This is a genomic window from Terrimonas rubra (assembly GCF_042686025.1).
In the GTDB taxonomy this organism is placed as follows: Bacteria; Bacteroidota; Bacteroidia; order Chitinophagales; family Chitinophagaceae; genus Terrimonas; species Terrimonas rubra.
This window is the reverse complement of the sequence record NZ_JBHUOZ010000003.1, coordinates 2,017,831-2,133,173: the sequence shown is the minus strand read 5'-3', so window position 1 is coordinate 2,133,173 and position 115,343 is coordinate 2,017,831. Positions and strand designations below refer to the sequence as shown.

91 protein-coding genes and 1 pseudogene (2 of these 92 only partly in view) are annotated in these 115,343 nt (G+C 43.2%); 42 read left to right on the top strand and 50 right to left on the bottom strand.

The features are described from left to right. On the top strand, positions 1-1,842 hold the 3' portion of the coding sequence (locus ACFS6H_RS18230) for a choice-of-anchor D domain-containing protein (protein WP_386102412.1). 2,772 nt of this gene lie to the left of the window's left edge; 1,842 of the gene's 4,614 nt are visible here — the last part of the coding sequence; the start codon falls outside the window, past its left edge; it ends in the stop codon at positions 1,840-1,842. A gap of 145 nt (positions 1,843-1,987) precedes the next feature. Next, on the top strand, positions 1,988-2,644 hold the full coding sequence (locus ACFS6H_RS18225; protein ID WP_386102409.1) for a protein-L-isoaspartate(D-aspartate) O-methyltransferase: 657 nt from the start codon (positions 1,988-1,990) through the stop codon (positions 2,642-2,644). Positions 2,645-2,710: 66 nt separating this feature from the next. On the opposite strand, the gene ACFS6H_RS18220 is transcribed toward ACFS6H_RS18225, so the two are convergent. Further along, positions 2,711-3,658 carry a hypothetical protein gene (locus tag ACFS6H_RS18220; RefSeq protein ID WP_386102406.1) on the bottom strand — a complete coding sequence of 316 codons (948 nt, stop codon included), beginning with the start codon at positions 3,656-3,658 and terminating at the stop codon, positions 2,711-2,713. Between the two features lie 192 nt (positions 3,659-3,850). Further along, positions 3,851-5,173, bottom strand: coding sequence for a 4Fe-4S dicluster domain-containing protein (locus ACFS6H_RS18215; protein WP_386102403.1), 1,323 nt, complete (start codon positions 5,171-5,173; stop codon positions 3,851-3,853). 73 nt (positions 5,174-5,246) lie between these two features. Here ACFS6H_RS18215 and ACFS6H_RS18210 point away from each other — a divergent pair, with 73 nt between their 5' ends. Next, positions 5,247-5,750 carry a phosphoribosyltransferase family protein gene (locus tag ACFS6H_RS18210; protein ID WP_386102400.1) on the top strand — a complete coding sequence of 168 codons (504 nt, stop codon included), beginning with the start codon at positions 5,247-5,249 and terminating at the stop codon, positions 5,748-5,750. Between the two features lie 64 nt (positions 5,751-5,814). Here ACFS6H_RS18210 and ACFS6H_RS18205 read toward each other — a convergent pair whose 3' ends face one another. Continuing rightward, entirely contained in the window at positions 5,815-6,273 is a 459-nt protein-coding gene (locus tag ACFS6H_RS18205; RefSeq protein WP_386102397.1) for an SRPBCC family protein, read from the bottom strand. Between the two features lie 193 nt (positions 6,274-6,466). Between ACFS6H_RS18205 and ACFS6H_RS18200 the strand changes: the two genes are divergently transcribed. After that, positions 6,467-8,206, top strand: coding sequence for a vWA domain-containing protein (locus tag ACFS6H_RS18200; protein ID WP_386102394.1), 1,740 nt, complete (start codon positions 6,467-6,469; stop codon positions 8,204-8,206). Positions 8,207-8,368: 162 nt separating this feature from the next. Here the strand turns inward: ACFS6H_RS18200 and ACFS6H_RS18195 are convergent, their stop codons facing one another. The 7 genes from ACFS6H_RS18195 to ACFS6H_RS18165 all read right to left on the bottom strand — a co-directional run bounded on the left by ACFS6H_RS18195 (position 8,369) and on the right by ACFS6H_RS18165 (position 14,615). Continuing rightward, positions 8,369-8,812 carry an SPOR domain-containing protein gene (locus tag ACFS6H_RS18195; protein WP_386102391.1) on the bottom strand — a complete coding sequence of 148 codons (444 nt, stop codon included), beginning with the start codon at positions 8,810-8,812 and terminating at the stop codon, positions 8,369-8,371. Positions 8,813-8,943: 131 nt separating this feature from the next. Continuing rightward, complete coding sequence (locus ACFS6H_RS18190; RefSeq protein WP_386102388.1) at positions 8,944-9,828, bottom strand: aldehyde dehydrogenase family protein; 885 nt, start codon at positions 9,826-9,828, stop codon at positions 8,944-8,946. Positions 9,829-9,854: 26 nt separating this feature from the next. Further along, positions 9,855-10,247: a four helix bundle protein gene (locus ACFS6H_RS18185; protein WP_386102385.1), complete on the bottom strand. Its 393-nt coding sequence runs from the start codon at positions 10,245-10,247 to the stop codon at positions 9,855-9,857. Between the two features lie 11 nt (positions 10,248-10,258). Continuing rightward, a complete protein-coding gene (locus ACFS6H_RS18180; RefSeq protein ID WP_386102382.1) occupies positions 10,259-11,749 on the bottom strand; it encodes an aldehyde dehydrogenase family protein in 1,491 nt (496 codons plus the stop codon). A gap of 55 nt (positions 11,750-11,804) precedes the next feature. Next, on the bottom strand, positions 11,805-12,176 hold the full coding sequence (locus ACFS6H_RS18175; RefSeq protein WP_386102379.1) for a four helix bundle protein: 372 nt from the start codon (positions 12,174-12,176) through the stop codon (positions 11,805-11,807). Between the two features lie 35 nt (positions 12,177-12,211). Next, complete coding sequence (deoC, locus tag ACFS6H_RS18170) at positions 12,212-13,132, bottom strand: deoxyribose-phosphate aldolase (protein ID WP_386102376.1); 921 nt, start codon at positions 13,130-13,132, stop codon at positions 12,212-12,214. 250 nt (positions 13,133-13,382) lie between these two features. Continuing rightward, positions 13,383-14,615: an isocitrate dehydrogenase (NADP(+)) gene (locus tag ACFS6H_RS18165; RefSeq protein ID WP_386102373.1), complete on the bottom strand. Its 1,233-nt coding sequence runs from the start codon at positions 14,613-14,615 to the stop codon at positions 13,383-13,385. A 108-nt stretch (positions 14,616-14,723) separates the two neighbouring features. Between ACFS6H_RS18165 and ACFS6H_RS18160 the strand changes: the two genes are divergently transcribed. The 5 genes from ACFS6H_RS18160 (at position 14,724) to ACFS6H_RS18140 (ending at position 18,797) form a co-directional block, all read left to right on the top strand. Beyond that, positions 14,724-15,365: a Crp/Fnr family transcriptional regulator gene (locus ACFS6H_RS18160; RefSeq protein ID WP_386102370.1), complete on the top strand. Its 642-nt coding sequence runs from the start codon at positions 14,724-14,726 to the stop codon at positions 15,363-15,365. Positions 15,366-15,469: 104 nt separating this feature from the next. Continuing rightward, complete coding sequence (locus ACFS6H_RS18155) at positions 15,470-16,741, top strand: NAD(P)/FAD-dependent oxidoreductase (RefSeq protein ID WP_386102367.1); 1,272 nt, start codon at positions 15,470-15,472, stop codon at positions 16,739-16,741. Positions 16,742-16,991: 250 nt separating this feature from the next. Next, positions 16,992-17,324: a PadR family transcriptional regulator gene (locus tag ACFS6H_RS18150; RefSeq protein WP_386102364.1), complete on the top strand. Its 333-nt coding sequence runs from the start codon at positions 16,992-16,994 to the stop codon at positions 17,322-17,324. Between the two features lies 1 nt (position 17,325). Then, complete coding sequence (locus ACFS6H_RS18145; protein ID WP_386102361.1) at positions 17,326-18,009, top strand: hypothetical protein; 684 nt, start codon at positions 17,326-17,328, stop codon at positions 18,007-18,009. A gap of 113 nt (positions 18,010-18,122) precedes the next feature. Continuing rightward, the gene (locus tag ACFS6H_RS18140; RefSeq protein ID WP_386102358.1) at positions 18,123-18,797 is read left to right on the top strand and encodes a hypothetical protein; all 675 of its coding nucleotides are present in this window, start codon (positions 18,123-18,125) and stop codon (positions 18,795-18,797) included. Positions 18,798-18,814: 17 nt separating this feature from the next. Here ACFS6H_RS18140 and ACFS6H_RS18135 read toward each other — a convergent pair whose 3' ends face one another. The 5 genes from ACFS6H_RS18135 to ACFS6H_RS18115 all read right to left on the bottom strand — a co-directional run bounded on the left by ACFS6H_RS18135 (position 18,815) and on the right by ACFS6H_RS18115 (position 24,202). Next, the gene (locus ACFS6H_RS18135; RefSeq protein ID WP_386102355.1) at positions 18,815-19,765 is read right to left on the bottom strand and encodes an alpha/beta hydrolase; all 951 of its coding nucleotides are present in this window, start codon (positions 19,763-19,765) and stop codon (positions 18,815-18,817) included. 41 nt (positions 19,766-19,806) lie between these two features. Next, positions 19,807-21,054 carry a PQQ-dependent sugar dehydrogenase gene (locus ACFS6H_RS18130; protein WP_386102352.1) on the bottom strand — a complete coding sequence of 416 codons (1,248 nt, stop codon included), beginning with the start codon at positions 21,052-21,054 and terminating at the stop codon, positions 19,807-19,809. A gap of 242 nt (positions 21,055-21,296) precedes the next feature. Then, positions 21,297-21,752 (bottom strand): inner membrane protein YiaA, encoded by a 456-nt coding sequence (gene yiaA / locus ACFS6H_RS18125; protein ID WP_386102349.1) that lies wholly within the window; start codon positions 21,750-21,752, stop codon positions 21,297-21,299. Positions 21,753-21,833: 81 nt separating this feature from the next. Beyond that, on the bottom strand, positions 21,834-22,397 hold the full coding sequence (locus tag ACFS6H_RS18120; protein ID WP_386102346.1) for a Crp/Fnr family transcriptional regulator: 564 nt from the start codon (positions 22,395-22,397) through the stop codon (positions 21,834-21,836). A 17-nt stretch (positions 22,398-22,414) separates the two neighbouring features. Further along, complete coding sequence (locus ACFS6H_RS18115) at positions 22,415-24,202, bottom strand: chloride channel protein (protein ID WP_386102343.1); 1,788 nt, start codon at positions 24,200-24,202, stop codon at positions 22,415-22,417. A gap of 168 nt (positions 24,203-24,370) precedes the next feature. Between ACFS6H_RS18115 and ACFS6H_RS18110 the strand changes: the two genes are divergently transcribed. Beyond that, positions 24,371-24,661 (top strand): hypothetical protein, encoded by a 291-nt coding sequence (locus ACFS6H_RS18110; RefSeq protein ID WP_386102340.1) that lies wholly within the window; start codon positions 24,371-24,373, stop codon positions 24,659-24,661. 174 nt (positions 24,662-24,835) lie between these two features. Beyond that, the gene (locus ACFS6H_RS18105; protein WP_386102337.1) at positions 24,836-28,390 is read left to right on the top strand and encodes a TraB/GumN family protein; all 3,555 of its coding nucleotides are present in this window, start codon (positions 24,836-24,838) and stop codon (positions 28,388-28,390) included. Positions 28,391-28,401: 11 nt separating this feature from the next. Here the strand turns inward: ACFS6H_RS18105 and ACFS6H_RS18100 are convergent, their stop codons facing one another. The 4 genes from ACFS6H_RS18100 to ACFS6H_RS18085 all read right to left on the bottom strand — a co-directional run bounded on the left by ACFS6H_RS18100 (position 28,402) and on the right by ACFS6H_RS18085 (position 35,575). Continuing rightward, entirely contained in the window at positions 28,402-29,790 is a 1,389-nt protein-coding gene (locus tag ACFS6H_RS18100; protein ID WP_386102334.1) for a TolC family protein, read from the bottom strand. Positions 29,791-29,798: 8 nt separating this feature from the next. Next, positions 29,799-32,939 (bottom strand): efflux RND transporter permease subunit, encoded by a 3,141-nt coding sequence (locus ACFS6H_RS18095; protein ID WP_386102331.1) that lies wholly within the window; start codon positions 32,937-32,939, stop codon positions 29,799-29,801. Between the two features lie 247 nt (positions 32,940-33,186). Further along, positions 33,187-34,269 carry an efflux RND transporter periplasmic adaptor subunit gene (locus tag ACFS6H_RS18090; RefSeq protein ID WP_386102328.1) on the bottom strand — a complete coding sequence of 361 codons (1,083 nt, stop codon included), beginning with the start codon at positions 34,267-34,269 and terminating at the stop codon, positions 33,187-33,189. Between the two features lie 184 nt (positions 34,270-34,453). After that, positions 34,454-35,575, bottom strand: coding sequence for a 5-(carboxyamino)imidazole ribonucleotide synthase (locus ACFS6H_RS18085; RefSeq protein WP_386102325.1), 1,122 nt, complete (start codon positions 35,573-35,575; stop codon positions 34,454-34,456). Positions 35,576-35,839: 264 nt separating this feature from the next. Between ACFS6H_RS18085 and ACFS6H_RS18080 the strand changes: the two genes are divergently transcribed. From ACFS6H_RS18080 to ACFS6H_RS18065, 4 genes are all read left to right on the top strand, one after another. Continuing rightward, positions 35,840-36,307 carry a hypothetical protein gene (locus ACFS6H_RS18080; protein WP_386102322.1) on the top strand — a complete coding sequence of 156 codons (468 nt, stop codon included), beginning with the start codon at positions 35,840-35,842 and terminating at the stop codon, positions 36,305-36,307. Between the two features lie 15 nt (positions 36,308-36,322). Further along, on the top strand, positions 36,323-36,784 hold the full coding sequence (locus tag ACFS6H_RS18075) for a hypothetical protein (RefSeq protein WP_386102319.1): 462 nt from the start codon (positions 36,323-36,325) through the stop codon (positions 36,782-36,784). A 91-nt stretch (positions 36,785-36,875) separates the two neighbouring features. Further along, a complete protein-coding gene (locus tag ACFS6H_RS18070; protein ID WP_386102316.1) occupies positions 36,876-37,523 on the top strand; it encodes a suppressor of fused domain protein in 648 nt (215 codons plus the stop codon). 11 nt (positions 37,524-37,534) lie between these two features. Continuing rightward, positions 37,535-37,939 (top strand): hypothetical protein, encoded by a 405-nt coding sequence (locus ACFS6H_RS18065; RefSeq protein ID WP_386102313.1) that lies wholly within the window; start codon positions 37,535-37,537, stop codon positions 37,937-37,939. A gap of 523 nt (positions 37,940-38,462) precedes the next feature. On the opposite strand, the gene ACFS6H_RS18060 is transcribed toward ACFS6H_RS18065, so the two are convergent. The 5 genes from ACFS6H_RS18060 to ACFS6H_RS18040 form a co-directional block, all read right to left on the bottom strand. Beyond that, a complete protein-coding gene (locus ACFS6H_RS18060; protein ID WP_386102310.1) occupies positions 38,463-38,981 on the bottom strand; it encodes a DUF6896 domain-containing protein in 519 nt (172 codons plus the stop codon). A gap of 650 nt (positions 38,982-39,631) precedes the next feature. Then, positions 39,632-40,795 carry a hypothetical protein gene (locus tag ACFS6H_RS18055; RefSeq protein ID WP_386102308.1) on the bottom strand — a complete coding sequence of 388 codons (1,164 nt, stop codon included), beginning with the start codon at positions 40,793-40,795 and terminating at the stop codon, positions 39,632-39,634. A 219-nt stretch (positions 40,796-41,014) separates the two neighbouring features. Further along, positions 41,015-41,743 (bottom strand): hypothetical protein, encoded by a 729-nt coding sequence (locus ACFS6H_RS18050; protein WP_386102305.1) that lies wholly within the window; start codon positions 41,741-41,743, stop codon positions 41,015-41,017. Between the two features lie 359 nt (positions 41,744-42,102). After that, a complete protein-coding gene (locus tag ACFS6H_RS18045) occupies positions 42,103-44,292 on the bottom strand; it encodes a glutamine synthetase III family protein (protein WP_386102302.1) in 2,190 nt (729 codons plus the stop codon). 171 nt (positions 44,293-44,463) lie between these two features. After that, complete coding sequence (locus ACFS6H_RS18040) at positions 44,464-45,729, bottom strand: hypothetical protein (protein WP_386102299.1); 1,266 nt, start codon at positions 45,727-45,729, stop codon at positions 44,464-44,466. Between the two features lie 46 nt (positions 45,730-45,775). Between ACFS6H_RS18040 and ACFS6H_RS18035 the strand changes: the two genes are divergently transcribed. From ACFS6H_RS18035 to yidC, 5 genes are all read left to right on the top strand, one after another. Beyond that, a complete protein-coding gene (locus tag ACFS6H_RS18035; protein ID WP_386102296.1) occupies positions 45,776-45,910 on the top strand; it encodes a hypothetical protein in 135 nt (44 codons plus the stop codon). A gap of 92 nt (positions 45,911-46,002) precedes the next feature. After that, on the top strand, positions 46,003-48,207 hold the full coding sequence (gene purL, locus ACFS6H_RS18030; RefSeq protein WP_386102293.1) for a phosphoribosylformylglycinamidine synthase subunit PurL: 2,205 nt from the start codon (positions 46,003-46,005) through the stop codon (positions 48,205-48,207). 228 nt (positions 48,208-48,435) lie between these two features. Further along, on the top strand, positions 48,436-49,236 hold the full coding sequence (proC, locus tag ACFS6H_RS18025; RefSeq protein WP_386102290.1) for a pyrroline-5-carboxylate reductase: 801 nt from the start codon (positions 48,436-48,438) through the stop codon (positions 49,234-49,236). 402 nt (positions 49,237-49,638) lie between these two features. Then, positions 49,639-51,291 carry a CTP synthase gene (locus ACFS6H_RS18020; RefSeq protein WP_386102287.1) on the top strand — a complete coding sequence of 551 codons (1,653 nt, stop codon included), beginning with the start codon at positions 49,639-49,641 and terminating at the stop codon, positions 51,289-51,291. A 183-nt stretch (positions 51,292-51,474) separates the two neighbouring features. Continuing rightward, a complete protein-coding gene (yidC, locus tag ACFS6H_RS18015) occupies positions 51,475-53,337 on the top strand; it encodes a membrane protein insertase YidC (RefSeq protein WP_386102284.1) in 1,863 nt (620 codons plus the stop codon). Between the two features lie 114 nt (positions 53,338-53,451). On the opposite strand, the gene ACFS6H_RS18010 is transcribed toward yidC, so the two are convergent. Then, positions 53,452-53,829, bottom strand: a complete 378-nt coding sequence (locus ACFS6H_RS18010; RefSeq protein ID WP_386102281.1) for a hypothetical protein — start codon at positions 53,827-53,829, stop codon at positions 53,452-53,454. Positions 53,830-54,076: 247 nt separating this feature from the next. On the opposite strand from ACFS6H_RS18010, the gene ACFS6H_RS18005 reads away from it, so the two are divergent. Further along, positions 54,077-56,344, top strand: coding sequence for a GH92 family glycosyl hydrolase (locus ACFS6H_RS18005; protein ID WP_386102278.1), 2,268 nt, complete (start codon positions 54,077-54,079; stop codon positions 56,342-56,344). Positions 56,345-57,107: 763 nt separating this feature from the next. Here the strand turns inward: ACFS6H_RS18005 and ACFS6H_RS18000 are convergent. From ACFS6H_RS18000 to ACFS6H_RS17975, 6 genes are all read right to left on the bottom strand, one after another. Beyond that, on the bottom strand, positions 57,108-58,439 hold the full coding sequence (locus tag ACFS6H_RS18000; RefSeq protein ID WP_386102275.1) for a sugar porter family MFS transporter: 1,332 nt from the start codon (positions 58,437-58,439) through the stop codon (positions 57,108-57,110). Between the two features lie 25 nt (positions 58,440-58,464). Next, positions 58,465-59,532: an aldose epimerase family protein gene (locus ACFS6H_RS17995; protein ID WP_386102272.1), complete on the bottom strand. Its 1,068-nt coding sequence runs from the start codon at positions 59,530-59,532 to the stop codon at positions 58,465-58,467. 10 nt (positions 59,533-59,542) lie between these two features. Continuing rightward, the gene (locus ACFS6H_RS17990; RefSeq protein WP_386102269.1) at positions 59,543-62,893 is read right to left on the bottom strand and encodes a DUF5107 domain-containing protein; all 3,351 of its coding nucleotides are present in this window, start codon (positions 62,891-62,893) and stop codon (positions 59,543-59,545) included. A 377-nt stretch (positions 62,894-63,270) separates the two neighbouring features. Then, complete coding sequence (locus tag ACFS6H_RS17985; protein WP_386102266.1) at positions 63,271-65,673, bottom strand: hypothetical protein; 2,403 nt, start codon at positions 65,671-65,673, stop codon at positions 63,271-63,273. A gap of 35 nt (positions 65,674-65,708) precedes the next feature. Further along, complete coding sequence (locus tag ACFS6H_RS17980; protein ID WP_386102263.1) at positions 65,709-67,220, bottom strand: RagB/SusD family nutrient uptake outer membrane protein; 1,512 nt, start codon at positions 67,218-67,220, stop codon at positions 65,709-65,711. 18 nt (positions 67,221-67,238) lie between these two features. Beyond that, positions 67,239-70,250: a SusC/RagA family TonB-linked outer membrane protein gene (locus ACFS6H_RS17975; RefSeq protein ID WP_386102260.1), complete on the bottom strand. Its 3,012-nt coding sequence runs from the start codon at positions 70,248-70,250 to the stop codon at positions 67,239-67,241. A gap of 153 nt (positions 70,251-70,403) precedes the next feature. Between ACFS6H_RS17975 and ACFS6H_RS17970 the strand changes: the two genes are divergently transcribed. Then, positions 70,404-71,312 carry an AraC family transcriptional regulator gene (locus ACFS6H_RS17970; RefSeq protein ID WP_386102257.1) on the top strand — a complete coding sequence of 303 codons (909 nt, stop codon included), beginning with the start codon at positions 70,404-70,406 and terminating at the stop codon, positions 71,310-71,312. Between the two features lie 46 nt (positions 71,313-71,358). Here ACFS6H_RS17970 and ACFS6H_RS17965 read toward each other — a convergent pair whose 3' ends face one another. Continuing rightward, positions 71,359-72,354 carry a phosphotransferase enzyme family protein gene (locus ACFS6H_RS17965; RefSeq protein WP_386102254.1) on the bottom strand — a complete coding sequence of 332 codons (996 nt, stop codon included), beginning with the start codon at positions 72,352-72,354 and terminating at the stop codon, positions 71,359-71,361. 371 nt (positions 72,355-72,725) lie between these two features. Between ACFS6H_RS17965 and ACFS6H_RS17960 the strand changes: the two genes are divergently transcribed. From ACFS6H_RS17960 to ACFS6H_RS17950, 3 genes are all read left to right on the top strand, one after another. Continuing rightward, entirely contained in the window at positions 72,726-75,857 is a 3,132-nt protein-coding gene (locus tag ACFS6H_RS17960) for an amidohydrolase family protein (protein WP_386102251.1), read from the top strand. Positions 75,858-75,878: 21 nt separating this feature from the next. Continuing rightward, positions 75,879-77,204 (top strand): amidohydrolase family protein, encoded by a 1,326-nt coding sequence (locus tag ACFS6H_RS17955; protein WP_386102248.1) that lies wholly within the window; start codon positions 75,879-75,881, stop codon positions 77,202-77,204. Between the two features lie 197 nt (positions 77,205-77,401). After that, the gene (locus ACFS6H_RS17950; protein ID WP_386102245.1) at positions 77,402-79,294 is read left to right on the top strand and encodes a CocE/NonD family hydrolase; all 1,893 of its coding nucleotides are present in this window, start codon (positions 77,402-77,404) and stop codon (positions 79,292-79,294) included. A 162-nt stretch (positions 79,295-79,456) separates the two neighbouring features. Here the strand turns inward: ACFS6H_RS17950 and ACFS6H_RS17945 are convergent, their stop codons facing one another. Beyond that, positions 79,457-82,093: a valine--tRNA ligase gene (locus ACFS6H_RS17945; RefSeq protein WP_386102242.1), complete on the bottom strand. Its 2,637-nt coding sequence runs from the start codon at positions 82,091-82,093 to the stop codon at positions 79,457-79,459. Between the two features lie 540 nt (positions 82,094-82,633). Between ACFS6H_RS17945 and ACFS6H_RS17940 the strand changes: the two genes are divergently transcribed. The 9 genes from ACFS6H_RS17940 to ACFS6H_RS17900 all read left to right on the top strand — a co-directional run bounded on the left by ACFS6H_RS17940 (position 82,634) and on the right by ACFS6H_RS17900 (position 88,261). Further along, the gene (locus ACFS6H_RS17940; protein ID WP_386102239.1) at positions 82,634-83,104 is read left to right on the top strand and encodes a hypothetical protein; all 471 of its coding nucleotides are present in this window, start codon (positions 82,634-82,636) and stop codon (positions 83,102-83,104) included. Between the two features lie 5 nt (positions 83,105-83,109). After that, a complete protein-coding gene (gene arr / locus ACFS6H_RS17935) occupies positions 83,110-83,553 on the top strand; it encodes an NAD(+)--rifampin ADP-ribosyltransferase (RefSeq protein WP_386102236.1) in 444 nt (147 codons plus the stop codon). A 42-nt stretch (positions 83,554-83,595) separates the two neighbouring features. Further along, positions 83,596-84,237, top strand: a complete 642-nt coding sequence (locus ACFS6H_RS17930) for a hypothetical protein (RefSeq protein WP_386102233.1) — start codon at positions 83,596-83,598, stop codon at positions 84,235-84,237. Positions 84,238-84,369: 132 nt separating this feature from the next. Beyond that, positions 84,370-85,479, top strand: coding sequence for an acyltransferase family protein (locus ACFS6H_RS17925; RefSeq protein WP_386102230.1), 1,110 nt, complete (start codon positions 84,370-84,372; stop codon positions 85,477-85,479). A gap of 127 nt (positions 85,480-85,606) precedes the next feature. Continuing rightward, positions 85,607-86,053: a VOC family protein gene (locus ACFS6H_RS17920; RefSeq protein WP_386102228.1), complete on the top strand. Its 447-nt coding sequence runs from the start codon at positions 85,607-85,609 to the stop codon at positions 86,051-86,053. 90 nt (positions 86,054-86,143) lie between these two features. After that, positions 86,144-86,701 (top strand): DUF4287 domain-containing protein, encoded by a 558-nt coding sequence (locus tag ACFS6H_RS17915; protein ID WP_386102225.1) that lies wholly within the window; start codon positions 86,144-86,146, stop codon positions 86,699-86,701. 37 nt (positions 86,702-86,738) lie between these two features. After that, complete coding sequence (locus ACFS6H_RS17910) at positions 86,739-87,155, top strand: DUF1801 domain-containing protein (protein ID WP_386102222.1); 417 nt, start codon at positions 86,739-86,741, stop codon at positions 87,153-87,155. Between the two features lies 1 nt (position 87,156). Continuing rightward, positions 87,157-87,720, top strand: coding sequence for a YdeI/OmpD-associated family protein (locus tag ACFS6H_RS17905; protein ID WP_386102219.1), 564 nt, complete (start codon positions 87,157-87,159; stop codon positions 87,718-87,720). Between the two features lie 7 nt (positions 87,721-87,727). Continuing rightward, the gene (locus tag ACFS6H_RS17900; protein WP_386102216.1) at positions 87,728-88,261 is read left to right on the top strand and encodes a GNAT family N-acetyltransferase; all 534 of its coding nucleotides are present in this window, start codon (positions 87,728-87,730) and stop codon (positions 88,259-88,261) included. A gap of 19 nt (positions 88,262-88,280) precedes the next feature. On the opposite strand, the gene ACFS6H_RS17895 is transcribed toward ACFS6H_RS17900, so the two are convergent. Continuing rightward, the gene (locus tag ACFS6H_RS17895; protein WP_386102213.1) at positions 88,281-88,700 is read right to left on the bottom strand and encodes a response regulator; all 420 of its coding nucleotides are present in this window, start codon (positions 88,698-88,700) and stop codon (positions 88,281-88,283) included. A gap of 312 nt (positions 88,701-89,012) precedes the next feature. Between ACFS6H_RS17895 and ACFS6H_RS17890 the strand changes: the two genes are divergently transcribed. Then, a complete protein-coding gene (locus tag ACFS6H_RS17890; protein WP_386102210.1) occupies positions 89,013-89,744 on the top strand; it encodes an esterase family protein in 732 nt (243 codons plus the stop codon). A 333-nt stretch (positions 89,745-90,077) separates the two neighbouring features. On the opposite strand, the gene ACFS6H_RS17885 is transcribed toward ACFS6H_RS17890, so the two are convergent. From ACFS6H_RS17885 to ACFS6H_RS20695, 6 genes and pseudogenes are all read right to left on the bottom strand, one after another. After that, positions 90,078-92,312, bottom strand: coding sequence for a patatin-like phospholipase family protein (locus ACFS6H_RS17885; RefSeq protein WP_386102207.1), 2,235 nt, complete (start codon positions 92,310-92,312; stop codon positions 90,078-90,080). A 179-nt stretch (positions 92,313-92,491) separates the two neighbouring features. Continuing rightward, positions 92,492-92,911, bottom strand: a complete 420-nt coding sequence (locus ACFS6H_RS17880) for an SH3 domain-containing protein (RefSeq protein ID WP_386102204.1) — start codon at positions 92,909-92,911, stop codon at positions 92,492-92,494. 20 nt (positions 92,912-92,931) lie between these two features. Next, positions 92,932-93,420 (bottom strand): BON domain-containing protein, encoded by a 489-nt coding sequence (locus tag ACFS6H_RS17875; RefSeq protein ID WP_386102201.1) that lies wholly within the window; start codon positions 93,418-93,420, stop codon positions 92,932-92,934. A gap of 517 nt (positions 93,421-93,937) precedes the next feature. Beyond that, a pseudogene (locus ACFS6H_RS17870) lies at positions 93,938-94,420 on the bottom strand (ABC transporter ATP-binding protein); the annotation flags it as partial. A 17-nt stretch (positions 94,421-94,437) separates the two neighbouring features. Continuing rightward, complete coding sequence (locus ACFS6H_RS17865; RefSeq protein WP_386102198.1) at positions 94,438-95,175, bottom strand: MlaE family ABC transporter permease; 738 nt, start codon at positions 95,173-95,175, stop codon at positions 94,438-94,440. A 136-nt stretch (positions 95,176-95,311) separates the two neighbouring features. Beyond that, positions 95,312-97,660, bottom strand: a complete 2,349-nt coding sequence (locus tag ACFS6H_RS20695) for an NADP-dependent malic enzyme (protein WP_449343078.1) — start codon at positions 97,658-97,660, stop codon at positions 95,312-95,314. Between the two features lie 389 nt (positions 97,661-98,049). Between ACFS6H_RS20695 and ACFS6H_RS17850 the strand changes: the two genes are divergently transcribed. Beyond that, the gene (locus ACFS6H_RS17850; RefSeq protein WP_386102195.1) at positions 98,050-98,670 is read left to right on the top strand and encodes a Crp/Fnr family transcriptional regulator; all 621 of its coding nucleotides are present in this window, start codon (positions 98,050-98,052) and stop codon (positions 98,668-98,670) included. 304 nt (positions 98,671-98,974) lie between these two features. On the opposite strand, the gene ACFS6H_RS17845 is transcribed toward ACFS6H_RS17850, so the two are convergent. The 8 genes from ACFS6H_RS17845 to ACFS6H_RS17810 form a co-directional block, all read right to left on the bottom strand. Beyond that, positions 98,975-102,076: an efflux RND transporter permease subunit gene (locus tag ACFS6H_RS17845; RefSeq protein ID WP_386102192.1), complete on the bottom strand. Its 3,102-nt coding sequence runs from the start codon at positions 102,074-102,076 to the stop codon at positions 98,975-98,977. A 136-nt stretch (positions 102,077-102,212) separates the two neighbouring features. Further along, a complete protein-coding gene (locus ACFS6H_RS17840; protein ID WP_386102189.1) occupies positions 102,213-103,295 on the bottom strand; it encodes an efflux RND transporter periplasmic adaptor subunit in 1,083 nt (360 codons plus the stop codon). A gap of 35 nt (positions 103,296-103,330) precedes the next feature. After that, positions 103,331-104,584 carry a TolC family protein gene (locus ACFS6H_RS17835; protein ID WP_386102186.1) on the bottom strand — a complete coding sequence of 418 codons (1,254 nt, stop codon included), beginning with the start codon at positions 104,582-104,584 and terminating at the stop codon, positions 103,331-103,333. A gap of 274 nt (positions 104,585-104,858) precedes the next feature. Beyond that, positions 104,859-105,269, bottom strand: a complete 411-nt coding sequence (locus tag ACFS6H_RS17830; protein ID WP_386102183.1) for a hypothetical protein — start codon at positions 105,267-105,269, stop codon at positions 104,859-104,861. A 46-nt stretch (positions 105,270-105,315) separates the two neighbouring features. After that, positions 105,316-106,332 (bottom strand): hypothetical protein, encoded by a 1,017-nt coding sequence (locus ACFS6H_RS17825; RefSeq protein WP_386102180.1) that lies wholly within the window; start codon positions 106,330-106,332, stop codon positions 105,316-105,318. A 152-nt stretch (positions 106,333-106,484) separates the two neighbouring features. Continuing rightward, the gene (locus tag ACFS6H_RS17820; protein ID WP_386102177.1) at positions 106,485-107,768 is read right to left on the bottom strand and encodes an HAD-IIIA family hydrolase; all 1,284 of its coding nucleotides are present in this window, start codon (positions 107,766-107,768) and stop codon (positions 106,485-106,487) included. 24 nt (positions 107,769-107,792) lie between these two features. Beyond that, positions 107,793-108,374, bottom strand: coding sequence for a D-sedoheptulose-7-phosphate isomerase (locus ACFS6H_RS17815; RefSeq protein ID WP_386102174.1), 582 nt, complete (start codon positions 108,372-108,374; stop codon positions 107,793-107,795). Positions 108,375-108,398: 24 nt separating this feature from the next. Then, entirely contained in the window at positions 108,399-109,421 is a 1,023-nt protein-coding gene (locus ACFS6H_RS17810) for a GHMP family kinase ATP-binding protein (protein ID WP_386102171.1), read from the bottom strand. A 255-nt stretch (positions 109,422-109,676) separates the two neighbouring features. Here ACFS6H_RS17810 and ACFS6H_RS17805 point away from each other — a divergent pair, with 255 nt between their 5' ends. Next, the gene (locus ACFS6H_RS17805) at positions 109,677-109,970 is read left to right on the top strand and encodes a hypothetical protein (RefSeq protein ID WP_386102168.1); all 294 of its coding nucleotides are present in this window, start codon (positions 109,677-109,679) and stop codon (positions 109,968-109,970) included. Here the strand turns inward: ACFS6H_RS17805 and ACFS6H_RS17800 are convergent. Together ACFS6H_RS17800 and ACFS6H_RS17795 are read right to left on the bottom strand one after the other, a co-directional pair. Further along, the gene (locus ACFS6H_RS17800; RefSeq protein WP_386102165.1) at positions 109,916-110,350 is read right to left on the bottom strand and encodes a YdeI/OmpD-associated family protein; all 435 of its coding nucleotides are present in this window, start codon (positions 110,348-110,350) and stop codon (positions 109,916-109,918) included. The genes ACFS6H_RS17805 and ACFS6H_RS17800 overlap by 55 nt on opposite strands. A gap of 98 nt (positions 110,351-110,448) precedes the next feature. After that, positions 110,449-111,573, bottom strand: coding sequence for a glycosyltransferase (locus tag ACFS6H_RS17795; RefSeq protein ID WP_386102162.1), 1,125 nt, complete (start codon positions 111,571-111,573; stop codon positions 110,449-110,451). 207 nt (positions 111,574-111,780) lie between these two features. On the opposite strand from ACFS6H_RS17795, the gene ACFS6H_RS17790 reads away from it, so the two are divergent. The 5 genes in view from ACFS6H_RS17790 to ACFS6H_RS17770 are tightly spaced (at most 45 nt apart) and all read left to right on the top strand, a layout consistent with a single transcriptional unit that may run on beyond the window. Continuing rightward, positions 111,781-112,365, top strand: coding sequence for a hypothetical protein (locus ACFS6H_RS17790; protein WP_386102159.1), 585 nt, complete (start codon positions 111,781-111,783; stop codon positions 112,363-112,365). A 45-nt stretch (positions 112,366-112,410) separates the two neighbouring features. After that, a complete protein-coding gene (locus tag ACFS6H_RS17785) occupies positions 112,411-112,755 on the top strand; it encodes a hypothetical protein (RefSeq protein ID WP_386102156.1) in 345 nt (114 codons plus the stop codon). Positions 112,756-112,770: 15 nt separating this feature from the next. Beyond that, positions 112,771-113,631, top strand: coding sequence for a hypothetical protein (locus ACFS6H_RS17780; RefSeq protein ID WP_386102153.1), 861 nt, complete (start codon positions 112,771-112,773; stop codon positions 113,629-113,631). An 8-nt stretch (positions 113,632-113,639) separates the two neighbouring features. Further along, on the top strand, positions 113,640-114,314 hold the full coding sequence (locus ACFS6H_RS17775; RefSeq protein WP_386102150.1) for a response regulator transcription factor: 675 nt from the start codon (positions 113,640-113,642) through the stop codon (positions 114,312-114,314). Between the two features lie 2 nt (positions 114,315-114,316). After that, positions 114,317-115,343: the 5' portion of a sensor histidine kinase gene (locus tag ACFS6H_RS17770; protein ID WP_386102147.1), read on the top strand. Its footprint extends 281 nt past the window's final position; the window shows 1,027 of its 1,308 coding nt (coding positions 1-1,027); the start codon lies at positions 114,317-114,319; its stop codon lies beyond the right edge, outside the window.

The following is a 115,343-nucleotide window of genomic DNA, read 5'->3' as shown; positions in this document are numbered from 1 at the left end:
GGCGCTGCCCGCTGGTCGGTAGATGATATTGCGATCACTGACCAGTCGAGCCTGTTAAGTGTAAGCCCCAGTGTACTGAGCTTTGGCGAAGTATCGGTAGGTAATCAGTCCGTTGGTCAGGCCGTAAACCTGCAAGCCGTAGGCGGCAGCAGCAATTATACCGTTACTGCACCTGCAGGTTACGAGGTATCTTTGGATAATTCAACTTTTACCCCTTCGGTAGTTATTACACAGGCGGTGGCTGCCAGCGGCACCAGCTTCTATGTACGTTTTGCACCGGGTACAAAATCACTGAAAATTGAAGGCAATGTAACGGTTACGGCTACAGGCTTAAACAAACCTGTAGTAAGTGTTACAGGTTCATCCTATCCAAAAGCAGAAACCCTGGATATTGCTACGTATAACCTGAGTTTCTTTGGTTCTAATTCCAATAACAATGCTACCCCGGCTGAGGTAACTACCCAGGTAAATAATATTACCACGGTATTAAATCGCCTGGACGTAGATGTGATCGGCTTCCAGGAAATGTCCAACGATGCTGCACTGACCACCTTAATGAGTAACCTGCCAGGTTACGCATCGGTAACTTCACCGCTTTGGTCTTATTCCTTTAACCCGCCGGACCCAACCTTTCCGCCACAGAAAATTGGTTTTATTTATAATACCAATACCATGACCCTGTCTACAACAGAACCTCCAAGGGTGATGTTTGAACAGATCTATAATGATGCGAGAAACGGCGTTCCCGGTCAACCGATCACCGGTTATCCTACCGGTACGGCTTCCAGTTTCTGGAGTTCGGGCAGGTTACCGTTCATTGCTACTTTCAACACCAATATCAATGGTGCTAACAAGAAAATAAGATTAGTGGTATTACATGCCAAATCGGGTAGTGCCATTGCCGATTATAACCGCAGGGTATATGATATCCGTGTGCTGAAAGATTCACTGGATGCACAGTATCCTAATGATGAGGTAATGATCCTGGGTGACTTTAACGACAGGCTGAATGGCTCTATCGCAGCCGGTCAACCTTCTTCGTACACACCGTTCCTGGCCGATGCCGCACAATATAGTCCGTTAACACTGGCACTTGACCAGGCCGGCAGGACCAGCTTCCCCAGCAGTGGTGGTATGATCGATCATATGATCGTATCCAATGAACTGTTGCCAAGGTATATTGCTACTTCTGCCGATATAGAGGATCCAAGATCTTATGTGGCTCCTTATAACGCAACCACCGCATCTGACCACTTACCGGTGTTTGCCCGTTTTGATGTATTAAAAGTACTGCCGGTAACCTTTACCCATGTACAGGCTATACAAAAACAAAAACTGGTGGCAGTAGAATGGATCACCGCTTCGGAAACCAATAACGCTTACTTTATTGTTGAGCGCAGTGCTAACGGCGCTGATAATTTTACAGGTATTGGTAAAGTAAACGGCAACGGTACCACTACCACCGCACACCAATATTGGTTCAATGATGAAGCACCTTTAACAGGTAATAATTATTACCGCATTAAACAGGTGGATATTGACGGTAAATTCAGCTACAGTAAAGTGGTAACAGTAAAATATGAACCGGCAGTGACCAACAAAATTGTTATCTCGCCTAACCCGGTTCGTCATGCCATTCGCCTGCAACTGGACAATAACGAAACCGTATATGACCTGAAAGTGTATAGCGTAGATGGTAAATTACAACTACAAAATACCGGTGCTGCAGTACAGTTGAACAGCCAGCTGAACGGCCAGCTCAATAAACTGACCAACGGTTTATACTTCATCCAGTTAAGAAGTAAGGAAAAAACATTCACTGCTTCTTTTGTAAAAGAATAACAGCCTTACAACAGCTAAAAAAGGCCGGACAATATGTCCGGCCTTTTCATTATAAGGATTTGATATATAATTTTTTAGGTGTTCATAAATAAGCCTGTTTTTTGTTTATTTCCCTGATTATCTGTCGTAACTTTGTACTCTTCTTATGAGACCTACAGTTGACGAATACAGACATAAAGGATTACGACGTAAATTAGTTGATGTGATCAGTGCCAAAGGTATTACCGATGAGCAGGTATTATCGGTAATTGGTAATGTTCCCCGCCATTTTTTTCTTGATTCCGCTTTTGATGATGTGGCTTACGAAGACAGGGCTTTCCCGATAGGTGAGGGACAGACCATTTCGCAGCCTTTTACAGTAGCTTATCAAACCCAGCTTTTACAATTGCAACCCAATATGAAGGTATTGGAAATCGGTACTGGCAGTGCCTACCAGGCCGTGGTACTGGCAGAGATGGGCGTAAAAGTATTTACCATTGAAAGACAGAAAAAACTGTTTGAGTCTAACAAAGTCTTTGCCTTCTTAAAAAAATATATCAATATCAAATTCTTTTACGGAGATGGCTTTCTGGGATTACCCACCTATGGCCCTTTTGACCGGGTGATCATTACAGCAGCGGCACCCATTGTTCCGCCTAAGCTGATCGAACAATTAAAACACGGCGGTATGATGGTAATACCTTTGGGCGTAGGCGATGTGCAGCAGATGCGGCGTATTACCAAAAATGCGGATGGCAGTTTGTCGGAAGAACGTTTCTCCGACTTTTCCTTTGTACCGATGCTGGAGGGTAAACGCCAGTAAATTCTCCATAACCTGTTATAAAAAAACGGTTGAAATTATCAACCGTTTTTTATTTATACCATTATTTTACTCTGTCTTTGGTTTGGGTTTTTTCCTGATCCGTATGGTACCGCTTTTCGTCAGGTCGCTGGTAAGCCTTACCTGGTGACGTTTCTCCCCATCCCTGATGATCATAAGGGCCGTATTAGGCGGAATACTTCCCAGGTTATCGGCAAACATGCTTAATTCATTTACTTCCAGCAGGCTGTCCAATACCAGGTTGAAATGCAGGGCCTGGGTGGTGAGTTTTTGTGAGAAGGCCAGTAGTTTTTTATTAAAGAAAACCGAGATGGAATCACCATCTACCTCCCCATTATCATAAAAGTCAACAGCAATGGAGTCGCTATCCACCGTGATCTCATCGGTGATATCAATGGCCCTTTGTTTAAAATCATTTTCCACCACATAATTGATCACTTTACGTTGTACAATAGTGGCGGCGGGTTTGGCAGTGGTGTCATCTTCATTGGGCTGCCATACCTGGTGCGTTTCCTTATATTCCCGTATGGCCCGCAATACCGAATCTTTCTGGCTGGCATCGGTATTCAGGTCAAAGTTGAACATGATCTCCTTACAGGTGTATTTAAACTCCGGCAGGCTGACAAAAGAACCCGACAGGTTGGAGCCTGCCCTGGACACGCGTAGCGTAGCCCGCAGGTTCATCATACAATCAATTTCCATGGCTATATTGGAACCAAAATAAGTAACGGGAATATTGTACAGGTTTAATTGCCGGGTGTTGGCATCATAATTACCTTTTACCTGTAAACTCCGGAAAGTATTTTTAAAGTAATAATTCAATACCCCTTTTACATAACCCTTCTCCGGCTGCATGATCAGCTCCATCATGTAATTACTGGCCGATCCGTTTGATTTTACATTGGCAATACCATACCAGTAACCAAATACCGATTGTGCGTGTACAAAGCCTGCAATAAACAATAAAGAAAAAAGCGGGACAATTTTTTTAATCATGGGCTCCTATAATCAAAAACCATGCTTGATTGCAATAGTTCAGGTTAGTTAATAAGTAGCTGGTGGTTTATTGGTAAACGTTTTGCCCGGGGGATTAGTATAATGAATAATTAGTAATTAATAATTAATAATAGGCTGATTATCCTGGTGTCCGGCTTTGCCGGAAAGGCGTACAGGATCAACGCAGCGTATTTAGTTCTCCATTACCCATTTATCTCTTTCATCGGGGCTGAATTTCCAGGGTGCAAAGTTATTTTCCACGTTGCTGAACATAGCATTCCACTCCTGGGGTGCATTACTGTCCTCCATGATCAGGCTGCGGCGCATTTCGTAAATAATATCCAGGGGCGAAATAGATACCGGGCATTCCTGCACACAGGCATTACAGGTGGTACAGGCCCTTAATTCCTCGATAGAGATATAACTGAACAGGTTTTTGCCATCGTCCTGGAACTCGCCGTTCTTATCAATATTTTTGCCCACTTCCTCCAGGCGGTCACGGGTATCCATCATTATTTTACGGGGCGATAACAGTTTGCCGGTCTGGTTGGCCGGGCAGGCAGCCGAACAGCGGCCACATTCTGTACAGCTGTAAGCGTCCAGCAGGCTTTTCCAGCTCAGGTCAAATACATCTTTGGCGCCAAATTTCACCACGGGGGCATTAGCATCCACATCGGTGGGGGCCAGCTCGGGTTGCATGGCATACAATACTTCATTCTGTATAGCCGGCATATTATCCATTTTACCCAGTGGTTGCAGGCGTGCATACCAGGCATTGGGAAAGGCCAGTAATATATGCAGGTGTTTGGAATAGGGCAGGTAGTTCAGGAAAGCCAGTACCCCGATAATATGTAACCACCAGCTGCCACGCTCTACTGCTACCAGGGCGCTATCACTTAAACCGGTGAGCAACGGCTGCAAATACTGGGAAACAATAAAGTTACCAGTAGGGTGGGCCGCATAATGTTCTACACCACGGGCCTGTAGTAAAGTGTCCGATGCGTTCAGGAACAGGAATAATAACATCAGGGTGATCTCGGTAACCAGGATATAGTTGGCATCGCTGCGTGGCCATCCGTCAAGGTCCCTGCTGATAAAGCGTTTGAGTTTGATGATATTACGGCGTACCAGGAAAATGGCGCAGGGCACAATTACCAGCACGGCCAGTATTTCAAAAGAATTAATGAGGAAATTATACAAACCACCCAGGTAAGGCGCAAACAAACGGTGGGTGCCTAAAATGCCGTCGAGCACGATCTCCAGCATTTCAATATTAATGATGATAAAGCCTGCGTACACAAAAAAGTGTAATACCCCGACCAGCGGATTGCGGAACATCTTCTTTTGCCCGAAAGCCAGCAGCAATACATTGCGCCAGCGCTGCGCTTTATTGTCGTTAATGGTTTCTTTTGCACCTAAAAAAATGTTCCGGTATATTTTTTTAGCACGGGTAAAAAAGAATAATCCGGCACTGCCTGCTAAAAGAATAAATAAAATTTGTTGCACAATTTGCATACGCTTGTAATTACAATTGCTAAATTACGGCTTGTTAGTTTATTTAACGCAATACTGATAAAGGTAAATGATTATGACAGCAAATAAACACTATATTTTAGTGGAGCAAACGGCTTTGAAGAAAATGCAGCGCATGGCCCTGGAAATACTGGAAAATAATGCCGGGGAAACTGAGCTGATCATCGCCGGTATTGACGGAGGAGGGACTATTGTGGCCCGTACCATGCACGATCTGCTGAAACAACTGGATAATAACCTTACCCTGCACCTGGCCAACATCAGCCTGAACAAGCGTCAGCCGGAAGAAGTACTGATCAGCCCTGAACTGGATTATAATAACAAAGTAGTAATTGTGGTGGATGATGTGGCCAATAGCGGCCGTACCTTATTGTATGCCCTGAAGCCCCTGCTGAACTGGCATCCTAAAAAAATACAGACCCTTGCCCTTGTAGGCAGGCACCATAATTCATTCCCTGTTTATCCCGATTATGTGGGTATGGAACTGGCCACTACCATGGAAGATCATATTTACGTGGAGGTGGATGGAAATACGGTGAAAGGTGCGTATTTGCAATAAAACCGGGGTAAACCAACCGGGTATATGTAGAGACAACATGCATGCTGTCTCTACATATACCCGGTTACCGGTCAGGAAAAATTTCGGTTAATTTTTGGGTGCGGTAGGCAAATATTCTTTTTATCTGTTTGTGCACATATACGCTGCCTGCAATGCGCCCGGCAATTGATTTGCCGATATCGTAATACAATATGTCGGTCATCGATACGCCATTATTTTCTTCTTTAAAATGGTGTTCATGGTGCCATAGTTTGTAAGGCCCGAAACGTTGTTCATCAATAAAATACTGTTGCGGCCTGATATGCGTGATCTCCGTGAGCCAGTTAAAGGGTATATTCAGAAATGGCCGGATGGTATAATGTATCAGCAGGCCTTCATACATTTCATTGGGTAAGTCGTTTTTAATGACAAAGGACATTTCAGGCGGGGTGATCAGGTTCAGGTTCTTTGGCGTGGCAAAAAACTGCCAGGCTTCGGGTAAAGAAATAGGCAACCATTGTTGCTGGGTCAATTGCTGCATCATGAGGGCAAAGGGGCAGTTTTAAATTATGCTGCTTTGATAAAGAACTAAATTACCAACAAATCATCGAATTGCGGTTACATATTTACGCGGCATGTTAACTTTGTGCGAGGTAAGTCACTCCGTTGTTAAATCACCTATTGTCAGCTATATGTTCCGGTACCTTTTTCTATATAAAAAAATAACGGTCGCCACGATGATGGTGTTATTGAGCGGGCTCTTGTTTGCTCAAAATAAACGTAATGTAACGGTACGGACTTTAAACACGGTGATCGATTATATGGACGAGGCCAGCCGGATCAATCAGCTGGTGTATTTTGACCTGCTTAATTTTTCACAGGCCTACTTGGTCAATATAAAAAAGCGCTCACCTAATTACTGGTACAGTAAGATCAGCGCTACTGCCCGGCTTAAATCGGGCTCCTATGCCGAATTTCCGCAAATAAAAACCGATAAAGAAGGCTTTATCAATGATTATGACGCTACATTCGTCCCGCTGTACAGGGCAAAAAACGTAATGGATGCGGGCATCCGTAGCAACAAACTCAACAACCCTGCTGTATTATCGGCGCTCCGCGCTTTTGATGTACAGCTGGATAGCATGGTGAATGCCTTTAAAGAACTGGTGACCTATATACACCAGAAAAAATTTGATAACGATGATGGATTTATACAAGCGCAAAAAATAATAGACCGCCTAACACCCTTATTTGACGGGTATAAAAAAGCATCGGATCATTTATACCAGGCCATTGAAAACTATTATACAACAGCCTTAAAGCCCGCTGCCACGCAGGCACTTATCCAAACAGCACAAAAGGAGTTGTTACAGAGCGTAAACCTGTTAGAACAGTGGGAACAACAGTTGTATGCGGATGATGATGGTTTACGCCTGCAAAATGACAGCCAGTTAAGGGCTTTGTATGAAGAAGGAAAACAAAAAGATAGTTTGTATTTAAGCAATACTTACGGTTACAATTACCTGAGCCATGGTGCGTTCCCGCATTCCCGGTATAAAATGTTTTACAGCAATATGCCGTCCACCATATTCTGGTTTAAAACCGATACGGTTTATCACAATAAACAGCTGCAAAGGGGCGTGAATAATTATAATGCATTTGTAAACCGGTATAACTGGATGATACATTATTATAACCGGTTTATCGAGAGTGCAGATGGACTGGCTATCTCCAACACCCTGGAATATTCCATGAAGATGGCCGCCGATGTGGGCCTGGATACGGCTCAGAATGTATTATTGAAAAAGCCCCGCATTGGGTACCGCTTTGGCCTGGTGCAACCTTCGGAAACAGAGGCTGCAGTAACACAAACGGAAAAACCGGTAAGAATCGATACGGTGATGCGTACAGCCGCTGCTACCCGTTTACAACAGGTTCAGCCCAATCATACCGTCTATTTGCTGGATGTGTCCAACTCTATGCTGGAACAGGACAGGCTGGATAGCCTCAAAAAGGCGATTTTATATCTTGTCTCATTACAAAGAGAAGTGGACCGTATTTCGGTGATCGAGTTTGCCCGTAAGCCGGAAGTGATCCTGGATTTTATTGCCTGTAATAACCTGCCATTGATCACTAATAAGATCAACAGGCTGCAGACCAAGGACGCTACCAATGCGGGAGAAGCCATTGTAAAGGGGTATGAACTGATCGACAGTATTGGCTTTTATGCGGGTGTGACCAAACTGATGATCATTACTGACGGCGCTTTTGAAATGGATAAAGCAACCAGAAAATTGTTAGAGGCAAAACAAAAATCGGGGGTGATACTCAGTATACTCTTATTGACTAAATACCCGCAAAGTTCTACCACCGGGTATTTTAATAAACTCATCCGGAAGGGCAGGGCTCAGGTGTACACGCTGGAACAAAACAGTTTACAGGAAGTGTTGTTGCAGGAAGCTGGGACGATTTGGTAATGAGTTGATTTGGAAATTTGATAATGAGAACATCTTGAATGCTGGAAATGTACTTAATGCTGATTAGTATTAATGGTGCACAAGCGTGCGACGCAAGGGACGATGATCAAAGTACTGCAGCCGGGAACAAAAAAATCAATCTTTTATTTTGTAAAATTTACCCTATTCTTCCTCTAACCTGTCTGGTTTAACTTCTACCACATCGTTCATAATAAATACACCTTTCGGGAATATATTATTGAATTTTAAACGGTAGGCTTCAGCCTCCTTACGGTCTTTAAAATTACCGGCACGGATGCTGTAGTAAGGCGATTGGTGAAACATGTATGCTTTTAACTCGGGAAAGTAGTTGTATACCTTGGTTTTGGCCGCAATAGCTTCATCACGGTTATTGGTTCGAATGATGAGTAAACGGTATCCTTTGGCGGTACGACGGGAGTCACGGGTAGTTACTTCATTGATCTGGGCCTGTTTTTTTACCAGTATGTCCAAACGCGGATCTTTATGAATAGTTACGCTGCCACTGTCAACCGTAGTAATGGTTTGCGCTTGTACAAACAAACAGGAGAGCGAAAATAAAGCGATAAGGATAACTTGTTTTGTCATAATGGTTTGTTTTAACCCAAAAACCTTACCAAAGATGCCGGTTAAGGCCATTTGGTTGCCCGGGTTAACGGTAACGGGGCAAATGTAACCAGAATTTTACATTTGCCCCGTTAAACAATTGTTGAGATATGTTAGTAACCGCCGCCGGCTCCGGCAATATTTTCTACCGGGTGCCAGGTGGTTTTTATTTCAGTTGAATCGGTAATAAAGTAGGGTGATTGTCCTTCTTCGCTGTTCCAGTCTACCTGGTCGTAAAAATGCAGGCGTTTTAAGTTTACAGCCGCTTTTTCGCGGAACATGTTTTTATTGGCCGTATCTTTTTCGCAGTAGATCACTGTATTAACATCCATATGCTCGGCAAACCATTTGGCCAGCTCGGGTATCTTGCCGGTTAAAATATTCACCACGCCCCCGGGCAGATCAGAGCTGTTCAATACCTCCGCAAAAGTTACCGCACATAAAGGTTTTTGTTCCGATGCCAGTATTACACAGGTATTACCACTGGCAATAACCGGTGCCATTACCGAAACCAATCCCAGTAAAGAGCTGTTTTGCGGGGCAATAATAGCCACCACACCGGTAGGCTCCTGTACCGAGAAGTTGAAATGAGAGCTGGCTACCGGATTAACGGCGCTGAATACCTGCTGGTATTTATCGCACCAGCCGGCATAGTACACCAGCCGGTCAACCGCCAGGTTCACTTCGGCATTGGCTTGTGCTGTTGTAAGATCCTGCTGTACCAGCTCATCTACAAACTGTGTCCTGCGTGTTTCCAGCATTTCGCCAATACGGTACAATATCTGGCTGCGGTTAAACGCGGCACGGCCGCTCCAGCCGCTGAAAGCACCGCGGGCCGCTACTACCGCATTCCTGAAATCCTTCCGCGAGCTTAAACACATGTTGGCCAGTTGCTTTCCTGCCGCATTTTTCGCCGCATAAAACCTTCCCGATTCGGTGCGGGGGAATTGGCCGGCGATGTATATTTTGTAGGTTTTTAATATCTCTAAACGACTCATGATGTTTAATGTTTAAAGTTTAAGGTTTAACGTTTCTTCCGTACCCCTTCAACACCTGTTTTGTTTAAATAATTGATCAGGTTTTGAATTTTGCCGCTTGTTTGTGATGACATGACATGCAGCATTTCAAAATCTGATTGAGTAATAAAATTTCTATCTAAGGATCTGTAAAGTTGTGATCTTAGTTCTCCGCAAGATCCTTTTGCATAGCCTAAAAATTGTATAAACTCTCCTCTTGTGCCTCTTTCAAATCCTTCAGCAATATTGTCCATAATAGAACCGGAGGACGCTTCCATTTGTGCTATCAGTTTAAAACTGGTTTTAAATGACCCTGTATCAATAAGTACTCCAAGTTTGTGACAAAGCTCTCTGGCAATCTTCCACGCTTCAATATCCTCAAATTGTTTAATAGTTGCCATAACATTAAACTTTAAACACTAAACTTTAAATATCCTTCTAACCCATGCAACCCGCCTTCTCTGCCAAAGCCACTTTCCTTATAACCGCCAAAGGGGGAAGTGGGGTCGAATTTGTTGAAAGTGTTGGCCCATACCACGCCGGCACGCAGGCGTTTGGTCATGTTGAATACTTTGGAGCCTTTGTCGGTCCATACGCCGGCGCTGAGGCCGTAGGGTGTGTTATTGGCTTTTTCAATTACTTCATCATCGGTACGGAACGTTAGGATGGAAAGTACCGGGCCAAAAATTTCTTCCTGGGCAATACGGTTGCTCTGGGCCACATTGGTGAACAGGGTAGGCGGGCAGTAAAAACCTTTTTTGGGAATAGGGCAACTGCTTTGGTAGATCTCGGCGCCTTCTTTTTTACCGATGGTTAAATATTTATGAATGGTGGCTAACTGCTCTTTGCTGTTGATGGCGCCGATATCGGTGTTCTTGTCCATCGGATCGCCAACGATTAAAGATTCTATACGGTCCTTTAATTTTTTGATCACTTCTTTCGCAACAGACTCCTGTACATACAAACGGCTGCCGGCACAGCATACATGACCCTGGTTAAAAAAGATGCCGTTGATCACGCCTTCCACTGCCTGGTCAATCGGGGCATCTTCAAAAATGATATTAGCTGCTTTGCCCCCTAATTCCAATGTCAGTTTTTTATTGGTACCGGCAGTAGCTCTTTGAATAATTTTCCCTACTTCCGTGCTGCCGGTAAAAGCAATTTTATCCACGCCGGGATGGTTAACCAACGCAGCGCCGGTAGCGCCTGCACCGGTAATAATATTCACTACCCCGGGTGGCAGGTCAGCTTCCTGTATAATTTCGGCGAGTTTTAAAGCCGTCAGGGGCGTGGTCTCTGCAGGTTTAAGTACTACGGTATTACCGGTAGCTAAGGCTGGAGCAATTTTCCAGGCAGCCATTAATAAAGGGAAATTCCAGGGAATGATCTGCCCGGCAACACCTAAGGGTTGTGGCCTGCGATTGGGGAAAGCGTATTCCAGCTTATCGGCCCAGCCGGCATAATAAAAAAAATGGTTGGCAGCTGTGGGTATATCAAAATCGCGGCTTTCGCGGATGGGCTTGCCACCGTCTAAAGTTTCTATCACCGCCAGTTCCCTGGCTTTTTCCTGCACCATCCGGGCAATACGGAAAATATATTTTGCTCTTTCTTTGGCCGGTAATTTTTTCCATGTTTTATCGTAAGCATTCCGGGCTGCAGTAACAGCTTTATTTACATCGGCCTCATTGGCATCGGCCACTTCGCTTAATTTTTCTTCGGTAGCCGGGTTAATGGTACCAAAGTATTTTTTTGATGTTGGTTGCTGCCATTTGCCATCAATAAATAAGTTATATTGTTTATTAATGGTAGCCGCAGCTTTACTCTCCGGTGCAGGAGCATATGTCCAATCGGTATCAAATTTTAATTTGATCGTATTTGTTGCTTTCTTTTTAGTTACAGCCATAAAAAGAGTTAATCGTTAATAGTTATCAGTTAATCGGTCTGAGCCGTTAACCGGTTTATTTTCCTGAGTTGACTAAGTAATTAATATATCCGTTGATCAGTGTTATGCATTTCAAGAACTTTTCCATTGCAACACCATAATCTTCTTTTGAAATATATTGCTCATCCAATGCAATGATTAGATGGTCTTTTAATTCGTATAAAGAACCCCTGCTTTGCCTGCAGAATTGTGCATTTTCTTTAAAATGAAAACGTCCGTATCCTTCTGCAATATTATTGGTTACACTTCTGGATGCTCTCAGCATCTGACTTGTAAGTATATACTTTTCTTCCAATGGGAAGTTTTTTGTTATAGTGCTGATAAACCTGCGTAAATCTGTACAAATTTTCCAACATTCAAGATCTTCGAATGATTGAATATTTCCCATACGGTTAACGTTTAACTAATAACCAATAACAAAAATCAGTCTACGCTGAAATAATTCGCACTCTGGTATAGCCCGGTTTTTTCTTTTGCAATCTGCATCAGCACATCATTGGCCAGGCTGCTGGCACCAAAACGGAACCATTCATTGTTCAGCCAGTCATTACCCAGTGTTTCTTTTACCATAACCAGGTAGTGAAGGGCCAGCTTTGATTTGGATATGCCGCCGGCAGGTTTCATGCCGATCATCTTGCCTGTTTTATAATAAAAATCACGGATGGCTTCCAACATCACCAGGGTTACCGGCATGGTTGCAGCAGGTTGTATTTTACCGGTAGAGGTTTTAATAAAATCAGCACCGGCATGCATGGCAATATCACTGGCACGGCGTACTTTATCATAAGTACCCAGCTCGCCGGTTTCCAGTATAACTTTTAAACGGGCATTGCCGCATGCTTCTTTAATAGCGGCTATTTCATCAAATACAAAATTATATTCGCCCTCATGAAATTTACCCCGGCTGATCACCATATCAATTTCATCGGCACCTTCACTTACGGCAAATTTGGTATCGCGGATCTTTACATCACGGGGCGCCTGGCCACTTGGGAAGGCAGTGGCCACAGCGGCAACTTTTACACCCGAACCTTCCAGTGCTTTTTTGGCAATTTTTACCATGGATGGGTACACACATATGGCCGCTACACTGGGTAAACCGGGTATGGCATCATGCGGGTGCATACCCTTATAACAAAGCTGTTTTACTTTGCCGGGGGTATCTTTCCCTTCCAGTGTGGTCAGGTCAATCATATTTAATACTAGCAATAAGCCGTTCAGCTTGGAGTCTGCCTTAATACTGCGGGTGGTAAAACGTGCTGCCCTTTCTTCCACACCTACCTGGTCAATGCGTGGCGAAAGACGGAAATCGGGTAATAAGTTTAAATTGGAGGCAAGCGCCATAGGGGAAACTTTTATGGGGTCAAAGATAGTGTAAGTTAATGGTTCATAGTTAATGGTTCATAGGAAGATTAAGAGCGTTCAAAAAGTTCAAGGTTCAAGCGTTCAAAGGTTAAAGGGCTTAGTAAAAAACAAAATAATTCCTCATTCATCATTTATAATTCAACATTCATAATTTCTCATTTCCAACGCATAAAAAAAGCCGCACCTGTAACCAGTGCAGCTTTTAATTTTTATTTTCTTTCTGAATCTATTAAGCCAGTTTCTTTTGCAGGTTGGCATCAATAGCATCTAAAAATTCTTCGGTATATAAATAATGCTCGCCGTGTTTTACTTTATTACCGTGTATACATACCGCCAGGTCCTTGGTCATTTTACCTTCTTCCACGGTTTCAATACAAACGGCTTCCAGGGCATTGGCAAAGTCAATTAAAGGCTGGTTACCATCCAGTTTACCACGGAAAGCCAAACCACGTGTCCAGGCAAAAATGCTGGCAATAGGGTTAGTGCTGGTTGGGCGACCGGCCTGGTGCTCACGATAGTGACGGGTTACGGTACCATGGGCAGCTTCTGCTTCCAGGGTTTTACCATCAGGCGTAACCAGTACAGAGGTCATTAAACCTAAAGATCCAAAACCTTGTGCAACAGTATCACTTTGTACGTCGCCATCATAGTTTTTACAGGCCCATACAAAATTACCATTCCATTTTAAGGCGCTGGCAACCATGTCGTCAATCAGGCGGTGCTCATACACAATGCCTGCCGCATCAAAATCGGCTATAAATTCATTCTGGTATACTTCTTCAAAAATATCTTTAAAACGGCCATCATATTTTTTCAGGATGGTGTTTTTGGTAGACAGGTATAAAGGCCATTTTTTACTCAGGGCCATGTTAAAACAGCTGCGGGCAAAACCGTAAATGCTTTCGTCGGTATTGTACATGGTCAAAGCCACGCCATCGCCTTTGTAGTTATACACTTCAAAAGTCTGTGCTTCACCACCACCTTCGGGTGTAAAGGTCATGGTTAACTTGCCTTTGCCTTTAATTACGGTATCGGTAGCACGGTACTGGTCGCCAAAAGCATGACGGCCAACAATAATAGGGGCATCCCAGTTGGTTACCAGGCGGGGGATATTTTTAATAACGATAGGCTCACGGAATACGGTGCCGTCCAGTATATTACGGATAGTACCGTTAGGGCTTTTCCACATTTGCTTTAAGCTGAACTCTTTCACACGGGCTTCGTCCGGTGTAATGGTGGCACATTTAATACCTACACCATATTTTTTAATCGCTTCAGCCGAATCAATGGTCACCTGGTCATTGGTGGCATCACGGTGTTCTACACCCAGGTCATAATACTTTATATCAACTTCAACGTATGGTAATATCAATTTATCCTTAATAAACTTCCAGATAATGCGGGTCATTTCATCACCGTCAAGCTCAACTACTGGATTAGCTACTTTAATCTTTTGCGACATAGTTCTGATCAATTTTACAGGTTAATATTTGAATGTTTGCAAATGTAATAGTTTTGATAGGGTTAACAATCCTGTGAAGTTGATAAAAAAAATCCACAAAAAATTGATTTGAATCAAATAATATTGTACCTTTTGTCTGGTATGGATGCCTTATCTTATTTCTTTACTTACCTGAATAAGTTTGCTCCGGTTACACAAAAGGAGTACGAGGATCATCTTGTGCCTATCATACAGGTCCGCAAATTCCACAAAAAAGAAATAGTCAGTTATGCAGGGGAAGTGGAAGATGATTTCAACTTCATTGTCAAGGGACTGGCCCGCAAATACTATAAAAAAGGAGAGGAGGAGATCAATACCCAGATATCGGCCGAAGGACACCTGATACTCAGCCAGGAATCCTTCCATAGCCGTAAACCCTCCGAGTATTTTATTGAGACCATTGAACCTACCACTTTTATCACTATCAAATACGATGACCTGGAAAAAATGTACCGTTCGTCCTGGCATATGGAAAGGCTGGGCCGGCTCATCATTACTTTTTCCATGATCATTAAAGACCGCTGGCAGATGCAGATGGTAAAAATGACCCCGAGAGAGCGGTTCCTGCATTTTGTGGAAAGAAACCCCGACCTCATACAACGGGTACCCCAGAAATACCTGGCTTCATACTTAAATATCAAACCCGAAACCTTCAGCCGCTTCAAGCATCTTACCAAGCCGCAACCCTCTTCTAAAAAAGATAACCAGTAGCCGGTATCAGGCTAAAATTTTATTGCAGGAATTAATGCAGCTATTACCTTTGCTCACGCAAAAAAATAATAGTTTTTGTAAGACCTCAACCAAATCTCTTCTGCATGAAAAGCATAAAAACCATTGCAATTATTGGCGGTGGCCCCTCGGGCTGTGCGCTGGCTACCTTATTACAACGAAAAAACAAATATAAAATCGCTGTTTTTTACCTCGAAAAAAGACCGGAGATCATCGTTGGTGAATCACTTGTTCCGGCCATTATGCCTTTTTTACAAAAGCTGGGTATCGAGGAGGAAATGAAAACCTACAGTACCTACAAGCCCGGCGCTTCTGTATGGATCAATAAAGAGGAGGAAGCCACTTCGCCTTTTAGTATGGGGCAGGGTACCTTGCCGCCTTATGCGTATAACGTACCCAGGAAGGACTTTGATAAAACCGTCTTCAACCTGGCAGTAAAAGAAGGCGTGCAGTTTTTTAACCAGGTAGCAAAAATTGAAAAGACCGGTAATGGCGATCAGTTAAAACTCAGCGATGATACCATTGCCGCTATCGGCGACTATTTCAATGGCCAGCCCGATCTTATTGTAGATGCCAGCGGCCGTTCCCGTACCATCAGCCGTTTGCTGGATATTCCTACCCGTACCGGTAAACGTAAGGACGTAGCCTTATTCAGTCACATGACCGGCACCGAACCTATCGAGCCATTTAATATCCATCTGCATCGCCTGGAAAAAGGGTGGAACTGGCGTATCCCTTTACCCGACCGTACTTCGGTAGGCGTGGTGATCAACCCTGAACATTTAAAGGACTATGGCGCTACCCGCGAGGAGCGTTACGATAACTATATACAAAGCGAGCCCACGCTCAAAAAATTTGCCGGTAAAGGCACCCGTGTAACCGGGGTGGTACAGTATGATAACTACCAGCTTATCAGTAAAAAAATGTATGGTCGTAACTGGGTACTCACCGGTGATGCCGGCGGCTTCCTGGATCCTATTTTCTCTTCGGGTTTATTCCTCGCCATTAAAGGTGCTTTTCGCCTGGCCGATGCAATTGATAAGGATATGGACGGCGCTTTTGCCCAATACCAGAAAGAGCAAATGCGGGAGCTGTATGTATGGCAGCAACTGGTAGACAAATGGTACAGCGGGCAGTTATTCAACCTGTTAAAAGTGGGTAGCGACAGGATGGATTCAGCCATCGGCCGTTTCCTGGGGCCGCATATACAAAAACACCTCACCCGTATCTTCTCCGGCGAAGCCGTATACCGCTGGTACAGCCGGCGTTTCCTGCAATTTGTAATGGGTGGCATGTTAACCTTAATGAAAATAGGACGACTCAACCCCTATAAACTTAAAGACTTCGAAGTAAAATAAATATAATAAAAGAGCCGGGGCTGTCAGCTGTAGTACCACTATCAGCTGTTGTCCCGGCTTTCCGCTGTACCTCCCGGCAATATCTTTTTCCAGGTAGTGATCCTTACAGGTCGATGCCGCTGCAATCCGGCAGCCTTTCCGCTTAATGGCTTTAATGAGCAAGTGGAAAGCTAATACATAAGCAATAAATACATAAGTTACCAATATATTTGTATTTTATGTATGTTTGTAAAATAATACGCTGTACAATATGAATAAAAGTGCTTTATACAAAGGTTGCCTGGAGCCGGTTTTACTCAAGCTACTGGCGGAGAACGGGAAAATGTATGGTTATGAAATAACGCAGAAAGTAAAGGAGTTAACTTCCGGTGAACTGGCCATTACAGAAGGCGCCTTATATCCGCTGTTACACCGTTTGGAAGGCGAGGGTATACTGGAGGTTCAAATGGAATACATTGGTAACCGGGTGCGGAAATATTATACGCTTACCAAAGCCGGTAAAAAACAAAAGAGCAAGGCGGTAGCGGAGCTGGAACAGTTTAAAAACACCTTGCAGTTATTGCTTCAACCTAAACTGGGCTGATATGTTAACAAACGAACAGGTACAATACCTGCATCAATTTTGTGTAAAACACTATGTGCGTTATTACGATCTGCAGGTTGAACTGGTAGATCACCTGGCCGAAGCCATTGAAGCCAAGCTGCAAGCAAATCCTTCACTGGATTTTGACAAGGCGTTGAACGAGGTGTATGCCGGCTTTGGCATTTCGGGTTTTGCCCCTGTAGTGGCGGAACGAATGGTAGCATTACAAAAATCGGGTAGTAAACAATGGCGTAAAGCCTTTACCAGTTGGTTTACTGTTCCCCGTATTATCATTACGGCCGTCATATTCCTTTTATTATACCTGCCTTTACAGTTTAGCCTTTTTCCTAACCCGCAGGATGGTTTACTGCTCTATGCGGTATTGGCATGCTTGCTGGGTTTAGGCATGAGCATTTATAGTTTGGTAAAATTTAAAAAACCTAAACGTTCCCTGTTATTCCTGCAGCAGGGCAGAGGTGCCGATGTTTTATCCTGGATGTTACAGGTGCCTGTTTTTTATTTTTACTTCGTACCGGGATTAAAAGAAGCAACGGTTCATATCCAGGTCGTTAATATCATTTTTACCGCTTTTGCCGTTTGTATGTTTGTTTGTTGCCTGGCCCAGTTTGATGTATACAAAAAAGCTTATACAAAGGCCAGGGCCCAATACCCGCAGGCATTCTAACAGCCTTTGACAGGTATGTTAAACCTCCGTTTTTAACAACTTATTTTAATATCCTGGTGTAAATTGTAAGGCACACTGTTTTATTATTAGCCTCAATTGATAAACCGGGATTTATGAGAATTTATACCTACCTGTTAATTTCACTCCTTACTGGTTCACTGTTGTTTGCCTGTACGGCCGAAAAAAAAATGGCGCAGAAAGGCTTTTATAAAGAGCGTTATAACCTGGTGATACCTGCCGAATGGCAGAAAAAACCGGCCACTATCGATGTAGTTACTGAAGTGTTGGAAAAAACACTGGTACAATTAAAGGATAAGGAGTTTTGCTTTAATTGCCAGGCACTTTATACGGTGGCCCTTGAAATTGATAACTTTGAAAAAATAGCCCAGACCTCGGTAGAAAAAGTATTTGTTTTTGATGCCCGGTTGGTTTTATCCGATACCACCCAAAAAAGAATAAGTAGTTTGTTATTGCTGAGCAGGAATGAGGATGAATTGGTATACTATAATGTTCCCAGCCGGCCTACGCATGACCCGGTGGTATCCGGTGCTTTATATAATGGCATCAGGGATGTGGAAATGCGCCCTAAAGAGCTCTTACATACCGTTAGCAAAAACCCGGATAACGCCATCCGTACCGGGCAGGTAAACTACGGCAATGCCTACAAACAAAACGGCAAAGAAAAATTCAGGCTGCATAATATTGATGAATCGATCGTTAATAAATTTATCCTGGAAAAACTGGTGATATTAAAAGGTCACCTGAATAAACTGGAATCAGGCCAATAATAACCGGCGGGGATTATTTATTCAAGCCCTGATAAAAACAAACCTATATCACTGGTCCATTCCTTATCATATTGCTTTAAATAATTTTCATGCCCTGCATGGGGATAGGTGGCCAGTTTTTTGGGTGAGCTGATATTGTTGTATATATCCTCTGTTTCTTGCCTGCTTACATTCTTGTCTTTTTCACCATACATGAGTAACACAGGACTTTTTATGTTACGGGCATAGGCCACGGGCTCATGTGCAAATGGCCAGAACTTATTTTGAACCCCGCCCCAGAAAACCAGCAGATGGGCCATGGGAAAAGCAGGCAGGTTCATATTGTTAAACCGGGCAGCTACCGTCCGGTACATGGTTCCAAAAGGGCATTCCAGTATAAGAGCCTGCGGTTGTAAATCGTGATCATGAACAGCTTTCATAATCGCTACAGCGCCCATAGATGTACCGAACAGTACAATATTTTTTTCACCCTTATTAACCAGGTATTGCCAGGCGGTATATACCTGTTCTGCTTCCATAAAGCCAATGGTGGTCTGGTTCCCTTCCGATCCGCCGCTTCCCATAAAATCGACCAGTAAAGTATTATAGCTTAATGCCAAAAACTTATCTGCCTTATCCAGCATGGATGATTTATGACCACCATAACCATGAAAAATGATCACGGTCCCTTTAGCGCTGTCATTGCGGATGAGCCAGCATTCAATTTTTTTATTGCTTTGCAGAACAATAGTCTCAAATGGTTGTACCGGTAAAGCCGTATTAACCGGCCTGGGATTACTTACACCGGTAAATAAGGTAGTTAGTTTTTTAAACCAGCTGAGTTTATCAGGGCTTTGGGTTTTAACGGAGGAGGCATGGGTGAAATGCGTAAGCTTATAGGCATGCATATAAGCAATAACATTCACTATAATAAAAATGGCACTTAGAAAAATGAAAACCTTTTTGATCTTTACTTTCCTAAGTGCCATATATGAAATACTTTAATGCTGCCTTACAACAATAAGGAGATTTATTTCTTGCTGATGCGGTATAATTTGCCGCCGTCGGTTACTGCGTATAATTTACCATCGTTATAAGCCACATCCCTGAAACGTTCGTTCACATCGGTTAACAACCTTTCTTCGCCCACCACTTTATTGTCTTTAATAACAATGCGTGCAATATGCTGGCTGCTTAATCCGCCGATAAATAAATTATTCTCCCATTCGGGTATCGCATTCCCTTTATAAAAACTCATACCACTGGGCGATAATACAGGGTCCCAGTAATAAATGGGTTGTTCCATTCCTTCTTTTTGCTGAATAGGAGGAGTGCCAATGGCCTCACCGCCATACTCAATACCGTATGTTATCACCGGCCAGCCATAGTTTTTACCGGGTTTAATAATATTGATCTCATCGCCGCCACGTGGACCAAATTCGTTCTCCCATAACTCACCGGTTACGGGGTGTATATCCAGTCCCTGGGGATTACGCACGCCGTAAGCATATATCTCAGGCATTACATTGGCTTGGCCAATAAAGGGGTTACCCGGTGCCGGCTTACCTTCCGTTGTAATTTTAAATATTTTTCCCAAACCCGAATTCAACTGCTGCGCCTGTACACGGCCCGCCAGTATTGACCGTTCGCCGGTACTTACAAACAGGTGCCCGTCCTTATCAAAAATTAAACGGGAGCCGAAATGCAGGCTGCTCTGCAGGCTGGGCGTTGCCCGGAAAATAACAACAGGGTTATCTACTTTACCGGCCGCTTCATTTAAAACACCCTTTGCTACGGCCATTAAATTACCGTTGCCCTGTTTTTCAGAGAAAGACCAGTAAATGGTTTTATTCGTACCAAAAGCCGGGTCCAAAGCAACATCCAGCATACCGCCCTGGCCGCCGCTTTCTACTGCCGGTAAGCCCTCAATCTTTTTTACCAGCCCGCCATTGGCATCATGCACCTGCATCTGTCCGCCCTTCAGCGTTATCAGTAAGCGGCCATCAGGTAAAGGAATAACTGCCCATGGACTGTTTAAATTATCTGCTAATTTATCTACCTGGTAAGGTGTTTTTGTTTTTACACCGTTTATCCGGGTCTGGCCGGTAAAGGCAGGTTTATAATCTGAATTTGGTTTCTTGGTTTCAACAGGAGGCAGTAATGTATCGCCATTATTGTCACCGTTATTATTGGTGACCCCGTTTTTATGATTACCACAACTACCCAATATTACTGTAGCTATTACAGCCAATACATAGGGGTTATTTTTTGAGGGCATAATTGTATTTTTTAGGTGTGTAAATATAATTAATCAATTTTGTAATCGGGTAAGTAAAACAACGTGAACATTTTGTAAAACAGATATTTATTCTGACCGGTTATTTACTTAACAGACAAGCTTTCTTCACAGCAATCATGCCAATATGATGAAAGGGAACAGGTATACAGGTAAAAACAGCAGCACCGGCAATGCCAGTGCTGCTGTATGGTTTAAGGAATATGTGACAGTAAGAAAAAGCGTTAAAACCTGTTTTCACCAGGCTCAGGTTTGGCATGTGAGGTGGGTTGTTCGGAATCGGTAGCAGCTTTCAGGTCGCGGGTGTTTTTCTGTACAGCAATGGCCGAGAACATACTTAATACAAAAGAGATCGCATAAAATCCTTTTTCACTTCTTTCAATGTCGGCATTCCACAAGCCAACGGTTAACAATACAATGGTAAGCAGGGTGGTGAACCAGGCAATGCCATAATACAAATTGGTTACCGGTATGCCTTCTAACTGGTCTCTTACCGCTTTTTGAACGGATATGGCAGAAAAAAGTCCGAACATCAATACCGTAAAATAATAACCCTTTTCGTTCAGCTCCATTTGGGCATTCCAAAGCCCTACATTATAGGCAATAATACCGGTAAGTAAAGCCACCCAGGAAGCACCGATAAAGGCGGCCGAAGGACGTAATGTGTTGGTTGGGTTCATGATTTTTTATTTTATGAACCAAATGTAAAAGGCGGGACCGGGTCCTGTTTTGACAATAGTCAAATACCCGTTTTTAAATTGTTAAAGCCGGCTGCGGGTGCGGCTCAGGGTTTCCTGCGAGATGCCCAAATAAGAGGCGATATGACCCAGCGGTACTCTTTCAATAATATGCGGCGATTGCTGTATCAGGCTTTCGTATCGTTCTGCAGCGGTTTTAAACTGGGCATTCACAAACCTCTCTTCCAGGCGTATATAATACTTTTCGTAAGCAATACGTACCAGTCTTTCTATTTCATGGTGTGCATTGTACAGGCTGTTTAATTTATCTTTTGATATCTTCCATAAAATACTGCCTTCCAGCAGCTGGATATTTTCTACCGAAGCCTGGCCGGTAATAAAACTATGAAAGGAGGTTACAAAATCGTTCTCAAAGCCAAACCAATGGGTGATCTCTTTACCGTCCAGGGTATAATAACCCCGTACGGCACCGTGTTTAATAAAATAAAGATGACGGCATACCTGGCCCGATTCCAGTAAAAAGTCGTTCCTGCTGAATACCACTTCTTCAAAACTATCCGATAAAACATGTAATGCATTATCACTTAGGTGGTAATAGCCCCGGATATGGTTAAATAGTTCTTGCATAACAGCAGCTTATTGACTTACTCGTATAAATCTTCCTTACGTGAAAGTATTTCCCGGTATTTATTGAACAACATGGTTTTGGATACAAAGCCCACAAATCGCTTTTGTCCATCCAGCACAGGCAAAAACCAGCTCTGGGTCTTGTCAAACTTTTCCATAATACTATGCATATTATCCTCGCTTTGTAATATAATGGCTGCGGGTTTCTTTGCCAGAGAGCGCAAAAGGGTTCTTTCAAACAACTCGGGTTCAAATATCTTTTGTTTAATATCGTTCAGTTCAATCACACCGATAAATTGTTTTTTCTGATCGTGTATCGCAAAAATGCTTTTCTCACTTTTCTTCAGTTCATCTATCAGTATTGAAAAAGGTGCATCGCCGTTCAGGGGCTCATAATCGGTGAGTAAAATATCATTGGGATCAATGGAAGTAAGAATGTTTTTTTCTTTCTGGTGGGTAAATATCTCACCTTCCAGTGCCAGTTTCTTGGTGTCCATAGAAAAAGGCTCGTAGGTTTTTACAATAAAAAAGGACATGCAGGATACCAGCATCAGGGGAATAAATAATTCATACCCATTGGTCAGCTCGGCAATTAAAAATATAGCGGTAAGGGGCGCATACATTACACCGCTTAACACGCCGGCCATACCCACCAGGCTAAAATTACTTTCAGGCACTTTAAACCAGGGGGTATTATTCACCAGGCGCGAAAAAGCAAAGCCAAGGTAAGCGCCGGTGAACAGGGAAGGGGCAAAATTACCACCGTTACCACCACTGCCAATGGTAATGGCAGCCGCCAGCGGTTTTAATAAAAATATAAGTACGGTGAAGGCAATTAATCCCCAGTTCTCACCCAGTAAAGTAAAAATATCTGCTTTTTCAGAGATGCTCACACTGTTCCCGCTGGCAATATTCTTGATATTTTCATAACCCTCACCAAAAAGCGGTGGGAAGAAAAAGAATAAGGCCACCAATAACAAACCACCGGCAATGGCTTTACTGTAAGCATTCACCTTCCAGTCGTGCAACTTATGTTCGGTATACTTAAAAATACGGGCATAGTAAAGCGACACGAAACCCGAGGCTAAGCCTAATAAAATATAAAAAGGTACATTCTTATAATCAAATGTCTGCTTCAGGGTAAAATTAAAAAGTATGGACTCCTGTAAGATGATCTTTGAACAAAGTACGCCGGTAACCGAAGCAATGATCAGGGGGATAAAATAACTCACGATTGTTTCGGCCAGTAATACCTCTATGGCAAAAATTAAACCGGCTATGGGCGCATTAAAGGCGGCGGCTATACCCGCCGTTGCCCCGCAGGCAATTAGCAAAGTACGTTCAGAATAGGTGAGCTCGCTGATACGGCTGATATTGGAGCCGATGGCCGAACCTGTTGCTACAATGGGCGATTCCAGACCCACCGATCCACCCAAACCTACCGTAATTGAACTGGTCACCACATGCTGGTAGGTATGGCGTAAAGGTATAAAGGATGAACGGCGGGCAATGGAACGTAATACCATGGCAATGCCGGTTTCAATCTTGCTGCCAAAAAAGTGGCGGATAATAAATACCGTGATCAGTAAACCCAGGCAGGGGAAAAACAAATAAGCAAAAGGCGACAGGGGAATGCTCTCTATCCAATGTTGTAAATAGTGCACCAGTGTTTTTAAGGCAACCGCTACCAGGCCGGATATTAAACCAACAATGGCCGCCGCTATCATAATAAACTGTACCCGGCTCAGCCGCTCTCTTAACAGATAAAGAATGTATTGATAAACCTGCTTTATCGGTTTTTTCATGAACACAAAAATTGGTTAGCTGCAAATATAAGCCTGTTTTAACAAGTGGTTTTTTACGGCCTGTAATAGCGATACCGGTTGTCACTTGTTGGGGTTCAATTTTTCATTTGTTCAGCTCTTGCGAAAGTTATAAATTGTAGTATTGTTTGACCATATAAAAATTCAACTATGTCTGAACCGGTATTCCCCAATGGGTTTGACTCCTGGCAAAAAACACATTTTGAAGTGGTGGAAGCCTTGTGTTATATCAGAAGCCTGCACGAAGATGAAATACCCAAAACATTCAGTGAAATGATGGACCGTACTGCTACCGAACAAATGTACCGGCTGGCAAAGGAGCTGACCGATAAATACGAAACCACCCGCAAAAACCAGGTCAACAATAAAACCTTCTTTGTGAATATCGAAGATTTTGTAAGTGAAGAAGTAAAACAGCTTCCTAAGGATTATATTAAATAATACACAATATTATTATTTCACCCCGTTCATTCCTTCCAAACCTTACATAGATATCGCTGCCATCCGGCAGCTTTTGGTCTTTATAACAGTCTTACGGTGTTTTCCCCGCTCTCTTTGTTGTTTATTTTACAATTAGCAGCTATTTTGTGGCGCATTAGCACCAAAATAACATACATGTACAGATCTGCCACCACCATTTTTATTATTACCGCTTTCCTGTTCTTAAATCATACCTCAGCCCAAAATAAATTGGATAATGCGTTACTATGGCGTATTACGGGTAATGGTCTCAAAGAGCCATCTTATTTGTATGGTACTATACATATCACCGATAAACGGGTTTTTCAACTGGGCGATTCTGTTCATGCGGCCATTGCCAATACCAAAGGACTGGCGGCCGAGGTAGAAATGTTGTCACTGGGTAACGAAATGATGACTTCCTTTGTCAATACTTATGAGGATGAAAGACTGACAGTAACTGAACAACCAAAAGAAGTACTGCTGAAGAACCTGCTGGATAAAGAAGCCTGGAAATATTATAAACCCAAACTGGAAAAACTATTAAAGATCAAAGGGGATAAAATAACGGTGTCGGACCTCAAAACATATAAAAACACCCGCAAAAATGATATACTTAAAAAGGGGGAAATGCCTACCTTTTTAGATGCCTGGCTACTGGGCTTTGCGAGGAAAAACGGGAAATGGATCGGCGGGGTGGAAGACCCTGAAGATCAGCAGCAGGAAAATACAAGCGTACAAAACCTGGAAGAACAGATCAGTAATCTCTTATACGAGGAAAAACATTTAGCCGTGCAGATGGACTGGCTCATCCGTCAATACCTGGGTAACAGGCTCGATTCTATTGAGCAGATGTATTACCGGGATGGAAGGGAGATGGATCCTGTTATGATCAGGCGTAATAAAAAAATGGCTTACCGTATGGATAGTTTATCCGCTGTACGAAGCACTTTTTTTGCAGTAGGGGCGGCACACCTGCCGGGCGATGAAGGAGTGGTGAACCTGTTGCGGGATAAAGGTTTTACCCTTACCCCGGTATTTTCTACCAAACGGATAATGCCGGAAGACCTGCCCGAAATTTCCCAGGAAAATTATTGGAAAACCCTGGCTTACGAGGATAGTGTTTACCTGGTTAAAATGCCGGGCGAAGCACAACGTATAACCAATGGGGCGGGCATGATGATGGATATGAGCATGTACTTTGATATGGCTGCCATGCAAATGTATATGTCGCTGCAAACCCCCATACAGGGCGAGAAAAAGGGAGAAGCGATACAACGGATCATTAACGGGCTGAATAAGGATAAAAGCGGGAAAAAGAAATTACTGCAAAAAAAAGAAATGGTCATTAAAGGTATGCCGGCAGCAGAGTTCCTGGCATCCTTTGCCGGCGGGGTGATGAAAGGACAGGTAATTGAACTGGATGCAAAAGTGGTGGTATTAAATGCGGTGATGGCATTTAAAGAAGACGATCTCAGCAGTCCGGATGCTAACTTTTTCTTTTCATCCTTTGCTTATGACCCCAAACAACTGGAGAAAAAAGGAACGGATAGTTATTGGATGAACCTGACGGACGAAAGCCTCGGCTTTTCCACTTCTATCGTTTCCCTGGCTAAAAAGGAACCGAAGAAAACGGTAGACGAGGACAGGACAGAATATTCCTGGATCGGCCTGGATGCCAAAAACCAGATCGTTTATGGCGCCAGTGTATTAATGTACAATCCCGGTTATTACCAATCCCAGTTGGATACGGCTTTGTTTTTAGCTATGAAGGATAACCTTTCAACTATGTTCAAACCTTCCCGCTTATTGGACAGTTCATTTACTGTTATGGATGGCTACCCGGCATTTTCCGGAACAGTGTCGGGCAAAATGGAAGGTCAGGAAATGATGGTAAAGTATAAACTGGTACTTCGCGGCGGCATTTTTTATTACCTGTTCACTACTTACGAGCCACGTGATCAGAACGATATTATGGCCGGCCATTATTTAAATGCGTTTAAACTGCTGCCGTATAAAAATGCAGGTACTACCCTGGTTAAACCCGATAATGCTGGTTTTTCTTTTCATACATCGGGAGGAATAAAAGACCGGACCGATGATTATACTGATCAATCCGATGGTAATATACGGGCGGCACAGTCGTACGAACTCTACGATTCACTTACCGGGTACACTGTTAATATTGATAAAACAATTATTCCTGATTGGTATTGGGTACAATCAGACAGCGCATTTTTTGCCAACAGGGCCGGTATTTTTACAGGCAGGAACGACTCATTAATAAACTATACCGTATCTAATAAGGGCAATACCAAGGAAGCATCCTTTATTGTGGTTAAAGAAGGCACCCAGATACTTAAAAGAGTAAAACTTGTGCTGAACGGTAATGAGTTGTATGAGCTATATGGTTTTATATCCTCCCGGGATACACTCAATAAAAGGCTGGATTATTTACAAAGCTTTACCGTTACTGAGCCGTTAAAGCCGGTTGACAGGAGCCGTTCCAATATCGCAACCTTACAAAAGAAACTGGCTAATGCCGATGCTGCTGAGGTAGAGGCAATTTTACCATGGGTGAAGACGATCAACTTTACACCGGCCGACCTGCCGGTATTAAAACAAATGGCCCTGCACCCTTATGCAGATATTGATTCTTTGCATACTGGTATGAATAGTTATTTATTGCAGCGCATTTCGGTACTGGATACTACGAACACCATGGTTGCCGATATCAATACAGGGTACGAAGACCTGGGAGAAAAAGATAAGAAGTTAAAATACCATTTGCTTAACCATCTGTCAAACATCAAAACCGAAGCCAGTTATACCGTATTAAAAAGATTGCTTTTATTACCATCCACCACTTTGGGTGAGGAGGATTATATCTACCTGAGAATGTATGATTCACTGGCACTTACGGCTACTTTATACCCCGACCTGTTACAAATAATTAAACGCCCTAATTTCTGGCCTTATATAGTTGAATCGCTGAACGATGTACTGGATAATAAAGTTGCAGACCCGGCCATCATATTACCTTACCAGGATGATATTATTACCGTGGCCGAACAGGCCTATGAGCTGAACAAAGAAAAAGTGGAAGAAGATATTTATTCCCATGTACAACTGCTGGCATTGCTGGCTTACCTGGATAATGAAAGGAGTAGCAAAGTGGCTGAAAATTTTTTACAGTTTGAAAACCGGGAGTTAAAATTTGCCGCGGTAAAAGTGTTATTAAAACATAATAAGCCGGTTCCTGCCAAAGAAATTGAACTGCTGGCAAAGGACGATTATCACCGCCTGCCCTTATACGAGTTTTTAGCTGAACAGAAAAAGGAAAGCCTGTTACCTAAAGCTTATCTCAACCGGAAAGAACTGGCAAAATCAAAGATCTATGACCTGGCCACAGATGATGAAATAGAAGCCGAAAAAATCACCTTCCTTGAAGAGAGGACAGTAAAATATAAAGGTGAAGATAAAAAGTTCTTATGCTTTATTGTTGCTTTTGCCGAGGAGGATGAAGAGGGTAATGCCACCACAACAAACTATCTGGCCGTTGCCGGACCCTATTCGCTTAAGGGTAAAGAACTGGTAAGCAAACACGAGGCTTCAGGGATCATGTGGTTTGAGGAATACAAAAAGAGTAACCTCAACAGCCTGTTTAATCAATACCTGATCCAGCTGGAAAAATACGAGGATGAAAAATGATCGCGGCTGTATCAGCGTATGATATCGCCCTTTAATCGTAATAACTCCGTTTCGGATAATTTAAGCGCATAGCGGGCAGCTATTAAACGGTTATTGGCCATTTCAAGGCTATTTTGTGCTTCACGTAACTGTACCAGTGTAGCTGCGCCCAGTTTATAGGTTTGAAAAACAATGTCCACGTTTTCACGGGCCAGTAATATATTCTCCTCTTCCAGGGCCAATGCTTTTTTCTGTAACTCGTAACTGCGGTAGGCAATAATAACAGCCAGGTTGAGCTGTGAGCGCTGGTTCTCGAACAATAACTGGCGGTTACGCATATCTATCTCCGTTTGTTTGATCAAACGTTTAGTGGCAAAACGGTTAAAGATGGGTACTGCCAGGTTAAGACCGTAGTTGAACCCGGTTGACTGGTTAAATAAAGGCGAAAAAGGATTGATCACCGTCTGGTTATTGGTACGGTTAAAAATATAATTGGCATTAAAGGTCAGGTCGGGGTACAGGTCTGCCTTTCTTTCTCTTAACTCAAATTCGGAGATACGGATATTTTGTTGCAGCAATAAAAGGGTAGGGTTGGTGCTCTCTACCGCCTCCTGTACATTACCCAAACCTATTTCGGTGTTCAGCGGAATGGAGTCCACTACCTGGAAAGATGTGGTGGTCTTTACGTTCATCAACTGGGCCAGCTGCTCCTTTAACTGAACCACCAGTGTTTCCTGTTCCAGTTTAATGGCTTTTTGGGCATTCAGGTCCACCTTGCTTTGCAATACATCGGGTTTGGCTCCTGTACCAATGTCTAATTTATACTGCGCCAGTTTAACCCTTTCTTCATTCAGTGCTATTTGCTCGTTGGTGGCAATGATCTGCTGTTTCTGGCGCACAATATTGTAATAGGTATTTACTACCTGGGCAATACTGTTTACCATCTGCTCTTTTATTATATAGGAGCCGGCAGCTACCAGTTCGGCAGCTTTATCACGGGTGGCAAACATTCTTAAGCCGTCAAACAAGGTCCAGGAAAAAGCAAGGGAGGCGTTCCAGTTATGCGAACGGATGCCGTTCTGTTCCCGTTTGGAATTATCGGCCAGGGTCTGGCGCTGGTTATTATTATTCCAGGTAGTACCGGCTACACCATTTAAAGTGGGATAAAATACCGAGTTGCGGTATTTATAATCCAGGGCGGCAATAATGGAATCGTTCTTGGCTAATTGTATATCATAGTTATTCTGTAATACGGTAGCAATGGCTTCCTCCAGGGTTAATAAATCATCCTGTGCCCGGGTAGCAGTAACACTGATACAGGTAATAAAGAAAGGGAGAAAATATTTTGCCATTTTCATGGGACGAAACTTTTTGCTTAGTGATAAATGGTAATTGTATGGTGCTTCAAGTGTAGGTACCATGTTTACACTTATATATCGGTTAATGATTGATTGTTTTGCTCACCGGTATTAACAGGGGCCGGGTTGTTTTCAGGTAAAGGATACAGGGTATCCATCTCGCTTTTTTTCTTTTTGCCCGACAGGAAAGAGTACATCGCCGGTAGTATATACAGTGTAAGTACCAGCGAGAACATAATACCACCTACAATTACCACGCCTAACGGAATACGGCTGGTGGCCGCAGCGCCAAGGGACAAAGCAATAGGCAATGCACCCAGGGCCATGGCCAGGCTGGTCATTAAAATAGGACGTAATCGTTGCGTAGCCGAATAAATCGCGGCTTCGGTTTTAGGCATACCCTTCATCCGGTTATGGTTGGCAAACTCCACAATTAAAATACCATTCTTGGTTACCAGGCCTATCAGCATAATCATACCAATTTGTGAGAAGATATTGAAGGTATGTCCGAATAACCATAACGAAATAAAGGCGCCGGCAAAAGCCAGTGGTACGGTGGTAATAATAATTAACGGATCAATAAAGCTTTCAAACTGGGCTGCCAGGATCAGGAAGATCAAACCTAATGCCAGTAATAAAGCAAATAAGGTATTACTGCTGCTCTCGGCATAATCGCGGGAAGAGCCGGACAATGCGGTGGAAAAAGTTTCATCCAGTAAACTTTTGGCAATCCGGTCCATCTCTTTTACACCATCACCCAGGGTTTTACCCGGTTGTAAGCCGGCCGAAATAGTAGCCGATTTGTAACGGTTAAAGTGAAAAATGGTAGGGGGCGTATTGGCTTCTTCCACGGTTACCAGGTTATCCATGCTGATCATCTCGCCACGGGTATTACGCACAAAAAGGGCTTTCAGGTCATCCGGATCGTCACGGTTGCTCCTGTCTACCTGCCCCATTACCTGGTACTGTTTACCATCCTTGGTAAAATAACCCAGGCGGCGGTTACTATAGGCCATTTGCAGGGTCTGCGAAATATCGCCCACACTTACCCCCAGTTCACTGGCCTTTAAACGGTCAATAGATACCCTTAACTCGGGTTTATTGAACTTCAGGTCAATATCTACCTGTTGTAATACACTGCTTTTATTGGCCTCTTCTAAAAACTTAGGCAGGATGGCTGTCAGCTTTTCAAAATTATTATTCTGTAACACAAACTGTACCGGCTGGCCGCCGCGGCGGTTTACCTGTATGGTTTGCTCCTGTATTACAAAAGCACGGCCTTCGTTAAACTTGCCCAGGTTACGGTTCACCATGTTCACAATATCCTGTTGTGAACGGTCTCTTTCGTTGGGGTCGGTCAACATCAGGCGAACATTGCCGGAGTTAACATTACCGCCGCTGAAGCCGGGTGCCGTCAGGGATAGAACAATTTTATTCTCCGGAACCGAATCCATCATGAAACCCGATACCCTGTTAACATACTGGTCCATCGCATCAAAGGATGTGCCCTCTGGTGTAGTAAGCTGTACCCTGAACTGGCTGCGGTCTTCCATCGGCGCCAACTCCGATGGAATATTTTTAAACAGGATAAGAAAGATGACCACACAGGCCAAAATAACGACAAAAGCCACCCCGCGTACTTTCATAAAGGCTTCCAGCGATTTACGGTAACCATTTTCCATGGCCCGGAAAAAAGGCTCGGTCTTGTTGTAGAACCAAGAATGTTTGTGCGGATTTTTTTTACTCATCTTCACATTCAGTACTGGTGTCAGGGTTAGTGATACAAAGGCCGATATCAGTACGGCGCCTGCTACCACCACGGCAAACTCGCGGAATAAGCTACCCACAAAACCTTCCAGGAACATGATAGGCAGGAACACTACGGCAATGGTGATGGAAGTGGCAATAACTGCAAAGTAAATTTCTTTGGAGCCTTCCAGGGCTGCCTGCCATTTACCCATGCCCTGTTCCATTTTTTTATAAATATTTTCCGTTACCACAATACCGTCGTCCACCACCAGGCCTGTTGCCAGTACAATGGCCAATAGTGACAATACATTGATGGTATAGCCCATCATGTACATAATAAAGAACGCACCTATTAACGATACAGGAATGTCGATCAGGGGGCGGAAAGCCACTATCCAGTCACGGAAGAATAAAAATATAATAATGATCACCAGGATGATGGAGATGATCAAAGTTTCTTCCACCTCTAAAACCGAACGTTTGATAAAACGTGTCTGGTCAAGGGCTATATTGATCTTGATATCCTGCGGTACATCTACTTTAATTTGTTCCAGCCTTTTATAAAACTCGTTGGAGATGGCTACATAGTTGGCGCCGGGCTGCGGCACAACGGCCAGGGCTATCATGGGTACCTGGCTTTCCTTCAGCATGGTCTCTTCGTTCTCCGGCCCTAAAACCACTTCGGCAATATCTTTTACCCTTACATCGGCGCCATTCACATTTTTAATGATCACGTTGCCAAACTCTTCTTCTGTATTCAGGCGGCCAAAAGTTCTTACGGTTAATTCGGTGGCATTACCGGCAATTTTGCCGGAGGGCAGTTCCACGTTCTCTTTATTCAGGGCTACCTGCACATCATTGGCGGTAAGGCCATAGGCATTCAGCTGTACCGGGTTTATCCAGATACGCATGGCATATCTTTTTTCGCCCCATATCTGTATACCGCTTACACCGGGTATGGTCTGCAGTCTTTCTACCAGTACATTGTTGGCATACTCCGTTATCTGTAACTGGTTGCGGGTATCGCTCTGTACGGTCATGGATAAAATGGCATCGGAGCTGGCATCGGCTTTTGATACTACGGGCGGCGCTTCCAGGTCGGTAGGCAAGGAGCGCTGTGCGCCCGATACTTTATCCCTTACGTCATTGGCTGCGGTTTCCAGGTCGGTACCCAGTTCAAACTCCACATTGATCCGGCTGCTGCCATTGCTGCTGCTGCTGGTCATATTTTTAATGCCCGGCACACCATTAATGGCTTTTTCCAGGGGTTCGGTTATCTGGGTTTCAATAATATCGGCATTGGCGCCGGGGTAGGAGGTACTTACATTAATATTGGGCGGGTCAATGGCGGGGTAATCCCGCACACCTAAAAATTTAAAGCCGATAACGCCAAAAACGACAATAACAATATTCATTACTATTGCCAGTACCGGGCGTCTTAAACTTAACTCAGATATATTCATTAAAGAATAATTTGGTAATTAGTCAATTTGAACATTTGTTCAGGCTGCTTTTATGAACCAGTTTGTCCTCTTGTTACAGTTATGCTGCTTCCTGTGAAAAGGATCAAAAAAGCTGATAGCAGTACTGCCGTACAAGTGTGGCTCTCATTCATTCTTTCACTGAAAGAATGAATTGCGAACAATCACCTGATTGCAACCAAACGCCCCATCGGGGCGCACCAGGGAACTGCAGCCCGTACCCTAAAACTTATTGGTTAATAATTTTATTGATACCTATTTTAGCATCGGGCCTGGTGCTTAACAGGCCGGTCACCACCACGGTATCGCCTGCTTTCAGTCCTTCGGTTATTTGTATATACGATGAATCCCGCACACCGGTACTTACATCCACAAAACTGGCCGTGCCGCCTTTGTACAGGATCACTTTTTTACCCCTGGCCTGTGGTACCACTGCCTGTGTGGGAATTAAAATAGCATTGGGATCGGGGGCAAAATTCAATTGTACCTTGGCAAAAGCGCCGGGTAAAATCACATCGTCCTTGCTTTGTATGGCGGCCCTTACTTTTAAACTGCGGGTGGTTTCGGTCACCGACGATTCGCTGGCCATTACCCGTGCTTCATAAGTTTTGTTACTGCCTTCAAACTTAAACTGCACCAGTTGGTTTACTTTAATCTGCGAAGTGTATTTTTCCGGCACGGTAAAATCCAGCTTCAGCTGGTCTACTTTATTAATAACGGCAATAATGGTTCCGGGTGAAATATAGGCGCCGGGGCTGATATTGCGTAAGCCCAGTTTGCCGTTAAAGGGTGCTCTTATTTCTGTACGGGCAATACTGGTACGGATAATATCTATATCGGCCTTAATATTATTTACATTCAGCAGGCTGGCATCATAATCGGCTTTACTGATGCCCTGTATTCTTAATAATTGAGCTGATCTTTCTTCGTTGGTATTGGCTATCTGCAGCTGTACCTGCAGTTTTTTTAACTGGGCCTGCAGGTCGGCATCGTATAATTTGGCAATCAGTGAACCCTTGGTTACATACTTACCCTCAGCCACATTCAGGCTAATGATACGGCCTGATACCTCGGGTTGAATTTCGGTACTCTCGTTGGCAATAATGGTTCCCGGTACTTCAATAGACTCGGCAAAACTGCGGGTCTGTACAATGAAAGCATCAACTTTTGGAATGGCCGTTTTTTTGGCATCGGCAGGGGCTGGCTTTTTATCTTTTTTTTCGCCGCATGCCGATAATAAAATAACAGAAGCCGTAAAACACGTTAATAAACGGCAGGGCATAGCTTTCGCTGTTTTTGTTTCAAAACGCATGAATGGTAGTAGTCTTTATTACGTATTAGCCGGCCGGAACGCGGTCATCTTCCTGGGAAATGACGGAAACCCAGCCGGGATAAAGATAATTGAATATCAATCAATAATTAGACGTACTCAGGCTAAAATCCTTGTTATTAGCAGAATTATCTGTTGATGAGCGGTAAATAAACGGGATGAATGGTTACGATTTTACGATCAGGGAACGCTTGATTTTACCGGCCTGTAATAACAGATCGGCTTTTTCTTTACTCATTACCGTGGCATGGCCCATTTTACGGCCGGGTTTGGTTTCTTTTTTACCGTACAGGTGTACAAAAGCATTCTCTATTTTTAGTACTTCCTCCAGGCCTTCGTACTGTACTTTGCCGGAAAAACCTTCGGCCCCGATGATATTTACCATTACGGAGGGTAAAACGGCATCGGTATTACCCAGGGGGTAGTTCAGCATCACCCGCCATAACATATCAAACTGTGAGCTGTAATGTGCTTCAATGGTATGGTGACCGCTGTTATGTACCCGGGGGGCGGTTTCGTTCACCAGTACATCATTATTCATATCCACAAACAGTTCTACGGCAAAAATACCGGCCGATTTAAAATTCTTTACTACCGAAAGGGCAATGGCTTCGGCCTTCCATAATACTTTTTCATCCAGTTCGGCCGGGCATAACTGAAAATCCAGCAGGTTTAAACGGCTGTCAAACACCATCTCTACGGGCGGGTAAATAGCAGCGCTGCCGTCATTGGCAATGGCTACCATAATGGCTATTTCTTTTTTTACGTCCACCATCTTCTCCAGTACCGAGGGCGCATCAAAACCTTTGGCAATGCTGCCGGTATCGGGCAATAGTTGTACGCCCTTGCCATCGTAACCGCCTTCGCCAATTTTATGCACGGCAGGTAAAAAATCGGCGGCCGCTTCCAGTTCGTACAGGTTTTGGGTCACGATAAAATCGGAGGTGGGTATCTGGTGCTGCTGGTAATACTGTTTTTGTAAAATTTTATTCTTGATGGTTTTTAACACTGATGGTTTGGGATATACTTTTACACCTTCGGCCTCCAGTTTTTCCAGGGCATCGGTGTTTACGTTCTCAATCTCTATGGTAATGGCATCCAGGTTTTTACCGAACTGATATACGTCGTCAAAATTTTTAATATCGCCTTTGGTAAAATGATCGCATAAATGGGCTGCGGGGCATTGCTCATCGTTCTCCATCACAAAAGTTTCCACAGGGTAATTGGCCGCTTCCTGTAATAACATACGGCCCAGCTGGCCACCACCTAAAATTCCTATTTTTTGCATGCGGCAAAAGTAGATAAATATCCATTTTCAAATCAGCTAATTTTAAAATTATATCATTTGTTTTGGGGCTGTCGGGGTCCCGTCCATTGTTGAGCTGCAGTTCCCGCTGCTCCGGGCTCCGCTGGCGCTGCGGTGCTGCGCACTAAACCCTGTGCATCGGGCAGCCATTCAGCGATAGAATATAATTGAGCATGGGGGATGATGGTTTTTAGGGAACTTGTGTATATTTAAGAGCAAAAATGTGATAATTAAAACAACCATTATATGCCTTATGACTTTACTTTTAGGCGAGTAACATTTGTGGATAATCAGATCGCATTAGAAAAAAACATCTCTTTGGGCTTAGATTTAATTCACTCGTTTCCAGAAATAAAGGATTTTAACTTACCTGACTCAGGTTCATACTTCACAAAAACGGTGCTAGATGCAAGTAAAGAGTTTCCTGAATTGCATTTTTATCTTGTAGCTGATATTGATGGATTCTTTTATCATTTTTCATTTTGGAAAGACTATTTGTATGTTGAGTTAGGTGCCGGAGGTGATATAGTTAAACGTTTTGAATATTTATTACAATATGCGGAAGTTATATTAAAACATAATTTTCTGATCGAAGACCCTTTAGGTGAAACAAATCTATCTTCTGACGTCGCATTAGAAAGGCATATAACAGCGTATAAAAAATGGATCAGTTTTGTTGATACAGTTCGAAATTTACATGAGCGATCAAATTAAAATGACATATTAAGAATGGGGATTTTAAATTTTATCTTCGGCAAGCCTGTAAAAATTGAAAATGATTTCTTTGGGATAATGCGTTTTAGCGAAGACAAAAAAAATGCACTTAACAGCTATTTTGAATGCCGAAGGCATTTTAGCCCTTCAGACAAAATTATTGGGATAAACATTGATGGTGATATAACTGGTCCTACAGAAAAGCAAATTGACTTTTATAAAGCTATTGAAGATAATTATTCCACAATAACAAACGCAATTACGCCTTTAATAGAAGATGAATTTGGTAATTGGAAAGAAGGTTTTAAGATCAATGATTTTCAAAAAGAATTTGAACCAGTACATCTCCAGCTACCAAGATGTGACAGCCAGCCAGTGGTTTGGGAAATTGCTTTTGAATCAGACCATGATCGAAATCATACATTTACTTTAACCATGTCCGGCTTTGATGCAACAGCTATTTTAGTTGATGGTTAATTATTAGGCACAAATGTTGATTTTGGAATTTTATAAAACTTAAATTCTACAACTAATATTTTCAACAAATAACTATAAAACACCACTCACAATGACTAAAGAAGAATATAAAAAACAATTTACCGAAGACGATACAGTTGGTTGGGAGGCTATTGATAAAGAATTAATAAAAATTTATCCAGACCAGGAACCCAAACATTTTGCACCTGTTTTACATTATGCCATTGGTGGCGAAGATCCGCTGGATGGTATTAGTGTGTATGAGAGTAAAAAACAAGCAGACCATTTTCATTATATTACCTATGGCTTTTCTCAACTTTATTATGACGAAGAACAGGCTGGGGCAGCATTTAGCAAATACGGATTTGAGCTTACATTCCGGTTAAAGAAAGAAACGGAGGAGGATAATTTGCACTGGGCTTGTAACCTGCTTCAAAACCTGGCCAAGTATGTTTTTAAATCGGGAAAATGGTTCGAAGAATTTCATTTTATTCCCGCTAACGGTCCTATACGGTTAGATTATGATACGGATATTACCGCATTAGCTTTTGTAACAGATCCGGAATTGGGTAAAATAAATACCCCGCATGGCGAAGTGAGTTTTTTGCAAATGGTAGGGCTAACCACCAGTGAATATGAGCAATTAAAACAAAACCCTAAAATCTCGGAGACAGAAAAGTTAGTTGAAAAGCTAAGGCAAACGAATGAATTATTAATTACTGATTTGAAAAGGAAATAATATCCTGTAAAATGAACAATAGCAATTTAAAAGAACCACTTTACAGAAAAGTAAATACCAGGGCAAGAGGTGTTACCCACAATAAAGGGGGGGATTTTAAATACGCAAGAAATAAAAAAAGAGAAACACTGGAACAGGTTAAAGGGACCATGTATAGTGGAAAAGAACGGGGGCTGGATTACACACCGCTTTTTAAATTTTTGTTATCAAAAGTGGGTTCAAATTGGGATGAAGTATTTAGTGAGGCGAAGTCAAGATTAGACAAAACGGACCCGATATTCTGGATAGTTGCTTTACAGGAAAATGAGAAAAAGGATTATGTAAGGGCAGGACAGGCTTCTTATTTTTCGGGAATGTATATTGATGATAATAATATTTTACAGTTAACAATCCTGCTTTACACGCGGAGGATTTAACTCCGTTTTGTCAATGCTGTACACATACCTTCAATGGAAAAATATTTGGGACGAAATAGCTGTTATATTTTTTTAATACTTTGACAGAATAAAAAACTACTGATGCAATTTTCTGTAACACTTTCCTGCCTGTGTATGGCCTTTGTATTGTTTTCCTATGGCGAAAACAAAAGGACAAAAGTGATCAGGCTTTTAAGTCTGTAGGAAAATTATTTTCCTGTAGCAACTCTAAGCATTCAAGAAGTAGTTTATTTAAGTCATTTATTTCTTCTTGGTCGGGTTTTCTTTTCAATTGTAATTCACTCATATTCATTAAGATTTTTTTAGGTTTTTCAAGGGTGCATATGCTGACTGCTAACGTTTAGAGGCTTTGCGATGGTTGGGCAATCGAAGCAAAAATCTTCAACTTTGTACAAAAATTAAACCGAAGTACTGCCGTTGAATTTTGCAGTTTCGCCCACTATTGCAAAAACCTTGTTGGCAGTAGTTTTTATTCTAAGTGTCAATTAATTTTTATAAAATATTATTCTCGGTCATTTTTCCCGATTACTTTTCTAAAATTTACACCGTAAACATTAATCATTTTTTGTTTTTTTACTAGTTTTTCAAAAAAGGTCAAAGTGTCATTAAAAGGACTTTTGAAGTATTTTGTCAAGTGTTTAAAATCATCTGTCGTTTCAAGGAAATCATAAAAGAAATATGGGTCAAGATTAGCTATACTTTCTTTGTCCCCAAGTGAAACCTCAAGAATTTGTCCTGTTGTCAAATTTTTAAACATACAATGTTCGCCGTGAACATCAAACCACCAATTGTCAGATAAATTTTCTTGTCCATTCAATAAATCTGCATTTTGTATTTCAAAATAATGCCCAGCTTGAATTTCTGCTTTTTCTGGTTGGTCTGTTTCAGTAATTAATTTGTCAATAAGCAATTGGGCAATGGTTTTGTAATTGTCCATAGCTTTCAATAATTCTCGTTCAATGTCGTTAGTGAGTTCTGTCATAAAATTACTGCCAACACCTATATTGGCGTTATCACACACACAATATACAAAAAAGTAAATGATGAAAATCAACGTATTAGCATTACAGATTTTGTATTGTTGTTAGAACAATGCGGGTTTGTAACTTGCTAATTGCTGATTAGCGAACGGAACGTACAAGGATGAGTATTAAATTCATTTCCACTGGAAATAAATTAAATCCTGATCCTATCGGATCGCAACAGACGATGATAGTAGTGATGCAGCTGATACCATAAAAATAAAAACCCTGCCGGAGCAGGGTTTTATTATACTAAAACAAATACAACTTATCTTAAGAACAATAAGGTATTTAGGCTGGTACCCCTGTAAAAACCGTTGCACTCTGCACTAAATATTTTTCCAAACTGCTGTTATCGGCTGTTCTTTTTTTTCATTATAGATAGAATACTAAAAAACAAGAGTGTTGTTAATTTTATTTTGTCCGTTTTTTGTGTAGTGCTGCCTGTTATAGAATAACCGATAACGAGTAGGCCTTTGTGCAGGTTGGGAAATAGAATTCCGTCTGCCTGGAACCGCTGCGGATTGAAAATATAAAGTTGAAGTTAAGTACAAAAGTTTAGCGATGTACGTCCAGCCCAAGCAAAAGCCGAATAGGATTACAAATGCTCATTGTTATTCCGTCCGCCCAACTTGCACAAAACTCAATGTTACTTGCCGTTTTGCTTGTAGCGGTTGTCAAATTTTTTGATTTTCGTTTTCCGAAATGGATAATCGTCTGTCATTGCTTTTTCAATTACTTCGTCATACATCCATTCTCCTTCAACAAATTGCCAATAAAATTCAAAGTATTCCATATCAGTTTTGTCCCTAAAGATTACAACGCCAATGCATTTTTTTGCTTTGCTTTCATATTTATGAGCCATTGTAAAATTATAGAGAGCAGTCTTCCAATGCTGCGACTTACTTGAGTGCAAAGGAATAAATACGAAACCACAGTCTGTACTTGGTAGATATATTCTGTATGGCAAAATAATTTCTTCGCTTTCAGAATTTTCAATTGATAATGATATTCTCTTTTTAAACTCAATAAGTTCAGAACGATTCATCTTCGCTATTTCTTCAATAATCGGATAGTATTCTGTTTGATGATTTATTAGTTTAATATTTTTGTTGAAATTTTCAATTATGCTTGAAATGTCAAATTGATGAATGTCAGGCTTATGGTTTTTTAAGTTGTCAATGTAAGCAGGATTGAAATGGTCTGCCTCTAATGTTTCTAAAAAGTGGCCTAAGAAATATTGTTCTGGTAAAGTATTACTTCGTTGCTTGTCGAAAAGAAATAGGTCTTCTCTAAAGTTTAAATACTCTTCAATTTCAGCAGGTGTAATTAAGTATTTACAAATCCAATAATAATCCTCTGAATGAAAAAGATGTATTAATCCGATTTCAGAACTTTCATAAAATTTTAAATGCCTTTGTAATTCAGGAAAATTGTCAAGAGGTGAATAAATAATTATCTTTTTTGGGTCGTCACATTTGTTAGCTTTCGTAATGTCTAATTTATGACCTTTTTCATTTTCTATAATAATTTCTGGGTATGTAGAAATATATTTTAGTGTCGATTTAATTTGCTTGACTGCTTTTTTTAGAACTTTATTTTCAAACCATTTTAAATCGTCGGTAGAGTTAGGCTCTCGTTCTTTAATTTGATAAATAAAGAATAATGTGTCTAACCAAACAACGTTGTCGGCAAACTCTAATTTTTGATTTGTATCAAGTTCTTTAAAGTCATTTTTACTAAATGTAAATTCTTTGAAAAATACATTCGAGTTAATTTGAGAAACAATGTTTTCAGAATTTGTCGTTGGCATAGTGTGTCAGTTAAATGGCAGGTAACGAACAGGGCTTGCTGCAGGTGTGGAATTAGTATTCCGTCTGCCTGGAACCGCTGCTGAGTAAAGAACTAAAAGTACAGGTTAAAAACCAAAAGTCCAATAGCATTCCGTCTAGCCCGGACTGAAGCCGAACAACGAACTGCTGCCGATGCTAACAACGTCCAGCCACACTTGCAAACCACATGTTAGCGGCTGTTATAGTTCATCCTTGTCTGTCCGCCATTCGTAAAACAATTTGATTGTGTTCAGTCCAAATGCAGTTGTTGTGTCCTCCCTAAAATATGAAATTAGTCCTAACAAGAACCCAACTTGCTTTGAGTATGTGTAACCAATAATATCTTGTCCTAACTTTTTGTCAAGATTGCCATGAATGAAAAGTGAAGAAAATGCTTCTAATTTGTACAGCGTTATGAGAATTTGATTTTTCTTGGGTCTTTCAATCGCATTCATTTTTTCATGAAGTTGGGGGCACTTTTCTTTAAGTGATGAGTTTGTCAATGTTTTCAGAAGCGACCAATCAAGTGGCATTCCGCTGACAACTTCTGTTTCAATAAGTTCCTTAAAAGAAATTTGCAAATCATTCAAAAAGAAATTGCATTGGCTTAATGTTTCATTCTTCTCGTCTTTTTTACGTTTGTCAAGTATATCCTCTTGAACAAATTTAACCTGTCCAAGTGTGGTATTGTAATTACTTTGGGATATTTCAAGTTGTCTTAGCGTTACCCAAAATGCACAAACGATAAAAGTAAATTTATATAACTCTGAATAAGTTGCTACTGCTTTGTAAATGTTGTCAACCGACTTAACAAAACTTATTGAAGTGTCAAACCAAAGTAAAGTTGTGAGAGAATAGATAACGAAAAACAAAGAAAGTGTCGCAAGTGTAATTGATAAATATTTAAGTCCAACAATAAGTTTTTTCATTTTATAATAGTCTATAAGTCGAATGTTTTATTTAGGACAACGATGTCTGAAATAATAGCCGCTAACACCTGTATTGAAGTTATCACACACAATATACAATAAAAATTAGATAGTGAAAACCAATGTATTAGCATTATACATTTTGTATTGTTGTTAGAACAATACGTTTTTCTAGCTTGCCCATTGCTGATTAACGAACGGAACGTTGGAGAGTGCGTATTTAATTCATTTCCACTGGAAATAAATTAAATCCCGATCCTATCGGATCGCAAAGGACGATGATAGTAGTAACACTGCTGATGCCATAAAAATAAAAACCCTGCCGGAGCAGGGTTTTATTATACTAAAACAAATAGAACTTATCTTAAGAACAATAACTCACGGTATTTAGGCAGGTACCAATTTTGATCGTCTACCAGTAACTCTAATTTATCGGCATGGTAACGGATAGCGTCGAAGAACGCATCTTTCACCTGCGACTGGTAAGCGATAGCTTTGGTGCGGGTATCTTCCATATTGTTGCATATTTTGCGGGCCTCGATCATTTTTTCTACCAGGTCGCTCGCTTTATTGATATGCTCGGAAATTTTGTCCAGGATCTGTTTTTGGTTACTGAAAGCAGCTTCGGTTAAGCCCGCATCCTTTAAACCTTTAATGTTAGAAGCTAACAGGTTTTGGTAACGGATAGAAGGAGGCAGGATATGACTAGTAGCCAGCTCGCCCATTAAACGGCCTTCAATCTGGATCTTTTTAATGTATTTCTCCAGCTCAATTTCGTGACGTGCTTCCAGTTCAGAATGACTGTAAATACCACAGCTATGGAACAGCTGTTTGGCTTTATCGGTCACCATGGCGTCTAAAGCTAAAGGCGTGGTTTTTACATTGGGTAAACCTCTTCTTTCTGCTTCTTTTTCCCAGCTTTCGCTGTAACCGTCGCCTTCGAAAAGAATTTTTTCGCTCGCTACAATGTATTCGCGGATAACGTGCATGATAGCGATCTCTTTTTTCTCACCTTTTTCAATTAAAGCATCTACATCTGCTTTAAATTGTTTCAGGGTAGCAGCCATGATCGTATTTAATACGGTCATAGGATTGGCGCAGTTGGCAGTAGAACCTACGGCACGAAACTCAAATTTGTTACCGGTAAAGGCAAAAGGAGAGGTCCTGTTACGGTCGGTATTATCTAATAATAATTCAGGAATGCTTTTGTGAATGTCTATCTTCAGCATGCTTTCATCCTGCTCGTCAAAATTATCACCCACTCTTTCTTTTACATCGTTTAATACTTTGCTTAAGTACTGACCAATGAATACAGAGATGATAGCAGGAGGGGCTTCATTGGCGCCTAAACGGTGGTCGTTAGAGGCAGAAGCGATGGAAGCTCTTAAAATATCGGCATAATCATGTACCGCTTTAATGGTATTTACAAAGAATGTAAGGAACATTAAATTGGTTTTTGGCGTTTTACCGGGTGCTAATAAGTTAACACCGGTATCAGTGGCCATACTCCAGTTATTGTGTTTACCACTACCGTTAATGCCGGCAAATGGTTTTTCGTGCAGTAATACACGTAATTTATGACGGCGGGCAACACGGTCCATTACATCCATTAATAAGGAGTTATGGTCAACGGCCACACTTACTTCTTCAAAAATAGGGGCACACTCAAACTGGGCAGGAGCAACCTCATTGTGACGGGTGCGTAAAGGAATACCTAATTTATATGATTCGTTCTCAAAGTCGCGCATATAAGCATATACACGCTCAGGAATAGAACCAAAATAATGGTCTTCCAGTTGCTGGTTACGGGCAGAATTGTGACCGTATACGGTACGTCCGCACATTACCAGGTCGGGGCGGGCATTGAATAAGCCCTCGTCCACCACAAAATATTCCTGCTCCCAGCCTAAGGTAGGGGCTACTTTGCTTACGTTTTTATCAAAATAATGACATACATCTACCGCGGCTTTGTTTAAAGCGTCGATGGCTTTTAACAAGGGTGCTTTATAGTCTAATGACTCGCCGGTGTAAGAAATAAATATAGTAGGAATGCACAGGGTTTTACCTGCACCGATCTCAATAATAAAGGGTGGGGAAGTAGGGTCCCAGCCGGTGTAACCACGGGCTTCAAAAGTAGCTCTTAATCCGCCATTGGGGAAAGAAGAAGCATCGGGTTCCTGTTGTATTAAAGCGTCGCCTTCAAATTGTTCAATGGGAGTACCATCACTTTTCAAAGTGAAAAATGAGTCATGTTTCTCTGCTGTGCTGCCGGTTAAAGGTTGAAACCAGTGTGTGTAGTGGGTAACACCCTTGGTTTCGGCCCAGGCCCTAACACCTGTGGCGATCTGGTTAGCCATGACACGGTCAATTTTCTGACCATTTTTGATAGAGGAAACCAGGCTTTTATAAGCCTCATCACTTAAAAACTCACGGGCTGTTTTTAAGGTAAATACATTACTGCCAAAACTGCCTGTGATCTTTCCCGAATTACCAGGGTTGGCATCTTCTGCAGCGGAGATGTTGGAAATTGCTTGAAAACGAAGGGACATATGTTTTGTGTTTTGTACAAAACAACATCATTATTTAATAAATTCAAATTTTTTTTTACAATGCATAGCATAATTGTGAAAAATTGGAGAATAAGTTGCAAAAAAATACAAGTGTTAGTTTCTTTTGAGGATTATTTGATGGTAAAAGTATATATTATAAAAAATATATATTTATATGTTTAGCCTGGTTTTTAACTGCTGCCAGTTGATGCCTGATAATATGGGAACCATGAATAAAGGAAAGATCAGGCTGCGGTAACGCACAATGGCGCCCAGGTTATTTACACTATAACCAATGGCCAGTAAAAAAGTGATGGAGAAGAATAGTACAAACAGCAGGTAAGGCCGGTTTACATTTTTTATATCCGGGAACAGGATGAACAGGAATAGTAATAACCAGATCACTACTATTTCAACCACGGCTGCCAGGGATAATATATGGTTGGCATCGGAAGGAAACGGACGAAGGGTGGTAAAGGAAATAGCCTGCGGGGCGGTTTTTACAAAATCGCTGAAAGTAGCTTCCATGGCGGTAATATCAATAGAGGTATTGCCGGGGCTGTTGATGAAAGCTTTTTGTTTTTCCACTACTACGGCCGGGAAATCGAGTGAACTGCTGATGAGGCGAAGGCCAAAGAACAGGGCAATAAATAGCGTATAAGCACCGGTAAAGAACAGCAACTGCCCGCGTTTTAGTTTACTGGCAATTACCCATACCAGCAAGGCCGGCAATAATACCACCAGGATAAAATTGCGTAACGTAAAGAGTAAGATAAAGGCAATGGCAAAAGCCAACCATCTTTTAACCGGCCAGGTATTGGTTTTAAGACCAAAGTATACATGGTAAACAATAATGGCAATGCCCACGGCCAGTAAGCCCTCCTTATGAATGCCGCTGGACCAGTATACAAAGGAAGGCACTAAAAAACAGGCAATAATATTGGTGGTACGTTTACCGGGAAAGAGATCATTGGCTACCCTGAAGAAAGCTACCGGCGCAAAGAAGGAACAAAAACTATAAAAAATAACGTTCACATAGTATTCTCCAAAACTGAACAGGTCAAAAATGGAGAGGATCTTGGCGAACATGACCCCTTTCAGATCGTTCCAGTAAGAGTTATAAGAAGCAAAGAATTTACCCACGCCCTGGGATGACTCGTAGGGATCGTGTGTGAAGCTTTGTATATAACCCAGGGGATCGGAGGTAAGCAGGTGGTATTCTTCCAAACCATGCTGGTGATGCAGCCAGGTATCGAGCATACGGGCATAACCATCGTAATAAATGCCCATCCAGCCGTAAAAAATGCCCATGAGCACCTTTATTAAAAAAAGCATGACCAACTGGGCCTTACTTAAACCCGAGTTGGCAAAAAAGGTGGTTTTGGTTACCAGCCAGGCAAATAGAACCAGGTATGTGGCAAAAAGCAAATGCTCCAAGAAAAACGCTTTAAACGAACGAAAGTAATTATATTATTTGGTAAGTATGAACAGGTATAGTGGTTTTACGGTAACCGGGTTGAAAAAGATGACCAATGCGGGAACGATGAAAGGATTGCGACGCAACGAAGATGCCATGAAAAACCGCAGCTGGTATAATAAAAAACCTGAGTATGTGTAAAAAGTTAATAACTGTTTACGCCCATTCGCTCATCATTTGTACTTTTGCATTTCTTTTTAAAAAGCTCAATTAACGCTACAACTTCACAAACAATGGAAATTACAGCTAAAACAGCGCAGCAATTAAGGTTAACCGAAGAGGAATTTGAACTGATAAAGACAAAACTGGGCCGTGTACCTAATTTTAACGAGTTATGCGCCTTTTCCGGTATGTGGAGTGAGCACTGTAGCTATAAAAACTCGATCAAATGGTTAAAAACCCTGCCCCGTGAAGGTGGTAAAATGCTGGTGAAAGCCGGTGAGGAGAATGCAGGTTTAATGGATATTGGCGATAACCTGGGCGTAGTTTTCAAGATAGAATCACATAATCACCCTTCGGCCATTGAGCCTTTCCAGGGTGCTGCTACCGGTGTAGGTGGTATTCACCGCGATATTTTTACCATGGGTGCCCGCCCCATTGCGGCCCTGAATTCATTACGTTTTGGTAAACTGGAAGAAGATAAAACCAAACATTTACTGGCCGGTGTGGTACATGGTATTGGTCATTACGGTAACTGTTTTGGTGTTCCTACGGTAGGGGGCGAAATTTATTTTGATCAGTCCTATCATACCAACCCGCTGGTGAATGCCATGAGCGTGGGTATTGTAAAAGCCGGCGAAACTGTTTCGGCTACTGCTGAAGGCCTGGGCAACCCGGTAATGTTTGTGGGCAGTGCTACCGGTAAAGACGGTATTGGCGGCGCCTCTTTTGCTTCGGCCGATATTTCGGAAGAAAGTGCCAAAGAGTTACCTGCTGTACAGGTGGGTGACCCTTTCCAGGAGAAGAAATTACTGGAAGCCTGCCTGGAAGTGATACAGACCGGCGCCGTAGTTGGCATGCAGGATATGGGTGCGGCAGGTATTATCTGTTCCACAGCCGAAATGAGTGCCAAAGGTGGCGTGGGCATGCGTATTGACCTGGATAAAGTACCAACCCGCCAGGCTAATATGAAAACCTGGGAATTGTTATTGAGCGAAAGCCAGGAGCGTATGTTACTGGTAGCCCAGAAAGGCCGCGAAGCCGAGGTAGAAGCCGTTTTTGAAAAATGGGACCTGCCTTGCTCCGTAATTGGTGAAGTAACAGATGATGGTTTACTGAAGTTTTATATGCATGGCGAACTGGAGGCTGAACTTCCGGCACATGACCTGGTACTGGGTGGCGGCGCTCCGCAATACGAGCGTGCCTACACTGAGCCTAAATACCTTGCTGAGATTGCAAAATTCAATGCCGATGATATTGCTGTTCCGCAGGACCTGCAGCAGGTGGCTGAAGTAATGATGGGCTTACCCACCATTGCTTCCAAACAATGGATATATAATCAATACGACAGCATGGTAGGTATTGCCAATTCCTCTACCAACCAGCCTTCCGATGCTGCAGTAGTAGCTATAAAAAATACAACCAAGGCCGTAGCTATTACAACCGACTGTAACAGCCGTTATGTATATGCGGACCCTTATAAAGGCGCCATGATCGCTGTAAGCGAAGCGGCCCGTAATATTGTGTGTAGTGGTGGTAGTCCTTTAGGTGTGACCAACTGTTTAAATTTTGGTAACCCTTACGACCCCGAAGTATACTACCAGTTTGTAAATGCTATTAGAGGTATGGGTGATGCCTGCCGCAAATTTGATACGCCGGTTACAGGCGGTAACGTAAGTTTTTATAACCAAAACCCCGACGGACCGGTTAACCCTACGCCAACCATTGGTATGGTGGGTATGCTGGAAGATATTGCCGACAAAATGACCCTGGACTTTAAACAGGCCGGTGATGTGATCTATGTACTGGGCAATATTACCAACGACCTGGGCTGTTCCGAATACCTGCATACTTTTCATGGTGTAACCAAATCAACCGCACCTTATTTCAATTTAGACGAGGAGTTTGCTTTACAGCAAAGTGTAAGTGCTTTGATCAAGAATAAGCTGGTTGCCTCTGCACACGATGTAAGTGAGGGTGGTTTATTTGTTACTTTATGTGAAGCAGGTTTTAACCGTGGTTTAGGCTTTACACTGAACACTACTAAAGATATACGTACCGATGCCTGGTTATTTGGCGAAGGCCAGAGCCGTGTGGTGGTATCGGTAAGTACTGATAAACAGGAAGCTTTTGAAAAAGCGGTAGAGGGTACGCCTTTCACTAAAGTGGGTGTGGTTACCAACGGCGAGGTATTGGTGGATCAGCAGGACTGGGCAACCATCAGCAGCTGGAAAAATATTTACGATAACGCTATTGGTAAAAAGCTGGCGAAAGTGTAGGAGTAGATATTAGTATATAGATATTAGTATGTAGTATTTAGATAATAGATGATAATTTTGTTGTCTGTATACTAAGATCTAATATCTATATACTCTGCATCAGTTAATACAGGTTTTCTGATCGAAAGGGAATCCATTGACAAATTTTCAAATTCACTAATTGTCACATTGTTTTCTGGTAGCCCTCAATTATTAATTCTTAATTACTAATTATTAATTACAAAACTCATGTCAGGTAAAATAGCCATCATCGGCGGCGGTAACCTGGGTACTGCCATTGCACAGGGACTGGTAAAAAGTAAATTCAGTAAACCTGCTGATATTACCGTGACTAAAAGGAATGTAGCCACTGCGGAGGCGGTTAAAAAACTGGGCGTAGCGGTTACATCGGATAATGTGGCTGCTGTGAAACAAAGTGATGTGATCATACTGGCTGTAAAACCTTTCCAGGTACAGGCGGTATTGGAGGAGTTTAAAGCAGCTTTAAAACAACCTAAAATATTAATATCGGTAGTAACCGGTGTTTCTGTAAGTGATATTGACGAAGTACTGGGTAAAAGTAAAATTGCGGTTTTCCGCGCCATGCCCAATACAGCCATTGCCATACAGGAGAGTATTACCTGTATCTGCCAGCTGCGGGCAACAGCCGAACAGCAAAAACTGGTGAACGAACTTTTTACTACCCTGGGTAAAATTGTCAATATTGACGAAAAGCTAATGGATGCGGCTACCGTACTGGGTGCCTGCGGTACTGCTTACGCCATGCGTTATATCCGTGCCAATATACAGGGCGGTATTGAAATTGGTTTTGATGCGGCTACGGCCTCCCTCATTGCTGCGCAAACCGTAAAAGGAGCGGCCGAATTACTCCTGAAAAACGGTAACCACCCCGAATATGAAATTGATAAAGTAACCACGCCCAAGGGTTGTACCATTGCCGGCCTGAACGAAATGGAACACCGGGGTTTCAGTTCCTCTTTAATACGTGGGGTAGTGGCCAGTTACCGGAAGATAACCAATGACATGTAGGGCCGATAATTATTAATTAAGAATTAGGAATTAATAATTAATAAATCGGATTGTTAACATGCAATCGTATGTTTAGGGCAGCTGCAGGTATATTTTATTGAGCATCAAGCTTATTTATCATTCATAACTCATCATTCTACATCTATCATTCAAAACTCATCCAGTCTGCCGTCTACATAGCTGTATTCTGAAATCTGTATTTCCCTTTTTCCCAACTAAATTTTTATAGGAAAATAATATACTGTAGCTTTGCATGACCTCACAGATTTTTTCCTGTTAATAACATCCTGTAGGTCTGTTAGATAGGCCTTATTTTCCTGAATTTTGAGCTTTTTTTTAAATGGTCGTAGTAATACGGATGGGCTTTTATTTTATTGAATTTTTTGTATTGAAATAAATTTTATGGCTAAGTACATTTTTGTAACGGGTGGTGTTACATCGTCGTTGGGTAAAGGAATTATTGCTGCATCGCTGGCAAAACTGCTGCAGGCAAGGGGTATGCGGGTTACTATTCAGAAATTTGATCCGTATATTAACGTTGATCCGGGCACTTTAAACCCATACGAACATGGAGAGTGTTATGTAACCGAGGATGGGGCTGAAACCGACCTTGACCTGGGGCATTATGAGCGTTTTTTGAACATTTTTACCTCCCAGGCAAACAATGTTACTACCGGCCGTATTTATCAAACTGTTATTAATAAGGAAAGAGAAGGTGCTTACCTGGGTAAAACCGTGCAGGTAGTACCGCATATTACCGACGAGATCAAACGCCGGATGTTACAATTAGGCCAGAATGGCGAGTATGATATTGTGATCACGGAAATTGGCGGTACCGTGGGTGATATTGAAAGTTTACCCTTTGTTGAAGCTGTGCGCCAGTTACAATGGGAACTGCCGGAGGAAGACACCGTGGTGGTTCACCTGACCCTGATCCCTTACCTGAAAGCGGCTAAAGAATTAAAAACCAAACCCACACAGCATAGTGTACGGATGTTAAGCCAGGAAGGCGTACACCCGGATATTATTGTATGCCGTACGGAAAGGCCGTTAACACCGGAGATCCGTCGTAAAATTGCCTTATTCTGTAATGTAAAACCAGAGGCGGTAATTGAATCGATAGACGCACCTACCATTTATGAAGTGCCTTTATTGATGCTGCGTGAAAAACTGGACGTGATCTGTCTTAAAAAATTTGGCATCAGCTCTTATAAAGAGCCGGAACTGAATAAATGGAAAGAGGTGCTGGACAAGTTGAAATATCCTAAAAGCAAGGTAACCATTGGTCTTATCGGTAAATACCTGGAGTTGCAGGATGCATACAAATCCATCCTGGAATCATTTGTACATGCCGGTGCTACCAATGAATGCCAGGTGCAGATTGTAAATGTACACAGTGAATATATTACCGATGAAAACGCGGCGGAGAAACTGGCCGGGCTGGATGGCTTATTAGTAGCCCCAGGCTTTGGTTTACGTGGGGTAGAGGGAAAAATTTCGGCGGTTAAATATGCCCGTGAAAATGGCCTGCCTTTCTTTGGTATTTGCCTGGGTATGCAGATGGCGGTGATTGAATTTGCCCGCCACGTAATAGGTTTAAAAGAAGCTCACTCTACCGAAATGGTGGCCGATACTAAAGACCCGGTTATTGACCTGATGGAAGAGCAGAAAAAAGTAAAAGCTTTAGGCGGCACCATGCGCCTGGGCGCTTATCCCTGCGAACTGGAGCCCGGCACACTGGCTCACAGTATATATGGTTATTCTCCTATCAGCGAGCGTCACCGCCACCGCTGGGAGTTTAACAACTCTTATTTAAGCCGTTTTGAAGAAGCGGGCATGAAAGCCAGCGGTAAAAACCCGGATACAGGCCTGGTAGAGATCATCGAATTACCTGAACACCCGTTCTTTATAGGCGTACAATACCACCCGGAACTGAAAAGTACCGTAGAAAACCCGCAACCTATCTTTGTGAGCTTTATTAAGGCTGCCAAAGAAAGGCAGGAAAAAAGTACTGCCGGATCGGTAAGTAAACCCTCAGAGACCATAAATAACTAAGCAATAGAATTTTAGCAAAGCCTTTCCCTGAAAAAATCCGGGAAAGGCTTTGTTTACCACTTGTTTAGGCTATTTGCCAAACTTCATTTGGACACAAAACCTACGTCCAAACTCCCTATCTTTGCGCCTTTAAAAATACCACCCCTGTCTTGTGCTATGGTGGTAGACATTAAATAACTAAAAATGAAATTTGATCGTAATACCGTCATTGGCTTTTCGTTACTGGCCATACTGTTCTTTTTATTTTTTTACTACAATAATAAACAACAGCAGGAGCACCAGCGCCAGGCTCGTATAGACAAAGCCCGTGAGGATTCAATTATAAGAGCTAACCAGCCTAAAGTAGATTCAAACATTGTACGCCAGCAGCAGGCGGTAGCCGATTCGCAGCAAAAAATTGCCCAGGCGGGTATATTTGATAAAGCGGCTAACGGTACAGAAACGATCACCACGGTAGAAAACGAATTATTTAAAATATCCTTCTCCAACAAGGGTGGTCAGCCGGTAGGTGTAGAACTGAAAAAATTTAAAGGCATTGACAGCCTGCCGGTTAAGCTGGCGGCCGATGCATTCAATAAGATCAGCTATCGTATCAATACGGCTGCTAGTCAAACGACCGAAACGGCTAACCTGTTTTTTGAAACCGGCACGGTAGAAAAACTGGCAGAAGGCTTACAAACCATCAGCTTTACTTTAAGCACCGGCGACAGTGCCAATAAAGTAAATGCGGTTACACATCGTTATACCATCAAACCCAATGATTATATGATCGGCTTTGATGTGTTATTAAACCAGCCCGGGCAGTTATTAACTGAGGGTAACCTGAACCTGACCTGGCAGTATGTTGCCCATCAGCAGGAAACGGCACTTGGCTTCGAAAGAGAGAATACGCAGATCGGTTATGTAGAGAATGGTGATTTTGACTACCATACCATTATCCGCCGTAACAGCATCAAGTTTGATGATGGCCCGGTAAACTGGATCGGTGTACGCCAGCGTTTCTTTAATACATTTTTAGTGGCCAATGATAAGTTTGCTTCCGGTGAAATGGAATGGACCATACCCTCTGAAGAGAATGATCCAACTGTGGTAAAATCTACCGCTAATATGAAGCTGAAAGTAGCGGCCGGTAATGAAGCAAAGATTCCTTTCCAGATATTTTACGGCCCTTCTGATTTTAAGATCCTGAAAAAAGAAGGCCAGGGTTTTGAAGACCTGGTGAACCTGGGCCAGGGGCCATACGCTTTTGTAGAACCCATCAACCGTTATATTGTATTACCGGTATGGAACTTTATTAAAAGTTTTGTAGGCAGCTTTGGTCTGGTAATCGCTTTACTTACCTTATTCATCCGTTTATTAATTTCTCCTTTATCCTATAAGAGCTATCTGAGTGGTGCTAAAATGAAAGCATTGCGTCCCGAAATAGCGAAACTGCGTGAGAAATTTGGTTCAGATCAGCAGCAGATGAGCATGGAGCAGATGAAACTGTTCAGGGAAGCGGGTGTAAATCCTTTAGGAGGTTGTATTCCGGCCTTATTACAGATCCCCATCTTCTTTGCCCTGTATAGCTTCTTTAACTCGAGTGTTGACCTGCGTGGCGCCGACTTTTTATGGGCTACCGATTTATCGGCCTTTGATGCACCTATTAAATTTGGTTTCCATATCCCGCTGCTGGGTGATCACTTAAGCCTCTTCACTATTACGGCGGTACTGACCAGTTTACTGATCTCTATCTACAGTATGAGCATGTCGCCTGATCAGAGCAACCCGCTGTTAAAGTGGATGCCTTATATCTTCCCGGTATTCTTATTATTCATCTTTAACCGCCTGCCATCGGCCTTAACCTGGTACTACACTGTATCTAACTTAATTACGCTGGCATTGCAGTTTGTTATCCAGAATTATATTATTGACCATAATAAGATATTGGCGAAAATTGAAGAGAACCGTAAAAAACCAAAAGAGAAATCCAAATGGCAGCAGCGGTTAGAAGAGATGCAGGAACAGCAAAAGAAAATGCGTGAAACACAACAGAAAAAGAAATAAAGAAAAGGCCCGGTTTAACCGGGCCTTTCTTATACAGATTATCTTTTCATGAGATTATCTATAAAGAGACTGTTATATAACAGACCTCTGGTGTTATCGATCATAATTTAACAATTACCTGGTACAATCTGCTCCCCAACGTTTACCATCTTTAACGTATAAAATTTTTAAAGTGGAAGCGTTGATCCTGATATAACTGGTTGCGTCACCACCTATATTGATATAGGTATTATCATTTTCTTTTGCAAACTCAACTCCGGTGATATCAGGAATACCGTCTGAAAATGCAAAATTATATTTACTACCTATTTTTACCACGGTTACGGAGCCATTATCTTTTGAAATGGTTTCACCGTCGGTATTATAAGAAACACTGCCGCGATAAGTACCTACAAATAAATCATTATCTGCAGGATCATCGTCTTTTTTACAGGAAGTAAACAGGCTTACGGTAAGCAATGCAATTGCCAATACACTTAGTATCTTTTTCATTAGTTAGAAATTTTTAAGGATTAAAATATGTTGTATTGCAATACATGCCTCATTATCCAATATTGATGCCAATTTTTTTTAACATGTTGTTGACGGTATACATAAGTGCCGGAACAAGAGTTAGTTCTGTATTTTTTTAAGTAAAAAAAACAGGGCTTGATTGTCCATGCTGTTAGTCGCTTTGTCCATTTATCCATGTGTTACGGCGAGCTATTTTTGTTTAATTCATCAAACGATTTGCCCGGCTATGCGACCACATTACAACGGAAGAATATTGCTATCCTGTTATTGTTTTTTATTGATCAGTTTTTCCCTGTATGCCCAACAGAAGCAACCTGTAGACTATGTCAATCCTTTTATAGGAACAGGCGCCGTTAACGGTAGCTTATCGGGTAATAATTTTCCAGGAGCTACTTCACCATTCGGTATGGTGCAATTAAGTCCTGATACAAGGGCTGAACCCGGCTGGTCCACTGCGTCCGGTTATGATTACAATGATGATAAAATTTATGGCTTCAGTCATACGCATTTGAGCGGTACGGGGGCGGCCGAATTATTTGATATACTGGTAATGCCGTTTAACGGTGAACTGTATACCGGTAAACAACCTGTCTCATCCTTTTCGCACACAGATGAAAGAGCCCGGCCCGGGTATTACCAGGTAAGGCTGAAGGATTACGGGGTAAATGCCGAACTTACCACAACTACAAGAACAGGCTTTCATCAATACACTTATGCAGCAGGCAGTGACCGTAACCTTGTAATAGACCTTATGCATTCCGCTGATAAAGGGAGCTGGAGTTTCAGGATCACGCAAGCGCAGATCAGGGTAGTGGATGCTTATACTATTGAAGGTTATAGAATTGTAAGCAGCTGGGCTAAATTGCGTAAAGTTTATTTTTATGCACGTTTCTCGCAGCCGGTCATTAAAACGGTTTTAACAGATGGGGGCCATGTTAAAAATGCTACCAATGTGGTGAACGGCACCGGGGTAAAAGCCTATTTACAGTTTAAAAATGATACACAGCCTTTATTGGTTAAAATTGGCTTATCACCTGTAAGTATCACCAATGCAAAAGCAAACCTGCAGGCAGAAAATCCCGGCTGGAATTTTGAAACGATAAAACAGGCGGCCATGCAAAACTGGAATAAGGAATTACAGAAAATTACAGTAACGGGTACTGAGCAGCAACAGCAAATATTTTATACGGCGCTTTACCATACTTTTATTCAACCCAATACCTTGTCCGATGTTAACGGACAGTTTATGGCTGCCAACTTTACCACGCAACAACTGCCTGCGGGTAAAACACATTACTCCACTTTTTCTTTATGGGATACCTACCGGGCTGTACATCCTTTGTATACATTGGTTCAGAGAAGCCGTACAGCCGATTTTGTCAACAGTTTACTGGCCCAGTATGAAGTGTATGGGTATCTCCCTATCTGGCAATTATGGGGGCAGGATAATTATTGTATGATCGGCAATCATGCCATACCGGTTATTACGGATGCGGTGTTGAAGAATATACCGGGTATTAATAAAGAGAAAGCCTACCAGGCTGTAAAACAATCCTCTTTACAATCGCATTTGAATGCACCGTTTGATGTATGGGAAAAATATGGCTACATGCCGGAGAATATCCAGACACAATCAGTATCTATTACATTGGAGATGGCTTATGATGACTGGTGCTTAGCCCAACTGGCCAAACATTTGCATAAAAATGAAGACTACCGGTATTTTCTAAAACGTTCACAGTTTTATAAGAATATTTTTAATCCTGCAACCAATTTCTTCCAGGCAAAGGATGATAAAGGTAACTGGCTGCCCGATTTCGATCCTTTTCAATACGGCGCCAATGGCGGCAATCCTTTTACCGAAGGAAATGCCTGGCAGTACTTTTGGTATGTGCCTCAAAATATCAAAGGGCTGATAGAAATGGTAGGTGGTGATAAGACATTTACAGCCAAGCTGGACAGCTTTTTTACCATTGACAAACAATCGGATCATATCAATAACAATGCTTCCGGTTTTATTGGTCAGTATGCGCATGGTAATGAGCCCAGTCACCATGTGGCGTACCTGTACAGTTATGCAGGCATGCCTGCTAAAACACAGTACTATACGGCCAAGATCATGCGCGAGTTATATACTACAACATCAGCCGGTTATGCAGGCAATGAAGATTGTGGCCAGATGTCGGCCTGGTATGTGCTGAGTGCATTGGGGTTTTACCCGGTGAACCCGGCAAACGGCGTATATATATTTGGCAGTCCCTTATTTGCGCAGGCAACGATACAATTGGAAGGACAAAAAAAGTTTATCATTAAAACAAAGAAACAATCGGATAAAGATATTTATATACAATCGGTCACCTTAAATGGCAAACCTTATTTGTACAATTATATACAGCACAGTACTATTGAAAAAGGCGGGGAGCTGGTGTTTACGATGGGGCCCATGCCTGATGCTAACTGGGGTAGGGATGTGTTGGCGAGGCCGATGGAATAAATATTTTGTCCCGCAGATTGGCGCAGAAAAATTGCACCGCAGATTTTTGCAGATGAGGTTTTATATAATGTGCGAATATCTGCGAAACCCATCAGCGTTCATCTGCGGGTAACAAACTGTAACACTCATCACCCCCCAGCTCATCCAGGGTTTTACATCTTTGGTTTCTTTTACCTTGAAAAGGATATTTGACTAGGCCGGTGGAATAAATGTTTTGTCCCGCAGATTGGCGCAGAAAAATTACACCGCAGATTTTCGCAGATGAGGTTTTATATAATGTGCGAATATCTACGAAACCCATCAGCGTTCATCTGCGGGTAACAAACTGTAACACTCATCACCCCCCAGCTCATCCAGGGTTTTACATCTTTGGTTTCTTTTACCTTGAAAAGGATATTTGACTAGGCCGGTGGAATAAATGTTTTGTCCCGCAGATTGGCGCAGAAAAATTACACCGCAGATTTTCGCAGATGAGGTTTTATATAATCTGCGAAGATCTACGAAACCCATCAGCGTTCATCAGCGGGTAACAACCTGTAACACTCATCACCCCCCAGCTCATCCAGGGTTTTACATCTTTGGTTTCTTTTACCTTGAAAAGGATATTTTGGCGAGGCCGGTGGAATAAATGTTTTGTCCCGCAGATTGGCGCAGAAAAATTGCACCGCAGATTTTCGCAGATAAGGTTTTATATAATCTGCGAACATCTGCGCAACCCATCAGCGTTCATCTGCGGGTAAAAACTGAAAAACAAGCCCAATATTTAATGCCCGCTCATCACCCCCTCCAGTTCTTCCAGGGTTTTACCTTTGGTTTCTTTTACCTTAAACCAGACAAACAATAAACCCAATGCACAAACGGCAGCATAAATATAAAAAGTACTGTCTTTAAATTTTTCGAACAATATGGGGAAGGTGAATACCAGGATAAAATAAGCAGCCCATAAACTGAGCACGGCAACCGATGTGGCAGCCCCACGCACTTTGTTGGGGAAAATTTCGGAGATCAGTACCCAGGTAACAGGGGCTAATGACATGGCATATACACCAATGGCCGCTAACAAAAACCAGGAAACACTGGCAGAGCCTGCACCGAGTAATTGCACAACAATAATATACAGGACAGTTAACCCCGCTGCTCCCAATAACATGAGTGGTTTGCGTCCCAGTTTATCTACCAGTAACATGGCTAAAACGGTAAATACCAGGTTGACACAGCCGATAAAGACGGTCTGTAACAACTGGTCATCCTGCGAAGCGCCAATACTTTCAAATATGCGTGGCGTGTAATTGAACACTACATTGATACCACATAACTGCTGGAACACAGCCAGGCCAATGCCAATAAGCACCGCGGGTAAAACCGCTTTATGTAACAGGCTGCGGTAATTTATTTTACTGTTTCCCTGTAACGACTGCTGAATGGCCTGTACCGAGTTTTGGGCAAACAGGCTGCCACCGATTTTTGATAATACCGTTGTGGCCTGGTTTGTTTTACCTGCCTGTACCAGCCAGCGCGGACTTTCGGGTAACCACCAGGCACCGATAATAAAAAGGGTAGAGGGGACTGCACCCAGGCCAAACATCCAGCGCCAGGCATCATCGCCGCTGTTGCGCAGTGTATAATTAATGATATTGGTCACCAGGATGCCGATAACCACCGTAAGCTGGTTGATGGCCACCATTCTTCCGCGCAGGTGTGCCGGTGCTATTTCGGCAATATACATGGGTGATAACATAGACGCCATGCCCACGCCTATACCGGCCATACAGCGGGCAGCGATAAACATATCGCGACCCGTAGCCAATGCCATGGCCAGGGAAGAGAGGGTAAAGATGGCTGCTGCTAATAATAAACCTGCCCTGCGGCCATACCTGTCTGACACCGAAGCGGCAATACCACAGCCGATCATTGCCCCGATGGCCAGGCTGCCGGTAGCAAAACCTTCCCAGTAAGCATCCAGCCCAAACTGTGCCTGCAGAAAAGGCAATGCACCTGCAATAACGGCAAAATCGAAACCAAAGAGATAACCGCCCAGTGCAGAGATAAAAGATATACCCAGGATGTAACGGTTGTTATATGTTGTTGCAGGCATAATGTTTTGTTTTATTAAATGGTAACTATATCTGAGAAAATTCAAAAATGGTAGTGAACGAATATAACTGACCTGGCTGTAAAATACAATCCGGAAAGTTTTGCCGGTTAGGACTATCCGGGAAATATTGTGTTTCTAAAGCCACAGCTCCATGTTTTTCATAAGACAGGCCTTGTGTGCCAATCACAGAACCATCCCATGAGTTGGCTGTATACACCTGTATACCCGGCTTATCGGTGTATATGGTTACTACACGGCCTGAACTATCATCCGATAGTACTGCAGCCTTTGTATATGCATTCTTATCACCGGTGATCACAAAATTCTGGTCATAACCCTGGTCGGTAACCAGTTCATGGATGTTTGTACCTAATTTCTTTGCCTGGGTAAAATCAAAAGGAGAGTCCTTTACTGATTCAATAGTGCCGTCAGGTATATTGTGCTCATTCTTTGGCGTATAATGAGTTGCATTCAACCATAAATGATGATCGAGTATTGTTGGTTGTGTAAAACCGGAAAGGTTAAAATAGGTGTGATTGGTGAGGTTGACAGGTGTAGGTTGAGTAGTGTTTGCTTCGTATTGTATCCATAACTTATTACTGTTATCCAGGATAAAGGTAACGGTTACCTCTAATGCTCCGGGATAACCTTCTTCACCATCGGCGCTGTGATACGTAAAGGCAACACCACATTGTTGCTCATCCTGTATGGTTTTGTCCAATGTCCATACCTGATGACTAAAGCCCTGTATGCCCCCGTGTAAATGGTTGTTACCGTTATTAACCGGTAAGGCATAAGTGGTACCATTTAATGCAAACTGGCCATAGGCAATGCGGTTGGCAAAACGGCCGATGGTGCATCCGAAATAATCCTTATTTACCCGGTATTGTTCAGGATCGGCAAAGCCGGCAACAATATTATCTATGTTGTCGTCTTTATCGGGTGCATGAATGGCCAGGATGCTGGCACCTATATTACTGAGTTGTACCCTGATCCGGCCATTATCCAGTGTTACCAGTTTAAGTTCCTCCCTGTCGGTTATTGTTACCGATAAGGACGAAGCCAGGGTAAGGGGTACGGTTACTAATGACATAGCTTATTTATTACAGGGTAAATGCCGGCGTTTTGGTTGAGGTAAAGAAAGGACGCATTTGTAAATGGGTAGCTGCACCCTGGTGGTTACGGTCAGTTTGTAAAACTTCATTCAGCAACGTTACGGCTTTTGCTTCCTCACCCAGTCCCAGGTATCCCAGTGCCTGTAAATAGGTACAGTGAATGCGGTTACGCTGGTTAATATCAATATCAAATACCAGCATATCGGGTAAGGAAACAGCGAAATAATCAATCTTTATATCATCATGCATATGTTGGGTACCAAAGCTGATAAAGCGTTCAAATATCTGCTGCGCCTGACTTTCATTGCCCAGCTTACGCCAGGCCAAAGCCTGGTAAACGATCTTATCCGGCTGCGGATCATTGTAATAAATAGCCTGTACCGGCTCACTGATACCAATGGTAGCTTTATGAAAGTAATTGTTTGCTGCTGTTACTTTACCCAACCCTTCATAGGCACAGCCTAAAAGATAGTGTATATCATTTTCCTGGGCTCCATAGAGTTTGCCTTCGCCCAGGTTCTCAGGGTATTTCTCCAGTTGTTGCAATAGCGTAATAGCCTGTTCATAGTTTTTATGCTCCAGGGCTTGTTTCGCCAGTGCCGTATAACATAATAAAAACTGGCCTACCACTTTCCCTTCGCCACCTTCCCAGGGATGGAATTTTCTCGCACCAAGTAATTGTCTTGCTTTTTCATAATCGCCCAGGTTATTATACAGGGTAATCACCTCTAAATAAAGGTCATCACGGTCACGGATCAATTCAGGATATTGGTTCAGCAGTTGCAAACGTTCGGCAAATGTTTTACCCGTTATTTTGTATAACTGGTCTAATTCCATCAATACCCTGGCATCTGTAGTGTCCAGTGCAAAAGCTTTCTCTAAATAAGCTAAGGCTTTTGTAACATCCTTCTGTTTATTGTAATAAGCCAGCGACAGGTTGCGGAATGGTGTTGCAAAATGACTGTTGGCAATGGTGGCTTTTTCCCAGTTGTCAATCGCTTCTGCATATTGTCTTTTATCGTACCAGCAATTCCCCAGGGCGTATAGTGCAGTGGCATCGTCTGGATTGCGCTCAATGGCTGCCTGTAAAATAACTATTTCTTCAATTTTATTAGGAAAACAACCTGCGGGTGACTGTTGCTGAGCCTGTGTATAATATTCATCAGCGGCTTGTGTATTGCCAAGCTGTATGGCATACCAGCCCATATAGTAATATAAAAGAGGTGATACCGCATTGCTGCCGGCAGCAAATAATTCCAGGATGGCAATTGCCTCGGAGTAAAAGCCTGCGTGTGCATAATCCAGCGATAATTCCAGGTAATTATTCAGGTTATTGCGTAAGGAGAGCTGTAGTTTTTGTAATGCCTGTTGTGTCTCATTTTTATGTCCGCCTGATACAAGTAGCTGGTACCGTTCATAATGACAACCATTGTTAAAAGGATCAACGGCCGTTGACTGATCCAGGACAGCAAACGCTTCCTCCCGCTTACCTGTTTTTCTGAGCAGTATTACTTTTAAATGCCGGGCAGTATGACTATGATAATTCCGGATCAGTGATTTTTCTATATGCTCAATAGCCAATGAAAATTTATTTTGCTTTGCGGCGATCCTGGCCAGTGCCAGGAAGCCGTTGTGTTGCCAGGCATCGTTCCAGGTGGCTTTATAAAAAGCCTCATAGGCCGCTGTTAACTTATCCTGCATCAGTAAACACCAGCCCAGGTTATAATAGGCTTCGCCATCATAAGGGTTAGGGTTACGGCTGGTCATGGTGGCAATGGCTTTGCGGAAATAAGGTTCCGCTTTCACAAATTGCCCGCGGCGTAATAATAATAAGCCTACCGCATTATTGCAGCGTATATCACCCGGACTTCTTCTTAATCCTTCTTCATAATAATCCAGCGGGTTATAAGTGGCATGGCGGTATTGTTCCAGGTGCTGGCCGTTCAGGTACAGGTCTTCCACCTGTTCAATCTCGGAAGGTTGTTTTGCGGCTGTTGCTGCGGCCGGAATTTCTTTTTCAGTAGCTGCTTCAGGCTGCCAGGCTACCAATATGTTTCCTTCTTTGTCTGTTACTTCCAGTTTCCAGTCTGTCAGTATTACATCTTCACTGTGTTCATACACAGTTGTAAAAACAGCTTCCGGTGATATGGTGCCGGTATATGCTTTTACCAGGTTTTCATGGTTATATAATTTAACCGCTGCATCCTCGTATATGGCCGTTGTATATACTTTTAACGTAATGCTATTGGCGTTATGTTCAATATTCAGCATGGCCTCTTTGGTAGCATTCTTTACAGCTCCCACCAGGCTATAAGGCATAAAGTATTGTTCAAAGCTTTTTACTTCATTGGGCTGTAACCATGAAAAGTCAGGCTGGTTATCGGTAAACACACCGGTCATCAGTTCAATATAGGGTCCATCCTCATCGGTAAGGTTACGGTCCCAGGCAAAACCGAAATCGCCGTTGCCCCAGGTCCATTGTTTTTTACCGGGCGACAGGTGATGATCGGCCACATGTAACATGCCGGCCTGTGTATCATGTTCATAACAGCCGATAAAATCATAACCGGAACGGATGGCCATATAAGATGTAGGCACGGGGATGGTGCTGTAACGCGATATATCTGTCCCCGGTGCATAATCCACTTTATAATACGTGCCGGTGGCAATAGGGAAGTCTGATACATCTCTTTTACCATGATCGAACACCGCATAAACATCGGGCGGAAAAACAGATTGATAATGCTCATTCACTTTTACCGCCGGGTTAGCCCACCATAAAAAGGTTTGTGAAAATGGCGAACGGTTAAACAGGCGTCCTTTTATCTCCAGGTATGTTTTACCGGGGTAAAGGGTAAAGCCTGCCATGCCCTTGGTGCGGAACATCAGTTCGGTTTCATTCACCCAAACGGTTTTGCTGCCATCTTCATGTTCTTCAATGGTATGATCAACGGGACTGAAAGTACTGGGCCGGTGATGCTGCGGCCAGTTAAACTCAATACCTCCCGATATCCAGGGACCAGCCAGGCCTACCAGCGCCGGTTTGATCACCTGGTTATAATATACAAAATCACGTTTCTGAACTTTATCATAAGCCCTTTGTATGCGGCCGCCGATCTCGGGTAATACCATGATCAGCAGGTATTCATTTTCCAGGTACACGGCAGTGTACGTCACATCTTCCTTTTCATCGGCAATTTTTTCAATAACCGCATGCGGGTACACCACACCACTGCTTCCCTGGTATACTCTTTTTTCCAGGAACATCGGGTTCTTTTCCGGTGCGCCTACTTTATAGGTTGGAATGGTTACCTGCTCTGTCCACGCTTTTACACTCATGATATATCCTCCTGTTTAATAATTTTATGTTTATGTTACCGGCGTCCCACCCTTGATGGGGCTGTTGTTGCGTCGCACTCTTCGGCTGTTTATCGCTTATCAGCTTTTATGGCTCGTGAGACACGAACCAGGGCCTTGACCATAGGGTCTTGTCACCTCGACGCAGGAGAGGTCTCCTGACCTTAAAGCAACCTGTTTGTGCTGGAGATGCCTCCCGGGGTTAGCACGATGACTTAATATTGACTCACCAGTTGTATGGTTCGTGAGACACGAACCATGGCAACCGACACGAACCGCGGCATTGGTTGGTGTTTCACGAACCAGGCCATACACCTCGCTCATTATCAAATTTCCCAATCAACTCATTGCCAGATTATCTACTCTTTCACCAGTTGCAGCATCACCGCATCCTTAACCGGTACCTCTATACTGAAACTTGTTTGCCCGTTTTTAATAGTGCCCACAGGATTACCTGTTAACAGTTCCAGTACTTTGTAATTGCCATCCGGCCATTTTACATCGGCCTGCTCAAAGGTTGCGGTATAAGTTTTATCGGTATAAAAATTAAAGGCTGATAATAAGACGGTATCACCCCGTAAATAAAAACGGAGTTGCTGTGACTGTCCGTTACCTATGGGAAAGTTCAACGGTGTAAATGCTTTGGGCTTGCTGAAAAAAGCGCAGACCGCTTCATTGTTTAAAAACTTCCGGGCCCTTTCCGCTGCCAGCTTATTACGGTAATCGGTACCATCGCCAAACACACTGCCCAATACCATCATGGAGAATAGCCGTACTTTCACATCCTGCTCACTGATATCTTTATTCTTTTGAAAGTTCTTCATTACGATCACATCCATATTGGTATAAGGCCATAAAGTACCCTGTGTCCACCAGAAATGCGTAGCGCTGATCATGGAAGCGCTGGTACTGCCATAATGCGGAAAACCCGGCTGGTCGTTACGTAAATGCGAGTACACATCGGTAGATAGAAAGCGGGTATGAGCATACTGGTTCGGGAATAGAGGCGATATGGCCTGGGTAATAAAAATATCAGGACCTAAAATAGAATCGGTTAAATGCTGCAACAGTTTCATACCATAATTATAGGCCTGTTTGCCGGAACGGATAGCAGGATCATACCGCCTGGTAGATTCCAGTGCGCCGGCTGATAAAAAGTCGATCTTTAAAAATTTGGCATCAATGGCTTTGGCCTTTAATAATTGTTTGATGATATATTCCCTTACATAAGGGTGAGTGGGATCAATAGGGAAAGCGCCCCAGTCGCCATCTTTATAAGGGACATAGTTGTTTTTATCATCCAGCAGTATTACTTCCCGCAGCGGATGGTCTGTGAGATTGAGTTTAGCATCCTGTATACCGCTTTTCCAGGTCCATAAGGCAAAGGGAATAAAATAAAACCCCATCTGCTGGCCTTTCTTTTTACCATAACGGCTTACTGATTTTAATACTTCGGTGCTGTAAATATCCTGGTCGTATGAGTCGATACTTAATACCGGTTTGGTAGTTTTATTAAAGTTGCTGAGTGAATGAATAAAGTCTGATACCTTGGCCACATCCAGGGGCATCATCACTTTTTCATAACCCAGTACACCTTCCACGCCAAAGCTGTTCCAGTAAAAAGGAGCAGCCTGTTTCCATTTTTTACTGCCACTGACCTGCTGAACGGTTCTGCCATAACCCATCATATCGTTACGGATATCATCCGATGCAGCGAGGTAGAGCAGGGGAGCCGTAACCGATGAACCCATTTGTGTGCCATGTGGAATAACATCATGCGTACCGTCTTTACCACCGTAAGAGTCGGGCAGGGCATTATTATCCCTGGTGGCAGCACCTCCGTAAATAATTAAGGAATCTATTTGACGGTTATTGGTACCGGTGCCATAACGGATGCCTGTTTTCCAGAAATCATGCACCAGGTTGCCCACCGCAAAACCACTGTTGCTTTGCTCGTTGTAAACAGAAGCCAGTTCATAACTCATGCCGCTGATAGTACCCTGGGTTCCTGGCCATTTTTGCGAGATGACATCTACCCAGTTATCATTATCATAAGGATAGTCCGTGAATAAATTACCTTCTTTGGCTAACCGGATCTTTCCGCCTGTTGCGGGTAAAATACTGAAAGGCGAAATATTCCTGGTTTCAATGATGCCACCGGTGCTTACCGCTTCCGCCTCACTGCTGATGAGGATAAAAGGCTGGTGCTCATAAAGAGTGATATACTGGGTCAACTTGACGGGCTTATTGTTTTCCTGGTGTACCAGGTTAATACAAATGCCTTTGCCCAGCGGATCTTTAATATCATCAATAGTGTATTGATGTTGTGTATAATCACTTGAGATGAACAGGCCCTGTTTTACATCTTCCACATAAGCAATGGTATTATTGAACACGGTGCCGGTGGTAAACTGGTAATCTACTTTACCGGTTTTTGTGTTGACGATAATTTTTGCATGCGGGTTAGTTACCGTTAATATACCATCCTGCTCCGATTTTTGTTGTGCCTGAAGGATTACATTGCTGAACAGGAAAGTAAAGACTCCTATCAGCTGTAACCAGTAATGACTTGTTATAAGTTTGCGTGAGGGATGCGAAGGGCGGCGAGGAACGAGCCGGTGCGCAGGCGATAGCCGCAGCACGGAAGCGAAGCGTACCCCGTAGCAGCCCGGCCCTTTTGCCGGCAAAAAGCCGGAAATAGTGCGCAGGTTATTTTTGACAGCAAAAGGGACACGCCCAAATAGTCTACTTAATACAATCATTACAATACAGCGTTATGGTAAAATATATTTAAGGTTTAATAACCCGGGTTTTGATCGGATGGTTTTAAAGAACGGTTAAATTCAAACTCACGTGACGAAATAGGTAAGAGCAGGTTTTTATCCGTGATATAAGGTGCTGCATCCGGGTTATAGGTTTTTGTTTGTTGTATCAGTTTGCCCGTACGTTTTAAATCGCACCAGCGCCAGCCTTCAAAGCCCAGTTCACGCATACGCTCTTTTAAAATCTCATCGCGTAATTCCTGCTGACTGGGTGTATGTCCCAATACGGTTTCCCAGTTGGGAAGGGTAGCCCGGTTCCTGATCTTGTTCAGGTAGGGCAGGGCTGTTCCCGTTTCACCGTTTTCGTTCAATGCTTCGGCATACATGAGTATGGCATCGGCATAACGCAGGTAGTATAAATTGCGGGAGGAAAGACCACTGTTGATGGATTTATCTTTCGTTATGTCAAATTTTTTAACATGCGGTTTGGTTACATCGGCCCACCACCAGTAATCCACTTCATTACCATTGGCATCGTAAAATTTATAACGGATGGATGCATCCCTGCGGGCATCATTGGTTTCAAAACTATTGCTGTAATAATCGGTAGGGATCACAACATGGCCACCACCGCCGGGATAGGTATTGGCAATATGCCAGCCGCCCAACGTGTTGGCATGACCGGTGGTATTGTTGTTCTCGTTGCTGAACTGCACTTCCAGTAATGATTCTATATTGTTTTCTTTTTCTTCATCAAACAGGTCGGCGTACACGGGTAACAGGGCCACATTGGTCAGGTTCATTAAAGGCTGCAAGGTGTTTTTGGCATTGGGATAGTCTTTTAAAGTGAGGTATACTTTGCCTAACAGGGTAGCCGCTGCTTCTTTATTGGTATGCCCCACAGCTGCGGTGCCTTTTGCTTTTAAATGTTCGGCCGCAAATTTCAGGTCATCAATAATTAAAGCATATACATCCTCCACGCTGCTGCGTTGTTTACCACCATTGGCATCGGCCGCGGCATCGGTAGCTTCAGTGGGTAAAGGAACACCACCAAAGAATTGTACCAGCCTGAAATAAAATACGGCCCGGAAGAATTTTGCTTCGGCCAGCAGTTCGTTTTTCACCGCATCGGATGCTGAAGAAGCGGGAATGAATTTAATGGCTACATTGGCATTGGTAATGCCTTTGTAACAGGAACTCCACAAACCCTGCACCAGCTGGTTTTGTGCGGTTAACAAACTGTTGTAACTGTTGATGCCATCGTAATGCTGCCAGTAGCCGCCCCAGGTAGGGACAAAGGAGCTGGTCTTGCCTTCGTCGGTACCCACAATGCCCACAAAGTAATAGTCGCCGCTGTTCAGTTCCATGAACTTGCGGTAAATACCAATGATGCCGGAACGGGAGCCATTCTCATCCTTATACACTTCTTCGGGTGATAAAAAAGTTTCGGGTGTGAACTGCAGGTCTTTTTTACAGGCGGTAAAAAACAAACCTGTCAGCAACACGGTGCTTATGGGGATATGTTTTAAAAATTTTATGGTAAGCATAATGCGTTGTTTTAAAAATTAAAAGCTTAATTGAATGCCCAGCAGGAAAGTACGGTAACGCGGGTAGATATCGTATTGGTTGGCACCAATCTCGGGGTCAACGCCCTTGTATTTGGTGAACAAAAACGGTTCTACTACCTGGGTATAGGCCCGCAGGGAATTGATCTTTGCTTTTGCCAGCAATTTGGAAGGAACATCATAAGCCAGCGTGATATTGCGGATGCGGATAAAGTCGCCTTTTTGCACCATGAAGCTGGAAGTGCCACCAGGTAAGCCTCTCAGCGAACGGCCGAATTGGTTGGGACGAGGTACATCGGTAGTGGTATTCTCCGGTGTCCAGTAGTTTAACCCTTCTTTGATCGTTCTTGTAGCTGTACGGCTGGAATAGTATAGATAATCCTGGTAGGCTTTGTTATTAATATCATGCCCGTAAGTGTAATTGGCAAATACGGTCATGGATATTTGTTTGTAACGTACATAGTTCCAGATACCGCCCCAGCCTTTGGGAATGGTACGGCCCACAATGGTACGGTCGTACTGGTTAATGATGCCGTTTTTATCCAGGTCAACCACGCGTACATCACCGGGACGGGCATCGGGGTTTAAAGAGAAGTTATCCCCTTCCTGGTAAAGGCCATCGTAGATATAATCGACAATTAAACTGTTAGGTGCTTCACCCACTTTCAGGTAAGGACTTAATGAATCCACACCGGGTAATAATTTCCTGATCTCTGTTTTATACTTTGACCAGTTAATATCCATTTGCCAGTCGAAGTTCTTTGTTTTAACAACGGATGCTTTAAAACCAAGATCAATACCGGTGGTATTCATTTTGGCTACATTGATCCACTTGAAGTCAAAGCCCTGTGAAGGTGCCAGGTAGTTTTGCAGCAGCAGGTCGCGGATATCTTTATTGTAATAATCAAATGTGAGTTGCAGGCGTGAATTATAAAACGCCACATCAAAACCCACATTAAACTGGTTTTGGCTGGACCATTTTAAGAAGGGATTACCTTCCTGGCCGGTGCCTAACTGGAAGCCTGCTGTCTGGGTGTTACCGTTAAAGGGATATGCGCCCGGGATCATTTGTGTAAAGATGGCATCAATAGGTATATCCTGGTTACCCACCGTACCATAACCGATACGTATTTTGGCATCGTTGATCACCGAACGGGTTTTTAAGCCAATAAAGGGTTCATCAATAATACGCCAGGCGGCACTTACTGAGGGGAAATAACCATACACATTCTCCGGGCCAAAACGGGAGGAGCCGTCGCGGCGAATGGTACCATTAAGTATATAACGGTTTTTAAATTTATAGATCACCCTGGCTAACAGTGATCCCACCGACCATACATCATAGTCGCTGGCAATAACATCCCTGTTGCTGGCCAGGCTCATGTTTTTATAGGTTAACTGGTCGGTTGGGAAGCCGGATGCTTCTTCAAAATTCCATTCCTGCCTGCGTTTCTGGTAAGTGGCGCCTGCCAGCATATCAAAAGCATGATTGGTACCTATGTTAAAATTATAAGCTAAAGTGTTTTCCCATAAATAATCGCGCCAGCCGAAGTTCTGTACCTTGGCAATACCTTTTTTACCAAAGCCGGTGCTGGTGGTGCGGGGATAGTATTCAAAGCGCTGGTTTTTGTATACATCAATACCAAAGCTGCTGCGGAATTGCAGGTTTTTTAAAATTTTGTATTCGGCGTAAATATTCCCGATAAAACGGTCGTCCACGTTTTGCTGCGGAGCAAGGGTAAGCGTAACCGGGTTGTTGAATAATAAGTTGCCGCTGCTGGGATCAATATTGGCAGAAGGGTTACCAAGGGAATCGTAAATAGACATTAGCGGGCTGATGGTTACAGCCGTATAAAAAGCTTCATTACTTACCTGGTTGTTTTTAATATGCGAGTAGTTGGAGTTAATGCCTACTTTTAATTTGGTACTTACTTCCGATTCCATATTGGCTTTAACAGAGATACGCTCAAAGTTGGAGCCTTTGATAATGCCATCCTGGTTAAGGTAGTTGCCGCTTAAATAGAATTTGTTTTTACCAAAGCCGTTGGATACACTGAGGGTATGGCTTTGCTGCGGCGCTACATGCGTAATAGCACCAACCCAGTCGGTCCAGTGACCGGCAGCCATATTGCGGCGCTCATCACCATTGAACAAAATGGTATCCAGGTCGGGTGTCATGGGCCAGGCAACAGGGTCTTCGTCGCTTAAACCCTTGCGGCGCAGGTGTACATAATCATCAATATTATCTACAAAATTATAGGTGTTGATCCTTTTCTGCAGGCCATAATACGCATCGTAACTGACGGTGGTTTTACCGGCACTGGCCCGGCGGGTGGTAATGATGATAACCCCTTCGGCTGCCCTTGAACCGTAAATTGCGGCGGCGGATGCATCTTTTAATACATCAATGGATTCAATGTCGTTGGGATTGATCTCGCGGATATCGTAGGAAACGATATTACCATCCACTACATAAATAGGGCCGGAGCTTTCGTTAATGGCATTTACGCCCCTGATACGTACATTGGTACCGGCCCCGGGCTGGTGACCGGCAGAAGTAACCTGCATGCCCGGTATACGCGCCTGTAATGCGCTGTTGATATTGGTAACCGGCAACTCCCTTAACTCCTTACCGGAAATAGAGGAGATAGCACTGGTTACGTCTTTCTTCTTTTGTTTACCATAACCGATCACTACCACATCATCCAGGGAGCCCGCATCACGGGTCAGTAATACCTCTATATTGGTATCGGTGGGTAAAATGGTTACGCTTTTTGATTCGTAGCCCACATAACTGACGATGACAATGGTTTTTTCTTCGAGCGTAATGCTAAAACTGCCCTGGTCATCGGTGGTTACGGCATTGGCTTTACCCACGGGGCTGATAGAGGCAGGACTTAAAGGGGTTTTGGTTTCGGCATCGAGCACCTTACCCTTTATGGTTTTTGACTGTGCCACAGTATGCAGCAGCAGGCTTAACATCATGCCGGTTAACAGCAGGATCTTTTTCATGGCAATCGTTTTACTCATTTGTAGTATGGTTGACAAGCTAATTAAGAAACCAAATGTCGACCAAAGAATAACGAAACAGAATAGCGATTTTTACGAAAATGATGGATTATTTTATGGTTTTCCTAAATTGCAGCACCGGATAAATTGTTTGCCATGAAATTAACGATCAAAAAAAGAGCGGGCTTTGACGGGCAGCGTTTAATTGTGGTGCCTAAAAAGATCGGCACCGATTTTTTAACCAAAGACCCTATTACCAAACATATCTATATCACCGATATAGGATACTATCCCAAGGCGCATCACCACTATGTTGACCGTACCCAGGGTGTGGCGCAGCATATTATTATCTATTGCGTGGAAGGAGAGGGCTGGGTAAGCCTGGATAAAAAAAAGGTGCATATTTCACCCTCGCAGTTTATTGTAATACCCGCCAATAAAGCACATAAATATGGTGCGGACGAAAATAATCCATGGACAATTTACTGGGTACACTTTAAAGGACATATTTCAGATCATGTGGTAGGATTATTACAACAGCACTTACAGAATTACCGGCCGCATATCAGTTATAATGAAAACCGGATAAAGCTGTTTGAGGAAATATATAATAACCTGGCCAATGGGTACAGCAGCGATAATTTACGGTATGTGAATATGACCTTTTATCATTTCCTGTCATCGCTGATCTACGAGGATAAATTCAATAATAATGCGGCCGCTACGGTGGCCAATCCTGTTAATATCACCATTAAATATATGCAGAGTAAGATACAGGAGGTGATCACTTTGCAGGAACTAGCCCAGGCAGTTAACTTATCGGTTTCTTATTTCTCCGCTTTATTCCGGCAGCAGACCGGTTATTCGCCTATTGAATATTTTAACCATTTAAAAGTGCAGGAGGCTTGCCAGTATTTATCCTTCAGTACCTTATCGGTAAAGGAAATGGCGGCAAAACTGGGTATAGAAGACCAGTATTACTTTTCCAGGATGTTCTCCAAATTAATGGGTATGTCGCCTACGGAATACAGGAAGAAGAACGGGGCAGTGACGAGAGAGAATTGACAACAGGCAAGTGACAATGGACACGTGACAGTTGATAATTTAAAAATTATGGCTTATCCCAATAAGTATTTACAATATGTTTTAATATACCGGTATACGATTTTAAGTGTACAGGCTGGCTAAAGGTATAAAACTGGTCGTGGGTAGTATGAAAGCCCATGTAAAAAAGCCAAAATCCCAGCGATAGATAAGGTACTGCCGCTAATTCCTGTTCAGTAACAACACGTTTTGCACGATATCCGGTAAGGAAAGTTTGGTAGGCATCATCGGCTGCCTGCTGTGTCATCCGGCCGGTATATACATCTAAAGCCAGGTGTTGCCAAAAGGTCATTATATCATTCACCAGCCAGCCATAACCCATAAAATCAAAGTCGAAAAAGGTAACGGCATTATCCCGGAAGTGGAAGTTTTTCGGAAGAAAATCAAAGTGGCAATATCCTTCGGCGAAACCGGATGCAGAGAGTTGCGCTAATTTTTCAGCAGCATGACCTGCTGTCTCTTTTAACCAGGCATATGCTTCGGGGTTTTGTTCAAAGGGCAGCCGGAGTTTTTCTAAAGGCCTGAAGAGGGTAGTGTCAGGATCGAAACGCCACCTGGCATCACCTAATTTGATGGTTGACGATACAATATGAAAACCTGCCATTTCATGGCCAAGATTGCGCAGTTGTGTTTCATTTAATAACCTGACCACTTCACCCGGTGCATAACTGAACAATACGCCATATCTTTCCCCTTCCGCTGCTTCCAGTTTAATAATTGTTTCTCCGGCAATATCAGCAACCGGGTAGGATACCGATACGTCGGCCTGTTTCAGGGCTTGTAATAACTGCACTTCCTCTTTTATCTGCGGCAAACTTCTGTGGGTGGCACGGTAGATCCTCAGTATAAAACGGGTTTCCGGTGATATTACCAGGTATGTATCACCCACTCCCCGCACCAGGAATTTACATTGGACATTTCCCAACGGGTATTTTTCTGAGATGAGTGTGGCTAATGCCAGCGGGCAAAGGGTAGAATAAGTAGCCGGGAATATAGATTTCATGTGGTAAAATTAATTGAATAGTTTATTTAGGGCCGATAGTCTTTTCAAGCCTGGCTCATCATTCGTTGATCCGTCTTTATAAATGATGTGGATACTGTTGATGGCTATTGATAGCCTGTTATCCGTTATCTGTTGCCTATTACCTGCTGTTTGCTAATATCTTTTCGTTTTAATCATTCCTCCCTGATTGTTAATTGTCACTTGTCCATTGTCACTTGTCAATTGTCCATTGTCAATTGTCCATTGTCAACTGTCCTGTGCCGTTCATAAAATGTGGATTGTCTTCTCCGGCTAAATTCATACTTTTAAACTTTAACATTTTCGAAGGATTTCTGAAAAAAAGTAGTCTAATACGTAAAAAAAATCTGCAAATGAGAAAAATCAGTCCTCGCAGTAAGTTTTTCTTTGCCTTTCTGAACTTGCTGTTGATCCAGTTATCAATTGTTGCGCAACCCACGTTCCCCGAAAACGGGGTGAACGATGCCCGCCATGGTTATTATGCCTTTACCAATGCCACTATTGTGAAAGATGGTACTACTACCATTTCAAATGGTACCCTGGTTATTAAAGATGGTAAAATTGTACAAGTAGGGGCCGGTTTGGCTGCCCCCGCAGGCGCCGTAGTGGTTGACTGCAAGGGTAAGTTCATTTACCCCTCGTTAATTGATATGTACGCAGACTATGGTATCCCGGCTGCTGAAAGACCAAGTATCGCAGGCGGATTTGGCCGTACAGCCCAGATGGAGACCAATGTAAAAGGCCCTTACGGCTGGAACCAGGCTTTAAAAACGGAAACGGATGCTTACCGTGTTTTTGCCGTGGATGATGCCAAAGCGAAACAACTACGTGATGCCGGCTTTGGTACCGTACTTACCCATGTTAGAGATGGTATTGCCCGTGGTACCGGCGCCGTGGTAACACTGGCCAGCCAGAAAGAAAACCTGGTAATTGTAAAAGAGAAAGCTTCCGCCCATTACTCGTTCAGTAAAGGAACATCTACTCAAAGCTACCCAAGCTCTATGATGGGAACCATCGCTTTATTACGTCAAACTTTTATGGATGCACAGTGGTACAAAACCAACCCGGCCAGCGAAGGTTTGAATATTACTCTGAAATCCTGGAATGACAATTTAAGCCTGCCCCAGGTGTTTGAGGCCAATGATAAATGGAATAACCTGCGTGCCGATAAAATCGGTGACGAATTTGGTGTACAATATATTATTAAAGCCGGTGGTAACGAATACCAGCGTATCCAGGATATGAAAGAGACCAATGCTTCTTTCATTGTACCGCTCAACTTTCCCCAACCACAGGATGTGGAAGATCCTAATGATGCGGCTTATGTATCGTTAAGTGATATGAAACACTGGGAACTGGCGCCTACCAACGCGGCCGCTTTTGAAAAAGCAGGTATCAACTTTGCGTTGACCACAGCCGACCTACGCAGCCCGGCCCAGTTCTGGAGCAGCCTGCAGAAATCCATTCAATATGGCTTATCCGAAGCCAAAGCTATTGAGGCTTTAACTAAAACCCCCGCCACTTTAATGGGTGTTTATGATAAGGTAGGTAGTCTTGATGCCGGTAAGCTGGCCAATTTCCTGATCACTTCAGGACCCCTGTTAAATGAAAAAACAAGTATTTTATATAACTATGTACAGGGCATTAAATATGAAGTAAAACCGGATGTATCGCAGATCACCGGCCTGTATAAAGTGGCTGTAACTACGCCTACTGGTGTAGAAAACTACAATTTAAAAGTAACCGGCGCCAATGCGGCCAGTTTATATGCCAAAGATACCCTGAATGCCCGTTTCAGCTTTGATGGCAAACAGGTTAAATTAAGCTTTGCCCCGGCAGTTGCGCGTCAGCGTCCGGGTGGTGAAGGTGCACCGGGTGCAGGTGCTCCCCGTGGCGGTGGACGCGGAGGTGCCCAGGAATTACCGGTTACCGCTACCAAATTATCCGGTTTTGTAAGTGGTGACGAATGGAATGGTGTTGGTTCCGATTCTTTAGGAAACCCCTTAAGCTGGACTGCCTCCCTGGTAACCGCTGAAGCTCCTAAAGTTGATACGGCTGCCAAAAGAGCCGCTGCTCCTACCTTAGGCGCTCTTACTTTCCCGATGGAGCCATTTGGCTGGACTGCTGATCAAAAACCAAAACAGGAAACGATCCTGATTAAAAACGCCACCGTTTGGACCAATGAAAAAGACGGGGTGCTGAAAAATGCTGATGTATTGATTAAGGACGGTAAGATTGCCGGTGTTGGCAAAAACCTGTCCGCAGGCGGCGCCCGTGTAATTGACGGTACCGACAAACACGTTACTGCCGGTATTATTGATGAGCACTCGCATATTGCCGCTGCCTCTATTAATGAAGGCGGTCAGAGTGTAACTTCTGAAGTACGTATCGCTGATAACCTGAACCCCGATGATATCAACATCTATCGCCAGTTAAGCGGTGGTGTAACCACTTCACATATATTACACGGATCGGCCAATGTAATTGGTGGTCAGACCCAGTTAATTAAATTACGCTGGGGCGCAAATGCCGAAGACCTGAAGTTTAAAAACTGGATCGGCCAGATAAAATTTGCCTTGGGTGAAAACGTAAAACGTTCCAGCAGCACAACTGGTAATGTGCGTTACCCGGATACCCGTATGGGTGTGGAGCAGGTACTGGAAGATGCATTTACCCGTGCCAAAGATTACCAGAAAGCCTGGGCTGCCTATAACAATGCGAAAGATAAAAAAACAAGGGTAGCACCGCGCCGTGATATTGAGCTGGAAGCCCTGGTGGAAATTTTAGAGGAGAAAAGATTTATTACCTGTCACTCCTATGTACAAAGCGAAATTTTAGGTTCTATTGATATGGCCAATAAAATGGGCTATAAATACAATACGTTCACCCATATTTTAGAAGGGTATAAAGTAGCCGATAAAATGCTGGCGCATGGTTCCAATGCCTCTACTTTTGCTGACTGGTGGGCTTATAAAGTGGAAGTGGAAGACGCGATCCCTTATAATGCGGCTATCATGCAGAAAGTGGGCCTTAATGTAGCCATTAACTCAGATGATGCCGAAATGGCCCGTCGTTTGAACCAGGAAGCGGCCAAAGTAGTAAAATACGGTGGTGTAACCGAGGAAGAAGCATTAAAAATGGTAACTTTAAATCCTGCCAAAATGTTACATGTTGATGACAGGGTAGGTAGTATTAAAGTAGGTAAAGAAGGTGACGTGGTGTTATGGAGCGATCATCCTTTGAGTATCTATGCAAAATCTTTGTATACTATTGTTGACGGTACTGTTTATTTTGACCGTGCCAAAGACGAACAATTACAGAAAGATGTAGCTGCCGAGCGCCTGCGTTTGGTTCGTAAAATGAATGGTGAAAAACGTGCCGGTGTAGCCGTTACAGCCGCACAACCCACTTACACCATCATGCATAGCTGTATGGATCATGGTCACGATCATGGTTTATTGGTAATTGATGCGGAAGAATTTTAAACGACTAAACTTATTTACAATATGAAAAAGTATTTCATCATATTATTAAGCTTGTTTTGTACGCAGGCTTTTGGACAGGCAAACGTGTTGCCGGCCAAAGAACAATCAAAACTGGTGGTTATTAAAAACGCTACTATCCACGTAGGTAACGGCCAGGTGATCAACAACGGCGTTATTATTGTTAATAAAGGTAAAATTGAAAAAATAGGTACCAACCTGGCTATCCCGGTTGACGATGTACAGGTGATTGATGCTACCGGTAAACATGTTTATCCCGGTATAATCCTGCCTACCAGCAAAACGGGCTTACTGGAAACGGGTTCTATCCGTGCCAGTAACGATGTAAGGGAGATCGGCGACCTCAACCCTAATGTGCGTTCCATTGTTGCCTATAACTCCGATTCAAAGGTGATCAATACCCTGCGTTCCAACGGTATCTTATTTGCGAATGTAGTACCACAGGGTTCCTTACTGGCGGGTACTTCTTCTGTAGTACAATTAGATGCCTGGAGCTACCAGGAAGCGGCCTACCTGACCGATGGCGGTATGCATTTGTACTTCCCATCGCTGATGGCACGTCCCAGCTTTCGTGGCGGTGGCGGCCGTGGTGGCCCCAATGCCGGCGGTCCTGCACCTGACCCGGTAAAAGATGGCCTGGAAACACTGGAGAAAGTTAAAACCTTCTTCAGCGAAGCAAAAGCTTACCTGGCTAATCCTACCAAAACAGAGACCAACCTGAAATTTGAAGCAACCAAAAAACTGTTTGCCAAAAAACAAAAACTATATGCACACGCCGATACCGAAAGACAGATACTGGCAGCTATCGATTTTGTAAAGGAATTTGGTTTTGACCTGGTAATTGTAGGGGGAAGCGAAAGTTATAAAGTAACCGACCTGCTGAAAAAATACAATGTAGCGGTTATCCTGGCCCAGGCTCACCGTTTACCTACCATGAAGGATGATGATGTGGACCAGCCTTACAAAACAGCGGCGGCTTTACATAAAGCCGGTGTGTTGTACACCTTAACCGATGAGGACGATCACAACCGTGGCCGTAATGTTATCTTTAATGCCGGTACTACTGCCGCTTATGGTTTAAACAAAGAAGAAGCCTTACAGGCCATCACTTTAAATGCTGCCAAAGTATTGGGTATTGCCGATAAAACCGGCAGCCTGGAAGTAGGTAAGGATGCCAATATCGTGATCAGCAGCGGTGATCTACTGGACATGCGTACCAGCAATGTGACCGAAGCCTTTATCCAGGGCCGTAAAATTGACCTGGATAACAAACAAAAACAATTGAATGACCGTTACGTAGAAAAATACGAACTGAAAAAAGCATTCTAAAAAAAACAGATCATATAAAAAGCCGGGAAATTGTCCCGGCTTTTTTGTTTACTTAATTGCCTCCGGGTCTATATACTATTATCTAAATACTACTATCTATATACTACCATCTACTTCAAATGATTTACTTTTATAGGCATATTGATCATCCACGAACGGGTAATAAGGAATAACCGGCATCTCTAAAACTTAAGTATATGAAATATGTATTCATGATGGTATTGCTTGGCAGCCTGGTACTGGCCAAGGCGCAGACCAATACCGGCAGTAATTTTTTTAAAGACAATTACGAGGAACTGAGCTTTCACATTCCCATGCGCGATGGCATCAAGCTGTTTACCATTGTGTATGTACCAAAGGATAAAACCAAAACCTATCCTTTTTTGCTCAACCGTACGCCTTACAACGCTTCTAACTATGCCAATTTCCGGGGTGGTAATTACCCTTCAAAATACTTAATTGAAAGCGGTTATATGCTGGTATACCAGGATGTAAGGGGCCGTTATAAAAGCGAAGGTTTGTACAACAATATGACCCCGAATATCCCCGGCAATAACCCGAAGAATAAAAAAGATATTGATGAAAGCTCCGATACCTGGGATACGATTGACTGGCTGGTAAAAAATGTAAAAGGCAATAATGGCCGTGCAGGTATCTATGGTGTATCCTATCCCGGCTTTTACAGTGCGGCAGCTTTGCCCGATGCACACCCTGCTTTAAGGGCTGTGTCGCCACAGGCGCCCATTGCGGATTTCTTCTTTGACGATTTTCACCACAACGGTGTTTACCTGCAAAGTTATACCGGTGCTTTTGCGGTATTCGGCTACCAAAAAAAAGACACTACCTCTAAAAACTGGTTTGATGAGGAACTGGGCCGTTTCTTTAAGATCAATGCAAAAGACGGCTACCAGTACCACCTGGCACAGGGTCCGCTAAAAACTTTTACCGAAGGTATTCACCGTGATAACTTTTTCTGGAAACAGATCATCGATCACCCTAACTATGATACTTTCTGGCAAAAACGCAGCATCCTGCCACACTTAAAAAATATAAAGCCCGCTGTATTGACCGTGGGCGGCTGGTTTGATGCGGAAGACCTGTATGGCCCCATCAATATTTACAAGACCATTGAAAAAACAACACCCACGGCCAAAAGCACCATCGTAATGGGCCCCTGGGCACATGGCGATTGGGCCAGGGAGACCGGTAAATCCATTCACAACCATATTTACTTTGGCGACAGCATCTCTACCTTCTACCAGGTAAACATTGAAAAGCCCTTCTTTGAATACTATTTAAAAGATGTGGGCAATCCGGAAATCCCCGAAGCCTATATGTATGATACCGGTATTAAAAAATGGGAGAAGTTTAAACAGTGGCCGCCCACTGATATTCCCCCGGTGAACTTATACTTTGGCAGCGATGGCCGTTTATCAATCAACAAACCATTGGATAAAAATGCGGTGTTTGATTATATCAGCGACCCGGCTAAACCGGTTCCCTATACCTCGCAAACCGAGGTGCTTACTTTTACCCCACGCCGTTTTATGAGCGATGACCAGCGCCAGGCATCAACCCGCCCCGATGTGCTGACTTTTGAAACTGATACTTTAACCGACCCCATTACCATTGCGGGCGAAATACTGGCTAAATTAAAAGTAGCCATCAGTACCACCGATGCCGATTTTATTGTAAAACTGATCGACGTATACCCGCAGGATCATCCTAACTACGAGCATAACCCGGCCAATATCAGCATGGGCGGTTACCAACAACTGGTACGCAGCGAGGTATTCAGGGGCCGTTTCCGAAACAGCTTTGAAAAACCGGAGCCTTTTGTGCCCGGTCAGCCAACGGATGTCAATATCCGCCTGCAGGATGTATTGCATACGTTTAAACCGGGCCATAAGATCATGATACAGGTGCACAGTACCTGGTTCCCTTATATTGACCGCAACCCGCAGAAATATGTAGATAATATTTATAAAGCCGAAAAAGAAGATTTTATTAAATCAACTATCAAGGTATTTGGCTCATCTGAAATAAGTGCCGGCGGTACCCAAAGTACAGAAACAAGAAAAGCGTTTTAATGGGGGATAGTTCATAGTTGATGGTTGATGGTTCATAGTTGACAGGTACACGAAACATGGATCAATGCGAACTATACAACTTGTGACAACAACAGCGCATTAAAAAAGCAGACCAGGTACGGTCTGCTTTTTTACTTTTTACTTTTAAACTTTTAATGATCTTTATCCCAAAGCCGCTAAACTTTCGGTGATCGCTTTTATCTTCTCTTCTGCATCGGCTTTCTTCTTTTGTTCCACCGCTACTATCTCCGGTTTGGCATTCTGTACAAACTTTTCGTTGGACAGTTTTTTCTCTACCGAAGCCAAGAACCCTTCGTAATAGGCCAGGTCTTTTTGCAACTGCTCTTTTTGGGGAGCAGTATCAATAACGTTTTCTGTAGCAATATAAAAAGTGTTTTTGTGTAAAACCACATTTATACATTCCGGTACCAGTTGCGATACATAAACCACTTCTTTGGCATTTACCAGTTTGGCCAGTATGGTCTCAAATGCTTTGAAATCAGCGACTGTATCGGTTTGAATGTTCAGGGTAACTGTTTCTTTTGGCTTTAAGGACGCTTTTGTCCGGGCATCGCGAATGGCCGTAATGCTTTCTTTTAATAACTCTCCCTGTTGCAATATCGTGTTATCGGCCTGTGTGGTAAACGTAAACTGTTTTACACACAAATCATCTTGCTGTGGTTGTAACAGGTGATAAACCTCTTCAGTAATAAAGGGCATAAAGGGATGCAGCAACTGCATCAGCTCTTCAAAGAAACTAACGGTCTGCTGGTAAGTAGCAGTATGTATCGGTTGTTCAAAACCTGGTTTGATGAATTCAAGATACCAACTGCAGAAATCATCCCAAATCAGGGAGTAGAGAACTTTTAAAGCTTCGCTTAAACGGAACTCTTTATATAACTTTTCTACCTGGTCCTTGGCTTCGGCCAGCCGGCTGTTAAACCAGGCAATGGCAAAAGCACCTTCATTCTGGTAGCCTTCCTCACTGGTTTGGCGGCCTTCCAGCATCTTCACCAGTTTCAGGGCATTCCAGAACTTGTTATTAAAAAACTTACCCTGGTCACAGCTGCTCGCATCAAATAACAGGTCATTACCGGCAGGGGATGATATCATAATGCCGAAACGAACCGCATCAGCGCCATAATTATCAATCAGCTCCAGCAGGTCCGGTGAATTACCCAGGCTCTTACTCATCTTCCGGCCCTGTTTATCCCTTACCATGCCGGTAAAATACACATCGCTGAAAGGTTTCTGGTGTTCATACTCCATACCCGCCATGATCATCCTGGCCACCCAGAAAAAGATAATATCCTGGCCGGTTACCAGTACCGAAGTAGGATAGTAGTATTTTACTTCCGGGTTACCGGGGTTGGAAATACCTTTAAATACTTCGGTGGGCCATAACCAGGAGGAGAACCATGTATCCAGTACATCTTCATCCTGTTTCAGGTTATCCGGTGTAAAGCCATGCTCAGTGGCAAATAAGGCTTTGGCATCGGCTTCGGTAGCCGCTACCACAAACTTACCGTCCGCATCGTACCAGGCAGGTATCTGCTGGCCCCACCACAACTGGCGGCTGATACACCAGTCCTTTACATTCTCCAGCCAATACTTATACGTTGCTAAAAATTTATCACCCGGGTGAATCTTGATCCGTCCTTCCGTTACTTCTTTCAAAGCCGGTTCGGCCAGGTCCTTCATTTTTACAAACCATTGGGTACTGATACGTGGCTCTACCACCGCATTGGTGCGTTGCGAATTACCTACACGGGTGCTGTACTCTTCTTCTTTAATTAAACTGCCGTTCTCACGTAAAAAATTCACCACCTGTTTACGGGCTTCAAAACGCTCCAGGCCTACAAAATGTTCCGCAGCTGCGCTGATGGTGCCGTCTTCATTCAGGGTATCAACAATCGGTAACTGGTGTTTTAGGCCCAGGTTATAGTCGTTAATATCATGTGCCGGGGTTACTTTCAGGGCGCCGGTACCAAATTCCTTATCTACATACTCGTCAAAAATCAGGGGTACGGCACGGTTCACGATCGGTACAATGATCTTGCGGCCTTTAAACGGCAGGTAACGCTCATCCGTAGGGTTAACGCACACGGCGGTATCGCCCATAATGGTTTCGGGGCGTTGCGTGGCAATCACAATATATTCTTCCGTTGGCTGATCGTTGGCATCGGCCACGGCATATTTTACATAATACAATTTACCCTGTATATCCTTGTACTCCACTTCCTCATCGCTGAGGGCGGTTTTGGCCACAGGATCCCAGTTAATCATACGGGCACCACGGTATATCAGTCCTTTTTTATACAGGTCAATAAACACCTTTATCACCGCCTTATAATAATCCTCGTCCATGGTAAAGGTTACGCGGTTCCAGTCCACGCTGCAACCCAGGCGTTCAATCTGGTTATAAATAATGCCGCCGTATTTATCCTTCCATTGAAAAGCATATTCCAGAAACTCCTGGCGGCTCAGTGTATTTTTATCAATATTCTTCTCCTTCAGCATCTGTACCACTTTGGCTTCGGTGGCAATGGAAGCATGGTCGCTGCCGGGTACCCAGCAGGCATTAAAGCCGCTCATCCGGGCTTTGCGCACCAGAATATCCTGCACGGTCTCGTTCAGGGTATGGCCCATATGTAATACACCCGTTACATTGGGTGGGGGAATCACCACGGTAAAAGCAGGCCGCTCGTCCGGGGTACTGTTAAAATATTGTTTCGCCTTCCAGTGCTCGTTCCACTTGGTTTCAATAGCACCGGGTTCAAAGTTTTTGCTTAATTCCATAAGGCCGCAAAATTACCACTTTTTCGCATTAGAACGAGGGAATCTTGTCTATTTAGGCATAGGCTAAGCGGCTGATTCACCGTAACCTATACCCGATACCGGAAAAAAGCAATAACCCGGATAATCCGCTTTAAAATTTCTCATTTCCAAATTACCAAATTGCCAAATTAACTAATTGTCTCATTGGCTAATTGTTTTGGGCTTTCACCGTCCCGTTCCCTGTTCAGCTGTAGTTCCCGCTGCTCCGGGCTCCGCTTCGCTCCGGTGCTTTGTTGCACGCCGCACTAAACCCTGCGCATCGGGCAGCCCTGGGGCTGTTGAATAAAACCTGTACAATGGCCGCAAAACAGGGCGTAAAATATTATTGAAGAGATCGGTTTATCTCATTAACAGAAGAATTAAATTCGTACAGTTGTGACAAAAAATAAATGAATAAAAAAACAGGACTAAAAACTGAATAGTATGTGCAGGTATGCGATGGTCAGGTACAAACCCCATTATGCCTGTTTTTTGTGTCGGAAAACATTTAAACGGCGGTTAATGTGGGATATTGACAAAGGGGATAAAACAACTGATATAGAGGCTAAATGCCCGCAATGCTGTGAACTCATGGCTAATATGGGACTTGACTTTGCTGCACCTAAAAAGGAAGCTGTAAGGGAATGGAAGCATATTGAAAACCTGTATACGGTGGGGATCAGTTTTCATTCCTGCGGCTGTTCGGGCCCTGGTTATATCCCAAGGTCTACTGAGCAGCTTATAGAATATTTTAACGACACATTACAAGACTATCATACACAATTAAAATTCTGGCAAAACAGGACAGAGCCCGGGAATAAAAAAGAAATTGACCGGGAGAAGAGTAAAAACGAGGATTTCCTGTGGAGGGTTCCGGTTGAAAGGAACTCTGAAAAGGGTATCATTTTAAATGAGGATGCAAAAAAATATTGGCTGGGCAGGATTCGGGAAGTAGAAGAAAAATTATCCATTATAAAATCACAGGCAATATAATCGCTATGGAAACAAATGATACTAAAAACAAACCGGGCCCGGTTGCGGATATATACGCCCAAACCTTCTATCATGGTACCAAAGCCGACTTTAAAGAAGGCGACCTGATCGGCCCTGGTTTTAATTCCAACTATGGTACCAATAAAAAAGCCGTATATGTGTACCTGAGTGCCACACTGGACGCGGCTACCTGGGGCGCCGAGCTGGCCCTGGGCGATGGCCCGGGGAGGATCTATATTGTGGAGCCAACGGGTACCATCGAAGATGATCCCAACCTCACGGATAAAAAATTCCCGGGGAACCCCACTAAGTCCTACCGTTCCAAAGAGCCGATCAGGGTTATTGGTGAGGTGAAGGACTGGCAGGGGCATCCGCCGGAAGTACTGCAAAAAATGAAAGATCACCTGGAGGAACTGAAACGACTGGGGATTGAGGCAATAGAGGATTAAATAAAAATAGTTGAGTTTTATTTACTGCAAAAAGCTACCCCATTGAATAATAAAGGACTTGTACTAACTGCAATTATCTTCTTCCTCCTGATTAATACAATCTATTATTGGGAAGGAAAGCTTGATCTTTGGGCTATTCCGGTCTTTTTATTATTGGCCTTTGTATATGCCTTGTTGGCATTTGCATTACTTAGGCAAATTTTCTTTGCTTTTAGAGAAAAATTTGTCAATAAGCAGCGGTTATATCGTATTGGCTTATTGATCATTGTGGTAGGATTAACATTGTATAAACCATACGGGTTAATCAATTTTGATAAGCTGGAAGGGGAGGATATGCTGGTGGCGGGAGGTGAAGGTGCTGCTAACTGTAGCACCATATTTAAACTAAAAGATGATTTTACATTCAGGGAGTGGGTTGGCTGTTTTGGGGTAACAGAAACCAGGGGGAAATATTACCTGCAAAATGATACCATTTTCTTCACTAATCAGCGAAGCAGCAGACCTGGGGATCAGTTGTATCAATTTGCGGTGATCCGTCCTTCCATTTGGGGCAGCAGTAAAATTTTTGCCGACCTGGTACGATATAAAGATATGTCCGATACTAGCGGGCATATACTTGGCATAACAAAAAATGAATTGACCCAATTGATGAAAATACAGGCGGAAAAGAATCCGGTTAATTAAAAATTTTATCATGCCCTTTTCGTTAAGAAAAATAAATAAAAGATAGCTGCTGATTGTTTAAGTATTGACAATACGCTGTTAACTCTAAGTCCCCTTTGAACAGGTAAAAATTAACGCTAAACATAACTTACGGTGGAAAACCAAACTGCTCCCAAATTTTATGGGCTCGATCATCTGCGAGCCCTGGCCATCATCCTCGTTTTTTTATTTCATTATTATATTTTAAGTGGCGGACAACCGGCCTGGTTACCCGATGCGGCTTCCTTTGGATGGACCGGGGTAGACCTGTTTTTTGTGCTGAGCGGCTTTTTAATTTCCTTCCAGCTTTTTACACAAATAAAAGCCGGGCAAACCATAGTATTTAAAACCTTTTTCTTAAAAAGATTTTTCCGCATTATACCTGCCTTCCTGGTAACAGTGGCCCTGTACTTCTGCATCCCTTTCTTCCGGGAAAAAGAAAGCCTGCCGCCGCTGTGGAAGTTTTTAACCTTTACCCAAAACCTGGGGCTTGATCTGCGGGTATACCGCACTTTCTCCCATGCCTGGTCACTTTGCGTGGAAGAACATTTTTACCTGTTCCTGCCTTTAATACTGATCTTCTTGCAATCAAAAAAATGGTTGGGTAAAGGCTGGTGGCTGCTGACGGCCTTTTTTTTATTGGGTTTCCTGGCAAGGGTATATAGCTATAACACACTGTACCTGCCTGCCAGTGAAGAACAATATAGCTGGGCCACCTGGTACAAATACATCTATTATCCCACTTATAACCGGTTGGATGGCCTGTTGGTGGGGGTGGGTATAGCGGCCATATACCGCTTTGTACCGGGATTATGGAGCCGGCTTACCCGGTACGGGAACCTGTTCATTATTGCCGGACTCCTCATTTTAACCGGGGCTTATTTTGTATGCGAGGACCAAATGACCTTTTACGCATCCGTATGGGGCTTCCCGCTTATTGCCCTGGGTTATGGCTGCCTGGTAACAGGCGCTGTTAGCCCCAATAGTTTTTTATACAAATGGCATTCAAAAGTCACTACTGCCATTGCTACCTTGTCATATGCCATTTACCTCACCCATAAAGGCGTTATCCATATGACCCATCGTTTGCTGGAAGATTTTAAGCTGGATGCCAACTTGTTGCTGGTGATCAGTATGGCAACCTGTGTACTATTTGCCTGGGCATTGCACCTGCTGGTAGAGAAGCCTTTCATGCAGCTACGGAAAAAAATCGTGAAGTCCTGATACCTGTAAAAAGTTACTTCCATTGGTCACAAAAATTAGCCGGGATGAGATACTTGTAATAATTTTAATACAGAAAGTAACTATTAAAAATCACTTTCAACAACTCATACTTTAAAACACTACAACCATGGCAACTGTTAATGTTTACCTCACTTTTAATGGTAACTGCAAAGAAGCGTTTGATTTTTACAGATCGGTATTCGGCGGCGATTATCCCTATGTAGGCACTTTTGGCGAAATGCCACCTGCGGAAGGCAAGACCATGCCGGAGGCCGATAAGGATAAGATCATGCATATATCCCTGCCTATTTCCAAAGAAACCATCCTGATGGGGAGTGATACCGGTGGTGAATGGGCCGCACATTTTAACCAGGGTAATAATGTTTCTCTATCTGTTAACACTGAATCCAGGGCAGAAGCAGAGAAGCTGTTCAATGGTCTTTCTGCCGGAGGACAGGTAACCATGCCACTGGCAGATACCTTCTGGGGCGCTTATTTTGGTATGTGGACCGATAAATTCGGCATTAACTGGATGGTAAACTATGATGATCCTGCAAAAAAGCCACAACAGTAAAATAAAAACTGCGAAACAACCCGTTTCGCAGTTTTACTTTTTAACCCGGAGATAATGAACTTTATTTTTACAGCTTAAGAACAACATATCATGGATATAGATAAAGCCATACAAACGATGATCGAAAACCTGTACAAAAACACAGGTAAAACCCTGGAACAATGGATAGCCATTGTGAATAAAGAAAATTTTACGAAACACGGGGAGATCATTAAGTTTTTAAAAGAAAAACACGGCCTGACCCATGGTTTTGCCAACCTGGTAGGGCACAGGGCAAAAGCTACCGATGCTGCTTCGGCTGCAAACCCTGACGACCTGGTGGTGAGCCAGTACAAGGGAAAGGAAAACCTGAAGCCTATCTACGACAAACTGATTGCAGCGGTCAATGCCTTTGGAAAGGATATTGAACTGGCTCCTAAAAATGCCTATGTAAGCCTGCGCCGGAAAAAACAATTTGCTACGATTGGGCCAGCTACCAAAACCAGGATTGAGATAGGACTTATCCTGAAAGGAGAAACTGCAAGCGGTAAACTGGAAGCCGAAAAACCGAATGCCATGTGTACGCATAAAATTAAAATCACTGATAGTAAAGAGGTGGATAAAGAAGTGATCGGCTGGCTGAAGAAAGCCTATGAAAATGCCGGGTAAATGTATACGTAGTATATAAAGTTAAAATCATTTATGTATGAGTGCCAATAAAACCACGGCTACTAAAATGGATGTGGCCGCTTTTATCCGGAGTTCAGATCCTAAAAAAGTGGAGGACAGCTTTACCCTGGTTGCCTTAATGGAACGCCTTTCGGGTGAAAAAGCTACCATGTGGGGACCATCCATCATCGGCTTTGGTAAATACCATTACAAGTATGCCAGCGGCCGCGAAGGAGATATGTGCCGGATCGGTTTTTCGCCTCGCAAAGACAAGTTTTCCCTGTATGTACTGGACTGTGATGAGAAAGACCAGCTAGCCCTGGTGAAGGACCTGGGCAAGGTAACCATGACCGTATCCTGTATCTACTTTAAAAAGCTGGCCGACCTGGATATGGGTGTATTGGAAAAACTGATCACATTATCTTTAGAACGGACTAAAGTTAAATGGGGCTGATATGAGCAGGACAAATAACTGGCTGGAAGAAACGGAACTGGTGATCTCGGTATTGGATAATACGGAGATGGAGAAAGCCGTAAAATGGGGAGGCGATGTGTATACCATCAATGGAAAAAATGTAGTGAGTTATGGCGGGTTTACCAATCATTTTTCCATTTGGTTTTATAACGGGGTTTTTCTCACCGATCCGGATAAAGTGCTGCTGAATGCCAATGAAGCGAAGACAAAGGCTTTGCGGCAATGGCGTATAACGGATGTAAAAGAGCTGGACAAAAAGAAACTGCGGGCCTATGTACTGGAGGCCATTAAAAACGAAAAAGAAGGAAAATCATGGAAACCTCAGCGATCGGCAGCGTTAACTATTCCTGCCTCTTTACAGAAAGCATTTAAAAAGTACAAGGGTTTAAAAACGGCCTTTAACACGCTTCCGCCTTATAAACAGAAAGATTATATAGAACATTTTACCACCGCGAAAAAAGAAGAGACCAACCTGGCCCGTGTAGAAAAAAGTATTCCGTTAATTTTGCAGGGCATCGGCCTCCACGATAAATATAAAAAGTAAGTGTGCAATGAATGCAGTACCAACTGAACCGGCAATAAGATTAAGAAAAGCAAAGAATGAAGATAGTGCGGTGATCTGGACCATCCTGCAACAGGCTATTGAACAAAGAAGACTGGATGGCAGCACCCAATGGCAGGATGGCTATCCTAACCCCGCAAGTATACAGGCCGATATTGATAACGGCTATGGTTTTGTGCTGGTAACCGGTGATGATACTGTAATAGCGTATGCTGCTGTTATACTAAATAATGAGCCGGCCTATGAGGCCATAGAAGGCAAATGGCTGACCAATGACGATTTTTTTGTAGTACACCGGGTGGCTGTTTCCAATACCATGAAGGGGAAAGGCATTGCTACCGAACTGTTCCGTTTACTGGAACCTTTTGCCATAGCTCAAAATGTATTCAGTATTAAAGTAGATACCAATTTTGATAATGCACCCATGCTGAAAATACTGGACAGGCTGGGTTATACTTACTGCGGTGAAGTGTTTTTCAGGGGCAGTTCCAGGAAGGCTTTTGAAAAAGTGTTAACAGTATAACTTAGAGGGACTTTCTTACTTATTGCATAGAAGCTTTTATTTCACTGCACAGGTACCGGCTGCCATTATTAACCGCCTGTATTGCGATCAGCAATTCAGCTGCTATGGATGTTTTGGTTAAAAAACCATTAGCACCCAGATCTAAAAACGCCTGGGCATAAGCCGGGTTATTATGCGAACTGAACGCAATGATCTTGGTATCGGGCAGGGCTTCTTTTATACGCTTCGCTACTTCCAAACCGTTTACCTGTTTCATTACTACATCTACCAGCAAAAAATGCGGCTGCAGTAACAGGGTTTGTTCAATGGCGTGTTCGCCATTCTTACAACTGGCCACAACCTGTAAATGGTTTTGCTGTGACAGTATTTCTTCAATGGTGGTACGCATCAGGTCGTGGTCATCGGCCAGTACAATGCGTATGGGAGCTACAGTAGTCATTGCCTTAATTTTTACCGGCTATTCAAGGATAAGGAATTACGACAGTAAAAATACTATTTAGCTAAGGTATAATTACTTTTGATTTTTCCTAGGTATTTTTCTTGTTTTGTTTGTTAAATTTTTAATATAATGATTTACAACTAGTTAAGATTGTATATGATTAAGTAAAAACTCGTAAAAATACGGTTTGTAAAACGTTATTTTACTGGTTAGTATTGTGGCGATCCCGGTAAATAAAAATTTAAACTTTAGTTACCATTGCTAAACTGGTATCATGTTTTTTACATATTTTCAGGCATAACATAGAAACTAATGAAAAGAGAATTAACATCATGGTATAGCCCGTCACTTGACAAGGAAATGCCTATTGCTACTTATGGAGATTACGGATTTGCTTTACTGCTTGTGCCTACTGCTGCTGCCGATTACCTGGAATATGAAAGGTTCCAGTTGATCGATGCTATTGCCCCGTTCATTAACGCCGGAAGGATAAAGGTTTTCTCCATTGACAGTATCAATAACGAAAGCTGGTTAAATAATCATATGGACCCCTGGCAAAAATCAATTCGTCACCAGCAATGGAACAGTTATGTATATAACGAAGTTATACCTTTTATTAAAAATAGTACCAGTGCCGATACGCCTGTTATTATCAGCGGGGCTTCATTTGGCGCCCTGCACAGCATGAACCTGTTTTTAAAACGCCCCGATTTAATTAATGGTGTAATAGCCATGAGTGGTGTGTATGACCTGACCGAGTATACCAAAGGGCATTATGACGATAATGTTTATTTTAATAGTCCGCAGCATTATATACCACAACTGACTGATCATCATACCCTGGAGCAGATCCGTAAAAGCGGGCATATCCATATATTGACCGGTGCAGGCGCTTACGAAGATCCTGATGCCAGTGGCCGCTTTGGTAAAATACTGTATGATAAAGGCATCTGGTATGAACTGGATAACTGGGGACCTGATTATAAACATGACTGGCCCACCTGGCGTGCTATGTTGCCGCATTACCTGGGAACGAGGTTTTGAAACAATGGACAAGTGACAATTGACAATGGACAATAAGCAATTGATAAATTAAAGGAGGACGCTGCAGGGCGTCTTTTCTTATTTTGTTTATTGGCTGTCGTCATTTCGACCAACGGGAGAAAACTCCTACACTTTATGGTTTTAACCGCCAATGTAAAACCTTTGCATAACAGGATGCTGATTAGCGAACGGAACGATGAACGGAGCGTCGCAAGTAAAGCTGATCAGCATTACTACTGCTGGTAATAAAATAAAATAATATTTAACTAAAAGACGCATATACCTGCTGAGCAATCGCTAAATCATAAATCATAAATCCTCAAATCCTGCATGCTAAAAAGGTATGCCCAGGTTAATATAGGTTTGTACCTGACGGGTCTGGTCGCAATACATCACACTCAGGTCCAGCGGGCCAAGGGCAAAGTTGTAGGAGAAAGTGAGCGCATAACCGGAATAGAAATCCTTGTAGTTAAAGAAATAACTACGACTGATAAAATTGTTGAACAATACGTTGGCACGACCCGTAATATAGGCGCCGGGAAAAATAGCGGTACGTAAGCCAATTTGCGAAGCCAGCAGGGCAGGAGAGTAGATACTGCCTTCCTGTAAGCCGGCAAATGTTACCTGGTTGCGGAATATTTTACTCATACCACCCACGATAAACTCGTTCATGATATTGCGGTGATAATTAAAGTTAACACCGCCTTGTGCAGAGCCAAACAGTGTTACCCGGCGTGCAAGCGGCAGGTATCCCTCCGCGTTTAAGGAAGTACGCAGGTAAGGCTTTTCATCTATACGGGTTGAATCGGGGTCGGATGGCTCTACGCCGTTATAGTATATTTTAAAGTTAGCATTCTGCCCGCCAACCCTTCCTGCTTCCAGGTCGATCTTAAGCCCCCTGCGGGGAAAATTAACCCTGTCTAAATTATTGTAACGCAGGTATACAAAGTAAGTAGAGAAGGTATTACCGCCTTTAAAATCCACATTAGATGTGATTCTTGGGGCGTAACGTAACCACTCCCAGCGATGCCCGGCTCCAAAGGTCAGGTTGGTACTGGGGGCATAGTGCAGTTTTTCCGACACCTCGAAAATATTCTGCTTAAATATACCGGTCTGTTTGTTTTGTACCTGTTCGTAGGTCATTACATCCAGCCTGTCCAGCTGGGTTTTTACCGTAAATCCAAATTTTTTAGAACGGCCAACATATTGCAGGTGTTCTCCTTTTATACGGAAGGTTTCGCCCAGGTTAATACTGGCCATGCTGCGCGAGTTGGAAAATATTTTATTGCGGGTAGTGATATTGGCAATAAGCCCGATACCGGTGAAACGGTTATAGTGTATGCTGGCTTTTAAAAAAGTAAGGGGCTGCTCCGTTACATCGAAACTGATTTTATAAGTGCCGTCCTCCAGCGGATGCAGGCGGTAGTTAATACGACTGTAATAACGGCTGCCATAAGCTTTACGTACCATTTTTGCCAGGTCGTGATAGCTGTAGGTATGGTTCAGCTTGAGGTTCATGGTATTTAAAAAATAACCGGTAGTGGTATTGCTGAATCCATGCAGTTCTACACCGGAGATAGTAATATCCATTGGTTTGGGCAAACGGGTGGGTGTTTTTTCCGGAACACCATAAATGGCATTCAGGGAATCGGCCAGCGCTTTGAATTGCGGGTATAATTCCCGGCCTTTTTTTATACCTTCTTCCAGTATACTCTGCGCACTGCCAAAACTACCCATGGTATAGTTTTCCAGGTTAAAGGGAATATAGATATCGCAAAGCGGTACTTCTTTTTTATTATCCTCAGCTTCCCGGAAAAAAGCGATCTGCATGAGTAATTGCAGGGCATTGGTAATTTTTTTGGGTGGCAATAAACCACCAGCCACCGTACTGCCAATGATATAGTCAGCGCCCATATCTTTCAGGTCACTGGCAGGGAAGTTACGGCTGATGCCACCGTCCACTAGTCTTTTATTATCGTAATCAACGGCCGTAAATACAGAAGGGATAGCCATACTGGCCCTTACGGCATTAACGATATCGCCTTCCTTTAATACAACTGCCGCACCATTGCCTACATCGGTAGCAATACAACGAAAAGGGATGCTGAATCTGGAGAAATCAGTAATGCCGGTAACAGGGTGGTATAACTCGGCCAGCTTTAACCATAACTCCTGGGCTTCTAAAAAACCGGTAGATATTTTAAAACTGTTATTTACCCAGGGAATTTCAATATCGTATTTGTTGTACTCATCTTTTTCTTCCATGTACAGGTTACGTAAGGCAGCCTGGTTGCTTAACAGCAGGTCCCAGTCCACTTTCTCACATATTTTCTGGATACTATCGCCGCTATAGCCCACCGCATATAAACTGCCCAGTACGGCGCCCATACTGGTGCCGGTGAGGTAGTCAATTTTTAATCCTGCGGAATCAATGGCTTTGAGTATGCCGATATGCGCCAGTCCTTTTGCACCGCCACCGCTGAGGGTGAGGCCAATAGTGGGTCGTTTTTGCGACCACGCCATCTGCGAGAGCAAACAGAAAAAGAGGAACACCCAGGTACGACGCATAGATAATTTTTAAACCTTTCCTTGGTAACTGGCAACACTGAGCTGATTACACTATGATAAAGCTATTCATTTACACGGTTATTTACAACTATCGGGATGGGAAAAGGTTCATAAAAAGGATAAATAAAAATGGCTGTCAATATAAACTGACAGCCATTTTACAATATAGTAACGTAAGCTTATTGTACGGGTTCCAAATACTGGGCGTAAGAATAACCTTCTTCGCCATCATCAGTACGTACCAGCCACCATTGGTCATTACTTTTGTTTACCAGGGTAATGATCTCGCCATGCGCCGCTTTACCTACAATAGGCTGGTCGGTGCCGGGGCCTTTACGTATGTTCAGGTTGCTGGATTCGGTCACTACTTTTACTTTAGTGCCCTCTACCGCTACTGCATTCACGTTCAGGATAAGATCGTTGCTGCTGTAGTTAGGATCAATTTTTTCATAAATGGTCCATAACTGGTCTTTAACCGCTCCTGTAGGAGCATCGCCGTCAACATACAGAACGCCGTCCTGTTCCCTTACCTGTAAATTGGTAACACCGGCAGCATTCGCCGTATCTACCAGTTCTTTGTATTTATCTTGTAGTGCCATCTTGTATAGGTTTTTGGTGTTTATTTAATGGTTACATTGTTTGCAATGCTCTTAGGTTTAAGTGCACTGATCTTTTGTTGTACTGTTCTTTTTTCATCCTGGTTTTTTACAGTACCGGTTAAGGTTACTACACCATCAGCTACAGTGGCAGTAACATTTGCGTGGTCTTTTAATGCGTCTTTTACAGCCGAGGTCAGGGTATCATCAGGCGTAGTTACCACTGGTGGCGGAGGCGGGGGTGTTACGGTAGCACTATTCACTACTTCTTTTACACCTTTTACTTCTTTTAAAGAGGCGTTAATGCCTGCACGGGTAGTTTCATCTTTTACCTCGCCGGTAATAGTAGCTACACCATCTTTTACATCAACTGCCAGCATATTGTAGTCGGGGTTGGCAGTAAGTACAGTTTGTACAGCAGCTTTAACATCTTCGTCTTTTACTTTGCTTTTGCAGGAGGTGAAGGAAATGGCAAAAACAGCAATGGCTACTATGGCCAATAGTTTTTTCATCTTTTAAAATTTAGGTTAACGAAATAAATTTAGAGGGCTAAGTTAAGTTCATTATATGATAAATAACAAATAATACTTATGAACAAATTGTCAACTGTGGCGGGATTTTTGCCTGCACTAAAGTTTTATCAATAAGAGGGCAGAAGCGCTGCCGGGCAGGGAAGAGGCGCCCGGGCGGCATGTACCTTACGTTAAAAGGGATAGTTGTTTAGTCTTCTTTTTGTTTGCGTTTATTGTTCTCATCCAGCATACGCATTTCTTTGGCATCTTTTAAAAACTCCGATGCAAAGATGAAGTCGTTCAATAGTTTATTATCACTGAAGATGATCTCTTTATTACTGCCGGTCCATTCTTTAAAGCCTTTGTGCATATAAAGAATATTATCGCCAATCTCCATTACACTGTTCATATCATGGGTATTGATAACAGTGGTAATATTGTATTCTTTGGTTATTTCCTGTATCAGTTTATCAATTACCAGGGAGGTCAGCGGGTCAAGGCCGGAGTTAGGCTCGTCGCAGAAAAGGTATTTAGGGTTCAGTACAATGGCACGTGCCAGGGCCACCCTTTTTTTCATACCACCACTTAATTCGGAAGGGAATTTTTTATTGGCATCCACCAGGTTTACACGGGCCAGTACTTCGTTCACACGGGCCAGTTTTTTGGCGTACTTGTCTTTGGTAAACATATCCAGGGGGAACATAACATTCTGTTCCACTGTCTGGCTGTCAAACAAAGCCGAGCCCTGGAATAACATGCCGATCTCTTTCCGGATCTCGGTTTTCTGTTCCAGGTTCATGGTGGTGAAGTTTTCGCCGGAGTAAAGTATCTCACCGCTGTCGGGTTCAAACAGGCCTACCATACATTTCATAAGCACCGTTTTACCGCTGCCGCTGGCACCAATGATGAGGTTACACTGCCCCGCATTCATAGTGGCAGTAACACCCTGGATAACGGGCTTCTCGCCAAAGTTTTTCTTTATGTCAATCAGTTCAATCATGTAGTTTATACTAAGCCTTATAATAACAGGGCCGATAAAACATAGTCGGCAAACAATAACAATATACAGCTAACCACCACGGCTTTGGTACTGGCCTGTCCTATTTCCAGGGCGCCGCCTTTTACGTAGTAACCAAAGTAAGCGGGTACGCTGCAGCTGATAAAGGCAAAAACAAAGCTTTTAAATAAGGCAAAGAAAACGTTGTAAGGATTAAAGCCGTCCAATAATCCCATATCATATACTTCACCGGATAAAATATTAGCCGCAATACCGGCCACACGTCCGCCCCAGATACCCAGGGTCATGGCTATTACAATCAGCAGGGGAATCATCAGTACGCCGGCTACGATCTTGGGTGCAATTAAATAAGCTTTGGTATTAATGCCCATAATTTCCAGCGCATCTATCTGCTCGCTTACCCGCATATTGCCCAGTTCGCTGGCAATTTTACTACCAATTACACCCGCCAGTACAATACAGGTAAGGGTAGGCGCAAATTCCAGGATAACCGTATCACGCACAATTTGTGCAATGATGGTTTTAGGTAATAAAGGACTTACCAGCTGGTAGGCAGTCTGGATGGTGGATACCGCCCCGATAAAGGTGGAAATAATAGCCACAATGCCCAATGAACCAATGCCGATATCCGAACATTGTTTCATAAATTCCTTCCAGTACATTTTGCCGTTCTCCGGTTTGGAGAACATACCTTTCAGCATCAGGAAAAAGCGGCCTATGTGAGTAATTAAATTCAAAAAAATGATTTATTGGTAAAAATACGGATTAAGTGACAAGACAGCAATCACATTTTAAAAATCAAAGCCCTAGTAATAATAGGGCTTTGATTATATTTTATGTATCGTAAAGAGACTTATCGCACAAATCCGGTCATCACAGGTCTTTACTTACCTTTTTGAACTTCTTCCACCATTTAGATTTTTTAACTTCCTCCTGGGTGGTGCTTGATTTACATTTGATCTGCGCATCGGTAACGGCGATCAGGGCCATGTTCACAATATTGTGTACCGAGCTTCCCAACTGCAACACATGTACCGGTTTTTTTAATCCTAACAAAATCGGGCCAATCGCGTCAGAATCGCCTATTTCCTTTAAAATATTGTAGGCAATATTACCCGATGCCAGGTTAGGGAAGATAAGGGTATTCACGTCCTTATCCACCAGTTCACTGAAAGGATAGTTCTCTTTCAGCAGGTCATTATTAAAGGCCACATTTGCCTGCATTTCACCGTCCACGATGAGGGAAGGCATTTTTTCCTTCACAATTTTGCGGGCTTTTGCAACCAGTGCGGCTTCCGGTGAGTTGCTGCTGCCGAAATTGGAATAGCTTAACATGGCTATACGCGGCACAATATTGAACAGTTTTACCTCTTTGGCAGCCAGTAAAACAATCTCGGCCAGTTCTTCGGCAGTGGGGTTAAAGTTAACAGTGGTATCAGCCAGGAACAAAGGTCCTTTTTTGGTCATCATCAGGTACATGCCGGCAATACGGTTCACACCGTCCTCGGTACCGATGGTCTGCAGGGCAGGCCTGATAGTATCGGGATAGTTTTTGGTTAAACCGGATATCATACAATCGGCATCGCCAAATTCCACCATCATACAGCCAAAATAGTTACGGTCTTTCATGATCTTTTTAGACTCGTAAGCATTGAATCCTCTGCGGCTGCGTTTTTTAAAGAATAATTCACCGTACTGGTTTCTTTTTTCCTCCATCTCGTCACTGCGCGGGTCAAAGATGGGCATGTCAGAAACGTCAATTTTATTAGCCTCAGCAATTTGTTTGATCTTCGCCTGCTCACCTAATAAAATGGGGTAACCGATACCTTCATCAAAAACGATCTGTGCTGCTTTCAGGATCTTGATATTATCCGCTTCGGCAAACACAATACGTTTGGGGTCTTTACGTGCCCGGTTGCCTAACACACGCAATACCTGGTTGTCAATACCCAGGCGTTGGTTAAGACTATTGCCATAACCTTCCCAATCGGTAATATGGTGCTGGGCTACGCCTGATTCCATTGCTGCCCTGGCCACAGCCGGCGCTACAGTTGCCAGCAAACGGGGGTCAAGCGGTTTGGGAATAATATAATCGGGTCCGAATGTAATGGTCTTTTCGTTGTAAGCCAGGTTTACCATGTCCGGCACAGGGGTTTTGGTGAGTTCGGCCAAAGCCCTTACAGCCGCCAGTTTCATGGCTTCGTTGATCTGTTTGGCCCTTACGTCCAGTGCCCCCCTGAAGATATAAGGGAAGCCTAACACGTTATTTACCTGGTTGGGATAATCGCTGCGGCCGGTTGCCATGATCACATCTTTACGAACTGATGTGGCATCCTCCCAGCTGATCTCGGGGTCGGGGTTGGCCATGGCAAATACAATGGGGTTTTTAGCCATCGATTTTACCATTGCTTTGGTTACCGTATTACCGGCGCTTAAACCAATGAACACATCTGCGTTCTTCATTGCCTCTTCCAGGGTGGAATCGCCTTTTGCAGTAGCAAATGGTTTTTTAAAATCATCCAGGTCAGTACGTCCCAGGTGCAGGGCGCCTGTACGGTCAAACATGGTAAAGTTCTCCGGTTTGGCTCCCAGCGATACATATAATAATACGCAGGCCATGGCAGCAGCTCCTGCGCCGTTTACCACGATCTTTACTTTTTCAATTTTTTTCTTTTGTAACTCCAGTGCATTTAATAAAGCTGCTGCACTGATGATGGCGGTACCATGCTGGTCATCATGCATTACCGGTATATCCATTCTTTTGCGCAGTTCCTGTTCAATATAAAAACACTCGGGTGCTTTAATATCTTCCAGGTTAATACCACCAAAAGTGGGTTCTAATGCTTTAACGATCTGTACGAATTTCTCCGGATCGGTTTCTGCTATCTCAATATCAAATACATCAATGTCGGCAAAAATTTTAAATAATACACCCTTGCCTTCCATTACCGGTTTACCCGCTTCGGGGCCAATATTACCCAGGCCTAAAACGGCAGTACCGTTACTGATCACTGCCACCAGGTTGCCCTTGGCGGTGTATTTGTAAACATCTTCTTTATTTGCGGCTATTTCTTTACAAGGTTCTGCAACGCCAGGTGAGTAGGCCAGTGATAGATCGCGTTGTGTTTTTGCTTCTTTGGTGGGTATTACTTCAATTTTTCCCGGGCGGCCCTTTGCATGGTATTCCAGGGCTTGTTGTTTACGTAATTCCTGTTTTGTCATAAATATTTTTTAAATAAAAACCCGATTCAACCGAGGTACAAAAAAAGCGGGTTTATAAAACAGTTCCTATGTTTTTTTTAACGGATCCGTATCCGTTTTTAACTGGAAATGGGGTGCAAGGTAAAGAAGAAATTTAATATGGCTGCAAATATGCAAAGCGGAAAAGCAGGAGGCGGTATTTATCCCCATTTTTGCTCATTACAGGCTGACTACCAATTATTCATGTATTGATAACAAAAAATATTTGTATATTTTCTGTAAGTTTACATACAATTTTACTTTTCTGGGTGGAATTCAACGGATTTTAAGACCCCCAATGTCTTAAAAAAGATGGCTGAGCTGAAAACAGGTATCTAAATTTCCGTTTGTTAAATTTTTGGATGTAATCTATGATTAAAAAAGACAAAAAAAATCTTCAGGCCGAGTTGGGCGCTCAGGCCCTGGTAGATTTTATGCGCTCACTTTATCCCATCAGCCAGGAACTGCAGGATTACTTAAGGGAGAATTCACATTTTTTAAAAGTTAAGAAGAATAAGGTCATTCTCAAAAGCGGTGATATTTGCAGTAATTATTATTTCCTGCTCAAAGGTATCATGCGTGCCTATATCGTTTATGATGGCAAGGAAGTAACCATCTGGATCAACCCCGAGAATGAGATCATTACTTCCGTAAAAAGTATGAAATCGCAGGTGCCGGTGGTAGAAAGCATACAGGCCCTGGAAGATTGCGAAGTGATGGTGATGACCTATGATACGGTACGGTATATGTACGAGAATTTTTTAGAGATGAATGTAGTGGGCCGTATCATCCTAGAGGATTATTATTCTGATTCGGAAGAGCGGTCTATCATTTCCCGCATTCCGAGCGCAGAAAAAAAATACGAGCATTTCTTAAATACCCGTCCCGAATTGCTGAACCGGCTGCCCTTAAAATATGTGGCTTCTTACCTGGGCATTACCGAGGAAACGCTTAGCCGTTTAAGACGTAAGAAGTTAAAAGGAGAGGGATAGGGCGGAGTTCATGGTTCATAGTTAATAGTTCATAGGAAGGTTCAAGAAGTTCAAGGTTCAAGAGTTCAAAGGTTCAAGGGCCGTTAATAAGCAATCGTTAATCGTTATTGGTTAATAGTTATTGGTTCATAAGAAGCCTCGAAGAGTTCAAGAAGTTCAAAGTTCAGGAGGTTAGGGAAAGCAAAATAGTTCATAGTAAGTATGCTGCCTTCAGCTTTCTGCTTTCAGCTTTCTGCTTTTCACTTTAAGCATTCAAACAACAAAGCCCGCCTTTGCAGACGGGCTTGCTGATAAAAGCTATTACCTATTGATGATGTGCATAGGTTCTGCGGTAGAATAACCAATAGATGATCGGGAATACCAATAATGTTAGTATGGTGGCGGTGATTAATCCGCCAATGATCACAATGGCCAGGGGTTTCTGAGCTTCGGAGCCGATACCGCTGGAAAGTGCGGCAGGTAATAATCCCAGGGCTGCCATTAAAGCCGTCATCACCACCGGGCGTGTACGTACTTTAATGCCTTCCAGTATGGCCTGGTCCAGGCTTAGTTTCTGCGCCAGTTTTTTATTGAACTCCGATATCAGTATTACCCCGTTCTGTACACAGATACCAAACAGGGCGATCATACCCACACCGGCCGAGATGCCAAAGTTGATGCCGGTGATATGTAAGGCCAGTATACTGCCTATTAAAGCAAAAGGCACATTGATCAGTACAATGCCGGCATCTTTTACATTTCCAAACATAATGAACAGCAGTATAAATATAGCTACCAGGCTGATGGGCACAGCCATGCTTAAACGTTTGGTAGCACGTACCTGGTTCTCAAACTCACCTGTCCAGCTGATGCTGTAACCGGCGGGCAGGCTGATCTTTTCAGCTACTACCTGCTGTGCATCGGCAATGGTACTGCCAAGGTCACGTTCGCGTACTGAAAATTTTACGCCGATAAAACGCTGCATATTTTCGCGGTAGACAAAAGCGGGGCCGGTAACGGTTTTGATATTGGCGATCTCCTTGATCGGTATCTTCTCTTCCCGGATGGTAGGCACCATAATATTACCGATCTCGGCTTCTGTTTTACGGTATTCCTCCTGGTAACGTATACGGATATCAAATTTTCTTTCACCTTCATATTTGGAAGTGGCAGTCTTGCCGCCAATCGCCATTTCAATAACGGCCTGTGCATCGGCTTTATGCACACCGTAAATGGCCATCTTTTCTTCATCCAGTTCAATACTGATCTCAGGCTGGCCGATATTGCGGATCAGGCCCAGGTCTTTTACACCGGGCACGTCTTTAATACTTTCAATTACCTCTTCCGCAATTTTCTCCAGTGTCACCAGGTCGTTACCAATTACTTTAATGCCATTGGATGCTTTAAAGCCGGCTACGGCCTCGCTCACATTATCAGATATCGGTTGCGAATAGTTGTACACAATACCCTGGTAATGCGATAGTTTTTTATCCATCTCTTCCACCAGTTTTTCCTGCGATATTTTCCGTTTCCATTGTTTGGCCGGCTTCAGGTCCACCTGGAACTGTACAAAGTAAAAACCATTCGGGTCGGTACCGTCATTCGACCGTCCGGCCTGTGACAGTACCTGTGATACCTCATCAAAAGAACGCAGTTCTTTCTTCAGTTCGTTGGTGATCTTATTACTTTCGGTAAGTGAGAGTGTCATAGGCATTTCAGCCGTTATCCATAATGCTCCTTCATTCAGTTGCGGTAAAAATTCGGTGCCCACCCACCGCATGGAGAAAAAGGACGCCAGCATAATGGCCAGGCCGGTACCCAGTGTCACCCACTTGCGTTGAAAGGTCCAGCGGAAGGATTTTTCAACACCCTGGTTGATCTGGTTAACAAACCAGTTGTTCTTTTCCCGCACATTTTTTCGCAGCAGGATGGAACAAAGTACCGGCACCAGGGTCAGTGTAAATATAAGAGCGCCTAAGAGCGCAAAGCCCAATGTCCAGGCCAGGGGTGAGAACATTTTACCTTCTACCTTTTCAAAGGAGAAAATAGGAATGAGGGCGGTAATGATGATAAGCTTGGAAAAGAAAACGGCTTTACCCATCTCTGTTCCCGATTTTTTTATTAAACCCAGTTTGGATAGTTGGTTATAGGCCGGCATGCCCACTTTGACCGCCTTATGATCGAGTGCCACAAACAAACCTTCCACCATCACCACGGCCCCGTCAATGATAATACCAAAGTCAATAGCGCCTAAAGAAATAAGATTCGCACTCATACCTTTCAGCTTTAAGCATAAAAAGGCAAAGAGCAGGGACAGGGGAATGATGATGGACACGATCACCGTGGTACGCCAGTCGGCCATAAACAGGAACACGATGGCCGTTACCAGTATGATACCTTCCAGCAGGTTATTCATTACCGTATCGGTACAGTACTGCATCAGGTTATCCCGGTCGTAAAAAGTAACCATCTTTACATCCTTTGGCAATACTTCGGTGTTAAGCTGGCTGATCTTTTCTTTCAACGCCTTTAATACATTGGTAGGGTTCTCATCTTTACGCATCACTACAATACCTTCCACCACATCATCATTATCATTTAAACCAACCTGGCCTACGCGGGGGGCGCTGGCTTCGTTAACGGTGGCAACATTCTTTACCAGTACGGGGCTGCCATTCTCACTATCCACAATGGTATTCTCAATATCGGCGGTGGAGCTTAACAATCCCAGGCCGCGTACCACATAAGCCTGCCCATTCTTTTCAATAATATCACCACCTACATTCAGGTTGCTGCCCGATACTTTTTCAAATACCTGCAGAGGCGTAAGGTTAAACTTCTGTAATCTTACCGGGTCAACACTGATCTCGTATATCTTTTCCTGCCCGCCAAAAGCCACCACATCAGCAACACCGGGCACGGCCCTTAACTGGCGGTCAACCACCCAGTTTTGTAAGGTGAGCAGGTCACGGGTGTCCCGATTATCACTTTGTAAGGTATAACGGAATATCTCGCCGGTAGGACCATAAGGTGGTTGTACATCCGGCTCTACATCGTCCGGCAGCTGTACGTTCCGCAACTGGTTATTGACCTGTTGCCGCGCAAAGAAATCTTCTACCTCGTCATCAAATATGATCTTAATAACCGACAGGCCGAACATGGTGACCGAACGTATACTTGATTTTTTTTGTACACTGTTCATGGACACCTCGATAGGGGTGGTGACAAAACGCTCCACTTCCTCGGCGCTGCGGCCGCTCCATTCCGTAACAATAATGATCTGTGTATTGGTTACATCGGGAAAGGCTTCAATCGGGATCTTTGAGTAACTGTATATGCCCGCTATCACCACGATCAACACCCAGAAAAAGGTGAAGAACCTGTTCTTGAGGGAGAAGGCAATTATATTTTTTATGAATTTGTTCATGATAATTTTTTGTTTGCGTAGAATAGACATCATATTTCAGACATCAGACTTTAGATATCAGACTTCAGACATCAGATTTCGGACATCGGATTGCAGTTATCAGTATTCAGATAGCTGGTTTAATATCGGTAGTTACCTAACCTCCCAGGGCTGTATAGATCAATAACTGGTTTTGGGTAACGATCACTTCGTTTGGCTCCAGCCCGGATTTTATATAGGTTGTTTCATCCGTTTGTTTATAAATACGCACTTCCCTTATTTCAATATCATTCCTGTTACGGTAAACCAATACCCAGGTTTTGCTTTTATCAAAAATGATGGCCCTGGAAGGCACGGCTAACATCTGCTTGTTTTCTTTGTATTGCAATGAAACCGTCACGCTCATTTCAGGTTTTAAGGCCAGATCATCGTTGGCAATACGTATCCGTACTTTCATGGTTTTGGTCTCAGGGTCCAGCATGTTGAATATCTTGTCCACTTTGCCGGTAAATACCCTGTCGGGATAACTGATGGTCTTAATGTTGGCTGTCATGCCTTGCTGAATAGCGGCGATATCACTTTCGTTTACATTGGCCATAACCCATACTTCGTTGATCTGCGCTACGGAGAACAGGTTACTCACATTCTCGCTATGCAACAGCATATTGGGCGTTACATTTTTTTCAATGATAAAACCGCTGATAGGGGAGCTTACATTGTAAAAGGAACCGGTATTTAAGCCGTAGATATTGTACACCTCTTTGATCCTTTGCAGGGCAGCCTTTGATTTTTCCAGCTCTTTTTCCGCTGCCACTACTTCTTTTTCGGAACTGAGCTTTCCTTCAAAAAGATCTTTAGCCACCTGCAGGTTTTTTTCTGCAATGGCAATATCGTTAACAGCATCCAGCCGCTGGTTCTCATAACCGGCTACTTCCTCACTGCGCATCACGGCCAATACCTGGCCCTGTTTTACATAGTCGCCCAACTCTACATTTACTTTGGATACATAACCGCCTACTACCGGAAATACCTGCGATAGTTTGTTATTATCGGCCGTTATTTTACCATAGAGCTTGAGGTTACTGTTCACGGTTTCACTGATCACCGTATCAAAAGCCGCTTTGGCGATCATGGTATCTGACAGGATATTGGTGTTTACCGGCTCATCAGTTTTTTTGCTTTTGCAGGCGAACAATGTTGCAGCCAATGCAAAGAATAATATATGAATACTTGTTTTCATTGTTTGTTTACTTTTATAAGTGTTGGTTGAACCTGTTAAAATACCGGTGATGCCGTAACGTAGTTAATGGTTTCGGCAGCGGTGATGAGTTGCTGTTGTACCCGGTATAATTCGGCCGTTGTTTCATTATAGGACTCAAAAAAATCGACGAATTCCAGCAGCGTGATATTCCTTTTTAAAAAATTATCACTCACGCCTTTTAAAACATGGGTAAAGTCCTCGTTGTAAATAGCCGTGGTTTTATCATATTCGCTGATACTGCGTCCCATATTATACCAGGCCGCCCGGGTTTCGGCAAAGAGGTTCTGCTGTACCAGCTCGCCTTTCACAGCAGCCTGTTTTTCTTTTGCCTTCGCCATTTTTATATTGCCCTGGTTGCGGTTCCATAGAGGCAAGGGAATGCCCAGTTTAATATTGTACTGGTTGCGGAAAGCATCACCCTGCTGGTCGTAAGCAGCGCCGGCAGTAAGATCAGGAACGGCCATGCTTTTCTGGTACTTTACTTCCAGGCCTGCAATGGTCTTGTTCAGCGTACCTATTTTCTGATCACTGCGGTGGGTAAGGGCCTGTTGCTGTAATACATCCAGTGCCGGCAGGTTGGTATAGTTTTGCCAGTTTATATTATCAAGATCCGGAACAATGAAATGATCTGTTAACAGCAATACCTGCAGCTCCTGCTGTGCCTGTAATATATTTTGTAACACCTCGCTTTTATCATTGGTCAGCTTCATGTAGGTTGATTTTAACCGCACCACATCCACCAGGGGGATATTTCCTTTTTCGGCCTGCCGTTGATAAGAGCTGATGATGGTATCTAAAAGGGTCAGTTGTTTATTATACTTTTCTACCGTCTTTAAATGAAAATGTACCGTGTATAAATTAGTACGCAGGTTATATTTAAGCTGCCTTACGAGGTCTTCAAACTCCAGAACGGCCAGTTGGGTATTCTGCCTGGCCAGTGCCATTTCATGCTTTCTTTTTCCTCCCAGTAATAGCAACTGTTCAATAGCAAAACCTTTTTGCCCGGACCTGTTGTTGTAAAATACTTTACGGGTATCGGTATCATAACCATGCAGGTCGGCTGAAAATTCAGGATTGGGATATAGTTTTGCTTGTATTTCCAGGGCTTGGGCCGCATCAATATTATATTGTTCTGCTGCCAGCAATAAATTCTTTTTTATAAATATTTCTTCTGCCTGTGATAGGCTTACGCGTAAGCTATCGATGGGTTGTGCATAGGTGAATGCCGCCACGGACAGGCAACTTAATACGCAAAGTATCAGTTTCATTGATCTGTGTATTTAATCGGTAATAGATATACCTGCACAGGTTATACATACATGATTCTTGTTTACGGCCATGTTTGGGCAAAACAGTTCATACCATTCCTGGTACCGAACAGCGTAGCCAACACAGTGCCTCAGGGAACTGTATAGCCGGTAAAAAAAATAATGTAGATAGATCCTGTAATGAAAATGCAGGCTGTATAGTTGCTTTAAAAACAGTCATGAAGGAGCATGCCAATAAACATGATCACTATGGCATGATGTATAAAGCTATTGATCAGGCGGGGTCGGGAGGCTGTATCAGTGTTAATGCGTAGCCCTGGGGTAATAAGGCGTTTTCAGGTGTAACAGTATATTTCTTTGCCGTGGCCAGGTCAGCCGGGGCATTGTTTTTTTCTTTACGCGGGGTAAAAGAGAAATCGAAAGTGGTTACTTTTTTAATGGTTGTCTGCTGGTCTTCGCTGGTATTATCCGGTATAGGGTTATCCATATCGGTGGTAGTGCTCACCAATAACTCGATGATACTCTCCATTTCATAATAATCCTCTGTATCCGAATCGGCATAATGTACCTGTGTGAGGGGGATAAACTCTTTAAAGTCAATACTGGTGTTAAGCACGGAGAATGCCACCAGCCAGAGGGCTATATTTCTGAAAAACCTGTACAAAAAATTAAAAATGCGTTGCAAAGATATAGCCGCAGGGGAAAAAGCAAATGATTATTGTGTTAAAATGTTAATCGTTTTTAACAGGAGGCTTTTCTTTTGCTTTATTCTTAATGGATTGTTCCAATAGTTTTTTCTCGTCGCGGTTCCCTTTATTATCCAGTATGGGTACTTCCACCGGTGGCTTGCCTAAAAAAGGGTCGGCGCCTGTCATATCTATTTTGTAATCAAATACTTTTTCTACATGTACCCATTTACCCTTTTCCCACCTGAACCCTTCATTATCACCATCGGGCACTAATGTCCAGGGGTTATCAGGCTCATCTGATTCTGATATCAGGTGATCGATCAGGATCACATTTTCCTCTTTCAGGAAATTGGCCAGTACCCTGGCGTCTTTTTTATATTCGAGAGAAAAACGGAACGGCTTATTATGTTTGCGTGCTTCACTGGAAAAGCTGAAGAAATCACCGCCGAATATAGGCTCACCATTGGCATTGAAGTATAATACTTCTATCCATTTTTTGCTGCTGCGTACACCATGACCATCAAAGCCAAACAAGGTATAATAACTCTTCCCGTTATAATCTGTTTTAATCATATTGTAATACACTGCACCGATCCAGTTATTACGGTTACGTGCGGAGTCCATCACATCATCGGTAAACTCCGAAACATCCCTTAAAGGAAATAATTTCAGCGAGCCGTCGCGGGTACGCATTTGTATGGCACCACGCTGGCGTCCGTAGTAATTATCATATTGCAGGTTCCAGGTAAAAATGCGGAAGGTGGAGTCGGGGGCGTATAGTTTGGATATGCCTATTACCGAATCAAAAGGGTAATAAAAGGAGTTTTTTATCTGCAGGCTGCGGATCAGCGTTTTAACAAAAATACTGTCCGATATCATCCTGTCTTCCATAAGCGTATCGGTAATTAAATACCGGGCATATTCGGCCAGGGAGTCCTCTTTCACCTGTAATTTTTTCCTGTCCGCTGCCGTTATATGTTGGGCATTGGCTATGGTAAATATGCTGAGGCATACCAGGAGAAAAGAAAAGGATAATAGTTTACAATTTACTTTTTGCATTTTTACGGGCTTTACCTGCTGAATGAACGGCAAAATTACACAAACTGTGGCTAACGGGCCTTTTTCAGCCGCATTAACCCGGTTTATTGCGTGTATTTTAACAGTTAACTGCCTGTTAAACGTAAAGCAAGCCTAAAAAGTATGTACCTGCACTATTGTAATGCCGCGGCAAACTGTGCCAGGGTCTCAAACTGCCAGTCAACCTCGGGATGGGGCAGCGTGTAAGGCGGGTTGGTCGTGGTAAGATAAACCGTATACAAACCGGCATTACGGCCCATCTGCATATCACTGGGGTTATTACCTACCATAATGGCCTTGTTCATATCTATCTGCGGAAAATCTTTCTTGGCGGCAAAAGCCATACCCGGGTTGGGCTTACGCATGGGGTCAAAATTGCTTATATCGGTAGCGTAGTAAAAATGATCAATACGTCCGCCTCCCGCTTCAATCTCTGCTTTCATTTTGGCATGTACTTCATGCAGGTCCTGCAGGGTCATTAAACCTTTGCCCACACCGCGCTGGTTAGTAGCCACTAATACCAGACCAAATTTTTCGCTGATGGTTTTAATGGCTTCAAGGGCTCCGTCATACAACCTGAATTCATCAGGCGTAAATACATAACTGCCCACTTTATCGTGGTTAAATACACCGTCACGGTCTAAAAAAATGGTCCAGGATCTGTCCAGGTCTTTCAGTTCTACCGCCGGTTTGGCCAGGTCATGTTGTGCTTGGTTATAATCGGCCGGTATACCAATATCAATAAAATAAGCTTGCTGTACCTGGCCGTATAATTGTGCCTGCGGGTATTGTTTTTCTAAAAAATCAGTCTCAAACGAAAACTTGTCCGGCCAGCTTTGGGCATTAAAACCTTTTACATGCAACAGGTAACAACCGCCATTAATTAAACCATTATCGTAATGTTGTTTTTCTTTAAAGGCAATAACCTGGTTATGGTTATTTAATTCAACCACGCCGTAACGTTCAAAATCCTGCATGGGTTTTAAAGCCAGTGTACACAAGGCGCCGGTAGCGGTATGCTGCTTATACAGTTCGTCGGCATTTATTTTAAACAGGGTATCGCCATTGGTCACCAGTACATCGGGTTGTGTGGCTTTGGTCAATGCCAGCGCAATAGCGCCACCGGTACCCAAAGGAGTTTCTTCCACTACATACTCATAGGAAAGCGAAGCAAAACTTTTTTCCAGGTAGGCCAGTATCACTTCATGTTTATACCCCAGCGAAAAAATAAAACGTTGTACGCCCTGGCTGCGTAAATAATTAATCACGTAAAACAAAAAGGGGCGGCCGGCTACGGGCGCCATGCATTTAGGCAGGTCGGGTACGGCTTCACGCAGGCGGGTACCAAGGCCTCCTGCCAGTATAATTGCTTCGCGGCCATTAAAATTGGGTATAGAACGATCTGTAGTATCAGGCATTGCTTCGATAAATAAAGGTGGGTATTATGCCGTGCGGCCAAAATATTTTTCTTCCACTAACTGGCAAATGATATGACCAATTAAAATATGACTTTCCTGGATACGTGGCGTATCGGTAGAGGGTACATTCAATAAATAATCGCTCAGGGATTGCATCAGCCCCCCGGTCATGCCGGTAAGGCCTACAGTAGTAATACCTTTTTCCCTGGCCACTTCAAAGGCTTTAATGATGTTTTTAGAATTACCTGAAGTAGATAGTCCTACCAGTACATCACCTTCCTGCCCGATACCGTCCAGTAAACGGGCATATATTACATCGTAACTGTAATCGTTTCCCACTGCGGTCAAATAAGAGGTATTGCAGTGTAATGCTTCGGCCGGTAAGGCCTTGCGGTCAATATAAAACCTTCCCGAAAACTCGGCGGCCAGGTGCTGGGCATCGGCAGCGCTGCCACCATTGCCGCAGAAATAAACGCGGTGGCCTTTGGTAAAAGCTTCTGTAATAATATCCACAACGGCTGTTATACTGTTTAGTAAGGCTTCGTTGCCCAGCAACTGTTCCTTCACCTGTATCGACGCCTGTATGATCTCCTTAATTTTTGTCATGGCTGTAAAGGTACAAATATGCGGTTAAATACTCCAGGTGGTGAGGCCATGTTCTACAAACTGGTAACGGCGATGGCGTCCGCCAAATTGCTGTAATGCATCAATCACTGCATGTTTATTCGATCCCGGGCAATAAAATATCATAAAACCACCACCACCGGCACCGGATATTTTACCACCCGTTGCACCCGATCTTTTTGCGGTTTCATATATCTCATCCATCAGGTTATTGCTGATGCCTTCGGCCATCTTTCTTTTTTGCTGAAAACCAAAATCCAGTATTTCACCTATCTCATGCAACCGGCCTTTCAGTAAAGCCTCTTTCATCATCTGGGCCTGTTGCTTTAAATGGTGCATGGCCTCAATCGATTTTTCCTGTTTGTTCACCACGTTATTACTTTGCTGTTGTATGATCTTGGCCGATTCACGGCTGGTGGAAGTATAATATAATAACAGGTTATTCTCCAGTTCAAAAAGATAACGTTGTTTAATACGCAGGGGGTTCACAATTACACGGTCTTTTTCATAAAACTCCATATAATTCACTCCGCCGAAGGTAGCAGCATACTGGTCCTGTTTACCACCGGCCAGACCCAGGTCCTGGCGCTCAATTTCGTAAGCATAATGCGCTATATCGTATTCTCCAAGGGGTAATTTCAATAACTCGGCAAATACACCTACAATGGCTACCACCAGGGTGGAGGAAGTGCCCAGCCCCGACCCGGCAGGCGCGTCTACAAAAGTAGACAAACGAAAACCGGTAACATCCATGCCATAGTCCTGTTGAATACGATTGTATACACCTTTCAGCAGGTCAAGTGTACCATCTATAGGCAGTGATCTCGCAAAGTCAAAAACTTGTTCTTCCTTCCTGTCTACAGCTCTTAAAATAATGGTAGGCTCATCCAGCAGCTCAATAGTAGCATGGGCATACAGGGATAAAGTGGCATTTAAAATGGCGCCACCGTACAAATCGCTGTAGGGGCTGACATCAGTACCACCTCCGGCAAGCCCGATACGTAAGGGCGCTTTACTTCTGTAGATCATATGACTCGGTCGAATATTTTAGTTTTATGTTATCATCGTTCCGTACCCTGGCCCGGCAACTGTTGCGCCTGCCCCGACGACTTCGAATGGTTTTCGAAGGGAGCTCGGGGTCGCACACTTCAGCTGCAGCAATACTGCCCGGCAGGGCTTTGCAGGAGCACAAAAATAGTTGTATTTACCATATAGCAATTGTTTAAAAAAAATGGGTACAACTAACGGGAAATAATAACTTTACTGAGAGTAAAACAAAATATTATGGAGTTTGCGCCCATACAGGCCTACCTGTTCACCCATAAAGGAAAAGCGGTAAAATTTAAAAAAGCAATCAGTCATTTTACTGACCTGAACGGTAAATCGCATACAAAATACCTTTCCATCCCGGCAGGGGCCATCGGGCAGGTATTCTCCTGTCGGGGCCTTACCATGACCATCGGCTTTCGCAGGGATTTTAAAGCCATACCACATGATGGCTTTGTGAACAGTAATGACTATACTTATATAATAGAAGTATACAACGACTTTAGCAGCTTTGATATTGAAAAGGGATAGGGATCTTCTTCTTTGTCCCATCTTCCGGCAGCTTTGGCCATATCAATAGCCCTTTGTCCGGGCGGCATCATCAGGCCTTCGCTTATCATTCTTTCGGCTCTTTCAATATTAGGTTTACTCCACCTGCTGGTCTTTTTACGAGGGGTAAAAGTGAGGTAGTAACTTTCTTCATCCCGGCTTTTGCATAAACTGTCGATCCAGCCAAAACAAAGGGCTTCTTCTGTTGCCTCAATAAGCGTAACACCGGGAGTAGGGCTTTTTTTATGATAGAGGACCAGCCATACCGATGTTTCTTTTTCAGCGTTTTTCAATAACCATTTACGCCAGGCTTTCCTGTCTTTGGCATATACAACCTGTTTACCGTCTTTTATTATTTCCATATGCTATGTTTTACAACATAAAACTAAATATGGTCAGTGACGGCTGTATGTCAGGGGTGACAACTATAAAAATAATAAACGGAAAATATTTACCAACCTTATAACTGTACCAGGGCATTTACCAGTTTATCCCAGCTGTATTGTTTTTTCTCCTCCTGTATATGGGGAATAAAAAAATCCTTACCCTGTTTAAAATAGGCTTCAATGCCATCGGCAATGGCGGCGGCATCCGGGGTCGTAACAATACCCACTTTGCCATGTGGCACCAGGGTGGCCAGGCTGCCTACATTGGTTACCACCATGGGCGTTTCAAAATGATAGGCCAGGGGCGTTACCCCGCTTTGCGTGGCATTGCGGTAAGGCTGTATCAATACATCGGCCGCACATAAATAATACTTTACTTCACTATCGGCAATAAAATCGGTCTTTAATATGAGTAGATCAGCTATATCCAGGTCTTTGATCAGGCTATGGTACCGTTCTGCATCTTCATAAAACTCACCGGCAATTAATAATTTAAAGGGGAGTACCGGCGAGTTGCGTTTTTTTAAGATCGCTACTGCTTCCAGCAACATATCCAGTCCCTTGTATTGACGGATAAATCCAAAAAACAATAATAATTTACCGGGGTTGCTGATCTGTAAATGTTCCCGGGCTTCGGCAGATGATATAATGCTGCCGAAATTATCATACAGGGGATGCCTTACCAGTGCGGCTGGTTTGGCCGTATCAAACAAACGCAGGTCGGCCATTACTTTCTCACTCATGGTCACCACTGCATCGCAGGCTTTTAAAAAATAACGGGTAAAAGGTTTATCGCCGGGACGTTTTTCATGGGGTATAATATTATCGGCAATACATACTACCCGCGTATGTCCATTCTTTTTTGCCCGGCGTAAAATGGTGCCCAGGGCAGGTCCCATTAAAGGCAGCCAGTAACGTACAACAATCAGATCAGGCTTTTCTTTTTTTAAACGGTTGCCCACTTTTATCCAGTTCAATGGATTGATGGAGTTGATCACCGTATGAATGGTAATACCTTCGGGCGCCGGATCGGTGCTGTACTGTGATTTTCCCGGGAACAAGAACGAAGGGTACTGCAGCGAAAAAGAATAAATGCTACAGGTATGTCCTTCATCCTGGAAAGCTTTTGCCAGCCTGTGGTTAAAAGTGGCCAAACCGCCACGCAGGGGATGCCCCGGTCCGATAATTACAACATTCATACGGGTGTAAAGATAAGTATTGCACCCAGATTGATGTAGCTGATTTAGCATTATTACTGTAGCATGGTAACTGTTTTTTTATTTTCTATCTCTCTCATTAACAAGCTATAAAATTGCAATTCCCCGTTTTTCATTTTATCTTCATCTTCGCGAAATATGTTTGTAATGTCAAGTTTGAGATTTATTTAATCCTTAAAAACAAACATTATGAAAACAACGATTTTAGCAACGGCATTATTATTGTCAACAAGCATTATGGCACAAAAAGCTGCTGTTCAAACAACGGCAGATGTAAAAGTGAAAGCAAAAACTGAAACCAACGGACAAAAGTCTGCAGCAGCAAACGGCCAGGTACAGGCTAATCAATCTGTAGAAACGGCGGGTACCATTGAGGCGGCCAAAGAAGGCGTAGCTACTACCTCCGGTAAAGTAAAGGCAAAAGCAGAACAGGGTAAGGAAAAAGCGAAAGCAAAGGTGGAGCAAACGGCTTCGGCAACAAATGAGTTGGTTAAGCAGACCTCGGTGAATTCCGATATTCAATCGAATGTAAATGTAGTGGCCGGTAAAGATAACCCGGTGCAGCTGACCGGTGACCTGGTTAATAATACTACGGTATCACCTGCTGCAATAAAAACGGTAACCACGGGTAATAAAAGCATAGAAGCGCCCGTTAAAACCATCCAGGCCAGCTCTGCTACCTTATTGTCAAATGGCACCATGGTACAGCCTAAACCCCTGGCAATAAAAAACAAGCTGATCACAACAAACAGCACCCTATTAAAACTTAAATAAAAAAGCAGGAGCCTGCCTGCAAAGGCGGGCTCCTTTATTATCCTGATGAAGCGTCAACATTTTTTTTACCGGTTCCTTGTCTTAGCGACAGGTTTTTTACTGGCAACAAGCATCTATGCCCGTGAAGGCAAGCCTGTACTTACCGGCGCCCGTCCGTTCAGTATTGAATTAACGGATACGGTTCCCCCGGTTAAAAATGCACCACCGGTAAAAGCACCGGAGCCCGAAGTAAAAAAAGATGTCCCTATAGTAGTGGTTGACGCAAAGATCATCAAGGAGGTTCCCAAAGCCCGGAAGCAGATAAAACCCAAGGTGATACCGGTTACCCCGGTTAAACCACCTAAAGTGATCAAACCGATCATTAAAAAGATCGGCGCCATTCTTCCTTAAATCAAAGCCAGCATCATGAAACTTTTTATAACCATCGGTATATTATTACTCAGCTTACAGGGCATGGCCCAGCAGGACAGCACGGCGGTGGCCGATAGTACTGAGCCGGTCAGATCCACCTTTACCATTGGCGCCACTTATGTTAACAATGCCGATTACTACGGACAAAAATCGGTTGAGAAAATGCCTTATGTGGCAGCGGCAGCAGTCTTTCATCATAAATCCGGTCTCTATGCTACAGGCATGGCTTACCGTTTGCTCAACGATTCGCAGCGGGTAGTTTCCGCATCAGCACTGGGCCTGGGTTTTACAAAAGATATCGGTAAACGCTTTAACCTCGATCTGAGTTACAGCCATACTTTCTACCCGGCCTTATCACCTTTTTTGCAGGCAGCCAATGCCAATAATGCCAACCTGGGCATCACCTATACCAATTGGCTGGCCGTATCGGCCGAAGTGGATTATGCATTTGGTAAGACCAATGACGTTTTTGTAACTGCCGGGTTAACGAAACTAATCTCCCTGGGCAGTATTACGGCCAGGGATCTAATAACCCTGCAGCCTTCGGCGAAAGTAACGGCCGGTACGCAACGTTTTTATGAGACTTATGTAACGGAAAAAAATATCCGCGATAGTATACTGGGTATTCCCATACCGCCCATATTCGGTCAGCCGGGTACCGAACCAACCACTACTACCAAAGTCTCCAGCAGTTTTGACCTGTTGTCCTATAACTTTAAATTACCACTGGCCTATAACCGGGCACACTATATGGTGGAACTGGCTTACCAGTTATCTTTGTTATCGGAGCAGGCACAAACGGGAGCCGGAAAATTAAACTCATTTGTGAGTGCCAGTTTTTATTACCAGTTTTAAAAAGCAGCATGAAAGTATTAATTGTAGAAGATGAACGGACCATGGCGTTGGAAATGGAAGCATTCCTGCTGAAAACCTATCGCTGCGATCTTGCTTTCACTGCCCGGCAAGCCATGGCCCTGATCGGGGAAAACCAATACGATTTCATTTTGCTGGACCTGGGCCTGCCGGATAAAGACGGTTTACTGGTGCTGGAGCAGGCCAAGAAAAATTGTCCGCAGGCATCTTATATTATTCTAACGGCCCGGGGCAATCTCGAAGACCGTATCAAAGGGCTGGACCTTGGAGCAGATGATTATCTGCCCAAACCTTTTTCCTTACTGGAGCTGCAATCACGTATGCATGCCATTTCCCGGCGAAAATCGGGGTTAACAGATTCTAAAGTAATGCTGGGCGATTTCCAGGTGGACCTGCAACAGCGGGCCGTTTTTTTTGAAGGGCTTGAAGTGGGGCTTTCCAAAAAAGAATTTGACCTGCTGAATTATCTGCTCTTACACAAAAACCGTCCGCTGACCAGGATGCAGTTAAGTGAGCATATCTGGGGTAATAATATGGACCTGGATGATTATGATTCCAACTATATTGATGTACATATTAAAAACCTGCGAAAAAAAATGGCGGCGTATGGTTCGGTGGAATGGTTACAAACCATACGCGGCATTGGTTATAAAATAAAGCTCTGAATTTGAAACTGCTTACTAAACTCACCTTATTTGTCACTTTGTCCAAACTGGCCATCGTGATCTTATTCGTTTTACTCCTGCCTTTACTGGTGAGCAGGGTGGCTTTTCAATACACCAACTATTACCTGCAGCAGCAAAAGAAAAAGGTGTTGAAGGTTATTGACCGTGACGGACTGGATTATTATTTCCAGGGCGATTCCAGTTACGGCAGTTATACCATGCTGAAAGAGGAATATATATCCCTGGAGCCGGTAACCCAGACCATTGCCGACACCATACAAACCTCGCAACGCCTGGTGGAAGGCGATACACTCACCTACAGGGTATTGAGCCATGAATTTGAATACCAGGGAAAAAAATACATGCTGGAAGTAGGTAAGACCATTGCTACCATCGAGCAGTATAACCGTCCTCTACAACGTATGGCCCTGTACATACTGGGCGGGCTCATTGTGCTGACCATCCTGGCAGATCTTATCTACACGAGGCTGCTGTTAAAACCTTTGAACGTTATTATCCGCTCCAAGCTGGTGAACCAGCAATTCCCGTTTACGAAAAACCTGCAACCCATTAAAACCAGTACTTCAGACTTCCAATACCTGGACCAGTCACTCATTAACCTGATGGGTAAAATACATGAGGACTTTGAAAGGGAAAGGGCCTTTACCGGGAATGCTTCCCATGAACTGCTGACGCCTATTACTATCCTGCAAACCAAGATGGAGAACCTGATGATGGAGGACCTGGATGATGTGGCCCAGGACAAACTGGTGGCCATGATGAAGACCCTCAACCGCCTGAAACGTATCGTTAATTCTCTGTTACTCATTTCCCGTATTGAAAATGACCAGTTTGCTTTAACGGAACAGGTGGGTATAGCCGAACTGATGAATGAAGTGGTTGAGGAGTTGCAGGACAGGCTCAACGCCAAGGAAATTCAATTGACGATAAATATGGAACCGGTTGCGCCCTTACAGCGGGTGAACCGCGATCTTCTGTTTCAACTGTTGTTCAACGTTATCAATAATG

What these genes read in the sequence shown, in the direction of transcription:
- ACFS6H_RS18000 (WP_386102275.1), bottom strand. Translation starts at nt 58,439, where the DNA reads ATGCCTGCAACAACATATAACAACCGTTACATCCTGGGTATATCTTTT.
- ACFS6H_RS18090 (WP_386102328.1), bottom strand. Translation starts at nt 34,269, where the DNA reads ATGCGTTTTGAAACAAAAACAGCGAAAGCTATGCCCTGCCGTTTATTA.
- ACFS6H_RS18115 (WP_386102343.1), bottom strand. Translation starts at nt 24,202, where the DNA reads ATGAAAAAACCGATAAAGCAGGTTTATCAATACATTCTTTATCTGTTA.
- ACFS6H_RS18105 (WP_386102337.1), top strand. Translation starts at nt 24,836, where the DNA reads ATGTACAGATCTGCCACCACCATTTTTATTATTACCGCTTTCCTGTTC.
- ACFS6H_RS18220 (WP_386102406.1), bottom strand. Translation starts at nt 3,658, where the DNA reads ATGATTAAAAAAATTGTCCCGCTTTTTTCTTTATTGTTTATTGCAGGC.
- ACFS6H_RS18035 (WP_386102296.1), top strand. Translation starts at nt 45,776, where the DNA reads ATGAACAGGTATAGTGGTTTTACGGTAACCGGGTTGAAAAAGATGACC.
- ACFS6H_RS18135 (WP_386102355.1), bottom strand. Translation starts at nt 19,765, where the DNA reads ATGGCACTTAGGAAAGTAAAGATCAAAAAGGTTTTCATTTTTCTAAGT.
- ACFS6H_RS17990 (WP_386102269.1), bottom strand. Translation starts at nt 62,893, where the DNA reads ATGAGTGTAAAAGCGTGGACAGAGCAGGTAACCATTCCAACCTATAAA.
- ACFS6H_RS18050 (WP_386102305.1), bottom strand. Translation starts at nt 41,743, where the DNA reads ATGAAAAAACTTATTGTTGGACTTAAATATTTATCAATTACACTTGCG.
- ACFS6H_RS18145 (WP_386102361.1), top strand. Translation starts at nt 17,326, where the DNA reads ATGTTAACAAACGAACAGGTACAATACCTGCATCAATTTTGTGTAAAA.
- ACFS6H_RS17775 (WP_386102150.1), top strand. Translation starts at nt 113,640, where the DNA reads ATGAAAGTATTAATTGTAGAAGATGAACGGACCATGGCGTTGGAAATG.
- purL (WP_386102293.1), top strand. Translation starts at nt 46,003, where the DNA reads ATGGAAATTACAGCTAAAACAGCGCAGCAATTAAGGTTAACCGAAGAG.
- ACFS6H_RS17960 (WP_386102251.1), top strand. Translation starts at nt 72,726, where the DNA reads ATGAGAAAAATCAGTCCTCGCAGTAAGTTTTTCTTTGCCTTTCTGAAC.
- ACFS6H_RS17975 (WP_386102260.1), bottom strand. Translation starts at nt 70,250, where the DNA reads ATGAAAAAGATCCTGCTGTTAACCGGCATGATGTTAAGCCTGCTGCTG.
- ACFS6H_RS18205 (WP_386102397.1), bottom strand. Translation starts at nt 6,273, where the DNA reads ATGATGCAGCAATTGACCCAGCAACAATGGTTGCCTATTTCTTTACCC.
- ACFS6H_RS18045 (WP_386102302.1), bottom strand. Translation starts at nt 44,292, where the DNA reads ATGTCCCTTCGTTTTCAAGCAATTTCCAACATCTCCGCTGCAGAAGAT.
- ACFS6H_RS18210 (WP_386102400.1), top strand. Translation starts at nt 5,247, where the DNA reads ATGACAGCAAATAAACACTATATTTTAGTGGAGCAAACGGCTTTGAAG.
- ACFS6H_RS18200 (WP_386102394.1), top strand. Translation starts at nt 6,467, where the DNA reads ATGATGGTGTTATTGAGCGGGCTCTTGTTTGCTCAAAATAAACGTAAT.
- ACFS6H_RS18020 (WP_386102287.1), top strand. Translation starts at nt 49,639, where the DNA reads ATGGCTAAGTACATTTTTGTAACGGGTGGTGTTACATCGTCGTTGGGT.
- ACFS6H_RS17845 (WP_386102192.1), bottom strand. Translation starts at nt 102,076, where the DNA reads ATGAACAAATTCATAAAAAATATAATTGCCTTCTCCCTCAAGAACAGG.
- ACFS6H_RS17985 (WP_386102266.1), bottom strand. Translation starts at nt 65,673, where the DNA reads ATGATTGTATTAAGTAGACTATTTGGGCGTGTCCCTTTTGCTGTCAAA.
- ACFS6H_RS18120 (WP_386102346.1), bottom strand. Translation starts at nt 22,397, where the DNA reads ATGCAAGAACTATTTAACCATATCCGGGGCTATTACCACCTAAGTGAT.
- ACFS6H_RS17880 (WP_386102204.1), bottom strand. Translation starts at nt 92,911, where the DNA reads ATGGCACTACAAGATAAATACAAAGAACTGGTAGATACGGCGAATGCT.
- ACFS6H_RS17940 (WP_386102239.1), top strand. Translation starts at nt 82,634, where the DNA reads ATGTGGGATATTGACAAAGGGGATAAAACAACTGATATAGAGGCTAAA.
- ACFS6H_RS18100 (WP_386102334.1), bottom strand. Translation starts at nt 29,790, where the DNA reads ATGGTACCTACACTTGAAGCACCATACAATTACCATTTATCACTAAGC.
- ACFS6H_RS17980 (WP_386102263.1), bottom strand. Translation starts at nt 67,220, where the DNA reads ATGCTTACCATAAAATTTTTAAAACATATCCCCATAAGCACCGTGTTG.
- ACFS6H_RS18085 (WP_386102325.1), bottom strand. Translation starts at nt 35,575, where the DNA reads ATGCAAAAAATAGGAATTTTAGGTGGTGGCCAGCTGGGCCGTATGTTA.
- ACFS6H_RS18065 (WP_386102313.1), top strand. Translation starts at nt 37,535, where the DNA reads ATGAACAATAGCAATTTAAAAGAACCACTTTACAGAAAAGTAAATACC.
- ACFS6H_RS18195 (WP_386102391.1), bottom strand. Translation starts at nt 8,812, where the DNA reads ATGACAAAACAAGTTATCCTTATCGCTTTATTTTCGCTCTCCTGTTTG.
- ACFS6H_RS18140 (WP_386102358.1), top strand. Translation starts at nt 18,123, where the DNA reads ATGAGAATTTATACCTACCTGTTAATTTCACTCCTTACTGGTTCACTG.
- ACFS6H_RS17810 (WP_386102171.1), bottom strand. Translation starts at nt 109,421, where the DNA reads ATGATCTACAGAAGTAAAGCGCCCTTACGTATCGGGCTTGCCGGAGGT.
- ACFS6H_RS17905 (WP_386102219.1), top strand. Translation starts at nt 87,157, where the DNA reads ATGAGCAGGACAAATAACTGGCTGGAAGAAACGGAACTGGTGATCTCG.
- ACFS6H_RS17875 (WP_386102201.1), bottom strand. Translation starts at nt 93,420, where the DNA reads ATGAAAAAACTATTGGCCATAGTAGCCATTGCTGTTTTTGCCATTTCC.
- ACFS6H_RS18150 (WP_386102364.1), top strand. Translation starts at nt 16,992, where the DNA reads ATGAATAAAAGTGCTTTATACAAAGGTTGCCTGGAGCCGGTTTTACTC.
- ACFS6H_RS17805 (WP_386102168.1), top strand. Translation starts at nt 109,677, where the DNA reads ATGGAGTTTGCGCCCATACAGGCCTACCTGTTCACCCATAAAGGAAAA.
- ACFS6H_RS17945 (WP_386102242.1), bottom strand. Translation starts at nt 82,093, where the DNA reads ATGGAATTAAGCAAAAACTTTGAACCCGGTGCTATTGAAACCAAGTGG.
- ACFS6H_RS20695 (WP_449343078.1), bottom strand. Translation starts at nt 97,660, where the DNA reads ATGACAAAACAGGAATTACGTAAACAACAAGCCCTGGAATACCATGCA.
- ACFS6H_RS18070 (WP_386102316.1), top strand. Translation starts at nt 36,876, where the DNA reads ATGACTAAAGAAGAATATAAAAAACAATTTACCGAAGACGATACAGTT.
- ACFS6H_RS17900 (WP_386102216.1), top strand. Translation starts at nt 87,728, where the DNA reads ATGAATGCAGTACCAACTGAACCGGCAATAAGATTAAGAAAAGCAAAG.
- ACFS6H_RS17970 (WP_386102257.1), top strand. Translation starts at nt 70,404, where the DNA reads ATGAAATTAACGATCAAAAAAAGAGCGGGCTTTGACGGGCAGCGTTTA.
- ACFS6H_RS17910 (WP_386102222.1), top strand. Translation starts at nt 86,739, where the DNA reads ATGAGTGCCAATAAAACCACGGCTACTAAAATGGATGTGGCCGCTTTT.
- ACFS6H_RS17795 (WP_386102162.1), bottom strand. Translation starts at nt 111,573, where the DNA reads ATGAATGTTGTAATTATCGGACCGGGGCATCCCCTGCGTGGCGGTTTG.
- ACFS6H_RS18055 (WP_386102308.1), bottom strand. Translation starts at nt 40,795, where the DNA reads ATGCCAACGACAAATTCTGAAAACATTGTTTCTCAAATTAACTCGAAT.
- ACFS6H_RS17850 (WP_386102195.1), top strand. Translation starts at nt 98,050, where the DNA reads ATGATTAAAAAAGACAAAAAAAATCTTCAGGCCGAGTTGGGCGCTCAG.
- ACFS6H_RS18130 (WP_386102352.1), bottom strand. Translation starts at nt 21,054, where the DNA reads ATGCCCTCAAAAAATAACCCCTATGTATTGGCTGTAATAGCTACAGTA.
- ACFS6H_RS17825 (WP_386102180.1), bottom strand. Translation starts at nt 106,332, where the DNA reads ATGCAAAAAGTAAATTGTAAACTATTATCCTTTTCTTTTCTCCTGGTA.
- ACFS6H_RS17915 (WP_386102225.1), top strand. Translation starts at nt 86,144, where the DNA reads ATGGATATAGATAAAGCCATACAAACGATGATCGAAAACCTGTACAAA.
- ACFS6H_RS18215 (WP_386102403.1), bottom strand. Translation starts at nt 5,173, where the DNA reads ATGCAAATTGTGCAACAAATTTTATTTATTCTTTTAGCAGGCAGTGCC.
- ACFS6H_RS17785 (WP_386102156.1), top strand. Translation starts at nt 112,411, where the DNA reads ATGAAGCGTCAACATTTTTTTTACCGGTTCCTTGTCTTAGCGACAGGT.
- arr (WP_386102236.1), top strand. Translation starts at nt 83,110, where the DNA reads ATGGAAACAAATGATACTAAAAACAAACCGGGCCCGGTTGCGGATATA.
- ACFS6H_RS18185 (WP_386102385.1), bottom strand. Translation starts at nt 10,247, where the DNA reads ATGGCAACTATTAAACAATTTGAGGATATTGAAGCGTGGAAGATTGCC.
- ACFS6H_RS17885 (WP_386102207.1), bottom strand. Translation starts at nt 92,312, where the DNA reads ATGCGTCGTACCTGGGTGTTCCTCTTTTTCTGTTTGCTCTCGCAGATG.
- ACFS6H_RS18180 (WP_386102382.1), bottom strand. Translation starts at nt 11,749, where the DNA reads ATGGCTGTAACTAAAAAGAAAGCAACAAATACGATCAAATTAAAATTT.
- yidC (WP_386102284.1), top strand. Translation starts at nt 51,475, where the DNA reads ATGAAATTTGATCGTAATACCGTCATTGGCTTTTCGTTACTGGCCATA.
- ACFS6H_RS17780 (WP_386102153.1), top strand. Translation starts at nt 112,771, where the DNA reads ATGAAACTTTTTATAACCATCGGTATATTATTACTCAGCTTACAGGGC.
- ACFS6H_RS17790 (WP_386102159.1), top strand. Translation starts at nt 111,781, where the DNA reads ATGAAAACAACGATTTTAGCAACGGCATTATTATTGTCAACAAGCATT.
- ACFS6H_RS17800 (WP_386102165.1), bottom strand. Translation starts at nt 110,350, where the DNA reads ATGGAAATAATAAAAGACGGTAAACAGGTTGTATATGCCAAAGACAGG.
- ACFS6H_RS17955 (WP_386102248.1), top strand. Translation starts at nt 75,879, where the DNA reads ATGAAAAAGTATTTCATCATATTATTAAGCTTGTTTTGTACGCAGGCT.
- yiaA (WP_386102349.1), bottom strand. Translation starts at nt 21,752, where the DNA reads ATGAACCCAACCAACACATTACGTCCTTCGGCCGCCTTTATCGGTGCT.
- ACFS6H_RS18095 (WP_386102331.1), bottom strand. Translation starts at nt 32,939, where the DNA reads ATGAATATATCTGAGTTAAGTTTAAGACGCCCGGTACTGGCAATAGTA.
- proC (WP_386102290.1), top strand. Translation starts at nt 48,436, where the DNA reads ATGTCAGGTAAAATAGCCATCATCGGCGGCGGTAACCTGGGTACTGCC.
- ACFS6H_RS18075 (WP_386102319.1), top strand. Translation starts at nt 36,323, where the DNA reads ATGGGGATTTTAAATTTTATCTTCGGCAAGCCTGTAAAAATTGAAAAT.
- ACFS6H_RS18010 (WP_386102281.1), bottom strand. Translation starts at nt 53,829, where the DNA reads ATGAAAAAGATACTAAGTGTATTGGCAATTGCATTGCTTACCGTAAGC.
- ACFS6H_RS17890 (WP_386102210.1), top strand. Translation starts at nt 89,013, where the DNA reads ATGAAAAGAGAATTAACATCATGGTATAGCCCGTCACTTGACAAGGAA.
- ACFS6H_RS18165 (WP_386102373.1), bottom strand. Translation starts at nt 14,615, where the DNA reads ATGTCGCAAAAGATTAAAGTAGCTAATCCAGTAGTTGAGCTTGACGGT.
- ACFS6H_RS17840 (WP_386102189.1), bottom strand. Translation starts at nt 103,295, where the DNA reads ATGAAAACAAGTATTCATATATTATTCTTTGCATTGGCTGCAACATTG.
- ACFS6H_RS17835 (WP_386102186.1), bottom strand. Translation starts at nt 104,584, where the DNA reads ATGAAACTGATACTTTGCGTATTAAGTTGCCTGTCCGTGGCGGCATTC.
- deoC (WP_386102376.1), bottom strand. Translation starts at nt 13,132, where the DNA reads ATGGCGCTTGCCTCCAATTTAAACTTATTACCCGATTTCCGTCTTTCG.
- ACFS6H_RS17895 (WP_386102213.1), bottom strand. Translation starts at nt 88,700, where the DNA reads ATGACTACTGTAGCTCCCATACGCATTGTACTGGCCGATGACCACGAC.
- ACFS6H_RS18175 (WP_386102379.1), bottom strand. Translation starts at nt 12,176, where the DNA reads ATGGGAAATATTCAATCATTCGAAGATCTTGAATGTTGGAAAATTTGT.
- ACFS6H_RS18110 (WP_386102340.1), top strand. Translation starts at nt 24,371, where the DNA reads ATGTCTGAACCGGTATTCCCCAATGGGTTTGACTCCTGGCAAAAAACA.
- ACFS6H_RS17920 (WP_386102228.1), top strand. Translation starts at nt 85,607, where the DNA reads ATGGCAACTGTTAATGTTTACCTCACTTTTAATGGTAACTGCAAAGAA.
- ACFS6H_RS18155 (WP_386102367.1), top strand. Translation starts at nt 15,470, where the DNA reads ATGAAAAGCATAAAAACCATTGCAATTATTGGCGGTGGCCCCTCGGGC.
- ACFS6H_RS18080 (WP_386102322.1), top strand. Translation starts at nt 35,840, where the DNA reads ATGCCTTATGACTTTACTTTTAGGCGAGTAACATTTGTGGATAATCAG.
- ACFS6H_RS17820 (WP_386102177.1), bottom strand. Translation starts at nt 107,768, where the DNA reads ATGCCTGATACTACAGATCGTTCTATACCCAATTTTAATGGCCGCGAA.
- ACFS6H_RS17995 (WP_386102272.1), bottom strand. Translation starts at nt 59,532, where the DNA reads ATGTCATTAGTAACCGTACCCCTTACCCTGGCTTCGTCCTTATCGGTA.
- ACFS6H_RS17965 (WP_386102254.1), bottom strand. Translation starts at nt 72,354, where the DNA reads ATGAAATCTATATTCCCGGCTACTTATTCTACCCTTTGCCCGCTGGCA.
- ACFS6H_RS18225 (WP_386102409.1), top strand. Translation starts at nt 1,988, where the DNA reads ATGAGACCTACAGTTGACGAATACAGACATAAAGGATTACGACGTAAA.
- ACFS6H_RS18190 (WP_386102388.1), bottom strand. Translation starts at nt 9,828, where the DNA reads ATGAGTCGTTTAGAGATATTAAAAACCTACAAAATATACATCGCCGGC.
- ACFS6H_RS17950 (WP_386102245.1), top strand. Translation starts at nt 77,402, where the DNA reads ATGAAATATGTATTCATGATGGTATTGCTTGGCAGCCTGGTACTGGCC.
- ACFS6H_RS17815 (WP_386102174.1), bottom strand. Translation starts at nt 108,374, where the DNA reads ATGACAAAAATTAAGGAGATCATACAGGCGTCGATACAGGTGAAGGAA.
- ACFS6H_RS18005 (WP_386102278.1), top strand. Translation starts at nt 54,077, where the DNA reads ATGCGACCACATTACAACGGAAGAATATTGCTATCCTGTTATTGTTTT.